Below are 115,343 nucleotides of genomic sequence, written 5' to 3' on the forward strand. Positions count from 1 at the left end.
ATGATAGAGTTAAATCATTGCATAAATATACTGTTTTTAGAAAACGAGGTGTAATTATGAAGAAAAAAGAAAGACATCGGTTATTACAAGAGTTGATTCAGGATAATGTAATTGAAAAACAAGAGGATTTTGTGCGTATATTAGAAGAAAGAGGAATCGTGGTCACACAGGCAACTATTTCACGAGACATCAAAGAACTTCATCTAGTAAAAGTTCCCTCACAAACTGGCGGTTATCGCTACAGTATGCCACCAGATGCACAATACGATACATCAAAAAAATTGGAACGACTGGTCAAAGATGCTTTTGTTTCGATTGACATGCAAGATTACTTTCTCGTTTTAAAAACGATTCCAGGAAATGCTTATGCATTAGGATCATTAATCGATTCTTCTAGCTTTGAAGGGGTATTTGGAACGATTTGTGGCGATGATACTGTCTTGATTATTTGTAAATCAGCAGAAGCTGCGACAAGAATTAAAGATCATTTTTTACATTTATTATAAAAATTAAAAGCAAAAACGGTTTTGAGAGGTGAAAACATGTTACAAGAACTAGCCATTAAAAATTTCGCGATTATTCACGATTTGTCATTAAGCTTTGAAAATGGAATGACCGTTTTAACGGGTGAGACGGGTGCAGGTAAATCAATTATCATTGATGCAGTAGGTTTATTAGCAGGTGGAAGAGGCTCAAGCGAGTTTATCCGTCACGGTGAGTCCAAATGCGTCCTAGAAGGTTTATTCTCATTAAATAAAGAAGCCACTACTTTTGATTTATTAAAAGAATATGATATTGATTTTGAAGATCATACCATTTTGATTCAACGAGATATTCACCGAAATGGGAAAAATGTCTGTCGAGTTAATGGACGCTTAGTCAATATTGCTACATTACGTTTGATTGGTGAAACGATGATTGACATACATGGTCAAAATGAGCACCAAGAATTAATGAATCCAGAACGTCACTTAGGAATGCTAGATCAATTTGGTAATGAGACATTAAGTCGCTTAAAAGCAGATTATCATCAAACTTATCTAGCCTACCAAACCGCTAAAACAACTTATGAGAAGTGGCAAAATAGCGAACAAGAATTAGCTCAACGAATGGATATGCTAGCTTATCAAACCAACGACATTGAATTAGCTGAACTAGTTGTTGGAGAAGATGATTTACTAGAAGAAGAAAAAAACTTATTAGTTAATTATCAACGAATTGTTGGTGCCCTTTCAGTTAGCTATGATGCTCTGCAAGGAGAGGAAGGTAGTGGCATCGATTTAATTGGCAGTGCGATGACTGAAATGAGTGGAATTGAAGAAATCGATGGCAAGTACAAACAAATTTCTGAAAGTATTTCCAATAGTTATTTTCAACTACAAGAAGCAGCTAGTGATATTTTAAAAGAAATGGATCAGCTAGCCTATGATGAAAATCGTTTAAATGAAATCGAGAAGAGACTTGAACTGATTCATCAGATGAAACGAAAATATGGCGATTCTTTAGCTGAAATCATGAATTATTATGAAAAAATAACCATTGAATTAAGCCAAATTAAAAATCGAGAAGATCATATTTATACGTTAACAACTGAACTCAAAGAATTATCAGAACAATTGACCAAAAAAGGGCAAGTATTGTCCAAAAAACGACAAGAAGTTGCTAAAGATCTAGAAATCAGTATTCATGAGCAATTAAAAGAGCTTTATATGGAAAAAGTTATTTTTGAAGTTCGCTTCCTTTCAAAAGAAACAAATGGAAAAAGCTTCAGTGAAAACGGAATTGATCAGGTTGAGTTTTATATTGCAACCAATCCGGGAGAACCTTTAAAACCATTAGCAAAAGTAGCTTCAGGTGGAGAGCTTTCTCGAATGATGTTAGCAATGAAGACGATTTTCTCAAAAAACTTAGGGATTACTAGTATCATCTTTGATGAAGTTGATACTGGAGTAAGTGGTCGAGTAGCACAAGCAATTGCGAATAAAATTTATTTAGTAGCTGTTCATTCACAAGTTTTATGTATTACTCATTTGCCACAAGTTGCAGCAATGGCGGATCATCATCTTTTTATTTCCAAAACTGTTGTAGGAGAACGAACAGAGACCCATGTTGACTTGCTAAAAAAATCAGCTAAAGTACAAGAAATCGCTCGAATGCTAGCAGGAACTGAGATTACTAAATTGACTTTAGAACATGCAAAAGAATTACTAGAACTAGCCAAAACTGAAAAACACAAATACATTTAAAAAAGAAAATCAACTTGCTGATTTTCTTTTTTTTAAGTATTTTAAATAACGATCGTTACTTAAATGTGACAATTTTGTGACAGAAAAGACCTTTTCACCTACAACCTAAGGATGATTTTTATCTAAACTTCCGATTAAAGGGTTCTCATAAATGCTTAAAATAGATATACTTATAAGGAATTATTAATTAAAAATTAGGAGGCTTACAATGAAGAAAAAATGGATTGTTGGTATTGTAGTAGTGGTTGTATTAATTATTGGTGGATTCGTAGTAAAAAGTATGATGAAATCAAGTACAGTAGAAGAGGCTGGGAAAAGTGCTAAAGTCGATGATGGAATTGATTACTTTGACGTACCAGATGTTGAGCAAGTATACATCAATGGAGTGGTGACACCAGATCAAACAGAATCATTTGCTAAAAATGAAAAACTAGGAACACAACCAGAAATCAAAGTAAATAATGGAGATATTGTAGATCAAGGAACCGTTTTATTTACTTATGAAGATAAAGAGATTACCCAATTGATAGAAGAACAAAATAATACAGTGAGTAGAAATCAAACAAAACGTAGCAATACAATTGCTAGAAGAGACAAGGCGCTTGCTAATTTTAATGCGACACCAGAAGAAGAGAGAACTACATCAAAAAGTGCAATAGAATCAGAGTACACAGAGGCATTAGCAACTATTGATGAAGATATTCAATTTTCAACAAGTACGATTGCTAATTTGAAAGAAAAACAATATGTGAACACAACTGCAAAATTCAGAGGACAAGTTGCGATTCCAGAAATCAAGGATGCAAATGCACCTATTTTAAAATTAACTTCTGAAGGATATTACGTATCAGGAAAAGTAAATGAAAAAGATTTAGCAAAAATTACTATTGATCAAAAAGCCAATATTCAAATTGTTCCAACAGGTAAAACAGTGGGTGGGAAAATCACTTATATAGATAATAATCCGCCAGAAACAGCTGGAGCTGAAGGTGCTGCAGATGCTACAGCAGGTGCAGAAGCGGGTATGTCATCTTACCTAGTTAAATTAGCCTTGGATTCATTTGAAGGTGTGAAAAATGGCTACCATGTACAAGCAACCATTAATTTAAGCAACGATCCAATTGAAATTCCAACGAAAGCAATCCAAACTGAAGGGGATATTCGTTACGTATTAGTCAATGATTTTGGATCAGTGATTCGTCGTGAAATTCAAACTGGCGAAGAAAAAGGGAAAAATACGATAGTGACGTCAGGACTTGAGTCTGCTGATAAAGTAATTGTTTCTTCTAAGAAAAAAGTTAAAGAAGGCGATTTACTAGAAGGCGATCATTCAGAGAAAACAGATGCTGCTAATGGCAATGTTACTGTTGAAAATTAAGGGGGGCGTAATCAATGGAAAATGAAAAAAATGAAAAAACCCCTTTGATTGTGCTAAAGGAAATCAATAAGTATTTTCCAATGGGAAAAGAAAAACTTCATGTCCTAAAATCATTAAACCTAACGATTTATGAAGGTGAGTTCATTATGATTATGGGGAAATCAGGGAGCGGTAAAACGACCTTGATGAATATTATTGGGTTTTTAGATCGAATTTCAGATGGAACTTATTTATTTAAAGGAACGGATGTGTCTTCTTTATCCGAAAATAAGAAGTCCGATTATCGCAATCAGTTCTTTGGTTTTGTTTTTCAACAGTTCTTTTTGATTGATTCTTTAAATGTTATTCAAAATGTTGAATTGCCAATGGTTTATCAAGGGGTCAAAAAAAGTAGCGAAAAACACGAACGAGCAAAAAAATATTTAGACTTAGTTGGTTTGGGAACAAAATTAAAGTCTCGTGCTACTGAGTTGTCAGGTGGACAACAGCAACGTGTAGCGATTGCAAGATCGTTAGTGAACAATCCGTTGTTGATTATGGCAGATGAGCCTACAGGTGCCTTAGATAGTGAAACAGGAAAAGAAATTATGAGTACATTAAGTGAATTAAATAAAGAAGGCAAAACAATTGTCATGGTAACGCATGATGAAGATATGACAAAATACGCAACTCGAGTAATTCGAATGAAAGATGGCGTCTTTGTAGAGAATGGGGTGACTTTATGATTATCAATATTTTAATCAGCACCTTTTTAAGTTTAAGAGCACACAAGCTTCGCGTATTTTTAACAATGGTTGGAATTATTATTGGAATCACATCGGTTGTCTGTATCTCAACTTTAGGTGCCGGGATGAAAAAGCAAGTAATGTCAGCTAATGATACCAATGCAAATATTATGAAAATTCAATACAGTATGGAAGACGAAGAATCAGACGGAATGAACTATATTAGTTATAAGGATAGTGATTTTTCTTTTACAAGAGTTGATTTGAAAAAAATAAAAGACATAAAAGGCATTGATGCAATCTATCCAGATTATGGTGGAGTAGCAGGTGGCGATAATATTGATGTCAATATGGATTACTTTGGGGCAAAAGCAAGTTTAATGGCAACCCCTAATACCGGCGAAGTTCCGTTAGCTTTTGGTCGTCAAATCGAATCCAGAGATGCCAATCGTGATGTGATTATTTTAGATCACAGTGTTTTTGACGATCAAATCAAGATGGATAAGCCAGAAGAAATGCTGAATCAGGCGGTTTCAATTAATGGTTACATGTACAAGGTAATTGGAATTAAAGAAAAGTTTGATTACAATAACCTTTCTCAAAGCGAAAGCATGGAGTTAGATTGGAATACCGTTGGAAGCAGCATTGTTTCAAGAGCTTCTTATAATGAGTTGGCAAAATCAAAACAAATCCAAGGAATTAATTTGAAATTAAAACCTGATGCGGATCGCCAACAAGTTTTAGATGAAGCCGTTAATAGAATGACCGAAGCCCATCCAGAGGTAAAAGGAATTTTCAAAGAAAACGACAGTGCACAGCAACAACAAAAAATGATGGAAGATGCTGTTGGTGGAATGACAGGATTTTTAATGGCAATTACAGCAATTTCACTTCTTGTTGGTGGGATTGGCGTGATGAATATTATGTATGTTTCGGTAACTGAAAGAAAACGTGAAATTGGGATTAGACGAGCAATTGGAGCTAAACCAAGAACGATTTTACTACAATTCTTACTTGAAGCAGCTTTTATCACCTTAATCGGAGGATTGATAGGAATCGCATTAGGTTATGGTCTATCTAAATTACTAGGATCATTTGTCCAAATAATTCCTGTAATGACGCCTCAAATCTTTATTATTTCAACAGTTGTGTCGATTTTTACTGGGATTCTATTTGGAATTATACCTGCAATTAATGCAGCAAAAATGGACCCAATCAAAGCAATCTATCGTTAACTAAAAAAAGAGAGCACTCTTATGGAGAGTGTTCTCTTTTTTAGTTAAAGAATAAAGTATAGACAACTGACAGTACACCTGAACCTATCATTGCGAATAACATAATCCAAACAACGATTTTTGTTATTTTTTCCATTTTAGTAGGTTGTTTTTTCTTATAGCTTGTTTTATAAATATCTTTATTTTTCAAGAATAGTTCCTCACTTTCTTTTTAAATAGTCTCTATCATTTTACACTTAATGAGACTGCTTTTTCAAGTGATGATTTAAAAATAGTTTTTCTTTTTTAAAATCCAAGCTGTAATAATGCTAATAATCAACATCAATAACAAAACAATCCAAAAAGCATTTGGAGCTTGCGATAATGGCAAGTCAACGTTCATTCCGTAAATTCCGCCAATAATAGTAGGAATAGTTAAAACAATTGTAATAGAGGTTAAAATTTTCATAATATTGTTTAAATTATTTGAAACAACAGCTGAAAACACGTTGCTAACCTGATCTAAAATTTCTCGGTATTGATGAATCATCGTTTCAGCCTGTTCATTTTCAACAATTACATCATGCAAGAAACTACGAGCGACAGCATTCTTACTAAAACGATCGGTTTCTTTCATAATATCTAGAATCGGACGATTGCTGGAAATTGCGGTTAAGAAGTAAGTTAAGCTTTTTTGCAAAGCCATCAAAGCAAAAAGCTGTTCGTTTTTAGTTGACTTCGTAAGTTGTAGCTCTAATTTTTTTGTTTCATCATCAATATCATTTAAAAAATGAATATAAGAGGCTGAAATGTGCCATAGAAGGCGTAAGACAAATTGCTCTTGATGAGTAGTATCAATTTTGTATCCCTCTTGATTTTGAATCATTTTTGTAATGAATAAGGGTGTATGTTTTGAAGCAGTAATCAAGGTGTTTTTAGTTAAAATGATTGAAATAGGAAGTGTCACATACTCGATGTAACCCAATTCACCAATCATTAAGTGAGGGTATTGCATAACAATAAGAGAAGCTGCATCTTCATCTTCTTCTTTTAGCATTTCTTGTCTTGAATTTTCATTCTCATCTAAGACACTGGTAATATAATCTCTTGGAAAATTGAATGTTTTAACTAATTTAGTAATTTCTTCATCAGTAGGGTCGTTTACATTAATCCAACCACCACTTATTTCTTGATTGTCAGTAATTAATTCACCAACACCATTTGTACGAAAACCTTGAATCATAAGTGAAATCTCCTTATCCATTTTTCATAAACTCATGGTTTCATTATACACTAGAACAATCCAAATAACTTAAATAAACTATAAAGTAGGAAGAGTTGCACAAATGGATAGTTTCACTTAAAATAGAGAATACAATCAGGAAAGAAGTGGTAGTCAATGTTAATCAACGAGGAAAGACTTATTCAACGGTTTGTTGATTTGGTGAAAATCGATTCAGAAACCAAACAAGAAGAAGCGATTCAACCTTATTTAAAATCAGAATTTGAAAAACTAGGATTAGAAGTAACTGAAGATCAAACCAAGGGAGAAACAGGTTTTGGTGCGAACAATCTGATTGCGGTATTAGCTGGAGATGACAGTCTGGAGACGATTTTCTTTTCTTGTCACATGGACACGGTAATGCCAGGGAAAAATATTCAACCTATTATCAAAGATGATGTGATTCAAACCGATGGAACGACTATCTTGGGTGCAGATGATAAAGCTGGGATTGCGATTTTATTTGAACTCATTCAAACACTAAAGGAATCAGAAATGGTTCATTGTCCAATTGAATTTGTGATTACAGTTGGGGAAGAGAGCGGATTAGTTGGTGCTAAAGCGTTTGACGTTAAACAACTTTCTGCAAATTACGGGTTCGTTCTAGATACAGGTGGCCCAGTTGGAAGCATTACAGTTGGAAGCCCGACTCAATATCGTATCGAAGCTTTAATTAAAGGTGTGACAGCTCATGCTGGAGTAGCTCCTGAAAAAGGAATTTCAGCAGTTCAGATTGCAGCAAATGCGATTCATCATATGAAACTAGGCAGAATTGACGAAGAAACAACAGCAAACATTGGTTTAATCAGTGGTGGGACAGCTACTAATATTGTAATGGATCGCTTAGAAGTGATTGCAGAAGCGCGGTCATTGTCAAAAGAAGCTTGTGAAAATCAAGTGAACCACATGAAATCAACGTTTGAAACGATTGCATCTGAAATGGGCGGTTCAGCAGTCGTTTTAACTAAGAAAAATTATGACGGCTATCGTTTTACCAAAGAAACTCAAGTTGTTCAAGTTGCGGCAAAAGCAATTATGAACCTAGGTATTCGTCCTAATTATCAAACAAGCGGTGGCGGAAGTGATGCAAATATTTTTAATGGAAAAGGCAAGCCAACAACCAACTTATCCATTGGATATGAGAAAATTCATACGGTTCATGAATACATTCCAACTAAGGAATTAAAAAAAGCTGCAGAATTAGCGTATCAAATCGTAACGGTGGTAAGTAGTAAATAAAAGAATAAAAGAAATCAATTCTTTTATTTTCAGCAAATATTTGGTACGATAATGAAGAGTTTTAAAATGTAAGCATTTGAAGGGAGCGTTTCATAAATGTCGAAACAAGAAATTGGCGTTATCGGAATGGCAGTAATGGGTAAAAACTTAGCTTTAAATATTGAAAGCAGAGGATATAGCGTTTCTATTTTTAACCGTACAGGTTCTAAAACTGAAGAAGTTGTTGCAGAGCATCCAGATAAAAAATTGGTGCCAACTTATACAATAGAAGATTTTGTGGCTTCTCTTGAAAAACCACGTCGTATTTTGATTATGGTTAAAGCAGGAGCACCAACAGATATGACGATTCAAGCGTTGTTGCCTCATTTAGATAAAGGCGATATTTTAATTGATGGAGGAAATACCTTCTTTAAAGATACAATTCGTCGTAATGAAGAGTTGGATCAATCAGGTATTAACTTTATTGGTACAGGTGTTTCAGGTGGGGAAGAAGGGGCTTTGAAAGGTCCTGCAATCATGCCTGGTGGACAAAAAGAAGCCTACGATTTAGTTGCACCTATTTTTGAAAAAATTGCGGCTGTTGCTAAAGAAGATGGCGAACCATGTGTCACTTATATTGGCCCAAATGGTGCTGGTCACTATGTTAAGATGGTTCATAATGGAATCGAATATGGCGATATGCAATTGATAGCAGAGTCTTATGCACTATTAAAAGATGTTGCGGGCTTAAGTGTAGAAGAAGCAGCAGCAGTCTTCACGGAATGGAACAATGGAGAATTAGATAGCTATCTAATGGAAATTACTTCTGACATTTTAACAAGAAAAGATCCAGAAACAGGAAAACCAATCGTTGACGTGATTTTAGATCGTGCTGGAAATAAAGGAACAGGTAAATGGACGTCACAAAGCGCATTGGATTTAGGTGTGCCACTTCCACTAATTACAGAATCCGTATTCGCACGTTACATTTCAGCAATGAAAGAAGAACGGGTGAATGCAAGCAAAGTTCTACCAAAACCAGCTACATTTACATTAACAGAAGAGAAAGCAGAATTTATCGAAAAAATTCGTCAAGCTTTATACTTTAGTAAAATCATGAGCTATGCACAAGGATTTGCTCAAATGCGTATTGCGAGTGAAGAATACAACTGGGATTTACAATATGGTGAAATTGCTAAGATTTTCCGTGCAGGATGTATTATTCGTGCTCGTTTCTTGCAAAAAATCACAGATGCTTATGACCGTGAGCCAGCATTGAAAAACTTACTATTAGATGAGTATTTCATTGATATTACGAAAAACTATCAAGATGCTGTTCGTGATGTTGTGGGAATTGCCGTTAAAGCAGGAGTTCCAATTCCAACCTTCTCATCAGCAATTGCTTATTATGATTCTTATCGTTCAGAAAACTTGCCAGCGAACTTAATCCAAGCACAACGCGATTATTTTGGTGCTCATACGTATGAAAGAACGGATAAAGAAGGCGTTTATCATTACGATTGGTATGGGGAAGACAATAAATAAACGTTTAAATTAAAAAAGAAAGCGTGGAAAACAATGGAGAGATTTCTTTCCAAGTAGTTTTCCATGCTTTTTTAGTTAGAAATTGGTCTATCTAGATTGCTAATCCATTCTTTACTATCTGTCACTAAAAGTACTTTTTTACTAAGAGCCGTTTCTTCACTGACTTTAAAGGCAAGCTTTCGAGTGATAGTGATATCAGGATTGATAGCATCTTGGTATAAAAAGTCAGTAGCAAAGTTTAGTTCAGGTTCGAAACTAACGTCATCTTTGATAAGTAAAAAATCGGAATAGTTGATGTTAATTGCTTTGGTAAGATTATTTTTCGCTCGAATCTCTAGTTCGAGGGTAACTGAGGAATCTTTTTTTTGTTCGCTGGGTACAATTTTTTTATCCAGTACCTCTATCGTGACTCCATTTTGAATAGGGGAAGCCATTCTTTTTTCATTGATAAAACTATTCTGATTTATAAAAATAATTGGAGATCGGAAAACAACCCTTTCGTTTTTTACTTTCATTTTGTAGAAACCGAAAAAAATAATTGTCAATAGTAAGATAATTACAATGAAAATGAGTATCTTTCGTTTGAGATTCTTTTTTTTCGTTTTTGGATATAGCATTTTTCTAGCCATTGTCTCCTCCTATATTCTTTTATCTTTTACATAAAAGCGTTTATTCAAACAAACATAACAACGGTTCAATTATATCATTTTGCTGAATAGGTCACAATAGCTACAATTTTTTGGTATAGTTTTTTATATTAATTATCTATTGAAGAAGAATTTAGGCTATTATCATTTTCTCAATGTTTTTTTATTTTTTGAAAAAAACTGAAGAATTTAATTTGAAAAAGAGTAAAAAATGATTGAATTAGGTGTATAACGTTTATTTTTTATTTATTTATGGTAAAATGAAGTGAAAATTCAATTAGAAATAGATTGTAGTAAGAGGTCAAACATGTTATTGTACTAAAGTCGCAGTGTAAGAATAAATCCACTGAGTATAAAGGAAAAGGTGAATAGGTATGCATAAAATATTAATTATTGAAGATGAGAAGAATTTAGCGCGTTTTGTTGAACTAGAATTAAAGCATGAGGGGTATGAAACTGAAGTTCAAAATAATGGTAGAGCAGGACTTGAAGCAGCGCTTTCAGATGATTGGGATGCTATTTTGCTTGATTTGATGTTACCAGAATTAAACGGAATTGAAGTTTGCCGCCGTATTCGTCAAGTGAAAAATACGCCAATTATCATGATGACTGCAAGAGATTCTGTGATTGATCGAGTTTCTGGTTTAGATCATGGAGCAGACGATTATATTGTGAAACCTTTTGCGATTGAAGAACTATTAGCACGCTTACGTGCGTTGTTACGTCGCATTGATATTGAAGGCGAACAAAATATTACGAAACAAACTACGGTTACATACCGTGATATCACTGTTGAAAAAGAAAACCGTGTTGTCAGACGTGGGGATGAAGTGATTGAATTAACGAAACGTGAGTATGAATTGTTATTAGCTTTGATGGAAAACGTTAACGTAGTTTTAGCAAGAGATGTTCTTTTAAATAAAGTATGGGGCTATGAAACAGAAGTTGAAACGAATGTGGTGGATGTTTATATCCGTTATTTGCGTAATAAAATTGATGTTCCTAACGAAGAAAGCTATATTCAAACAGTTCGTGGAACGGGTTATGTGATGCGCTCGTGAGCAATAAAATTATTGACAGTGAAAAAGAGGAGAAACCTAAAGTAAAAAAGCGGGTTTCTCTTAAATGGAAGTGGACGATTGGCGCAAGTATGGCAATCTTTTTTACGTACACTCTTTTTTCTGTCGCTATTTTTATGGGATTTACACAAATGATGATTTCACAAGAGCATGCAAATGTAAAAGATACTTTGTTTGCAGTCTCTAATAAGTTGAAATTGGAATCTGCTAATTTAACAAATGAAAAAGTGACTCAAACACTACAACCTAATTTTCCAACTACAAATGATTCAGAAGTAGATTCGAGATTTTTGATTGATGACAGTTCATATGATTCAATCGATACACTTTACGCTAAAATAAATGAAGCAGGAGTTGTGGTCAGAGTTTTTGATCCAAATTCACGATTGTTGTATGAATCAAGAGCAAGTCATGCAACGTTCACTAAAACAGCGTATACTGAAATTAAACCAATCAAAATTGATGGGAAAGACGGATTTTCAGGGACAATGCCAATTATGTCTAGTCAGAATCAAAATATTATTGGATATGTTCAAGTAACCAATGAATTATTGCGTTATCATGAAATGAGCAATAAAATTGTTTTGGTGATGCTGACAATGGGAAGTTTAGCCTTGATTGTGAGTGGTGTATTAGGTTATTTATTAGCCATTAATTTCTTAAAACCAATTAAGCTAATGACGCGAACAATGAATGATGTTAGACAGGATACGCAATCGCGCTCAAGAATGGTCGTACCAGATTCAAACGATGAATTATCTGATTTGACAAGGCTTTTCAACGATATGTTAGATAAAATGCAAAAATACATTGAACAGCAGAAACAATTTGTTGAAGATGTTTCTCATGAATTACGGACGCCAGTAGCTATTATGGAAGGTCATTTAAAACTATTAAATCGTTGGGGAAAAGAAGATCCTGTTATTTTAGATGAATCTCTGTCTGCATCCTTACAAGAAATTGAACGGATGAAGAGCTTAGTACAAGAAATGCTAGATCTTTCTAGAGCCGAACAAGTGGAAATTCATTATAAACATGAGAAAACAAATGTAAAAAATATGATCCATCAAACCTTTAATAATTTTAGTATGATTCACCCAGATTTTGTTTTTAATTTAGATGATGACGTCGATGAAGATGTGAATGTTCAAATTTACCGAAATCATTTTGAACAGATTTTGATTATTTTATTGGACAATGCAGTGAAATATTCAACAGATCGTAAAGAGATTCACATTTCCGTAGCCCAAGATGATTACGCTATTCAAATTGCCATTCAAGATTTTGGTGAAGGAATTGGTCAAGGGGATTTGCAAAAAATATTTAATCGTTTTTATCGAATCGACAAGGCAAGAAGTCGAGACAAAGGTGGAAATGGATTGGGTTTAGCAATCGCCAAGGAGCTACTAGATGGGTACCAAGGAACGATTTCCGTTGAAAGTGTTTTAAATCACGGCACAATCTTTAGAATTAGTTTACCGATTTTAAAAGAAAATTAAAAAGAAAGGAGCCAGTGACCAAGGTCATTCGCTCCTTTCTTTTTTGTTTAAATTAACGATTCTGTTTACCAGAATTACGTCCTTTTTTAGGATTAGGTGTATTTTTTTTTGAAGCTGCGCTAATTTCTTCAGCTTTGATTGGTTTAGCTTTTTGAACGACAGCAGGTTGAATCGGACGATTTTTCATTTCCTCTGCGATTGCAGCTTTAATTTTAGGTTTGTGATACAAATTTGTAATTAAAGTTTGGAAACAAGCAAAGACTCCACCGACTAACCAATAAAGACCAAGCCCTGCTGGTGACTGAAGTGTGAAAATTAAAATCATTACTGGACTCATAAACATCATCATGCGCATTTGTTTTTTCTGAGCATCAGGCATGCCAATCATTGAAAGGTAAGCTTGCACGACGTAAACTAAACCAGCAGCAATTGCTAGATAGACATTTTTATCGCCAAGGTTAATTCCTAAGAAGTTGCTTTCAGCAATCTGAGGAGAAAGGCGAATTGCTTGATACATAGCAGTAAAAATAGGCATTTGGATTAGAATTGGTAAACATCCGATTCCACCAGTCATACTCATATTATTGGCTTTGTAAAGTGCCATTAATTCTTGTTGAGCAGCAGCTTTTTCTTCTTGCGTGGCAGCTTCTTTTTGTTTCTTTTGGATAACATCCATTTCAGGCTTAATGACAGCCATCTTTTCTTGCTGAATCATTGATTTTTTCGCTTGATTTAAATTTAAAGGCAAAATAATGACACGAACGATTAACGTAATAAAAATAATCGCCATTCCATAACTGCCATTAAACAAGTCAGCTAACCAAATGATAGAATTTCCTGTTGGCACAACAAGATAGTCGTAAATAAAACCTGTTCCATTCCCATTTTTATCAGTTTTCATACAACCAGATAAGAATAGGACAAGACTTAATACGCTACTTGTTAAAAGTAATTTTTTTAATTTATTCATGTTTCACGATCCTTTGATTAATTTAATAGGTAACATTTCTAACTATACTTGAATCGCAGTCAGATTTCAATTAGTTACTGAAAATTTGTTGCGAATTTTGATAGATGCATCTTCTTCAAGTTGGAGATTTTCGACTCGACCGCTGGGGGTTGGGGACTGCTTAATTTTAGCAATAAATAAATCGATTTTATCTGAATCACCATTTGCTTCGATATAAACCGATCCGTCCGCTTCATTTTGTACAATTCCAAATACGCCAATTTGATCGGCAACCATCTTCGTCATATAACGAAATCCAACACCTTGCACGCGACCTTTTACCTTCATACGAATGGTTTTCATCAAATCCTCTCCTTTCTAATACGTAACAATATAAGTATTTTAACGATGAATTTGTGATTAGTCAATCAAACTACAAAAAAGCCAATTAAAGCAAGTCATGATATACTTAAATTAAGATAAAAAACAGGAGGGGATCTATTTGTATCAAGTGATTGCATTATATGGTGAATATGAACCCTGGTGGTTTTTTGATGATTGGAAAGACGATATTGTTTCACAAAATGATTATGCGACTTTTCAAGAAGCTAGCCGAGCATATCAGCAAATTTATTCAGAGTTAGAGATGCAGTATCCTTATAAAGAAACAAAAAAGTCTTATTTAACTGCATTTTGGAATGAAACAGAAATACGATATTGCGAAGATTGCGAAGATGACATACAATTATTCCATAGTATCATGCTTTTAAAAGATGATCGACCTTTTGAAGTGTTTCAACCGACAGCTTCAAAATAGAAAGGAAATTAAATGAAAACATTGATTATTGCAGAAAAACCTAGCGTTGGAAAAGAGATTGCTCGTGTTCTTGGCGCTACTCAAAAAAATAAGAACTATATAGAAGGAAAAGATGTTATCGTAACATGGGCATTAGGTCATTTATTAGGTTTAAAAATGCCAGAAGATTACAAAAAAGAATGGGCTAATTGGGATTTAGAAAGTTTGCCTTTAATTCCTCCTAAAATGGCGATTAAACCATTAAAAAATACAGGGCATCAATTAAAAGCGATTAAACAATTAGCGAACCGCAAAGACATTGATAGTGCTGTAATTGCAACAGATGCCGGAAGAGAAGGGGAATTGGTTGCGCGTTGGATTTTAGAGTATGTTCACTTTAATAAACCTGTTAAGCGACTATGGATTTCTTCTCAAACTGACAAAGCCATTAAAGAAGGATTTAAAAATCTGAAACCAAGTAAGCAATACGATGCATTATACGATTCAGCAATAGCACGTTCCCAAGCGGATTGGTTGGTTGGCTTAAATGTAACAAGAGCCTTAACGGTTAGATATCAAGACAGCTTGTCAGCTGGACGTGTTCAAACGCCTACTTTAGCAATGGTACGCAAACAAGAAGAAAAAATAGAAACATTTATGCCAGAAACTTTTTATACCGTCAGCTTAATGGTGGATGGTCAAAAAGCAACTTTGATTGAAGGCGCTAAAACCAAATTTAAGGATCGTAAAGAAGCCGAAGAATTGGCGACTAAATTAAAAAGTAAACCAGTTAAAGTAAATGAAATCAAAGAAAAAATTCAAACAGATTATGCACCTATTCCTTATGATTTAACTGAATTACAACGAGATGCTAATAAACGTTACCAATTTTCAGCTAAGAAAACGTTAGGTTTGATGCAGACTTTGTATGAACGTCATAAAGTATTGTCGTACCCAAGAACCGATTCAAAGCATTTAACAACCGATATGGCAGCAACAATGAAAGATCGTTTACATGCTGTTCAAAGTTTTTCACCGGATGTTGTAAAGAAAGCTTTAAAAAATGGCGGACAAGTAACTCAAAAAGGGGTTTTCAATAATAGCAAGGTAACCGATCACCATGGGATTATTCCGACGGAAGAACGACCAAGAGTTGAAAAAATGGAAAGTGATGAGCTGAAAATTTACCGAATGGTTGTAGAGCGCTTCTTAGGATTGTTTTTACCAGCCTATCAAGCTAAAAAAACGACGTATCAATTTTTAGTTGAAGGCATTCAATTCCAATGTCAACAAGAAGAAGTGATTGAAGCTGGATGGAAACAAGTGGAGGCACCTAAAGTAGATGCTTCTTATAAAAAAGGCGAAACGTTAAAAAAACCACAATTTGCAATCAATAAACATTTGACAGAGGCACCAAGTCGTTTGACAGAAGCAACCCTCTTGCAAAAAATGGAGAAAACGGGTTTAGGAACTCCCGCAACAAGAGCTGAAATTATTGAAAAATTAATCAGTAGTGAGTTGATGGAACGTGCACAAAATAAATTAAGTGTGTCGCCTAAAGGAAGACAGTTATTGACTCTGGTTAATCCAACACTTGTAACACCTGATTTAACTGCGAAATGGGAAAAAGCACTAGAAGAGATTGCCGCTAGCAAATTAAAAAAAGAAGTCTTTATTAAACAAATCGAAGCTGAAACAACACGTCTAGTAAAAGAGATTAAGACAAGCAATCAAGTATACACCGATCACTCATTAACGAATAAAACATGTCCGGATTGCGGTGAAAAGTTAAAAGAAAAAAATGCTCGTGATGGCAAAATTTTAGTTTGTAGCAATACGGAGTGTTCTTACCGCCGTAGAAAAGATCCAAAAGTATCGATGCATCGATGCTCACAGTGCCATAAAAAAATGGAAATTCATGAAGGCAAAAATGGTGCTTATTTCAAATGTAAGTTCTGTAATATCTCTGAAAAAATAGGAGATAAGAAAAATAAAAAAATGTCAAAACACGAAGAAAAGAAAATGCTTAAAAAATATAGTCAAAGTGAAGAGGAAGTTGAAAGTCCTTTAGCATTGGCATTAAAAGCTGCCATGAAGGAGAATAAGTAATCATAAAGAAAGCCTGCTCTTTTTGCAGGCTTTTTTATTTAAGTGTTTATAGAAGCGAAACAAAAAAAATTCAAGTTATTTTGTAGACAAGAATATAAGAATAGTTTATCCTTTATATAGGAGTTGACTTTTAAGCAACTTAAAAAAGGAGGATTTTATGAATATTAAAGAAGTTAAACTTGAAGCTAAAAATAGCTTGCAAGGCAACTGGGGAACGGCTATTGGTGGATTTATCATTTTAGGATTAATTAGTTTCGCAATGTCAATGGTAACCAATATGATTTCTGGTGTTGGATCAATTGCAGGTGGTTTGGCAGGCGCAAATAGTGGAAATATTAGTGAAGCAGATCTTATCGCGATGACATCTGTAATGATTGGTACAATGTCTGTATCATTTGTTTTAGGGATTATTACCCAAATTATTAGCTCAGTGTTAGATGTTGGGTATAAATGGTCATTTTTAGACTTAGTAGATGGAAAAAATTATTCAATCGGTTCAATTTTCCAAGTATTTAATAAAAACTTTTTCAAAGTGTTAGGTTTAATTATTATGATTGGTATTTTTACTGCATTATGGTCATTATTATTAGTGGTTCCTGGTATTATTAAGTCATATAGTTATAGCCAAGCATTGAATATCATGAAAGATAATCCAGAGATTGGCATTTTAGATGCAATTACAGCGAGTCGTAAATTGATGGACGGTAAAAAAGCGAATTTCTTCTTTTTACAGTTATCATTCATACTATGGTATATCGTACCACTTATTATTTGGTTGGTTGTGTTTTTCATAGGTATCAGTGGGTGGGATAATGGAACTTCTCCATTAGTTGTTACATCAATAATTTTGGCATTTGTTTTAGCGCTATATTTTATTGCCATTAGTTTTTACATCACTCCTTACCTAAAAACTTCAGAACAAGTTTATTACCGTCGTTTGACAGTTCAACAGTTAGGGGAATAATCGTATAATTAAAACTCTTAGTAGGAAATCTACTAAGAGTTTTTTTTGTTAAAAAGGCAATAGAAATTGATTTTTTTAAGGGGAGAGAGAACATTTGTCCGCTTTTTTGTGTATAATAAAGAATAATATGATTGAAAGGAGTATGAAGAGTGGCACAAAAAAAGAAGACGAAAAAAAAAGCACCCTCAAAAAAACAACAAAAACGGAATCTTTCCATTGAAATTATTGGTCTTTTATTTATCTGTTCCGCTATTTTCGCGGCAAGCAAATTAGGTTTTATTGGTATCTTAATTGCGAACCTATTTCGCTTTTTTGTAGGGAATACCTATTTGGTTAGTGTGGTTGCTTTTGGTTTATATGGTCTATATTTAGTTTTAAAAGGCAAAGAACCTTCCTATAAAAGTAAAAAAATTATTGGCTTTAGTATTATGTATCTTAGTTTACTTGTGATTCTTCATGCCAGATTATTTAGTCCAATTATGGGGACGAATGTTAAAGTAATTCCTGCAACATTCCGCTTTTTTATGACGGATATGGGAAATAATCAAATTAAAGAATCGCTTGGCGGTGGCATGATAGGCGCACTGCTTTACAGTGGAAGTCATTTTCTATTTTCACAAGGAGGTACGTATTTTATTGCAAGTATCTTAATGATTGCTGGTTTTTTTATTTTCTTTAATTTATCGTTTAAAACAGTGTTGATAAAAGTAAGAGATGTTCTGCAAAAAAATGGCCCAATTTTACAGAAAAAATGGCAAGCTTTTAATGAGAAGCGGAGTACAGTGAAACAAGAAAAAAATTCAAAAAAAGAAAACAATGGTGATTCTAAGCAACAGTCTAAGAATCGAGTCCAACCAATTTCACCAGGACAAGCACTTGCAGCTGCTGAAAAAGAAGCTGTGGTAGGCGAAGCAGAGCAGTTAGAATTGAAAATCGACAGTTATCAACAAAATTTAAAACCTACTTCAACAGAAGTCAGAGAGCCAGTAAAAGAGGAAGCAGAGCCAACTGGAGAGTTGAACTTTGAAATCAAAGCAGAACCAGAAAGCCGAGACTACCAATTGCCTCCTACAACATTGTTAAATGCAATTGAAGCATTGGATCAGTCGAATGAATATGCCTTGATTCAAGAAAATGTAACCAAATTAGAAGCGACTTTCAAAAGCTTTGGCGTAGATGCTAAGGTAACGAAAGCTAATTTGGGACCAGCAGTTACAAAATATGAAGTACAGCCAGCGATTGGGGTTAAAGTTAGTAAAATCGTTAGTTTAAGTGATGATATTGCGTTAGCACTAGCTGCAAAGGATATCCGTATTGAAGCACCCATTCCAGGGAAAGCCTTTATTGGGATTGAAGTACCAAACAGTGAAGTAAGTATTGTTGCTTTTAGAGATATTATAGAAGCGCAACCCCTACATCCTGAAAATTTATTGGAAGTACCTTTAGGTCGAGATATTACAGGATCTGTTGCCACTGCTGATTTAGCCAAAATGCCCCATTTATTGGTGGCAGGTTCCACGGGGAGTGGGAAATCGGTTTGTATCAATGGAATCATTACGAGTATTTTGATGCGTGCGAAACCTCATGAAGTTAAATTGATGATGATTGATCCAAAGATGGTTGAATTAAATGTCTATAACGGCATTCCTCATTTGTTAACACCGGTTGTAACAAATCCTAAAAAAGCCGCACAAGCATTGCAAAAAGTGGTGATGGAAATGGAACGACGCTATGAATTATTTGCGGCTAGTGGCATGCGAAATATTACAGGTTACAATAAAATGGTTGCCACTAAAAATACGGAGAAGGATGAAAATTATCCGTTTCTACCTTATATTGTTGTAATTGTGGATGAATTAGCTGATTTAATGATGGTGGCGAGTAATGAAGTGGAAGACGCGATTATTCGCTTAGCACAAATGGCGAGGGCAGCTGGTATTCATATGATTCTTGCGACTCAAAGACCAAGTGTTGACGTTATTACGGGGATTATTAAAGCCAATGTTCCCTCAAGAATTGCATTTGCAGTTTCAAGTGGCATCGATTCAAGAACTATTATTGACAGTAGCGGGGCTGAAAAGTTGCTAGGTCGCGGAGACATGCTCTTTTTACCAATGGGTGAAAATAAACCTGTTCGCGTACAAGGCGCCTTTATTTCAGATGAAGAAGTTGAACGGATTGTAGAATTTATTACCGATCAGCAAGGAGCTAATTATCAAGAGGAAATGATGCCAACCGAAATTCAAGAAACAGTCAGTAATGAAGTACAAGACGATCTGTATGATGAGGCAGTCCAAATGGTCTTGGAAATGCAAACAGCAAGTATTTCCTTATTGCAACGTCGTTTTAGAATTGGGTACAATCGAGCAGCCAGATTGGTAGATGAGATGGAAATGCGAGGAATTGTTGGACCATCTGAGGGCAGTAAACCTCGAAAAGTGAATATCACTCATTTACCAAGTCAATCGGATCCTGAAAATAATAATGAAAGCTAAAAAGAAGACAATTTGTCTTCTTTTTTTATTCTAACAACGTTCGGTTATGAAGGGTTTTCATAAAAAAGGAATCAATAAAATCGATATATTTTTTATAATTAAATGAAAATAAGATTAAATTCTTAATGTTTTTTATGTAAATCGCTTTCATTAATCGGTAAAACGTTTCAATTTTTATAAAAAGGTGGTAGAATAGTTGTGAGTAATGATTCGTTAACTTAACGTTTCGTTTTCAATCAAATTTTTTTTGGAGGGGTTTTAAATTGAAAAAGCGTAATCTTGTGGGTCTACTAGCAATCGGTTTAGGCGTTAGTTTAACATTAGCAGCTTGTGGCGGCGGAGCAAAGGATTCAGGTAAGAGCGGTTCTGCTAAGGGGCATACAGTTGCAATGGTAACAGACGTTGGAGGGGTAGATGATAAATCATTTAACCAATCAGCATGGGAAGGTTTGCAAGCTTGGGGCAAAGAACATGACTTGAAAAAAGGGAAAGATGGTTTTAACTATCTACAATCTAACTCTGACTCAGATTTCGTAACAAATTTAAACAGTGCCGTTAAATCACAATTTAACACTGTATTCGGAATTGGATATAAAATTGCTCCAGCTTTAGAAGATGTAGCAAAACAAAATCCAAAAACAAACTTTGCGATTATTGATTCTGTTGTCAAAGGTGACAACGTGGTTTCAGTTATCTTTAAAGACCATGAAGCAGCCTTTTTAGCAGGTGTTGCAGCAGCAAAAACAACTGAAACTAAAAAATTAGGTTTTGTTGGTGGTCAAGAAGGCGAAGTTATTGGTCGTTTTGAAGCAGGATTTATTGCAGGCGTTAAAGCAGTTGATCCAGATATCGATGTAAAAGTTGAATACGCTGGTTCATTTGGTGACTCTGCTAAAGGGAAACAATTAGCAGCAGCAATGTACAACAGTGGAATTGATATTATTTATCAAGCAGCAGGTGACACAGGTAATGGTGTCTTCTCAGAAGCTAAAGATATCATGAAGGCTGACTCTAAGAAAAAAGTATGGGTAATCGGTGTTGACCGTGACCAAACTGAAGAAGGTAAATACGAAGGTGGAAACTTAACGCTTGCTTCAACGCTTAAAGGTGTTAAAACAGCCGTAGTGGATATTTCAAATGATGCAATGAAAGATAAATTCCCAGGTGGAGAAACATTGACTTATGGCTTGAAAGAAGACGGTGTTGATTTATCTAAAGGACAATTAACAGATGATGTTCAAAAAGCAGTAGATGATTACAAACAACAAATTGTTGATGGCAAGATCGAAGTTCCAGAAAAACCTTAATTAATATAAATGACAGATATAGTGGCCGGATGATGTTTGTCCGGCTATTTTTGTGAAAAGTAATGTGAAAAAATAAAAATAGCACTTATATTATCAATAAAAAAGAATTTTAGGTAGCGGTTTCTTTTTAAATAAAGTATACTATACGAGAAAAACAACAAACATAAAAAAGGAGTGAACCAACCTTGACAGGGACAGATTATGTAATTGAGATGTCTGGTATTACAAAACAGTTTGGAGAGTTCAAAGCAAACGATAATATCAACCTTAAACTGAAAAAAGGTGAGATTCATGCACTACTTGGTGAAAATGGTGCAGGAAAGTCAACACTGATGAATATTCTATCAGGTTTATTAGAACCAACATCTGGTGAAATTAAAATCAATGGTGAAGCTGTTAAAATCAGTTCCCCTAGTGTCGCGAATAAATTGGGAATTGGAATGGTTCACCAACACTTTATGTTAGTGAAAAAATTTACGGTAACCGAAAATATTATTTTAGGTAGTGAGCCCAATCGTTTAGGATTTTTAGACAAATTGGCTGCTAAAAAAATGATTAATGAATTATCTGGAAAGTACGGTTTATCTGTTGATCCTACAGCTGTTGTAGAAGATATTTCAGTGGGAATGGAACAAAGAGTCGAAATTATTAAAACGCTTTACCGAGGAGCAGATATTTTAATTTTTGATGAGCCGACTGCAGTTTTGACTCCACAAGAGATTGATGAATTAATTGATATCATGCGTGAATTAGTTAAAGAAGGAAAATCAATTATCTTGATTACTCATAAATTAGATGAAATTAAACAAGTGGCTGATCGTTGTACGGTCATTCGTCGTGGTCAAAGTATCGATACTGTTGACGTGAAAAAAACAAGCCAACAAGAACTAGCGGATATGATGGTTGGACGCTCTGTTTCATTTAAAACAAAGAAAATAAAAGCGGCACCACAAGAAGTGGTTTTAGAAATAAAAGATTTAGTTGTTAAAGAATCTCGAGGCTTAGAGGCAGTTAAAGGCTTAAGCTTAGACGTTCGTGCAGGAGAAGTCGTTGGGATTGCCGGAATTGATGGCAATGGTCAAAGTGAACTGATTCAAGCAATCACAGGATTAACTAAAGTAGAATCAGGAAGTATCACCCTTGAAGGTAAAGCTGTTCAAAATTTACCTCCTCGAAAAATTACAGAGACGGGTTTAGGTCATATTCCAGAAGATCGCCATAAATATGGCTTGATTTTACCAATGAGCCTAGAGGAAAATATTGCTTTACAAACCTATTACCAAAAACCTCTTAGCAATCATGGTTTTTTAAATCATCGTGCAATCAATCAATATGCTACAAAATTGATTGAAGAGTTTGATGTCCGAACTCCAAATGAATTTGTACCAGCAAGTGCGTTATCAGGTGGGAATCAACAAAAAGCGATTATTGCTCGTGAGTTAGAGCGTAATCCTTCACTATTAATTGCTGCCCAACCAACGCGTGGACTTGACGTTGGAGCGATTGAATACATCCACAAACGTTTAATTGAACAACGTGACAAAAAGAAAGCTGTTTTATTAATGAGTTTTGAACTTGATGAAATTTTAAATGTGTCAGATCGCATTGCGGTTATGTATGAGGGGAACATCGTAGCTATTGTTGACCCTGAAACAACAACTAGAGAAGAGTTGGGATTACTGATGGCGGGTTCGTCATTAGAAAAAGCTCAAGCTGCTTTAGCCGCTGAAAATAATGAAAGATCTGTTGGAGAGGAGAATCATTTTGAATCATAGAAGCGAACGTCTTAAGAATTTTTTAGTTCCAGTGCTTTCAGTAGTGCTAGGGTTGATTCTAGGAGCCATCATTATGTTGGCTTTTGGCTATGATCCCCTATTAGGATATAGTTCATTGATTGATGGTGCGATTGGAAGTCCCTTTTATGTAGGGGAAACATTAAGACAAGCCACACCATTAATTTTAACGGCTCTAGGTTTTGCGGTTGCAAATACAGCTGGCTTCTTTAATATTGGGGTTGCTGGTCAAGCACTATTTGGCTGGGTAGGATCAGTTACCATCGCATTGATGTTTCCTGATTTGCCAAAAATGATTTTGATTCCATTCTGTTTAATTGTGGGAGCTTTATGTGGCGCGGTTTGGGCAGGAATTGCTGGTGTGTTACGAGCTTACTTTAATACAAGTGAAGTTATTGTAACGATTATGTTAAACTATACCGCTTTGTATATCTCAAATCATATGGTTCGAAATGTGTTAACAAAAGCAGATGATGCGACACCAAGAATTTCAGAAAATGCTAGTTTACGCTCAGAGTTTTTAGCATCGATTACAGAAAACTCAACGTTACATTACGGCTTATTGATTGCGATCTTGATGTGTGTGGTCGTTTGGATCATGATGCATAAAACCACTTTAGGTTATGAATTACGTTCAGTTGGATTAAATCCATACGCTTCTGAATACGCTGGTATGAGTACAAAACGCAATATTATTTTAGCAATGGTCATTTCAGGCGGGCTAGCTGGTTTAGGTGGCACGATGGAAGGTCTTGGAAACTTTGAAAATCTATTTGTGATGGGAAGTATGCCAAGTATTGGTTTTGATGGAATGGCAGTTGCCTTACTAGGAGCTGGAAATCCGTTTGGAATTCTTGTTTCAGGACTATTGTTTGGTGGACTTAAAATTGGTGGCGTGAGTATGCCGCTTTCAAGTGATGTCCCATCAGAGGTAGTAGACATTGTGATTGCCTCAATTATTTTCTTTGTTGGAGCAAATTATTTAATTCGTTACATTATGAACCGAGTGGTTAAAGTAAATAAAGGAGGGGTGAATTAAGATGGATATCGTTTCAACATTATCAATCGTTGTTTCATCAGCATTAATTTATGCAGCTCCACTTATATTTACAGCCTTAGGTGGTACTTTTTCAGAACGTGGCGGAATCGTTAACGTTGGACTAGAAGGAATCATGGTGATGGGGGCTTTTTCATCAATCGTGTTTAACCTTTCATTTGCAGAACAATTTGGCGATGCAACGCCGTGGCTTGGGTTACTTGTTGGTGGCGGAATTGGTATTCTTTTTTCACTAATTCATGCAGTTGCAACCGTTAATTTAAGAGCGAATCATATTGTTTCAGGTACGGTTATCAACATGTTAGCCCCTGCGTTGGCTGTCTTTTTAACACGTGTCTTATTTGATGGACGTGGTCAAACGGATATTATTCAATTTAACTTTGGTAAAAGCAGTATTCCACTATTGAAAGACATTCCAGTGATTGGGAAAATTTTCTTTACAAATACCTCAGCAATGGCATTTGTAGCGATTATTGTAGCAATTTTATCGTGGATTTTACTTTACAAGACAAGATTTGGTTTACGTTTACGTTCTGTTGGGGAGCATCCTCAAGCAGCAGATACATTAGGAATTAATGTTTACGTGATGCGCTATGCAGGTGTGATGATTTCTGGTTTATTAGGCGGAATTGGTGGAGCCATCGCTGCTCAATCTATTTCACTAAACTTCTCTCATTCAACGATTGCAGGACAAGGATTTATCGCGCTAGCAGCGATGATTTTCGGAAAATGGAATCCACTTGGAGCCATGGGAGCAGCAATATTCTTTGGATTTGCGCAAAGCTTAAGCGTAATTGGAAGTTACATTCCATTAATCAAGGATGTTCCACCTGTGGTACTTCAAACAGCACCTTACATCCTAACGATTATTGTTTTAGTAGGTGTGATTGGGAAATCAGAAGCTCCAGCAGCAGATGGTGAAACATACATTAAATCGAAATAAAAGCAAAAACACTCTAAGCAATTGTTTAGAGTGTTTTTTTCATGTTAAGATTTTCTTTGAATGGTGGCATTATGATTGTATTCTTGCTGCAATTCACTTATCATAGATAGATGAAGTTCAGTTCCAATGAGGAGGAAATAAAGAATGTCGATTCAATTACAAGAAGGCGTGAATATTCATGTTTTACCTACTAAAAAATACAAGACGATCCGCATCGTTTTAAAATTTAGAACGCCTTTAGATAAAAAAAATATTACTAAACGAGCTCTATTATCAAGTTTACTTGAAACCAATAGTAAAAAATACAATTCCCAAACCAAGTTAAGAAGTGAATTGGCGAATCTTTACGGTGCAAGTTTTGGCTTATCTGTAACTAAAAAAGGCACCATGCATATGTTAACGGTAGGAATGACTGTTGTAAATGAAAAATATCTTTCTGCTAATGAGAATGTCTTACAAGATGGCATTGATTTCCTAAAAGAAATTTTGTTTCATCCGAATGTAACAGATGGAAAATTTGATGAGGAAACCTTTAATCGTGAAAAAGAAAATTTAGCCGATTATTACGAGTCGATTTTTGATGACAAACAAGCGTATGCAAGTTTATCTTTACAACGTTTGTATTTTGAAGATGAAAACCAAAAAACACCAAGTATTGGAACTTTAGAAGATTTAAACGACATTACGGCCGCTTCTTTATATGAGTATTATCAAGAATTATTAGCAGAAGATTGTGTTGATATTTATGTCTTAGGAGATGTTGAGGAAAGCGAAATGACAGAAGCATTCCGAGCGTTCCCGTTTAAAGCACGTCAAGTACCAAGGGAGTCCATTTTTTACACAGCTACTACGCACAACAAATTAATTGAAGAAATTGAGCAACAAGAAGTAACGCAAGCTAAGTTTAATTTAGCCTATGAAACGAATGTCTTTTATCAGGATAAGAACTATTTTGCAGCCCAGATTTTTAATGGGTTATTTGGCGGATTTCCTCACTCTAAATTATTTATGAATGTCCGTGAAAAGGAAAGTTTGGCTTATTATGCTTCTAGTACTCTAGATACCTTTAGAGGCATGATGACTGTTCAAACGGGAATCGACAGCACAAAAGTTGAACAGGTGAGAGAAATCATTCAATTGCAATTAATTGAAATGCAAAATGGGAATTTTTCAGATGAAGCAATCGATCAAACCAAAGAAATGCTAAAAAACCAAGTTTTACAATCGGAAGACAATCCAGGAGCGGTTATGGAAAAAATGTATACTCAACAATTAGTTGGATCGACGTTAACAACCGCAGAGTTTGAGCAAAAAATTAATGAAGTCACAAAAGAAGAGATCATTAAAATTGCCAATCAGGTTTATTTAAAAGCAACATTCTTCTTAACAGGGGAGGAAAATAAGTAATGGAAAAAAAACATTATGCACAATTAGATGAAACACTTTACACCGAAACCTTAGATAATGGATTGAAAGTAACGCTATTACCTAAAAATGATTTTCATAAAACCTATAGTTTATTTACAACTAATTATGGGTCAATCGACAACAGTTTTATTCCATTAGGAAAATCTGAAAAAGTAACAGTACCGGATGGGATTGCTCATTTCTTAGAGCATAAAATGTTTGAAAAAGAAGAGGGAGATATTTTTCATGTCTTTGGTAAATATGGAGCTTCTGCAAATGCATTTACCAGTTTTACTAGAACAAGTTATCTTTTTTCAAGTACCAATTACGTTTTAGAAAATGTGGCGACGCTTCTCGACTTTGTTCAAGAACCGTATTTCACAAAAGAGACTGTCGATAAGGAAAAAGGCATTATCGCGCAAGAAATTCAAATGTATGATGATGAACCAGATTGGCGCTTATTTTTTGGAATCGTAGGCAATATGTATCCGCATCATCCAATCCATATTGACATTGCAGGAACAGTAGAGAGCATCATGGAAATTACAGCAGAAGATTTGTATGAGAGCTACCATACTTTTTATCACCCTAGCAATATGAATTTATTAGTAGTTGGTAAAATGGACCCAGCCGAGATGATGGACTGGATTCGTCAAAATCAAGCTAAAAAAGAGTTTGCACCAAAACAAGAAATCCAACGCTTTTTCCCTACTGAAAAAGTGAGTGATATCAAAGCATTCGATTCAATTGAAATGCCTGTTAATCGTGCAAAAAGTATTGTTGGTGTTAAAGGAATCGAGCCAGCTCCAACAGGAAGAGAAGCGTTAGTTTTAAAAACTACAATGAACTTGCTATTAACTTTGTTATTTGGACCAACTTCAACTAATTACTTGCAGTTATATGACGCAGGGATTGTTGACGACAGTTTTTCTTATGAATTTAACCTCGATCGTACTTTCCATTTTGTTGATATTGGTGGCGATGCAAAAGATCCATCGGCTTTAAGCGATGCAGTTAAAAAGATTCTAGAAACAGCCCCTCATAGCCCAGAGTTAACATCAGAAAATTTGACGATGATTAAAAAAAGAATGGTAGGCAAAAGCTTACAATCTTTAAATTCAATTGAATATATTGCGAACCAATACAGTCAAGAATCATATGGAGAAGCGAGCTTATTTGATTTAGTCCCAGTCATTGAAAGCATCACACTTTCTCAAGTAAAAGAGTTGGCAACGCAATTTATGGTACCAGAAAGAATGAGTGTCTTTCATATTTTGCCAAAAGAGGCAAAAGAGTCATGAAATTTGCATTGGTAATGGGGGCTAGTGGAGATATCGGCAAAGCCATTGCAGCAGATTTAGCATCTGACGGATGGTCCCTTTATTTACATGGCTTTAAAAATCAACTTAGCTTAGATGAGCAATTAGAGAGTTATCAAAATCAATTTCCAAAACAAGATTTCTTTAAATTAACCTTAGATATGACGGATGAAAAAGGAGTTGCCACTTTTTTAGAGGCTCTTTTTCAAGTAGATGCAGTTATTTTTTCAAGTGGCTTTACAAGTTATCAGTTACTGACAGAAGTATCAGCGATAGAAATGGAAAAAATGTGGCAAGTTCATCTTAAAACACCACTCCTTCTATTGCAAAAATTGCAACCTAAACTAGCGAAATCGACATTAGGTAGAATTATTTTTATCAGCTCGGTTTATGGCGAAGTTGGAAGTGCAATGGAAGTCTTGTATTCCACGCTAAAAGGGGCTCAATTAGCATTTGTAAAAGCCTACAGTAAGGAAGTTGCAAGTCTTGGCATCACAGTCAACGCCATAGCTCCAGGTGCAATTCAAACGAAAATGAATAGCGAGTTTAGTGAAACAGAAGTGACAGAATTGGTTCAAGAAATTCCAGTTGGTCGTTTAGGACAGCCAAATGACATTAGTTTTTGGGTAAAACAACTTTTAAAAGAAGAGAGCAGTTACATGACAGGACAAGCATTAACAATCAGTGGTGGTTGGTTAAAGTAAAGAAAAAATTAATATTCTGACTCCATTATTTATGTTATAATATGTAAGATATGAGAATTTTAGTTCTCTAAAAAAGAGATCTGGTAGGTGGAAATATAATGAATGAAATTGGCGTGAAATTGCAAGAAGCTAGAAAAGCAAAAGGGTATACGCTTGACGATTTACAACAAATGACTAAAATTCAAAAGCGTTATTTGATTGCGATTGAAGAGGGAAACTTTGATGTGATGCCTGGAAAATTCTATGCTCGCGCTTTTATTAAGCAATATGCTGATACCGTGGGTTTAAATGGGGATCAATTGCTAGAAGAGTATACGGAAGATGTTCCACAAACACATGATGAAGAATATGTTGAGAAAGTTTCGACTAGTCAAACCCGTTCAGAAAACCATGTTGCAAATATCTGGTTGGAAAAAATTCAAGCGATTTTACCAACGATTATTATTGTCGCAATTGTTTTAGCGATTACTGGAGCTATTTGGTTTGCTGCAACGAAGAGTGGCAACAAAGAAAAAGAACCAATGATTTCAAAAGATTCAGAAAGTGTTTCAATTACTAGTTCAGCTGAAGAACCAAGCAGTAGTAAAAAAGAAAGTAGTTCTGAAGCAGAATCCTCAAAAGAACCAGAAAAACCAAAACAAGAGGTAGCGATTGCTTCTTCAACAGGAAGCAATACAACGTACACTGTTAAAAATATGACGGAACCTGGTTCATTAGTTCTTACAGCACAAGGTGGGGCAAGCTGGGTCGGTGTTACAATTGCTGGCGTTCAAGTTGATCAAAAAACCATGCAAAGTGGTGAAAACTTAGAAGTTCCAATTCCAGCAGGTACAACTGCAGTCACAATCGTAGTTGGAAATGCAAAAGCAACGAAAATTACGTTGAATGGAACGGATATTCCTTACGCTCCAGAAGCAGCCAATTCAGTGACACAAAATATTCAATTACAACTAACTCCCGCTTCATAATAGAGTAGTTCGATAATAGTGTCATCTATCTAATAGATGGCGCTATTATTTTTTTTGAGAATAAAAATAAAAGGAGGAGTTTGATGGACAGCTTAGTTTTATTTATTTTGATGGTTGCTGGAGTTTTACTATCTGCGATTGTCAGCAAATACATTCCTCAAATCCCATTAGCACTTATTCAAATTATGATTGGCTTGCTATTAGCTATTGTACCAATTGAACAGACCACGATTCATTTTGAACCTGAATTATTTATGATTGGTATTATTGCGCCGCTAGTTTTTTATGAGGGACAAAACATTTCACGTAAAGAATTATGGAAGCTAAGAGGACCCATTTTACTTTTAGCTTTTGGGTTAGTTTTACTCTTAGTAGTGGCAGGAGGCTTTTTGATTCATTGGCTAATACCTGACTTGCCGCTACCTGTTTCATTTGCGTTATCGGCAATTGTTTCACCAACGGATACAGTAGCGTTGAAATCAATTGTAAAAAATATTAAATTGCCAGATAATATTATGGCTGTTTTAGAAGGCGAGTCTTTGATTAATGATGCTGCTGGTTTGGTGTCCTTTAAAGTTGCTTTAGGCGTAGTAATGACAGGTTATTTTTCAGTGAAAGAAGCTAGCTTTGAATTTCTAATTGCTGCTTTTGGGGGAATCATTTTCGGGGGGATTGTCGGTTTTCTATTTGTTAAATTACGTCTTCAATTACGAAAAATGAGATTGGAGCAAACCGAGTTATTGGTGTTAATTCAATTAATTACACCGTTTACTATTTTTATTGCTGCAGAGCGTCTTGAATTTTCAGGTGTATTAGCAATGGTAGCTGCCGGAGTCGTTCATGGCGTAGAGCATGACCACCTGCAAGCAACCACAACTAAAATCCAGATGGTTTCTAATAATGTTTGGGGAACCGTAGTCTATTTTCTGAATAGTTTGGTATTTTTATTGTTAGGCGCTACATTGCCTTCAGTTGTGGCTAAAATCTGGAGTAAGGAAAATTTTTTAGTGGAAGAGTTACTAGGTTTAGCATTAATCATTTCACTATTTCTAATGGCCGTTCGTTTTATTTGGGTCTATTTACTGCATGAACATTTTGTCGAACCTAATGCGATGAAATTTGAAGATTATTTCAAATCTTTTGTATTGGGTGCTGAAAAGAAACAAGTAGATCAAATCAGCCGAGGAAAATATGCGTTAATCACAACTTTAGCAGGCGTTCATGGAACAATTTCGTTAGCAACGGCTCTTTCAATTCCGTTGGTTTTAACAAATGGACAAGCCTTTCCGTTACGCAATGAATTGCTATTTATTACAGCAATGATTATTCTAATTAGTATAGTCAGTGCTACGATTTTCTTGCCACTTATTTTACCAAAAGAAGAATTACCAGAAGTAAGCACGAATTTCTTAGATTTTAAAACAGCATATGCGCTACTTTTAAAACAAACAAGCCAACAATTAGAAGCAAAGCGAACAACGTCAAATCAATATTATATCAATCAAACAATTGTAGAATTAACTCGCAAATTAGCAGACACTGAAGAGGTTTCGCTTCGTGAAATGGATAAAAAGCAAGTCAAACAATTATTGAATTATGCGAATACAATTCAATCCAAAACAATTGATGATTTATATAAAAATAATGTCATTTCCAAACAAACCCATGAATTATTCGCTGCCTTTAGTGCGGCTTCTAAACAGTTTGAGGAAAAGAATTTTATTAAAAAAATCTTTTTCCGATTGAAATTTAGTCTGCTGAGAAACCGGTTAAATCATATGGAAGAAAAGGAAATTAAAGAACATTTTAATTCACGATTTAAGAATAATCAGCTTATTATGGACGAATTTAAATTGGCGCAAAAAATCAGTGCGGAAGCAACAATTCAAGCTCTGCAAAATCAAATGAATACTGCTAACAGAAAAGAAACGCTACGAGTCATTCAGCGTTATAATCGCTTTATGAAACAAAGCCAAGATGATCTAGAGGAAGTTGAAGAATCAAATTACTATGCACGACTAGCATTGCAAATCCAACGAGAAATCGTTCAAAGAATGATGGATGAAAAAATGATTGACTATCCAGTTGCTAACCAAATAGGTGAACAAATCGGATACGATGAGCTGAGTGAATTGGCTCTTGGAACTGAGTGAAATACCAATAGAGATAGAATAGAATTTCATTGACGAATCGCAGTGAGTTGATTATGATTAAAGAGATTCATTTCAGAATTATCAGTTAAGAGTGGAGGAAATACTATTGAATTTACCAAATAAGTTAACCGTTCTTCGTATTTTTATGATTCCTATTTTTATGGTGATTGTTTTAGCACCGTTAAATTGGGGAGAAGTATCAGTACTAGGTTCATCGATTGAAGTAACTCAATTGGTTGGTGCTATTATTTTTGCTTTAGCAAGTATGACAGATTGGTTAGATGGAAAAATTGCCCGTGCAAGAGGTTTAGTTACAAACTTCGGGAAATTTGCTGATCCATTAGCAGATAAAATGCTTGTTGTAACAGCTTTTATCGTACTAGTTGGTCAAGGCATCGTTCCTTCTTGGGTCGTTGCAATTATCATTTGTCGTGAATTAGCAGTAACGGGTTTACGTTTATTGTTAGTTGGAGACGGTGAAGTGATGGCTGCTGCCATGCCGGGAAAAATCAAAACCGCAACACAAATGGTGGCAATTATTTTATTATTCTTAAATAATTTTCCATTTGAAGGAATGGGTTTCCCATTTGCATCGATTATGTTGTATGTCTGTTTGTTCTTTACAATCTATTCAGGCGTTGACTACTTCATTAAAAATAAAGATGTTTTTAAAGGATCTATGTAAGATTGAAAGAGGAGCTAGCGATTTGCTAAGCTTCTCTTTTTTTTTAGAATTGTGCTAAAATAAGTAAGAGAAGCAACTGAATTTAATAAAAAAATGAAAAATCAATAGAATGCAGATAGTATTGAATAAGAGGAGCGGTGGAGATGAAAGCTGAAATTATTGCAGTAGGTACCGAACTACTATTGGGACAAATCGTTAATACAAATGCAGCTTTCTTATCACAAGAATTAGCAGCATTAGGAATAAATGTTTACCATCATGTGGTGGTTGGAGATAATGCCAAGCGGCTTGAAGCTGTTTTAGAGCAAGCTGAAAAAAGAAGTGATTTGATTATTTTGACAGGTGGCCTAGGACCTACAAAAGATGATATGACAAAACAGACAGTAGCCGCTCATCTAAAGAAAAAATTGGTAATCGATCAGAATGCACTTGAAAAAATCAACGTATTTCATCAAGCAAGTAACCGTCCAATGACGGAAAACAATCGTTTACAAGCACTGGTCATTGAAGGGTCAACCGTATTAGCCAATAAAACTGGGTTAGCAGCGGGTATGTTCTTAAAAAAAGATACCGTGAATTACTTGCTGTTACCCGGTCCACCCAACGAATTGAAACCGATGTTTTTAAATGAAGCTAAGCCACTTCTACAAAAAGAAAATCCAACTGAATCCCTTATGGTTTCTAGGGTGTTGCGATTCTATGGCATTGGCGAATCACGCTTGGTTACGGTATTAGATGACTTAATTGAAGAACAAACCAACCCAACATTAGCGCCTTATGCAGGAGATTACGAAGTGACGCTTAGAATTACCGCTAATGGAGACTCTCAGTCCTGTTGTAAACTGTTATTGGATAACTTAGAAGAAAAGATTCAACTGCGGGTAGGCGAGTATTTTTATGGCTATGGCGACACGACTCGGTTAGCTGAAGTAGTGGTTGATTTGCTAAAAGAGCGTACAATTACGATAACTGCTGCTGAAAGTTTAACAGGTGGTGGATTTCAAAGTATGTTGGCAAGTATTCCAGGTGCTTCTGATATCTTTAATGGTGGCTTCGTTGCTTATCAAAATGAAATCAAAGAACAGTTATTAGGTGTTTCAGCAAAGACATTAAATGAAAAAGGTGCGGTTAGTAAAGAATGTGCGATTGAAATGGCAGAAGGTGTACAAAAATTAATGAAAACTAAAATGGCTTTGTCATTTACTGGCGTTGCAGGACCAGCTATGCTTGAAAATCAACCAGTAGGAACAGTTTGGATTGCGTTGGCACAAGAGAACCAACCTACAATTGCAATTTGCCATCATTTTGCCAGAGATCGAAATGGTAATCGAGAACAAGCAATTTTAGCAGGATTTGATTTCATTCGAAGAGTAGTGCTCTCTTTACCAATAGAAATAGAAAGTTGAAATCATTGGTATCTATGGATTTTTAATAGCTACGTAAAAATAAATCTCTTTTAACCGAATGTTTGTTCGATTTTCTCTTGCTTTTTTTAGCAAGAACTATTATTATATATCTTGTAACCGTAAAATAACTGATAATGAACTAGTAAATAATTTTTTGAAGATAGATTGAGGAGGAATTTTAATGGCAGATGATCGTAAACAAGCATTGGACGCAGCATTGAAAAAAATTGAAAAAAGTTTTGGTAAAGGTTCTGTAATGAAGCTGGGTGAAAAAGTTGATACTCAAATCTCAACAATTCCTAGTGGTTCATTAGCATTAGATGTAGCTTTAGGAGTAGGTGGGTTTCCAAAAGGACGTATTGTTGAAGTTTATGGACCTGAAAGTTCAGGTAAAACAACGGTTGCTTTACACGCCGTTGCCGAAGTTCAAAAACAAGGTGGAATCGCAGCCTTTATCGATGCTGAACATGCATTAGATCCGCAATATGCACAAAATTTAGGAGTTAATATTGATGAATTACTATTATCTCAACCCGATACAGGTGAGCAAGGGTTAGAGATTGCAGACGCTTTAGTCTCAAGTGGTGCCGTTGATATCGTGGTAATTGATTCAGTAGCAGCCTTAGTTCCTCGTGCTGAGATTGAAGGCGAAATGGGAGCTAGCCATGTTGGTTTACAAGCGCGTTTAATGTCTCAAGCTTTACGTAAATTATCTGGGTCAATTAATAAAACTAAAACAATTGCATTGTTTATCAATCAAATTCGTGAAAAAGTTGGTGTAATGTTTGGAAATCCAGAAATCACACCAGGTGGACGTGCTTTGAAATTCTACGCAACGGTTCGTTTGGAAGTGCGCCGTGCAGAACAAATTAAAAATGGTACGGATGTTGTTGGAAATAGAACAAAAATTAAAGTAGTAAAAAATAAAGTAGCTCCTCCTTTTAAAGTAGCTGAAGTTGATATTATGTATGGCGAAGGAATTTCTCAAGTTGGTGAGCTATTAGATATGGGTTCAGAAAAAGACATTGTTGATAAAAGTGGTGCTTGGTATTCATATGAAGGCGAGCGAATTGGTCAAGGTCGTGAGAATGCGAAGAAATATTTTAAAGACAATCCTGACTTAAGAGAAGAAATTGAGAAAAAAGTTCGTGCAGCATATGGAATTGGTGAAGAAGTGGAAGAAAAAGCTTCTGAAAAGAAAAATGCAAAAGAATCTAAAAAGCAAACTTCTGAAAAAAGTGAGATCGTGTTAGATTTACCTGAAATTGAAAAATAATTAATTGAAAGAGGTCAATTGCGAAAGCAATGAGACTTCTTTTTTTTCAAATAAAAAGAGAACGCTATCAATGTTAGTTTATCAAAATAACATAAAACACAGACACATAAATTCAATTAATAACGATAACTATAATTATTTAATTTGATAGATATCTGATATTTATAAAAAGGTTCAACAAATCACACTATTTAAGTTGACATGTACCCTCTCTACAATTAAAATTAGAGGTGTGTTGTATTACACTTATAAAAGATAGGGATAAAAATTTGTTAAAAACAATATTTTTACCAAAAGAAATGATAAATGACCAATTAAATACATGATACGGAGGTGGAAGAATGTTAATTATTAGTGTAGCCTTCGCTATCGTTGCTTTAGTTGTTGGTCTAATCGCAGGATATATCGTCCGCAAGTCAACTCACGAAAAGGAACTAGCAGGAGCTAGAAACACTGCAACTGGAATTTTGGAGGAAGCAAGAAGAGAAGCAGAGACCATGAAAAAAGAAGCTTTGTTGGAGGCGAAGGATGAAAATCACAGATACCGAACTGAAATTGAAACGGAGCTAAAAGAGAGAAGAAGCGACATTCTGAAACAAGAAAATCGTTTACTACAACGTGAAGAAAACCTAGACCGTAAAGATGATGGACTAGAAAAACGGGAACGTTCCCTTGAAGCCAAAGAAGAAAAACTAAGTTCAAGACAACAGCTAATTGACGATCAAGAGAAAAAAGCAACATTACTAGTTGAAGAACAACAACTTGAATTAGAAAGAGTTGCGGCTTTATCACGAGAAGAAGCTAAAAACATGATTATCAAGGAAACAGAAGAAGATCTATCCCACGAATTAGCTGTAATGGTTAAAGATTCTGAACAACGTGCTAAAGAGGAAGCAGATCGAAAAGCGAAAAATCTGATTTCATTAGCAATTCAACGTTGTGCAGCAGATCAAGTTTCTGAGACGACTGTTTCGGTAGTCACATTACCAAGTGATGAAATGAAAGGTCGAATTATTGGTCGTGAAGGTCGAAATATCAGAACCCTTGAAACCCTAACAGGAATTGATTTGATTATCGATGATACTCCTGAAGCAGTTATTTTAAGTGGATTTGATCCAATCAGACGTGAAATAGCAAGAATGACACTTGAAAAATTAATTCAAGACGGTCGAATTCATCCAGCTCGAATTGAAGAGATGGTTGAAAAATCAAGAAAAGAAATGGATGAGCGTATCCGAGAAATTGGGGAACAAGCAACCTTTGATGTTGGAGTTCATTCGTTACATCCAGATTTAATTAAGATTCTAGGTCGTTTACGCTTTAGAACAAGTTATGGTCAAAATGTTTTAAACCACTCAATTGAAGTGGCAAAATTAGCAGGTGTTTTAGCAGCAGAACTTGGAGAAGATGTTGCCTTAGCAAAACGTGCTGGTTTGCTTCATGACATTGGTAAAGCGTTAGATCACGAAATTGAAGGCTCTCATGTAGAAATTGGTGAAGAGATTGCAACGAAATACAAAGAAAATGCAACGGTTATTAATGCCATCGCTTCTCATCATGGAGATACCGAAGCCACTTCAGTTATATCGGTATTAGTTGCAGCAGCGGATGCATTATCAGCAGCTAGACCAGGAGCGAGAAGTGAATCTCTTGAAAACTATATTCGTCGTTTAGAAAAACTTGAAGGCATTTCTAATAGTTTTGAAGGCGTTGAAAGAAGTTTCGCTATTCAAGCAGGACGTGAAGTTCGGATTATGGTTCAACCCGAACAAATTGATGATCTTGGTGCCATTAGTTTAGCTCGTGATATTCGAAAACGAATTGAAGATGAACTTGATTATCCGGGACACATTAAAGTAACGGTCATTCGTGAAACAAGAGCGGTTGATTACGCAAAATAATGATTAAAAGATGGGAAAGAGTAAATATACTCTTTCCCATCTTTTTTTAATAAGAAGACGTCACCCCTTTTATTTAAGTTGAAATATTGGTAAAATAAAGTGATGTATAAAAAGAGAAGAGGCTATATAAAATGAAATTATTATTTGTCGGAGATGTTGTCGGATCGATGGGGCGCGAAATGGTCCATGAGTATCTACCTAAATTAAAAAGAGAGTACCGTCCACAAGTGACGATTTTAAATGGTGAAAATGCAGCAGCAGGACGCGGAATCACTGAAAAAATATATAAAGGATTCTTACAAGATGGCGTAGATATCGTAACAATGGGAAATCACACTTGGGATAATCGCGAAATTTTTGAATTTATTGATGATGCCAAAAAAATGATTCGTCCAGCAAATTACCCAGAAGATACAACACCTGGTAAAGGAATGGCCTTTATTAAAGTTAATCAATTAGAACTAGCTGTTATTAATTTACATGGTCGTGTGTTTATGGCGGATTTAGATGATCCTTTTAGAAAAATTGAAGAATTAGTAGAAGAAGCAAGAAAACGTACGCCATTGATTTTTGTGGATTTTCATGCTGAAACGACAAGTGAAAAACAAGCGATGGGCTGGTTCTTAGATGGTCGTGTTTCTGCAGTTGTCGGTACTCATACCCATGTTCAAACAAATGACGCAAGAATTTTACCTGAAGGAACAGCCTATTTGACTGATGTAGGGATGACAGGTCCTTATGATGGTGTTTTAGGAATGGCGAAAGAGCAGGTTCTTAATCGCTTTTTAACACAGATGCCAACGCGTTTTGAAGTACCAAAAGAAGGCCGTAAAATTTTATCTGCTTGCTTGATTGAATTAGACGATCAAACAGGGAAAGCTAAAAATATTCAAAATATTGTGATTAATGAAGACCGTCCATTTGGAGGCGACTTTTAATGTTTAGAAAAGAGCCTGAATCTTTATTAGATGAAGCCACTAAAGAGACATTAGAAAAATTAACTCAATTATTGCAAAAAAACGAAACCATTCAAACCTACCAACAAATTGAAGCAAAAGCACAAAACCATGCTCATTTAAATGAATTGATTGAACAGATTAAAATAAAACAAAAAGAAGCAGTAGCGTTTAATCATTACGGCAAGCCTGAAGCTGAAAAAATAGCGATTAGAGAGGCAGAGCAATTAACAAGAGAATTCAACGAGCATATTGTAGTTACGAGTTACCAAGATTCACTTGTTGAAGCAGATGATTTATTGCAACAATTAATCGGTACGATTCAAGATGAACTTGTCAAAGAAATCGAAGAAAAATTAACCGAATTAAGTTAATAAATGAATTGAGAAAGGAGTGGATAAAAGATGCCACAAAAAACCAAGCACACTCCAATGATGGAACAGTATTTAGCTATAAAAGCTCAATATCCAGATGCATTTTTATTTTACCGTCTAGGTGATTTTTACGAGTTGTTTTATGAGGACGCCATTAATGCATCGCAATTATTAGAAGTAACGTTAACTAGTCGTAACCGTAATGCAGATGATCCCATCCCAATGTGTGGTGTTCCGTATCACGCTGCTAGAGGATACATCGATGTTTTGATTGAAAAAGGATACAAAGTTGCCATTTGTGAGCAAGTAGAAGATCCAAAAACGGCTAAAGGAATGGTGAAACGAGAAGTTGTTCAATTAGTGACTCCTGGAACTGCGATTGAAACGAAAAATATGGATGCAAAATCGAATAATTATTTATCGGCGTTAGTTGTTGCCAATGATCATGAGTTTAATTTATCGTATGTTGATTTAAGTACGGGAGAATTAAAAGCTACCTGCTTAACGTCAAAAGAGGATTTAATCAATGAATTATCAAGCATCCAAACTAAAGAAGTCGTTTTTGAAAATTTAGATGAAGAGTTGTTACAAGAAGAATTAAAAAATAAATTAGGCGTGATGATTTCAACTCAAACAACAATGGTAGAAAATGCTGAATTTTCTTACTTAACAAGTGAAATTGAGGAAGAAAAAACAGTAGCTGTTTTGAAGTTATTGTTGTCCTATTTAAGTGTCACTCAAAAACGTAGCTTAAGTCATATTCAAAAAGCAGAAAGCTACATACCCACTCACTTCTTAAAAATGGATCACTATTCAAAACATAATTTAGAGTTAACGTCATCGATTCGAAATGGTCAGAAAAAAGGGACGTTATTGTGGTTACTAGACGAAACCAAAACAGCAATGGGAGGACGCTTATTAAAACAATGGATTGATCGTCCTTTGATTCAAGAAGCCAAAATTAAAAGCCGTCAATTGATTGTTGAAAATTTAATGAATCACTTTTTTGAACGAACTGATTTAAACGAAGCGTTGACTCGAGTTTACGATTTAGAACGTTTAGCGGGGCGAGTGGCCTTTGGAAATGTGAACGGTCGTGATTTGATTCAACTGAAAACCTCTTTACAACAAGTGCCTCAGCTCATTGATATTATTGCTATTATTAACGACGGTGAATGGGATGACCTGCTGATTGCGCTAGATCCTGTAACAGAGGTAGTGGAGCTAATTGAACACGCAATTGACGAAGAAGCACCCTTAGCTATTAAAGATGGAGGGGTCATTAAAGACGGGTACCACGAAAAATTGGATCAATATCGTGATGCCATGCGAAATGGGAAAAAATGGATTGCTCAATTAGAAGCCCAAGAACGTGAAAAAACAGGCATTAAAACGTTGAAAATTGGCTACAACCGTGTATTTGGTTATTATATTGAAGTAACGAAATCTAATTTAGCATCCTTACCTGAAGGAACTTACGAGCGGAAACAAACCTTAGCAAATGCAGAACGCTTTATTACACCCGACTTAAAAGAAAAAGAAACCTTGATTTTAGAAGCTGAAGAAAAATCAGTAGCGTTGGAATATGAGTTGTTTACTGCTGTTCGTGAAACCGTAAAACAATACATTGAACGCTTGCAAAAATTAGCTAAAACGGTTGCCACAATCGATGTTTTACAAAGCTTTTCGACCATCAGTGAAAAGTACCATTATATTAAACCAGTTATGAAACAAGGAACCCATGAAATCAATCTGCTAGAAGGGCGCCACCCGGTTGTTGAAAAAGTTTTAGGGCAACAACGTTACGTGCCAAACAGTGTCGTGATGAATGAGCAAACAGATATTCTTTTGATTACTGGACCAAACATGTCTGGTAAGAGTACGTATATGCGTCAGTTAGCCTTAACCGTTATTATGGCTCAAATGGGTTGCTTTGTACCGGCTGAGACAGCTGAGCTGCCGATTTTTGATCAAATTTTCACTCGTATTGGAGCAGCCGATGATTTAATTTCTGGTCAAAGTACCTTTATGGTGGAAATGATGGAAGCAAATCAAGCATTACGACATGCCACCGACCGTAGTTTAATTTTATTTGATGAAATTGGTCGAGGCACTGCAACGTATGATGGAATGGCACTTGCTGAAGCTATTATTGAGTACATTCATCAACATGTTCATGCAAAAACACTCTTTTCAACGCATTATCATGAATTAACTGTGTTAGAAGAATCCTTACAGGGCTTAGAAAATATCCATGTAGGAGCAGTTGAAGAAGATGGTGAAGTTGTTTTCTTACACAAAATGATGGCTGGGCCAGCTGATAAAAGTTACGGAATCCATGTAGCGAAACTAGCTGGTTTGCCAGAGGATTTATTGATTCGAGCAGCCGCTATTTTAGAAAAATTAGAAAAACAAGAGCCAGTCGTTATTGATGTTGAGCAAGCACCTAAAATGGCAATTAAAACAAGCGTTGAACAAGAGCCAAGGTTAGATATTCTTGAAGAAGAACAAGGTCAATTATCATTGTTTGATTCATTGAACCCGAATGAAAGTGAAGTTATCAAAGCGTTACAAACTATAAACTTATTGTCTATGACGCCTCTTGAAGCAATCAATACCTTAAGTGAACTACAAGGAAAGCTAAAATAGATTCAATTTAAGTAGAAAGGGTGAGGAGAAATGGCAAAAATTGAAGAACTTTCAGAAAAACTCGCCAATCAAATTGCGGCTGGTGAAGTAATCGAGCGCCCCGCTTCGGTTGTTAAAGAACTTGTTGAAAATTCAATAGATGCAGGCAGCACCCAAATCGACATTTTAATTGAAGAAGCTGGTTTGAAAAAAATTCAAATTATTGACAATGGTGATGGCATTGAAGCAGAAGATGTGAAAAATGCCTTTAAACGCCATGCCACAAGTAAGATTCATACTCGAGACGACCTCTTTAGAATTCGCACGCTAGGTTTTCGTGGAGAAGCCTTGCCAAGTATTGCCTCTGTATCCGAAGTCATCTTAGAAACGGCGACAGGCTCTGGTGCGGGTACTTACATTTCTTTAAAAGGTGGGGATATCGAGGAAGAGCGTCCAAATCCATCAAGAAAAGGAACAAGTATTACCGTAAGCAATTTATTTTTCAATACTCCGGCTCGGTTAAAATACGTTAAAACCTTACAAACCGAACTAGCAACAATCGGAGATATCGTCAATCGTTTGGCGATGAGTCACCCAATGATTGCATTTCGTTTAGTTCATGATGGCAATCAAATGTTGCGCACTTCGGGAAATGGGGATTTAAAACAAACCTTAGCAGGGATTTATGGCGTTGCAATTGCAAAAAAAATGCGTTTGATTGAAAATGAAGATTTAGACTTCAATGTTAAAGGATTTATTTCATTACCAGAAGTCACAAGAGCAAGCCGTAATTATATGTCCATTATGATCAATGGGCGTTACATTAAAAATTACCTGCTTAATAAGGCAATTATTGCAGGCTATCGTTCAAAATTAATGGTAGGTCGTTTTCCAATTGTTGCCTTAGATATTACGATGGACCCGCTATTAGTTGATGTGAATGTGCATCCAACAAAGCAAGAAGTTCGGATCAGTAAAGAAAAAGAACTAATGGGCTTAATTGAAGATGCAATCCATCAAGCCCTTAGTAAAGAACAGTTGATTCCAGAAGCGATGGAAAATTTTAGTTTTAAAAAGCCATATGACGCGACAAAATTTAAAGCTGAACAAACAAAAATTGACTTGAATGTAGCGTCCTCAACTAAACCTGAAAATCAGCCTGCTTATCAAGTGAAAGAGCCCCTCATAAAAGAAAAGCCAACCGATCCGTTCCAACCAATTCCATTTAAACATGAAGAGTTGGTAGAAGAAGAAGCGGCGCCTTTTGAGGATACACAGGATAATCAAGTAGCAGAAAGTTTCCTAGTTGAACCAACAGTAACAGAATCAATCCCAGCTATGGATCGCCCCATCAGCGAATTAGAAGAGCTTCATGAAGAACCTTATTTAAACACGGCAACTAATTTGCTAAAAAGAGAAGCAAGACAAACTGAAAAGGCTGCTTCACACTTGCCAACGCTAGAATATATTGGTCAAATGCATGGTACCTATCTATTTGCACAAAATGAAAATGGGTTGTATATTTTGGATCAACATGCGGCGCAAGAGCGAATAAAGTATGAGTATTTCCGTAAAAAAATTGGGGAAGTTAGTCGTGACCTGCAAGACTTACTAGTTCCAATGATGCTAGATTACCCAAATAGCGATGCCATTAAAATCAAAGAAAACCAACCAGCACTTGAAGAGATTGGAATTTTCTTAGAACCTTTTGGACAAAATAGTTTCTTACTAAGAAGTCATCCAGTTTGGTTTCATAAAGGGGAAGAAGAAGAAATCGTTAGAGAAATGATTGATTTGCTTTTAGAACAAGGAACGGTTAACGTGGCGAAGTTTAGAGAAGCAACGGCTATTATGATGAGTTGCAAAGGTTCAATTAAAGCTAATCATTATCTAAACGATCAAGAAGCTCGTGCCTTGTTAGTAGATTTAGCAAAAACAGAAAATCCTTATAATTGTCCTCATGGCCGTCCAGTCTTGATTCAATTTACTAATAAAGATATGGAAAAAATGTTTAAACGTATCCAAGACCCACATTAAGAAAGCAGGTAGATGAAAAATGACCTTAATTTTAGCTTCAGGTTCTCCTAGAAGAAAAGAGTTACTCAGTAAAATCACAACAGATTTTGACGTAGTTGTTTCTGATGTAGACGAAACGACTCCACCGTCAATGAAAGGTCCTGAAGTTGTGGAAGTATTAGCGATTCGTAAAGCCAATGAAGTAGCTAAGGAGTATCCAGATGAGTTAGTGATTGGAAGCGACACGATTGTGGTACTAAATGATGAAATCATGGGGAAACCAAAGGATGAAGCCGACGCTAAAAGAATGCTTGAGCAACTAAGCGGAACGACACATGAAGTGTTGACAGCAGTCCATCTGACAAAAGGACAACAAAAGGCTACACAAGTCGTGACAACAAAAGTGACTCTCTTTGAGTTAACTCCAGAAGAAATTGATGCGTATATTGCGACTAAAGAACCGATGGATAAAGCCGGCTCATATGGAATTCAAGGGAAAGGCGCGCTACTTGTCAAGAAAATTGACGGCGATTTTTATAGCGTCGCAGGATTTCCCGTCTCTGTAGTAGCCAGAATGTTAAAAGAAATACAGTAAGCAAGAAATGCTCCTTTTTAGTCATTGTTTGCTATACTATAGACAACTAAACTAAAGAGGTGAAGAAAATGGAAAAACCATCGAAAGAAGAGTTAAAAGAGACGTTAAGCCCCATTCAATATGAAGTTACGCAAGAAAATGGAACGGAGCATGCTTTTACAGGGGAATTTGATGATTTTTATGAAAATGGCCTATATGTCGATATTGTCAGTGGCGAGCCACTTTTTACATCAAAAGATAAGTACGATGCGGGTTGTGGTTGGCCGGCCTTTTCGAAACCGATTGAAAAAAATGAGGTAGTAGAAAAAGTAGACCACAAATTCGGAATGACACGTACTGAAGTTCGAAGCAAAGCAGCAGATTCTCATTTAGGTCATGTGTTTAATGATGGTCCGCCTGAACTTGGTGGGTTGCGTTACTGCATTAATTCAGCAGCCCTACGTTTTATTCCAGTTGATCAATTGGAAGCGGAAGGCTACGGTCAGTATCGTTCGCTATTTTCTTAAAAAAGCACAAAGATAAGGGAGCTGCCTTTGTCTTTGTGTTTTTCCTTTTTCAGTAAGGAAATGACTAAAATAAAGATTTTTCCATTAGAAAGTCCATTTAATCTTGAAAATATGGTAAAATGCTAGGGGAACGAATGTACTATAGAATAGAATGGAGATCGAACACATGTATGAATACATCAAAGGCACGTTGACGTTTGTAGGACCAGCGTATATCGTGATTGAAAATGGTGGGATCGGTTACCAATTATTGATTGCGAACCCTTTTCGATTTTCAAGTAAATTAAACCAAGAAGTTCAAGTCTATGTTTATCAAGCGGTCCGAGAAGATGCGATAACATTATTTGGCTTTAAAGATTTTAGCGAAAAGCAATTGTATTTAAAATTAATCAGCGTTTCTGGAATAGGACCAAAAAGTAGCTTAGCTATTTTAGCTAGTGATGACCATGAAGGGTTAGTTGCCGCAATTGAAAATGATGATGTGGCGTACTTAACAAAATTTCCTGGTGTTGGAAAGAAAACAGCTTCTCAGATCGTATTGGATTTAAAAGGAAAACTAGACGATTTAACGGTTTCTTCAAGTGCAGGAAAAGGCGCGCTACAAGAAAAATTAGTTTTAACAACGAATAACGGTCACATTGCAGAAACCGTAGAAGCGTTAACCGCATTGGGCTACAGCTCAAGAGAAATCAAACGAATTGAACCAAAACTAATCGCTTTAAATGAACATTCAACAGATGCTTATTTAAGAGCGGCCTTACGTTTGTTAATGAAAAAATAAACTGGAATTTTAGGAAAAGTGGTGAAAATTAGATGACATTTGAAGAACGGATTGTTTCTGGAGAGAGTGAGGACGGAGTAGAGATAACAATTGAAAAATCTTTACGCCCTCAAACGTTAGCTCAATACATCGGACAAGACAAAGTAAAAAAAGAGTTAACGATTTACATTGAAGCAGCTAAAAACCGAGAAGAAGCATTAGACCACGTACTCTTATATGGACCACCAGGTTTAGGGAAAACAACAATGGCAATGGTAATTGCAAATGAAATGCAAGTAGGAATTCGAACGACCAGTGGTCCGGCAATTGAAAAGGCTGGCGATTTGGTGGCGTTATTAAATGAATTAGAGGCAGGAGACGTTCTGTTTATCGATGAAATCCATCGCATGCCTCGAATGGTAGAAGAAATGCTGTATTCCGCAATGGAAGACTTTTTTGTTGATATTATTGTTGGACAAGGTCCAAGCGCTCACCCCGTCCATTTTCCATTGCCGCCCTTTACGTTAATTGGTGCGACAACAAGAGCAGGTTTGTTATCTGCGCCTTTAAGGGATCGATTTGGAATAGTTTCCCATATGGAATATTATCCAGTGAAAGATTTAAAAGAAATCGTGATCCGCTCAGCAGACGTTTTTCAAACGAAAATCAACGATACGGGAGCCCATGAAATTGCTAGACGCTCAAGAGGAACCCCACGGATTGCGAATCGCTTATTAAAACGCGTGCGAGATTATGCTCAAGTCGAAGGCGAAGGTGAAGTCAGTCAAAGAATGGCAGATGAAGCGCTAGCTCTATTACGAGTCGATCAAGAAGGATTGGATTATGTTGATCAAAAAATGATGACTACGATGATTGAATTGTATCGTGGAGGGCCAGTTGGTTTGTCAACGATTGCAGCTAATATTGGAGAAGAAACAGAAACCGTAGAAGATATGTACGAACCGTATTTATTGCAAATGGGTTTTCTGCAACGGACACCAAGAGGACGGATTGTGACCCCTTTAGGCTACGAGCATTTAGGGTATTCTTATCCTACAGAAAAAATTTAAAAGCCAGATAAATAGGAGAAATGAACATGTTATCAACGAAAGATTTTGATTTTGATTTACCAGAAGAACTAATTGCTCAAACCCCGCTAAGTGACCGCTCAAGTTCTCGTTTACTTGTTTTGGATAGCAAGACGGGTGAGGTATCCGATAAGCACTTTACAGATATTTTAGATGAATTACATGCAGGGGACGCGTTAGTAATGAATGACACACGTGTTTTACCAGCTAGACTTTATGGAACAAAGCCAGAAACCGGCGGACATTTAGAAGTATTACTATTAAAAAATACAGTCAATGACCAGTGGGAGACACTCGTTAAACCAGCAAAACGTGCAAAAGTTGGAACTGAAATTAGCTTTGGTGACGGTCGTTTAAAAGCAACGGTTGTGGAAGAATTAGAACATGGCGGTAGAATTGTTGATTTTTCATATGAGGGCATCTTTCTTGAAGTCTTAGAATCTCTTGGCGAAATGCCATTGCCTCCTTATATTAAAGAACGTTTAGAAGACAATGAACGCTATCAAACGGTTTACGCTAAGGAAAATGGATCAGCGGCAGCGCCAACAGCAGGGTTGCATTTTACAGAGGACCTGTTAGCAAAAATCAAAGCAAAAGGTGTTGAACTTGTTTTTCTAACACTTCATGTTGGTTTAGGTACTTTTAGACCTGTTAGTGTGGATTCCATTGAGGACCATGATATGCATTCCGAATTTTACCGTCTAACAGAAGCAGCAGCAGCAAAACTGAATCAAGTAAAAGCAGAAGGTGGAAGAATTGTCGCAGTTGGAACGACTTCTATTCGGACACTTGAAACAATTGGCACAAAATTTGATGGTGAAATCAAAGCCGATAGTGGCTGGACAAGTATTTTTATTTCACCTGGTTATCAATTTAAAGTGGTTGATGCTTTTTCAACTAATTTTCATTTACCAAAATCAACATTGGTTATGTTGGTGAGTGCCTTTGCAGGACGAGAAAATGTTTTAGCAGCCTACCATCATGCAGTGGAAGAACGCTACCGCTTCTTTAGCTTTGGCGATGCGATGTTTGTCAAATAAAATAAGTAAGCAATCAAAAAAAGAGCCGCCAGTTTTTCATCACTGGAAGCTCTTTTTTATTGAATCAGAGAGGATACGAGTAAACAATTTTGAAGCGAAGCTGAAATGCCATAAGTGTTAGGGGAATTTCTTTCAAAACAAAATTCGGTTTATGCTTACGTTATTCGGGACTATCAAACACACTTATGAAACAAATAGTGATCATGAATCTAAATGAAATGGGACAGTTGAATCTGGTACATCAAAACACGATGTTTCGTTTAACTTGTTTCGTTTAACTTGTTTCGTTTAACAAATGAGAAATTCTGTTGTTTACTCGTATAAGCATCTCTCTTTCTATCTATACAATAACACGATTAGAAAGCGTTTGCAAATAATGTGCTTCTAATCTAAAAAAAGAATTTCTTTAAGAGGATTGCTACCTAAAAATCCCTGTGCTATACTATTGGTTGTGCAAGCATCTGCTTGTTTTTTTGAATTTATTTTTAGAGAGGTGTGAGTCCAATCGACGAGAAAAAGATGACTGGAACGCAACAAAGAATTATTGATGCGGCGTTGCATTTAATTTCTCATGTTGGGTATAAAAGTACAACAACAAAACTAATTGCCCAAGAGGCTCATGTTAACGAAACAACGATTTTTAAAAACTTTAAATCAAAAGAAGCGTTAATGGACACAGCGTTTAAGCAACATGCCAATCAAATCAAAGAAGAAGTTGATGCGTTTTTCTCACAACCCTTTAGCTCAACAAGAGAGTTGCTTGAAAAAACAGGCTACTTTATTGAAGACATCTATTCAAGGCATCGCGACGTGGTGATTGGTTCAATTAAAGAAGTCGGAAACGAAAAAGCACAAACTATTTTTACCTATAAGCAAGAATATATTAATCATTCTTTATGCCAACAGTTGCAACGCTTATCCGATCATCCTAATTATACAAAGTCAGAATATGAAACCTTATGTTTTATCTTTAATAATTCGATTCTTGCGTTATTGATTCGTGATATCCGTCATGACAAGGAAGATACGTTAACTCATGTTACATTAGATAGTATCATTCAGATGATGCTGCAGCCGTTTAAAGATTAAAAAAATCATAGATACACTATTGAAAGTAGGAGAAAAAATGACAGAGCCAGCAATTAAATACCGCTTAATCAAAAAAGAAAAACACACCGGCGCTCGACTTGGAGAAATTATCACACCACACGGAACGTTCCCTACGCCAATGTTTATGCCAGTAGGAACCTTAGCCACTGTAAAGAGTATTGCACCTGAAGAATTGGATGCAATGGGTGCTGGAATTATTTTAAGCAATACTTACCATTTATGGTTACGTCCAGGTGAAGACATTGTGCAAGAAGCCGGCGGATTACACAAATTTATGAATTGGGATAAAGGAATCTTAACAGATTCTGGTGGTTTCCAAGTCTTTTCATTAAGTGATATGCGTCGCATTGAAGAAGAAGGGGTTCATTTTAGAAATCATTTAAATGGGTCAAAAATGTTCCTATCTCCAGAAAAAGCGATTGACATTCAAAATAAATTAGGTCCAGATATTATGATGAGTTTCGATGAATGTCCACCTTTTGAAGAAAGCTTTGAATACGTTAAAAAATCAATTGAACGTACAAGCCGTTGGGCAGAGCGTGGGTTAAAAGCACATGCAAATCCATCGACACAAGGTTTATTTGGTATCATTCAAGGAGCGGGCTACAAAGAATTAAGACAGCAAAGCGCAAGAGATTTGATTTCAATGGATTTCCCTGGGTATTCTATTGGCGGATTGTCTGTTGGAGAACCCAAACATTTAATGAATGAAGTGTTGGAATACACAACACCACTGATTCCAGAAGACAAACCAAGATATTTGATGGGTGTTGGTTCAGCGGATTCCTTAATTGATGGCGTGATCCGAGGCGTTGATATGTTTGATTGTGTATTGCCAACTCGAATTGCCCGTAACGGTACTTGTATGACAAGTGCAGGTCGCTTAGTTGTTAAAAATGCTCAATACGAGCGTGATTTTAGACCAATTGATGAAAAATGCGATTGCCATACATGTAAAAATTACTCGAGAGCGTATATTCGTCATTTAATTAAAGCAGACGAAACTTTCGGTTTACGTTTAACAAGCTATCACAATTTATACTTCTTACAAAACCTAATGAAAAATGTTCGTCAAGCAATCATGGACGACAATTTATTAGAATTTAGAGAAGCATTTTTTGAAGAATATGGGTTTAACAAGCCAAATGCAAAAAACTTTTAAAAAACATGTGTAATCACTAGCTGAAAACAGAAAAGTTTGTTAAAGTGAGTAGTGAGAATAGTTTTTTAGGAACGAAGAGAAATGGAGTGGAACAAATGTCAGGTATTGTAACGTTTTTACCATTGATCGCAATTTTTGGATTAATGTACTTTATGATGATTAAACCGCAGAAAAAAGCGGCAGATGAAAAGAAAAAAATGATGGAATCTTTGAAAAAAGGTGACGCTATCGTAACGATTGGTGGTTTACACGGAATCGTTGATGAAGTAGTTGAAGTAGACCGTACCGTTGTTATTGATTGCGATGGAGTCTTCTTAACTTTTGAACGAGGTGCAATTGCTCGTATTAAAGAAACAGCTGCTGCAACACCAGTTGAAGTAAAAGAAGAAGTATTAGTTGAAGAACCAACGGTTGTTGAAGAAGTAGAAGTTATTGAAGAAACACCAAATGAAACAAAATAATTAGCTACAAAATGAATACTTGAAGAAGAATGAATTGTTTCTTTTTCAAGTATTTTTACTTTCTATCGTGGAGGAGGAAAGAACATGAAAGAGAAATTCAAAAAAATAATGGAGGGTGTTTTGCAACATCTAACACTGATCAAAATTATTTTTGTGGGGTTTGTTTCATTGTTTGTGGTCTTACAGGTCATAAAAATTGCTGCTGATATTAATTACCGTGATTTAAAGGAAAATTTATTTACGCAAAGTCCAGTAGCGATTGGTTTGATGTTGATTGCAGGGTTAATTGCTATTTTACCGATGATGATTTATGATTTTACAATCGTTGAATTGTTACCTGGAAAGTTTAGTAAAAAGCATATTTTTACCTCTGGATGGATTACCAATACATTTACGAATATTGGTGGATTTGGTGGATTTTTAGGGGCTTCGTTAAGAGCAACTTTCTATGGTGAAGGTGCGAGTCATAAAGAGATTCTTATTGCCATTTCAAAAATCGCCGTTTTCTTATTGTCAGGGTTATCAATCTTATCTTTAGTTGCTTTAGGCAGTTTTTCTTTACCAGGATATGGGGAAGGTTTTCGTCATTACTGGCCATGGTTAGTTGGTGGAGGATTATATTTCCCTATTTTATTTACTTTTACGAAAATAAAAAGTAAAACATTGTTTACTGATTTGCCATTAAAACGTGAATTTAAATTGATTGTCGGCTCTGTGTTAGAATGGAGCGGGGCAATGGGATGTTTTATTTTGATTGGATATCTATTACAAGAACCCATTCAGTTAGGGCAAGTTTTCCCATTATTTGTGATTGCCTCGATTATTGGGATTGTATCAATGGTGCCAGGAGGCGTTGGAACCTTTGATGTCTTTATGATTTACGGGTTAGGACAATTAGGGGTCTCGAAAGAGTTAGCTGTTGTGTGGCTCTTGTTTTATCGAATTTTTTACTACATTATTCCATTTTTTATTGGAATTTCATTTTTCACTCACGATGGCGCACAAAAAATTAATCGCTACCTAGATGGTTTACCTAAGCAATTTATTCAAAAGGTTGCTCATGGCTTTTTAGTTGTTTTTGTTTATTCATCGGGAATTATGATGATTTTAATTTCAACAGTGCCTAATTTAGCGTTTAACAGCCACTTATTTGCTAGGCTTTATCCATTTACTTTCTTCTTTCTTACTCAATTGAGCAATGTGATTTTTGGTTTCTTATTGTTAGGCTTAGCCCGTGGCATTGAAGGGAAGGTAAAAAAAGCTTATTGGCCTACGATTATTATTTTAGGTTTTGGTATTTTAAATACACTAACCAAAGACTTTTCTTGGGGATTAACGATTTTTTTAGGAATCGTTATTGTGTGTGTGTATCTATCTAGGCATGAATTTTATCGAAATAAACTTGTTTATTCTTGGGGAAAAGCTTTATTAGATGGCGCTGTTTTATTTGGTAGTTTGTTATTGTATATTTTAGTTGGCTACTTCAATTCGCCAAGATTCCATCACCGTCGACCGATTCTATTCCATTCTTCACTATTTCCAACTGGTCACGTTTGGCTAGCGGGGTTAATTGGCGTTGTGATTGGTTTAATCAGCTTAGCCATTGTCATTAGTTACTTGATGCGGTCAAAATTGAAAATTGGGGTTTCACTGGATGAGGAACGTTTAAAAGCGGTCATTAATCAGTTTGGTGGAAATGAAGTGAGTCATTTGGCCTTTTTACGAGATAAATATTTTTATTACTATGGCGAAGACCAAGTAGTTTTCCAATTTCGTCAAGAAGCCGATAAATTAGTCGTGATGGGAGAACCTATTGGAGATTCCTCTTTATTTGAAAAAGCCATTGTCGATTTTATGGATGTAGCCGATCAATTTGGTTACTCAGTAGTATTTTATGAAGTAAGTGGTTCATTGGTGATGATTTTACATGAACTTGGCTATGACTTTATGAAGGTTGGAGAGGAAGGACATGTTTCTTTACCCGAATTTACCTTGTCTGGGAAAAAACGAAGAGCCGAACGGGCTCTTGTGAATAAAATTGAACGGGAAGGCTATCTATTTGAAATGCTTCAACCGCCTTTTTCTGCAAGTCAGTTTGAAGAATTAAAACAGATTTCTGACGAATGGTTAGAAAAACGAACTGAAAAAGGTTTTTCTCTTGGATTTTATGATGAGTTCTATTTAAATCAAGCTGAAATTGCGGTTGTGAAGACGCCTGAAGGACAGTTGATTGCGTTTGCTTCAATGATGCCAACAGGGTCAGATGAATTGATTTCGATTGATTTAATGCGTTATAAAACAAAAGAAGCACCTAATGGTGTAATGGATTATTTATTTATCAAACTATTTGAATACAATCAAGAACTCGGGTTCCAAGCCTTTAATATGGGCATGGCACCTCTCTCAAATGTTGGAGCGACGCGTTATAGTTTTATTAGTGAACGAATTGCAGGGTTGCTTTATCGCTTTGGGACGAAATTGTATGGCTTTCAAGGTTTACGTCACTACAAAGAAAAATACGTGACTACTTGGATTCCTAAATATGTTGCTTTTAGGAAAAAAAGTTCGATTCTCTTTACGATGTTGCAATTAGTTACCTTAGTAGGAAAAAAACGTCAAATTGATATAAAATAACGAAGAAGTTCTAAAAAGGAGGCGCATAGTTGACGATGGATTCATTTGTTGAGTACGAACGATACACCCCATGGTTATCTTTAAAAATTAAAGAGTTTCATAAACTAGGTTACTCACAAATCAATGAAGAAGATTTATGGCGCTATCTCACTCGTTTTAGCTGGAAAAGAAAAACACCTGAACATTATTATCAACAAATTTCGCAAATTTGTAAATTGTCTCCAAATGATTATTTAGATTTTGCATCTTTAGAGGCCCAAATTTATAAGGTAGATTCTTTAGACTTAATGGAAATTGATGATTTATTGTAAAAGAAGGCGACTGTCAAAAAAACAGTCTCCTTCTTTTTTTGTTAAATTGTGAAAAAGTTTCATATTTAAAAAAACAAATAAAAACTTTTTTATTTGTGAATACCCTTACAATTTTGTTATTTGAATACTCTTTTATCCTTGTAATGTAAAGCTAAATACAACTAGTGAAAATAATCACAAAAAACTATTTACAAAATTAAAAAAACGTTGTATGATGTTCTTGTGAAGAAGTTAACAAACTAAAAATAAAATGTTAGTCACTATAGGAGGAACCTACAAATGGTTAAAGCTAAAGTAGAAACACAAGTTGCAGAAGAAAACAATGTTCAAACAATGATTGATGGATTAGCAAGCAAAGGACTAGAAGCATTAAAAATCCTTGAAACATTCGATCAAGAAAAAGTTGACTACATTGTCCATCAAATGGCACTAGCTGGATTAGAACAACATATGCCATTGGCTAAAATGGCTGTTGAAGAAACGGGCCGTGGTATTTATGAAGATAAATGTATTAAAAACATGTTTGCGACTGAATCTATTTGGAATTCAATCAAACACAATAAAACAGTTGGTGTTATTAGCGACGACGAACAAACTCAACTAATGGAAGTTGCAGCTCCAGTTGGAATCGTTTGTGGCGTTACTCCTGTGACAAATCCAACATCAACAACTATGTTTAAAGCGATGATTTCAATTAAAACGCGTAACCCAATTATTTTTGCTTTCCATCCATCAGCTCAAAAATGTTCAGCTGAAGCAGCTCGTATTCTTTACGAAGCAGCTATCAAAGCAGGAGCGCCTGAAGGATGTATCCAATGGGTTGAATACCCATCACTTGAAGCAACAAGCACATTAATGAACCACCCAGACATTGCGATCGTTTTAGCAACAGGTGGATCAGGGATGGTAAAATCAGCTTATTCAACTGGTAAACCAGCACTTGGCGTAGGCCCAGGAAATGTTCCAAGTTATATTGAAAAAACTGCAAAAATTAAACGTGCTGTTAATGACGTAATTGCATCAAAATCATTTGATAATGGAATGATTTGTGCCTCAGAGCAAGCCGTAATCGTAGATGCTGAAATTTACGACGAAGTAAAAGCTGAATTTGAAAGACATCAAGTATATGTAGTAAAAGCTAAAGAATTAGCAAAATTAGAAGCCGTTGTAATGAACGAAGGAAAATATGCTGTAAACGCAGCAATCGTTGGGAAATCTGCTTATGAAATTGCTAAATTAGCAGGGATTAAAGTGCCAGAAAGAACTAAAATCTTAATTGCTGAATTAGATGGTGCTGGCGCTGACTATCCATTGTCACGTGAAAAATTATCACCAGTATTGGCGATGATGAAAGCAGAAAGCACTAAACATGCCTTTGAATTATGTGAAACAATGTTAGAACTTGGTGGTCTAGGTCATTCAGCAGCAATTCACACATTAGATGACAACTTAGCACGTGAATTTGGTATTCAAATGAAAGCTTGTCGTATCCTTGTAAACTCTCCAACTGCGCAAGGTGGGATTGGTGATTTATACAACAACATGATTCCATCACTAACACTAGGTTGTGGATCTTATGGTAAAAACTCAATTTCAAAAAATGTTTCAACAATCAACTTATTGAATATTAAAACAATCGCGAAACGGAGAAAAAATATGCAATGGTTTAGACTTCCTTCAAGAGTATACTTCGAAAAAAATTCAGTACAATATTTACAAAAAATGGAAAATGTTGAACGCGTCTTCTTAGTATGTGATCCAGGAATGGTTCAATTCGGATACGCTGACTTAGTAATGAAAGAACTATACAAACGTCAAAATAACGTTAAAATCGAAGTCTTCTCACAAGTAGAGCCAAACCCATCTTCAAACACCGTTAAAGCAGGTACAGAAGCAATGATCGCCTTTGAACCAGATACAATCATTGCACTTGGTGGTGGATCTGCAATGGATGCGGCTAAAGGTATGTGGTTATTCTATGAAAAACCAGAAACTGAATTCTTTGGAGCAAAACAAAAATTCTTAGATATCAGAAAACGTACGTACAAAATTCCATCATTAACAAAAACACAATTTGTATGTATCCCAACAACTTCAGGAACAGGTTCAGAAGTAACACCATTTGCAGTAATTACAGATAGTGAAACACATGTGAAATACCCATTAGCCGACTACGCGTTAACACCAGACGTAGCGATTATTGATTCACAATTCGTGATGAGTGTTCCTAAATCAGTAACTGCTGACACAGGTATGGACGTATTAACTCACGCAATCGAGTCGTATGTATCTGTCATGGCAAGTGACTATACTCGTGGACTAAGCTTACAAGCAATCAAATTAGTTTTTGAAAACCTACGTGATTCTTATAATACAGCAAATGAAGAAGCAAGAGAAAAAATGCATAATGCGTCAACAATGGCTGGTATGGCTTTTGCCAATGCCTTCCTAGGAATTAACCACTCAATTGCCCACAAAATTGGTGGAGAGTATAATATTCCTCATGGTCGTACAAATGCGATCCTAATGCCACATGTTATTCGTTATAATGCTAAAGATCCTTCAAAACACGCTTTATTCCCTAAATACGAATATTTCCGTGCAGATGAAGACTATGCTGATATTGCTCGCTTTATGGGCTTCAAAGGCAACTCAACAGCTGAATTAGTTGAATCACTTGTTCAAGAAATCATCAAATTAGGTAAAGATTTGAACATTGATATGAGTCTAAAAGGTCAAGGTGTCACTCAAGCGACATTAGATACAACCGTAGATCGTATGGCAGAATTAGCTTTCGAAGATCAATGTACAACAGCAAATCCAAAAGAACCATTAATCGTTGAATTACGCCAAATTATTATTGATTCATATATTGGTGAATAAGAAAAAATTAAGCAGAATGAACTTTCCTAAAAAGAAAGTTCATTCTGTTTTTATTTATTAGCTAATTTAATGAAATAAGTTAGTAAATTTAGCGTTAAAAAAGAATAAATCTTGATATTTTAATAGATTTTCGATATGATAATAGTAAAAATTAGGGAAACCTAAAAATAAATTTCCTTAAAAGAAAGGTGAAGCATAAAATGACACCCAATAAAGAAGACTATTTAAAAATTATATTTGAATTAGGCGGAGCCAATCAAAAAATAAATAATAAACAAATTGTAACTGGTTTAAGTGTTTCAGCAGCATCTGTTAGTGAGATGATGTCGAAATTACTAAAAGAAGGCTACATTGACCATACTCCTTATCAAGGAGCACAATTGACAGAAGCTGGTTTACATGAAGCCAGTATTTTAGTACGCAAGCATCGCTTGTGGGAAGTCTTTTTAGTTGAACATTTAGGTTTTTCTTGGAATGAAGTCCATGACGAAGCAGAAGTTTTGGAGCATGTAACGTCTTCTAATCTAGCGAATCATTTAGAAGAATACCTAAATTTCCCAGCCAACTGTCCTCATGGCGGAGTAATTCCTGATAAACAAGGGAAGATTATCGAAAGTCCACTACAAACCTTAGTAGAAATGTCAGTAGATACAGATGTGAAAATTCAGCGAGTATTAGATGATCGTGAATTGTTAGATTATTTAGTGACAGTAGGAATTAACATTGGAGACCAATGTCGAATTACTGAAATAGGTGCTTATGAAGGGCCAATTACATTAACTAAAGATGGGCAGGCCATTCAGATTAGCTATAAAGCAGCCTGCAATTTATTTATTCAACCATTATAAAGTAGGAGGAGAGATTAAATGAAAAAAAACTATCTTCTTATCTTAATAGGACTCAGTTTGTTAGTGATGGTTGGTTGTCAAAATAATTCTTCTCAAAAAGATTCGAATAAGCTACAAGTCGTAGCGACAACCACAATGTTAACCGATTTAGTTGAAAATATCGGTGGAGATAAAGTTCAAGTTAACGGACTAATGGGGCCAGGGATCGACCCACATCTCTATCAAGCAAGTGCAAAAGATGTTACTAAAATGCAGACAGCAGATGTTGTGGTGCATAATGGTTTGCATTTAGAAGGTAAGATGGGAGACGTTTTTGAAGCGTTAAATAAACGAGGCAAAAACGTCATCAAAATTGAAAACGGTCTTGATAAAACTAAATTACTCAAGTCAGAAGACAATTCTAGTCAACCAGACCCACATATTTGGTTCGACGTCTCCATGTGGCAACAAGGAGCCAAAGAAGTTGCTAAAGGATTGATTCAAGCAGATCCAAAAAATCAAGCGACCTATCAAACAAATTTAGATCGTTATCTCGCAGAATTGGTTGAATTAGATCAATACATGATGAATAAGGTTCAAGAGTTGCCAAAAGAAAAACGAATCTTAGTGACCGCCCATGATGCCTTTCGTTATTTTGGTCAACGCTACGATTTTGAAGTAGTCGGATTACAAGGAATCAGCACGCAAGCAGAAGCAGGTACCGGAGATATGCGGAAATTGGCTGATTTTATTGTGAAACACCAAATCAAAGCGGTTTTTGTCGAATCATCCGTCCCTACCAAAACGATTGAAGCGTTACAAGCGGCAACAAAAGCAAAAGGCTTTGACGTAAAAATCGGTGGCGAGTTGTATTCAGATTCTTTAGGAGATGAAAAACACGATACGGCCACTTATATCAAAACATTAAAAGCAAATACAGATACAATTGTGAATGCATTAAAATAAAAAAGTAAGCAGGTGAAAAAAATGGAGCAAACTAAACAAGCAATTTCGATTCAGCAATTAACGGTTGCTTATGATGAAAAACCGGTTCTTTGGAATGTCAGTTTGGATATACCTAAAGGACAATTAACAGCGATTATCGGTCCGAATGGAGCAGGAAAAACAACCTTAATTAAAGCCATTATCAATTTAATTAAACCAGTTGCAGGTGAAGTAACCTTTCAATTTAAAAACCAAATGCAGCAAAGTTATCAATCAAGTAAAAATTTGGTTGCCTATGTTCCACAAAATGGAAGCGTTGATTGGGATTTTCCAGCAACGGTAATAGATGTCGTTGTAATGGGGCGTTATGGACATCTTGGGTGGTTTAAACGTCCTAAAAAAGCTGATTTTGACTTAGCTAAAAAAATGCTAGAAAAAGTAGGGATGACTGAATTTTCAACTCGCCAAATTAGTCAGTTATCTGGAGGTCAACGTCAGCGTGTTTTCTTAGCACGCGCGCTTGTACAAGAAGCGGAAATTTATTTGATGGATGAACCGTTTCAAGGAGTAGATGCCCAAACTGAAAAAATCATTATTGGTCTACTGAAAGAATTAAAAGATGAAGGCAAGACGATTGTTGTGGTTCATCATGATTTACAAACCGTGCCAGAATACTTTGATAACGTTGTACTGGTCAATCAAGCTTTAGTCGCAACAGGTTCTGTAGAAAGTACCTTTACAGCCGAAAATATCGCAAAAACCTATCAAACCGCTGAAAGATTGCCAGAAGAGGTGGGGAAGTAGATGACATTTTGGACTCTTTTTTCAGATTACACTTTTCAAGTTGTGGCACTTGGATCAGCCTTATTGGGATTGCTGAGTGGCGTTATTGGTAGTTTTGCTGTGCTTAGAAAACAAAGCTTATTAGGGGATGCTGTAAGTCATGCTGCGCTACCAGGGATATGCTTAGCCTTTATGATTACGAATATTAAACAGACAGAAGTTTTATTGATAGGTGCTTTGATCTCAGGCTTAGTTGCAACATGGCTGATCATGAGCATTGTTAAGTACTCAAAAATAAAATTTGATAGTGCATTAGCTTTGATTACTTCCGTATTTTTTGGTTTAGGTATGGTTTTTCTAACCTATATTCAAAAAACGCCAGATGCAAATCAAGCAGGATTAAAAAGTTTTATTTTTGGTCAGTCCTCCACCTTATTAGTAGGTGATGTTAAATGGATGCTAGGAATTGGGATGATTATTTTAGTATTAATCTTCCTATTTTGGAAAGAATTTAAATTAATTGCTTTTGATGAAGTATTTGCTAAAAGCATTGGTGTTCCAGTTCATGGCATTAGTATTTTATTATCAGCGATGACAGTCGTAACGATTATTATTGGACTGCAAACAGTTGGAGTTATTTTGATGAGTTCGTTATTAATCGGACCTGCTGTTGCCGCTAGACAATGGACGAATCGGTTAGCGGTGATGGTGAGTTTAGCAGCAGTTTTTGGTGGTGTTTCAGGGGTTTTAGGAACGGTCATTAGTTCCTTAGGTAAGCAAATTCCAACAGGACCAACAATCGTTGTTGTGATTAGTATGATTGTGCTGATTAGTTTAGTGATAGCACCAAATCGTGGGATGTTGTGGAAATTAAAACAGCGTAGGCGTCAAAAAAAAGCATTGACTATCCGCTTAAATCAAGGAGGCGATTAGGATGCATCCAGAATTAGAAATTCAATTGATTGCGATTATTGTTTCACTTGCCTGTTCCTTACTGGGTGTCTTTTTAGTTTTAAGAGGAATGACAATGATGGCTGATGCGATTACTCATACCATTTTATTAGGAATCGTAGTGGCTTTTTTTGCAACTGAAAATTTGGCCTCACCATTTTTAATTGTTGGTGCCGCTTTGATGGGTGTCTTTACGGTTTGGTTAACAGAATTGCTCCATCAAACAAGGCTATTAGCAAAAGATGCTTCAATTGGTGTGGTCTTCCCATTACTGTTTAGTATCGCGATTATTTTGATTTCCCGCTATGCAGGTTCTGTTCATTTAGACACGGATTCAGTACTACTTGGTGAATTGGCTTTTGCGCCATTTGAGCGAATGGTTATTTTTGGAATGGATATAGGAGCACAAGGAATTTACTCAATGGGGATTATTTTAATCATCAACTTAATTTTTATTTTGTTATTTTATAAAGAATTAAAATTAGCCACTTTTGATGCGGTTTTAGCCGCTGCATTAGGATTTTCGCCAGTCATTTTACACTATGCGTTGATGACACTGGTTTCAATCACTGCAGTTGGAGCATTTGAGGCAGTTGGATCAATTTTAGTAGTAGCTTTTATTGTGGGGCCACCTGTTACCGCGTATCTTTTGACAAATGAATTAAAGAAAATGTTATGGATTAGTAGTATTGTGGGTGTGATAGACAGTATCGTTGGATTCCAATTAGCGATGTTTTTGGATGTTTCAATTGCAGGGATGATTGCGGTTATTATTGGGATAACTTTCTTATTAGTCTTTATCTTCTCACCTAAAAAAGGATTGATTCAAGCTGTTAGACAACGAAATCGTCAAAAAAAAGAATTAGCCTATCGATTAAAAATGGAACGTATTAAATAAATTATTTTAAGTTTACTTTCTCGACAGAGAGTAAACTTTTTTTGTTTGTTCTAGCGAAAGAACTTGTGTTCGTGTATAATAAGAAATAAAGATGGAGGTGTAGAAAGATGGAACATGTCGTTTTACAATTTGCAGAACCAGTACGTGACACATCAAGAAAAATTATTCATGTGGATATGGATGCTTTCTATGCCTCTGTAGAAGAACGTGAAAATCCTGAATTAAAAGGAAAACCGTTAGTGATTGCTAGGCATCCAAAAGATAATGGTGGAAGAGGCGTCGTTACGACGGCTAATTACGAAGCGAGAAAATACGGTATTCATTCAGCTATGAGCGCTCAAAAAGCCTATGAACTTTGCCCACAAGCAATTTTTGTTCCAGGTAGACATGAACTTTACCAAGAAATTTCCACTCAAATTCGAGAAGTATTTAAACACTACACAGATATCATTGAACCATTAGCTTTAGATGAAGCTTATTTAGACGTGACAGAAAATAAAAAAGGAATTAGTAGCGCTACGGTTATTGCAAAAATGATTCAAAAAGAAATTTGGGAAGAATTGCATTTAACTTGTTCAGCTGGCGTATCTTACAATAAATTTATTGCAAAACTAGCATCTGACTATAAAAAACCTGCTGGCATCACAGTTATTCCGCCAGAAAAAGCATTGGTCTTTTTAAAAGAATTACCTATTGGAAAATTTTATGGCGTAGGAAAGAAAACCGCTGAAAAAATGCATGATTGGGGCGTTTTTACGGGACAAGATTTAGTTGAAAAAAGCGAGATGGATTTGATTCAACGCTTCGGTAAGATGGGGTATTCCTTGTATCGAAAAGTAAGAGGAATTGATAACAATCCAGTTGAGAGTACTCGAGTGCGTAAGTCAGTAGGACGGGAGCATACGTATGGCCAACCTTTAACGACAGAAGAGGAAATCTTAGCAGAACTTCGTTTTTTAGCTGGAAAAGTACACACTTCTTTAGTAAAAGTTCAAAAACACGGGAAGGTGGTTGTGTTAAAAGTACGTACATCTGATTATGAAACAATGACTAAACGTATTAGTTTGCCTAGTTATGTAAAAGACAGTGAAGAAATTTATTTTCATGCGTTAAATTTATGGGAAGATGTGGGATTGATAGGGAAAGAAATTCGGTTATTAGGAATTACTGTGACCAACCTTGACCCGTTAACATTTGAAAATATTGTTTTGCCACTATGGGAAAAAGAAAAATAAGTTCAAAAATTCTGATGAACAGAGTTTTTGAACTTTTTTATTAGATGCTAGGTGCAAATTAGATGAATAAGTTGTACAATAGAATAATACTAATACAGTTTTTGTGTTTGATTATAACATAGAAGGAGCGATTGAAATGAAGATATCATGGCATGGACAGTCTTGTGTTAAAATTTTAACAGATACAGATAAGCAAATTTTAATAGATCCCTATATTACAGGAAACCCCTTAAGTGATTTGGATGCAGGGACGATTGAAGCTGATGTGATTATTGTCACTCATGCTCATGCAGACCATATCGGAGATACTGCCGAGATTGCCAAACGAACAGGAGCTTTAATTGTTGCAAATGCTGAATTAGCCGGTTTCTTTGCGAGTCAAGGACTTCAAACCCATGGCATGCAAATGGGTGGGAAACATCAATTTGATTTTGGTTTAATCAAAATGACTCCCGCAATACATGGTTCAATGTACGAAGTGCACGGCCAACCCGTTACGTTTGGATTAGCAGCCGGCATTGTTTTTAGTGACGGAGGTCATACTGTTTATCACGCAGGAGATACGGCTTTATTTTCAGATATGAAATTAATCGGAGAATTCAACAAAATCGATTTAGCTTTCTTACCAATTGGCGACAATTACACTATGGGACCAGAAGAAGCCGTAATCGCTAGTAAATGGCTAAAAGCTAATAAAGTTGTGCCAATTCATTACAATACATTTCCTTTGATTGAACAAGATCCAACTGCCTTTGTTGAAGCTTTACCTAAAAACGTAGGGATGGCAATGCAAGTGGGAGAAATAATCGAATTATAAGTTGAAAAAGTCGGAGGATAGCAGATGACAACAAAACATGACCAGATCTTAACGTATATTGAAACGTTACCAGTTGGAGAGCGAATCTCAGTACGTTTGATTGCTAAAAATTTACAAGTAAGTGAAGGAACTGCTTATCGTGCCATTAAAGAAGCAGAAAATATAGGATTAGTTTCGACCATTCAACGAGTGGGAACTATCCGAATTGAGCGCAAAATGAAAGAACATTTTGAAAAATTAACCTATGGTGAAATCGTGAAGATTATCGAAGGGGATATTTTAGGTGGTATTGACGGGTTAGATAAAGTCTTAAATAAATTTGTCATCGGAGCGATGAAGGAAGACGCCATGCTACGTTACATTACACCAGGTTCACTAATGATTGTCGGAAATCGAATTGGGGCTCAGCGCCTCGCTTTAGAAAACGGTGCAGCAGTTTTAATTACCGGTGGATTTGATACAACTGAGGAGATTGTGGAATTAGCGAATCAGGCCAAATTGCCTGTTATTCGAACCACCTATGACTCCTTTACGGTTGCAACGTTAATCAACCGAGCAATGACGGATCAGCTGATTAAAAAAGACATTATGCTCGTTGGCGATATTTTTACGAATGTAGAAAAAACGATCTATTTAAATAGTGAAGATACAGTAGCGGATTACCGCAAATTAAATGATGAAAGTCGACATTCGCGTTTCCCAATTGTGAATAAAAAAATGCGCTTAATCGGGATTGTAACTGCTAAAGATGTAGTTGGAAAGCCAGATAATCTAAGTATTGAACGAGTGATGACAAAGGATCCCTCTTATGTTAAAACACATATGAGTGTGGCAAGTGTGGGGCATTTAATGATTTGGGATGGGCTAGAGGTTATGCCTGTTGTGAAAGATGATTTAACCTTGATTGGGATTATTTCTAGACAAGATGTGATGAAAGCGATGCAACTAGCGCAACGCCAACCACAGGTGGGAGATACGATTGCTGATCAAATTGCAGAACAGCTAGAGTTAACAAGTGAAAATCCTGATGATTGGCATTCAGCTATTCCAGCATTCAAGTTTAAAGTGACGCCTCAAATGACCAACAGTGTTGGAACCATCTCTTTTGGTGTATTAAGTGAACTTGTTGCTAGCGCTTCTCAGCGAACACTTTTAGCGTATCAAAAGCGCAATGCAGTCATTGAGCAAATGAATTTACATTATTTTAAAATGATTCAATTAGAAAGTGAATTAGAGATTCGTCCGCGAGTCCTAGAAATTGGGAGGCGCTCGTCTAAGCTAGACATTGAAGTATTTATTGAAAATACCCTTGTTGCCAAAGCCATTGTGATTTGTCAATTGATGGAGCGTACCTAACTAAACGAATTAAAAGGAGTAAATTGAATGAATGAATCCATTTTTACTGAAATACTAACAGCTATCAAAGAACATCAAACGATTATTATCCATCGTCATCAAAGACCAGACCCAGACGCCTTAGGTTCACAAGGTGGACTATATGAACTATTAAAAGCATCGTTTCCTGAAAAACGTCTTTTAAAAGCAGGAGGATCGGTAGAAGGTCTAGCATTCTTATCTGAAATGGATCAAGTAGAAGCTGCTGATTATAAAGAAGCACTAGTTATCGTAACAGACACAGCGAATAGTCCACGCATTAGTGGTGAAAACTATTCAAAAGGCGATATGATAATTAAAATAGATCACCACCCAAATGATGAACCATACGGTGATCTTGTCTACGTTAACACAGAGGCAAGTAGCTGCAGTGAAATTATTGTTGATTTTTATCATGCTTGTCAATCAGAGTTAACAATGACAGATGAAGCGGCCCGCCTATTATATGCAGGAATAGTCGGAGACACAGGGCGTTTCCTATATCCAGCGACAACCTCCCATACCTTAAAAATTGCTGCTGAATTAATGGACTATTCATTTTCAGCCACAGCATTAAATAATCAGCTAAATACAATGAGTAAAGCAGTGGCCCATTTATCCGGTTATGTCTTACAAAATATTAAAGTTGACGAAAATGGGGTTGGAAATGTTCTTTTAACAAATGAGATTTTAAAAGAATTTGGCGTGGCTGATTCTGAAACAGCAGCAATTGTCTCGTTGCCAGGAAGTGTCGAAGGCATTTTAATGTGGGGGATTTTTGTTGAACAAGAAGAAGGTTACTTCCGTTGTCGCTTACGCTCAAAAGGCCCAGCAATCAATGAAGTAGCAAAACGTCATCATGGTGGCGGACATCCATTAGCTAGTGGTGCAAATGCAAAAGATCGCGCAGAAATTGCAGAAATTCTTACTGAATTTGAAGCATTAGCCATCGAGTGGAATCAATAAAAATCGACAAAAAAAGTTCTTTCAATTTTGAAAGAACTTTTTTTGTCGATTACGTGATTACTCACCAGTTGGATTCCAAAACCATTTGAAGCCGTCTTTTTCAAGCAATTGATCGCTACAAACAGGTCCCATTGAACCACTTGGATAATTTGGGAATTCTGGAGTTTCTTTGTTCCATGCTTGACGAATAACGTCAACAAATTTCCACGATTGAGCGACTTCATCCCAATGAGTGAAGTTGGTAGAGTCGCCATTTAAACAATCAAGAATTAATTTTTCATAAGCTTCTGGACTATTTGCTGAAGTTTCAGCCGAATTTTTATGTTTTAAATTCAATAATTCCGTTTCTAAACCTTGACCGATTTTTTTTGAATTTAATTGAAGTGAAAAACCTTCCGTTGGTTGAATGTAAATCGTCAGCACATTTGGTTCTTGCGGAGTTGTGTGGTCTTCACTGAACAAATTTAACGGCATCCCTTTAAATTGAATATTGATTTGAGTTCCTTTTTCACGCAATTTTTTACCTGTACGGATGTAGAAGGGAACGCCGGCCCATCTAAAGTTATCAATCATGACTTTACCTGCTACAAAAGTTTCTGTTTGTGAAGCGGGATCTACATTTTGTTCTTCACGGTAACCAAGTGATTTTTCGTCATGAACAGTGCTTGCACCATATTGACCACGAACAAAATAATGACGAACTTCTTCTGGTTTGAAGATGCGAACAGAACGCAGTGCTTTGATTTTTTCTTCACGAATTTCTTCGTCTTTTAATTCAATTGGTGGCTCCATTGCTAAAAGAGAGACAACTTGTAAAATATGATTTTGAACCATATCACGAAGAGCTCCACTTGTTTCATAGTAGCCGCCACGTTCTTCAACACCAATTGATTCGCTTAAGGTAATTTGAATATTATCGATATAGCGGTTGTTCCACATTGACTCAAAAATAGCATTCGCAAAACGAACGGCTGAAATATTTTGAATCATTTCTTTTCCTAGATAATGATCGATGCGATAAATTTGATTTTCATGGAAAGAAGCGCGAATTTGGTCATTTAAGATAGCAGCACTTTCGTAGTCATGTCCAAATGGTTTTTCTATAATCAAACGATTGAATCCATCGTTTGTAATTAATTCTTCAGCTTTTAAATGTTCTGTAATTGTCCCAAAGAAGTTTGGCGACATTGCTAGGTAATAAATACGATTATTTTCAAGCTGATATTTTTCGTCCAGCTTTGTTGATAATTCTTTTAGTTCGGAATAGTGTTCCGTATCGGTCACATTATGAGCTTGATAGTAAAAATGACTCGCAAATTTTGTCGCCTCTTCTGTTGAATCGGCTAAATCTTTAATTGTCTCCATTACAATCTCACGGTAGTAATCATTTGTCCATTCACGTCTAGCCGTTCCAATAACTGCAAAATGCTCTTTTAAAAAACCTTTTTTATATAAACGGTAAAGCGATGGATAAAGTTTTCGTTTTGCTAAGTCACCTGTTCCGCCGAAAATGGTGAAAAGGGCTGTTTTTTCTTGATTCATACAGAGTACCTCACTTTCAAATGCCGCTTAATTATATAAGCTAATCCTCATTATAACTTGATTATTGTTTTTATTGTACTGTTTTATCTTGAGGGACGCAATCCTTTCTGAAAAAAAATTGAAGTTTCCTTGGAAATGTCAGAACACGAAGAAGACTAAAATCAATAGAAAACACCTGTTAATGAAATATTTTGTCAGCGTAACGGCTTTTTTTATGTTATAATATTAAGGATGCAAAACAGCACCAAGAGAAAAGAGGCGAAAAAATGGAACATACTTTTGAAAAATTTGGCTTACAACCATTTTTAATAGACGCAATCAACGAGATTGGCTTCAAGGAAGCGACTGAAGTTCAAGAAAAATTGATCCCTGCCATCATGAAAGGCGAAAGTGTTATCGGACAATCTCAAACAGGAACAGGAAAAACCCATACTTTTTTACTTCCATTATTCAATAAAATTGATCCTTTAAAAGCAGAAGTTCAAGTAGTTATTACCACACCAAGTCGTGAGTTAGCTGAACAAATTTATCAAGCAGCGTTGCAACTTGCAAAACACGCACCGGAAAAAATTATTGTTCAAAGTTTCGTAGGTGGAACAGACAAGAAACGTCAAATGACTAAATTAAATGGTACACAACCACATATTGTCATTGGAACACCAGGACGTATTTTGGATATGGTAAATGAAAATGCCTTACTGATTCATACCGCCCCTGTTTTAGTTATTGATGAAGCGGATATGACGCTAGATATGGGATTTTTAGAAGATGTCGATCAAATTGCAGGACGTTTGCCAAACAACTTACAAATGCTTGTTTTTTCAGCGACGATTCCACAAAATTTAAAACCATTCTTAAAAAAATACATGGAAAATCCTCATTACGAGCATATTCAACCTAAATCAATTATTTCACCAACAATTGACAACTGGTTGATTTCAACTAAAGGCAGAGACCGTGTAGATGTTGTTTATCAACTATTAACAACAGGAACACCTTATCTAGCCATTGTTTTTGCAAATACGAAACAAAAAGTAGACGAATTAGCAGATGGTCTAAAATCAAGAGGCTTAAAAGTTGCTAAAATCCATGGGGACATTCAACCTCGTGAAAGAAAACGTGTAATGAAACAAGTTCAAAACCTTGATTACCAATTTGTAGTAGCAACGGATTTAGCTGCTCGTGGTATTGATATCGAAGGTGTTTCACATGTCATTAATGCTGAAATTCCTCGTGATTTAGATTTCTTTATTCACCGCGTTGGCAGAACAGGACGTAATGGTATGAATGGGACTGCGATTACTTTATACGCACCAAGTGATGAAGCTCTTGTAGCGGATATTGAAAAAATTGGTGTTGAGTTTTCACCTAAAACGATTAAAAATGGCGAAATTATTGATACTTACGATCGTAACCGTCGTACAACTCGTGAAAAAACATCAAAAGATGTCTTAGATCCTTCCTTAAAAGGAATTGTGAAAAAATCGAAGAAAAAAGTAAAACCAGGCTATAAAAAGAAAATTGGCCGTGTCATTAAAGAAAGTAACGAGAAAAAACGTCGTGTTGAACGTCGTAGTCAAGCTAGAGCAATCAAAAAAGCAAATAAGAAAAAATAATAGTGCGACAAAAAACTCCTTATCAATTAAGATAAGGAGTTTTTTTAACTGTTTTTTGGAATCGACTTAATTGCATAATAATAAAAGAATAAAGTTACAATCAATCCAATTTGCGTTTGAAATGGTGGAAACAATCCAAAGCTATTTAAGAAAGCAAAAAAGAGTGTTGGGAGAGTCGAAGCAAACAATGCAATCGACCAATTGGCAGCAAAAGTCATCGTTCTTCTAGCTAATAAACAAAGCAGATTCGCAAAAATCGTATACAGTAAAGTATTAATCAACGTTTCTATAATCGCAGCTACAAGAAGCATAAAGATTGTAAACCCAATAATAAAACCGTGTAGCATTGAAAAGATACCCATTAAATCGCCATAATCACTGTTTTTTAAGCCTGCTAATTCACTGTATTTAAAATTATAAGAATTAACCGCACTCTTAAAATAGAACCGATCTTTTAACAAAGCCAAACTAGAAACTGATCCAATCGCGTGCTGATCCACATCTTTTTCACTTTGTTCACCATTTGGATCAAAAGTAAAAATTAACGAATTGGTTTGATAAATAAAGCTTTTTTCAGCATCCTTTGTTTTTAAAACACCCTCTTCAATTTTAAACTCAGGAATTTTAGTCGAGACTTTTTGAAAATCATTCAAGACGTTAACTCCTTGAGTAATGGATGGAATAGCTGTGATTAAAGCAAGGAATAGTAAATACAAAAAGACTTTGCTTTTTTTTAATGACACCGCCTCACTTAATTTCTCTGGTTTGGTTAAAGAAGCAATAAATAATTTTACAACTTGAATTGGAATCACTCCTTTTTTTATTTTGTATGAAAAGTATCAACTAAATTAAAACAAATCATCCTCTCTATTTTAAACGTTTCACTAAAGAAACTCAATAGCCAGTAAACGTTCATAAAGTGTTCATAAATAAAAAAAAGAAAAATTTTGTAAGCAGATACTTTGAAATTTGAATCGAGAGGTGGTAGAGTAGAAATGTAGTCGTCAAAAGGATTACATACAAAAATAAATTTATTGGGGGACCTACAATATGACTTATCAATTACCAGAATTACCATATGCATATGATGCATTAACGCCTTATATCGATGAAGAAACAATGCACTTACATCACGACAAACACCACAATACCTACGTAACCAACCTAAATGCAGCGATTGAAAAACATCCTGAATTAGGTAGCAAAACAATAGAAGAACTAATGAGCAATTTAGATGCAATTCCTGAAGATATCCGTACGGCTGTAAGAAACAATGGTGGTGGACATGTAAACCATACTTTCTTCTGGGAAATTTTAGCTCCAAACGCTGGTGGTGTTCCAACTGGCGAAGTTAAAGAAGCAATTGATGCTACTTTTGGTAGCTTTGATAAATTCAAAGAAGAATTCGCAGCAGCAGCAACAACTCGTTTTGGTTCTGGCTGGGCTTGGTTAGTATTAGATGGCGGAAAATTATCAATCATCTCAACTCCAAATCAAGACTCACCATTATCAGAAGGCAAAACACCAATTTTAGGATTAGATGTATGGGAGCATGCTTACTACCTAAACTACAAAAATGTTCGTCCTGAATATATTAAAGCATTCTGGAACATTGTAAATTGGGATGAAGTTGCAAAACGTTACGCAGCAGCTAAATAATGACTATTAAAAAACGGTTCATTACTTTTTAAAGTAATGAACCGTTTTTTTGTTATTCTACAATACAACCTAAAGCTCCTGCAATAACAATCGATTGCTCAGTATTGATTTTACAGCCACGAAGCAACTCAATAGAAAGGTTGATTTTTTCAAAGGAAGAGGTGCTTAAGTTTAATCCTTTTAAATTCGTCTGCATCAAATTAACGCCTGTTAAATCACAAGCATTAAACGTTAAGTGCAACCATTTAATATTGAAAAAATCACTTTCAATCAAAGGCATCTCAGTAAACGAGACCCGTTTTAAAGAGGCATAACTAAAAGAACTGTAATTTGCCTGACAGTCTTTAAAAGTGGTATCTAAAATAGAAGACTCAGCAAAATTAACGCCGACAATTTTAGAATCAAGAAAAGCACACCGATGTAAAATACCCCCAATCATTTCAGTATTGCTTAAATTGCACTTGATAAATTCCACATCCAGCAATTCAAGTTGATGAAAATGGCAGTCACTAAAGGTCACATTCACAAACTGAACAGATTGAAAACAGACTTTCTCAAGATCCCTGCCTGTCAAAGTACAATTTTTAAAGAGGCAATTTTCATAAAAAGCCTCATCTTCAATCAACTCAAAAGTTTCTTCTCTAAGATCAACTGGAAAGCGGGGTGGTTCTATTTTTTGTATTTTCATAAAAGAAACTCCTTTAAAGTCAAAAATGTTTATGGCGCTTCCCTCTGTGAAAGAGCCAATTTGTTAACACAAGTAGAATAAGTGAGATGAAGGAAATAAGCAAACCTATTTTAAAATAAGGTGTTTGATAAGAAATGTCTATTTTGTGAGTTCCTTTTGTGATAGGAACCGCAAGCAAACTGTTTAGAACTTTAGTGGTCGAAACAGTTTTTCCATCAATTGAAACACGCCAACCTTTGCTGTAAGGGATAGTCGTCATTAAAATCTTATTTTCATCCGTAATGGTGGCTGTCCCTTTAAAATAAGTATTGCCGAACTTTTCAATGTTTAATTCATTTTCTTTTAAATTCGTTACAATCTTTTCGAAGGCTGTTGTGTCAAAATGATACAACTGAAATTGTTCCAACCAGAGACTTTCTTTTTTCAGCTCAACTGTAATCGTGACGGTTTGATCTTTTTGTTGATTGGCAACATTTAAAATTAATGTATCGCGATAGGTTTTATATTGTGATAATTTCTTCCCGTTTAGATAAAAAGTAGCATCTTCTTCTTTAACGCTGGGTCCTAAAGTTAGATAATAAGCATCATTGGTTTGAGGGGTGAACTGGAAATCAATCGTTGCTTTATTATTGGCAATTTGTTTGAAAAAAGTAGGATTTGGATACTGATTGTTAGGCGTAATATTTTGATAAACAGTACTATTAAACGCAATGGGTGTGAAATAACGTTTTTTTTCATTTGGACTGAGAGCCCTTAAAATATTTTCTTGTAACTGAACCGGCTGATTGGTCAATTCTTTCACTTTTAAAATATCTTTATCGACACCATAGGCGATTGATAAGGCATTTTGATTTTTAAAGGTGGTCATTCTGTCTGTATTCGTTAATTTGCTGTAGCTTCTTAAATCGGGTTTCGTGGCCATGATAGTCAATTGCAATTGTGTTAAGTTTGTCGGATTATTTTTTTGTGTTAACTCAGTTACTTTATTTTTAGCAAGTGGGGTTTGGCCTGTGGCTGGATCAACTAAATCATCCTGACTTTTTTCATATAACGCATTATTTTCCGCTACATAGTATTTGATTCCAAATAGAGCATCTGTTGCTAAGGTAGCATTAGAATAGGCAATAAAACCATTTCCAACTGGAAATCCTAAATTACCAAATAACGTTGGCACTTCCTTTTCGAAAGTTGAACTAAAGTGAGTGACACTTGGATAATCAAATTGAAAGCTATCATTTTTAGAACGTAAAAACGTTTTTTCAACTCGGTAGAATCCGTTATCTTTTTCTTTGATATGATCGATAACAGGAGCAAACTCCCTTCGATACTCTAAAAATTCACTATTGGAAACATAACTCAATCTAGATAAATCTAATTGCGCATTGATGCCCATTTCGACGGCACTTACTAAAAATAAAAGAAACGGTAGCCAAAGAGTATACTTAGGTTTTACAATCAATAAGAACGTCACGATGGCAATAAATAAAGACGTTAAAATAATCTGCTCATGATAAACAAAATCAAAAGGATGCTTAAGCATATAAAAAGCAGCAACGGTTGTGCTAACTACAACTAGTAACATACCGGGAATTGAAAGACGTTCTAATTTGATAAAGGCGCGATAACCATTTAAAATCATAAAAAAACATAATACAAAAGAAAAACGATACGGATACCAAATTGGATATTGAAAACCATGCCAAACAATATTAAAAGCTTTTAAGTCCATTGAAACGACTAAAAAGAGAACAATTAAGAAAGCCATCAAACGCTCTCGAATCGGAAAGGCACGACTAAACAGAAAGGAAACAAAACAAATTAATGCTAAACTGCCAATAAATAAATTGGGATACCCATCAGGCATTTGGTCAAAATTAAAGGCACCAATGTATAATTTTGAAATCATTTCTTGAATTGGAAAAGCAAATTTCCATTCAAAAGAAAAGTCACTATAACTGGCCTTGCTATCTAACAAAGCATGAAATGTCGGTACAAGTAGGATACTAGCTAATCCGCCTCCTAATAAAGAATGCCAACTAAATCGAGCCAATTGTTTACTTAAAAAAATCACTTTCTCTTTCACCGTCGTTTTTGATGGAAATTGGAAAGCCGTTAAACGGAAGATAAAATACAAAATACTGAACAAGCAAATCATATAAGCAATATAATAATTAGCAATTAACATGAGAGCTAAAAATACCGTATAAAAAAGTCCACGCTTTTCAAAAACCAATTTTTCAATTCCTAAAATAACCAGCGGCAAGAAAATTAATCCATCTAACCACATAATGTTTAATTGGTTGACAATCGTATAGCCCATCAAGGCATAAGAAGTTGAAAAAGTTGCAAGATAAAGTCCCTTTCCATTAAAAGCTTTCTTTAACAAAATCCCAAAACTAAGTCCAGCTAAACTGATTTTAGTTAATGTGAGAACGGTGATTCCTAGTGTAATCAAGCGAGCTGGAAACAGCAACAAGATTAAATTAAAAGGACTTGTTAAGTAATAAGCCCAGAGACCAATCATATCGCCTCCAATCGCTTTTGAAAAAGAATAAAAGAAACTTGTTGGATCTCCTAACAATGTATTGCGATAATAGGTATAAAAATCAACATATTGTTGACCTAAATCGACTGTTAATAAAGAACTGTCCCCAAATGGAAACACACCTTGAGCTAAATAAATTAAAAATAAAATAAAGCACGGAACGCCGCCTGCTAAAATAAGGGGCCAGTTATTGTGTAAAATTTTTTTGAAAAAGACAGTCATTCACAAATCACTCCAGTAACAATTTCTAATTTTTTATAAAGAATCGATTGTTTCTATTACTAAAAAGGGGTTCTTGTAATAGAATAGCATATATATAGTAGGAAATTAATTAAAAATTTACTTATTAATTGGTTAAACTTGTTCAAGTTTGGTACAATAATAGAAGTGTAATCTAACAACAGGAAGGTGTACAAGTGATTATTAATCAAAAGAAAAAGATCGATAAAAAGAAAAAAAATAAATCTCATATTCCTTTCCGACTAAATTTGTTGTTTTTTGTCGTGTTTTTATTATTTGCTTCATTAATATTAAGACTAGGCTATTTACAAATAGTACGTGGAGAAGAGTTTGAAACGCAAGTAAAACGAACTGAGACAACAACAGCCACTGGAACAGTACCTCGAGGAATGATTTATGACAGTCAAAATCGTCAGCTTGTAGGCAACAAACCGTTACAGGCAATTACCTATACAAGAGGGGCCCAAGTAAGCGGAGCAGATATGGCTAAAATTGCTAAAAATTTAGCGAAGTATATTACGATGGATACCTCTGATTTAAAAGAACGCGATTTAAAAGATTATTTTGCGGCAACAAATGAGAAAAAATTAAATGATCGTTTATCCAAAAAAGAAACCCAATTAAAAGGTGGGGAGTTGTATGATGTTCAACTATCTAAAATCACACCTGAAGAAATTCAATTTGATGAAGCTGAACGTCAAGTAGCTGCTATTTTTAAAAAGATGAATGGAGCCTATGCTCTAACAACAACCTACATCAAAAGTAAAGACGTGACTGATCAAGAAATTGCTGAAATCAGTGAAAACTTAATGAGTCTACCAGGTGTTGATACTTCAACTGACTGGGATCGTATCTATCCTCAAGGAGACATGTTACGCAGTGTCCTTGGAAGTGTTACAACTGAAAAAACTGGACTGCCAAGCGATCAAGCAAGTGCAATGCTAGCAAAAGGTTACGCGCGAAATGATCGTGTTGGAAACAGTTATTTAGAAAAACAATACGAAGAAGTATTAAGTGGTTCCAAATCAAAATCTGAAACCAAAACTAATAATAGTGGCGATATTATTGATACGGCATCTAAATATGAAGGAGCCAAAGGCGACAATTTAGTGTTAACGATCGATATTGATTTTCAAAAGAAATTAGAAGATATTACGAAAAAACAATTAGCTTCAATTCGAAGTGGCCTTGTTGATCGAATGTATGTTGTTGCAACCAATCCTAAAACAGGTGAACTATTAGGAATGACGGGTCAAAAATACAACTACGAAACAAAAGAGATTGAGGATGACGCTTTAGGTGCAATGAATACTCAGTATACAATGGGTTCATCTGTTAAAGGTGCAACTGTATTGGCTGGATACATGGATAAGGTGATTTCTTTAGACAATAATGTAATGGTCGATCGTCCTTTAAAATTTAAAAACACACCAGCTAAAAGTTCTTGGTTCAACCGAGGTGGAGCGATTTCAATGAACGATGAAACAGCCCTAGAAGTGTCTTCAAACTCCTACATGATGCAATTAGCAATGCGAATGGGTGGTCAAAACAGCTATACTCCTGAAGGCACGTTAGATATCGATAAAGATAAAGTATTTACTAAACTAAGAGGGTATTATGCACAATTTGGTTTAGGTGTTCCAACAGGAATTGATTTACCAGGTGAAGCATTGGGTTACCCAGGTCCAACGAGCAATCCAGGATTAGCGCTCGATTTTGCTTTTGGTCAATTTGATACCTATACACCACTTCAATTAAATCAATACATTTCCACTATTGCTAACGGCGGAAGCCGAATTGCACCACATGTTGTAAAAGAAATTCGAGGAACAGATGAGAATGGGAATATTGGTGCTATTCAAACAGAGATTCAACCTCGAGTATTAAATACGGTGAACGTGGGTACAGAAGAAATGAAACGCGTGCAAACCGGAATGTATAACGTAGTACATGGTGGGAATTCAAACGGAACAGGGAAACTTTTAGCCAGTGCACCTTACAGCATATCTGCAAAAACAGGGACAGCAGAAGCATTCTACGATGGGCCACTTGAGGCTTCAAAAGGCGAATCAGTTTTCAACTTAACCTTAGTTGGCTACGCTCCTTCGAATGACCCAGAAATTGCGATTGCTGTTGTTGTACCCTATCTACCTTACAATACAACTTCAAAAGTGAATATAAATACCGCTAGAGAAGTATTTGATGCCTATTTTGAAGGGAAAGATAAGTAGTAAGTAGTCAAACAGCCAGTTGATTTTAAATCAACTGGCTGTTTATTTACATTATTTCCTAAACAGTTTTAAACATGCTATGATACATACAATTAATCATTAAAGGGAGCGTTCAAATATGACGGAATCAGTTATGACAAAAGAAGTTTTATCCAAATCCTTAATAGAGTTATGTCATTATAAACGTTTTGAAAAAATTACTATTTCGGATATTACACAACGTTGTAAATTAAATCGTCAAACTTTTTATTATCATTTTTCTGATAAATTTGATTTATTAGGTTGGACGTATCAACACACTGCTATTCATTATTTAAAGGAAAATGTGACTTTAGAAAATTGGCATGATCAAGTATTGAAAATGCTGCAGGAAATCCAAAGCAATGCGGCTTTCTATCGTAATACTGTGCAAGATGAATCAGCGTTGTTAGCGAATCAATTTTCTCAACTTACCTGTGAGCTTTTTTTAGAATTATTTAGTCGTTTGGATAATGAAGAACGTGTGAGCAAAGCAAATCGACTTTTCTATGCAACATTTTTTTCATACGGATGTGGTGGGATGTTAATTGCATGGATTGTAGCAGGCTTTAAAGAATATGCAGAAGAACTTGCGGCAAGCTTTGCTCGGTTAGCAAAAGATACTGAAAAATTAGCCTATCAACTTTATTGTGAAATTGAAAATTAACATTTAGACAATTTGTATCTATTGTCCATAAATACGACAGATTGTTTTTTTTGTTTAAGGTGAAGCGTTTTCTATTGGGCTATACTAACAGTATGAAAGTCAATAGGAGGAATGTTTTATGAATAAGAAACAACTGGGATTGTTAGCAGCAGGAGCAACCGCTATTGGAAGTATGTACGGAGTTAAAAAGTTAAATCAGTTAAAATCAGAAAAAAGTAAAGCGATTGATGAAGAAATTGAAGCACGTTATTATGGCGATCAACAAGTCTATTTGATAGGTGGAGGAATTGGAAGTTTAGCAAGTGCGGCTTTTCTGATTCGAGATGCGAACTTCGAAGGAAAAAACATCCATATTATTGAAGGAATGAAGATTTTAGGTGGAAGCAACGATGGTGCAGGAAATAATGAAAAAGGCTTTATCTGTCGTGGTGGGCGAATGTTAAATGAAGAAACCTATGAAAATTTTTGGGACTTATTTAGAAGTATTCCATCCCTTGAAATGCCACATATGAGTGTGACAGAAGAAATATTAAATTTTGACCATTTACATCCAACCCATGCACAAGCAAGACTCATTGATAAAAATGCTGAAATTGTAAATGCACATAAAATGGGATTTGATAACAAGGATCGAGCAGCAATGTCTAAACTATTAGCAACACCTGAAGAAGAATTAGATGATTTATCCATTCAAGATTGGTTTGCACCTCATTTCTTTGAAACCAATTTCTGGTATATGTGGCAAACAACCTTCGCATTTCAAAAATGGAGCAGCTTATTTGAATTGCGTCGTTATATGAATCGTATGATGCTAGAATTTAGTCGCATCGACACATTAGAAGGTGTTACTAGAACGGCATATAATCAATATGAAAGTCTAATTTTACCGTTAAAAAGTTTCTTAGAAAAGCATAAAGTAGATTTTATTCTTGATAAAACGGTAACGGATATCGATTTTGTAGAAGGCAGTGACATCACAGCAACTGCTATTCACTTGACAGATGGAGAAGTGATTGAGTTAAAATCAGAAGATAAGGTGATGATGACAAATGCATGCATGACGGATAGCACGACAGAAGGAGACTATCACACCCCAGCTCCAAAAGCTGAAAAACGCCCGATATCTGGTGAGCTTTGGTATAAAATTGCTCAAAAAAAATCAAATTTAGGCAACCCAGCTCCCTTTTTCGATCATGAAGAAGAAACCAATTGGGAAAGTTTTACAGTGACTTGTAAAGGAAATGCGTTACTGAAACGCTTTGAGGAATTTTCAGGAAATATTCCAGGAAGCGGAGCGTTAATGACGTTTAAAGATTCAAACTGGCTAATGAGCATTGTGGTTGCAGCACAACCGCACTTTAAGAATCAAGATTTAACCACAACGATTTTCTGGGGATACGGTTTGTACCCAGATCGAGTGGGGGATTATGTAAAAAAAACAATGCGTGAATGTACTGGAGAAGAGATTCTTTATGAATTAATTTGCCAGTTCAAATGGCAAGATGATTGGGAAAAAATCAAAGAGGATATTGTAAACGTCATTCCATGTTACATGCCATATATTGATGCTCAATTTCAACCAAGAAAAATGAGTGACCGTCCAAAAGTAGTTCCAACAGGAAGCACCAATTTCGCAATGATCAGTCAATTCGTAGAAATACCAAAAGATATGGTCTTTACAGAAGAATATTCTGTTCGAGCGGCTAAAACAGCTGTGTATACATTGTTTGATATCAATAAAGAAATTTGTCCAGTTACACCTCATAACCGTGATCCAAAAGTAGTGGCAAAAGCGGCTAAAACGATGTTTAGATAACAACAAAAAAACTGCTTGATTCTAATTAATAGTAGAATCAAGCAGTTTTTTTGATCTTATCCTAGTTACGGTGGGTGATGATTTTAGCAATTTCTTCTAAAGACATACCACTGTTTACTTCGTAAGATCCATCTCGAATATACATTTCATAATCATTTGACGTTAAGAATGTGGTGAATTCGTTTGCGTCTTTAATGATGCCATTTGCAGCTAGTTGATCAACTGCAGTGCTAGTTGGGTCGCCTTGACCAATAACTAATGTATATTTTTTAACTTCATCTTTTTTCTCAGTATCTTTTGCAGGCTCTTCTTTTTTAGCAGAGCTGTCAGCAGCAGAACTATCGGTTGTTGAGCTTGAATCCGTTTTATCTGTAACTTTTTCAAGTTCAATTTTAGTTAAAAGTTCTTCGTATTTTTTCTTATAGGATTTCTCGCTCTTACTTAGGTTCTCGTCTTTGCTTTTAGCAGTTTGCTCCGTCTTACTGGTAGACGCTGCGGGTTCATAAAAAAAGAGACGATAACCTGAAAGAACTAGAGCTGAAAGCAAAAATCCTAGTGCTAAATAGCGTAATGCAGGTCTATTCATTCGTGACTCTCCCTTACTTATTTGTGCTCAACGTATTCATCGACAACAACTTGTACTGTTGCAACAGGTAATTGAGTTTGTGATGCGATGTTTTCAAGTGAAACACCTTGAGTATACAAGGTAACGACATGATTTTTTAATACATCGTGAATTTTCATTGATGTTAATGTTTCTTCTGTTGTAATGTTTAATTCATTTTCAAGAATCGCAACGCGATTTTTTAAATGATAGATATCTTGCATTAGTTGTAAAGAAAGTTCTTCAAATTCTTCTTTTACTTTTTCGCCATTGTCTTTTTTGTAGAAAGACCATACAATAAGAGCAACGGAGATAATCAACAGGATAATAACGATCATCCATACATCCATTTTTTAATCACCTCTTTCATTAAACCTCATTGCATAGTGTACCATATTTAGCAGATTAATAGTGTTTTGTAAAAGAAATTTAATATAAAATTTGATAATTGACTTATTCCTAAAAGAATTAAAAATCCTTAAAAAAAGAGGCGTAAAGTAAAAATCCTTAACAAAGTGTAAAAAAAGCTAGCAAGTTGTTAAAAAAAATGATATGATATTCAAGTCCGAAGGTACCCAATTGAGTATCTTCTAAATTATGGTTTAATGCTTGGAGGGAAAGTCATGCGTGTAAACATCACATTGGAATGTACAGAGTGTAAAGAACGTAACTACCACACTAAGAAAAACAAACGTAACAATCCAGACCGTGTTGAATTCAAAAAATATTGTCCGCGCGAACGTCGTGCGACATTACATCGTGAAACAAAATAACAACAGGAATCCTGTTGTTTTTTTTGTATTTAAAAGTCATTAAATGAGATAAAGAGGAGGCACCTTTTTATGGATAAAAAAAAATTGCGAAAAATAATTTTAGCTGAACTAAACGAATTAAACTCAGAGGTAAAAAAACAAAATGAAGAACATTTACTAAGCCAATTATTTCAATCGGATTACTTTTTAAAAGCAAAAACGATTGGATTAACATTATCGCAGAAAATTGAAATAGACACGCAACCGATTATTGAGAAATGTCACGCACTTGGGAAAAAAATGGTTATTCCACGAACGGGACCGCAAGGCAAAATGGATTTTTGTTTATATGACGCAGCTACTAGTTTAGAAACTACCCCTTTTGGAATTCTTGAACCAATGTCAACTTCACCTAGTGTGGACAAAAGGCAGATTGATTTATTGATTGTTCCTGGTGTGGCTTTTTCAATGGAGGGTTATCGTATTGGTTTTGGAGCTGGTTTTTATGATCGCTATCTAGCAGATTACCAGGGTGACACCGTTTCACTTGCACTAAAACTTCAAATAAGAAATGATTGGACTCCAGATAGTTACGATATTCCAGTCAAAAAAGTGTTCACTGAATAAACGATGGAAAAAACAAATTAGATTCGCTATAATAAAGAACAGAATCATAAGAAAAATGGGGTGGCGCTTTGACGAATCAAAAAAAGAGAACATTAAATGAACTATTAAAAAAACCGATTGTAACGTATAGTTTTTTAGCCATTCAACTTGTTGTTTTTCTATTAATGACAATTGATGGAGGCAGTGAAAGTATTGCTACTCTTATTAAATATGGAGCAAAAGAAAATATGTCTATTGCGATGGGACAATGGTGGCGCTTAGTTACACCGATGTTTGTTCATATTGGAGCACTGCATATTATCGTAAACTCTGTAACGCTGTATTACTTAGGGATACAACTGGAAGGCGTTTTTGGCCATTTTCGATTTGCTTTGATTTACCTATTAAGCGGAATTGCGGGAAATGTAGCAAGTTTTGCTTTTAACGATGCGGTTTCTGCAGGTGCAAGTACGGCTTTATTCGGTTTATTTGGGACAGCTTTGATGTTAGCTGAAACTTTTAGACACAATAGTCAAATGCAAGAAATGGCAAAAACTTTTGCTATTTTTATCGGTTTAAACTTAGTAACGGGTTTTATGTCTACCTCAGTGGATAATTCTGGTCATATTGGTGGCTTGATTGGTGGCTTTTTAATTGCTACAGCGATTTCTGTACCAAAAGCGTCAAGCGACTTGACTGTTAAACGAATTTTATCAGGAATAACCTATCTGATTGCCATCGCTTTCTTTATCGCAATCGGTTTCAAAAAAACACAAATCGGGTTATAATGTGAAGGACGTGAAGTAAAGTTATGCGAATCTTATATGATGTACAGTTATTATTAAAAAGATTTGGAATATATGTTTACGTAGGAGAGCGGTTATGGGATATTGAGATGATGTCAATCGAACTAAAAAGTTTAAAAGATTCCGGTTTGATTGAAGATGATGTCTATATACCAGCAGCTTTAGTTTTACGAAAAGAGCATCGTTTGGAAGAAGAAAAACAAAAAAATATTAGTATGGATAACTAACAACTTGGAGGAATAAAACAATGTCTAAAAAACTAATTGGAATTGATTTAGGTGGGACGACAATCAAATTTGCTATCTTAACTGTAGATGGGGATGTTCAACAAAAATGGAGCATTGAAACAGATACTACAAATGAAGGTTCAAAAATTGTCCCAAGTATTGTGGAATCGATAAATAAACATATTGCAAAATATGAAATGTCCCACAGCGATTTTATCGGAATCGGTATGGGTTCTCCTGGTACTGTTGATCGTGAATTAGGAACTGTAATTGGGGCATATAATTTAAATTGGAAGACATTGCAACAAGTCAAACAAGAAATTGAAGCGGGAACAGATATACCATTTGCTATTGATAATGATGCGAATGTTGCTGCCTTAGGAGAGCGTTGGAAAGGCGCTGGAGAGAATGGGGATGATGTGACCTTCATTACGTTAGGAACGGGTGTAGGTGGCGGAATTATTGCTGAAGGTCGGTTGCTACACGGTGTTGTTGGAGCAGCAGGTGAAATTGGGCATATTACAGTAGATCCTGGTGGTTATGATTGTACTTGTGGTAAAAAAGGTTGTTTAGAAACAGTTGCAAGTGCGACGGGTGTTGTAAGGGTAGCAAGAGATTACGCGGATGAGTTTGCTGGTGATTCTCGTTTGAAGTATTTAATTGACGACGGACAAGAAGTTACAGCTAAAACAGTTTTTGATTTAGCCAAAGATGGCGATGTTTTAGCGATCAAAATTATTGATAAAGTTTCTTACTATTTAGGGTTAGCCTGTGGAAATATTGGCAATATGCTGAATCCTTCTGATATTGTAATTGGTGGTGGTGTTTCAGCAGCTGGAGATTTTCTGTTAGAGCAAGTCCGTCATTACTTTGAAGAATTTACTTTCCCACAAGTTCGTCATAGCACGAATCTAAAATTAGCACAATTGGGTAATGATGCAGGTGTTATTGGTGCAAGTTCATTAGCAAAACAATTTCTAAAAAAATAAAGTTAAAAAATCATTGAGGAAATTTCTCAATGATTTTTTTATGTTAACAAACGGCAATGCCTAATGGCTAATAGATGCGAAAGTACATACCATATGATATACTTGAACTACATTTTTCAAAAAATATCTATGTAAAAGTAGGAGACATTGGGTGATCTATATGAGGCAAAAACAGCAATATGGCTATAAGGTTTTATTTTTGTTTCTTTTGATTAGCCTTTTTTTAGTTGGTTGTCATACTACTAAAAAAACAGATGACACAAAAAAGACTCAGTGTGAAGAAGCAGTGACTTTAAAAAAAATTCCAATTGAAACAGACAGTTTTAAAAAAGTGATTGGTTGGTTAAATAAGGATGAGGTTTTGATTCACTGTGGTTATCAATTTAAAGATGTTTTATATCGATTTAATGTCAGAACAGGGGAACTACATCTTATTTATCAGCCCAATGCATTGATTTTAATTGCTCTTTTATCACCAGATCAAACAAAAGTATTTATTCAAATAGCTCACGATAAGGACAGTGAAATTCAAATTATTAATTTATCGGGTGAAAAATTGCAGACTAAAAGGGTTGATACCATGGGATATTTAAATGTTAGTTGGAATCCTGTTTCGTTAGATCAAATCTTTTTATCTTATTATCAAAATGAGAACAAGATTGTGGTAAGCGATTGGGATATTGCAAAAAATACAACTAAAGAAGTCCCTAGTGACACGTTAAATCCTGTTTGGTATTCAGAAAATCTTTATGTATATGTTAATAATCAAAATGATTTCTTGCTAAAAAAAGGAGAGCTTTACCTAGGGGATATCCGAACAGGTGAAAGTACGCATTTAAGGAGTCAAGTTTCAGGGTTTTACTTAAATCAAGACTCATTAGTGATGTTCACTCCGTCTGACTTTAACGACAATGATTTATTATTAAGTTATCAGTATCCATTTATGGTAGACAAAGGCTTTTTAGAAGTTCCAAAAATGACGATGAACGATCGGTTAGTGTTTCCTTATTTGACTCAGTTAGAGCGGAAATCAGCTATCTATGGGGTTCTACCTAAAGAAACCGTTCATTTAGAATTAAAAGCTGGAAAATTTCATTTAGCTAAATTAAACTTTGACAAGCGTAAAGTTGAGTCTGTTGTTGAGTTACCAGATAATGCTCCGATTTTAATCTCGCCAGATGGAAAATCCTTGCTCTATGGATGGCGATTTGAAAATATTATCAATCTTGATAACCAAAAAATTTACTCTTTATTAAAAGATAAAGGAACGATTAAATAGAATCTTTGGTTTTTCTCAAAAAATAGGTGGTAAATTGCAACGTTCTTGTGTAGAATTGTTCAATGAAGGTTATTGATGAAAGGGGAAAAACAACGTGAATGGAAATTTAATTGTTAACATTATTTTAGCGATCATTTTATTAGGAATGATTGGTTATGAAGTGTATCAACATTTTAATCGTAAGCGGGCTGCTGTTATTTTAACTGAAGAAGAATTCAGAGAAAATATGCGTAAAGTCCAAGTGATTGATGTTCGTGAAAAACCAGAATTTGATGCAGGTCATATTTTAGGTGCTCGTAATATTCCGTATTCAGGTTTTAAAACGAGAATGGTAGAAATTAGAAAAGATATTCCCGTTTATTTATACGATCAAAAAAAATCAATGAGTGGCCGTGCGGCAGTTAAGTTACGTAAAGCAGGGTACACAAAAATCTATCGATTAAAAGATGGGTATCAAAACTGGAATGGTAAAATTAAAAAGAAATAAGTCTCAAATAAAAAACCTTGTTGATAAGGTTTTTTTTATTTTTAGTTACAACACACAAAATAATACAATTAAAATCATGTAGAATTTATTAAGATTTATACTAATACTTGTTTTTATTCCTCTATTTTCTATGGATATAGAAAATATAAAATAAAAAAAGCAACTATTTTTATTAAAATTTGATATAATAGAACAAAATCAATTGTAATTGAAGGAGCCTATTTTTTTATGAATACAAATAAAACAAAGAAAACTAAAAAGAACATTTCAGTAAAAAAAGAAATTTTAAGTACCTTGATGACTTTAGTTGTGGCGTTGGGAATTGTAATGCTATTAAGAACCTTTATTTTTACACCGGTCATTGTTAAAGGCGAATCGATGAATCCTACTTTAGAAAATAACGACCGCATCTTATTACTAAAAATGGAAAAAGTGAAGCGATTTGATATTGTTACCTTTCCAGCACCAGATAACCCAAGTGAAAACTATGTAAAACGAGTGATTGGATTGCCTGGGGACGAGGTTAGCTATAAAAATGATATCCTAACCATTAATGGGAAAAATTATGATGAACCTTATTTAAAAGAATTTAAAGCAAATCTTCCGACTGGCGAAAACTTAACAACTGATTTTACATTAGAGCAAATTAGTGGGGTATCAAAAGTTCCAGCAGGTAAGTATTTAGTATTAGGAGATAACCGTCAAAATTCAAAAGATGGTCGTATGATTGGCTATATTGATGCAGACGATATTCAAGGAGTTGCTGATTATCGAATTTGGCCAATTACAACCTTTGGTCGAATTGACAAAGCTGAATAACCTAAAAACAAACCCGTCCTTGTGATGGGTTTGTTTTTTCGATGAATGAAGCGGTATCATTGAAGACGAGAATCCTAATTAAAGTAGAAAATGGCGAGAGAAACAACAACACAATAAAATGAATAAATTAAATAGGTGAAATTTCTTAGAAAATAGCGTATAATTAACAAGATAAGAAAAGTGGTGGGGTACTGATTTTTTAGTGCTCCTATTTTATTGCTAAGGAGAAACTATGTTTACTAAATTCAAACCAACATGGATGGTGGAAGCCATTTATCAAATTACACCAGAACAATTAAAAAAACGCAATTTCAAAGCGGTACTAACTGATTTAGATAACACGTTGATTGCATGGAACAACCCAGATGGAACAGCTGAACTTTTAGGGTGGATTGACGAAATGAAAGCAGCTAATATTCCTGTGATTGTTGTTTCAAATAATAAAGCGGCTCGAATCGAACGAGTGGTGGAACAATTAGGTCTTGATTATGTTGCAAGATCAATGAAACCATTGACAAAAGGCTTTAAAGAAGCAGAAACAAAATTGAATTTACCAAAAGAACAAATTCTGATGGTAGGTGACCAAATCATGACGGACATCCGTGGTGCAAACGCTGCTAAGATTCAAAATGTGTTAGTTAAGCCAATTGTAACGACTGATGCGTGGAATACAAAGTTCAACCGTTTGATGGAAAGACAGATTATGAACTACTTATTGAAAAAACATCCAGAAATGAATTGGAGGAATACAATTGATGGAGAATAACGAATTAGATTTAAATGAAGAAATCCGCTGTATTGGTTGTGGAGCAATTATTCAAACAACTGATAAAGACGCGCTAGGCTACACTCCGGTTTCGGCATTAGAAAAAGGGTTGGAGAGCGGTGAAGTCTATTGTCAACGTTGTTTTAGACTAAGACATTACAATGAAATTCAAGACGTTAAACTTACCGATGACGACTTCTTAAAATTATTAAACGAAATCGGCACAAAAGATGCGTTAATTGTGAATGTGATTGATATTTTTGATTTTAATGGTAGCTTGATTCCTGGACTACATCGTTTTGTTGGAAACAATCCGGTTTTACTAGTAGGAAATAAAGTTGATTTGTTACCAAAATCATTAAAACGTGGCAAAATGACCCAATGGTTAAAAGAACGTGCCTTTGAAGAAGGACTACGCCCTGAAGATGTCATTTTAACAAGTGCAATGAAAGCAAAAGAAATGGATAGCCTACTAGAAACCATTGAAAAACATCGTAAAGGCCGTGATGTATTTGTAGTTGGGGTAACCAATGTTGGGAAATCAACCTTGATTAATCAAATTATCAAAAACACAGCTGGCGTACAAGATTTAATTACGACTTCACAATTTCCAGGAACAACCCTTGACCGTATCGAGATTCCATTAGAAGATGGGAAAAATTTAATTGATACACCAGGAATTATTCATCGTCACCAAATGGCACACGTTTTAGGAGATAAAGATCTAAAATTGATCGCTCCTAAAAAAGAAATTAAGCCAATGGTTTACCAATTAAACGAAGAGCAAACCTTGTTTTTTGGTGGAGTAGCGCGTTTTGATTACTTGAAAGGTGGGCGTAGATCCTTCACTTGTTTCTTATCAAATGATTTGAAAATTCATCGTACAAAGCTTGAAAAAGCCGATGAATTGTATGCAAATCATGTGGGAGGAATGTTGCAACCCCCTCGTCAAGAAGAAGTGGAAAGCTTCCCTGAGTTGGTTCGTTTTGAATTTTCTGTCAAAGAAAAAAGCGATATTGTCTTTGCTGGTCTAGGCTGGGTAACGGTTAACGAACCAGGTGCAGTTGTAGCTGGTTGGGCGCCAAAAGGCGTTAGTGTTGTGATTCGTAAATCATTGATTTAACAAATTAAAATAGAAAAGTCGTACAAAAGCGACTTAATGGAGTTGAAAGCATGAATTTAACAGGAAAACAAAAACGTTTCTTACGAAGCGAAGCGCACCACTTAACCCCTATTTTTCAAGTTGGAAAAGGCGGATTAAGTGATGAAATGATGAAACAAATTGGCGAAGCTTTAGAAAAAAGAGAGCTTTTAAAAGTTAGCTTACTGCAAAATACAGATGAAGAAGTTACTGAAGTAGCAGCTGCCATCGAAAAAACAGTTGGCTGTGATGCCATTCAAATTATTGGACGCGTGATCGTCTTATTCCAACCATCAACAAAAGAAAAATACCAACGCATTTCAAGTCGACTTCCTAGAGTGAAAGCTAATTAATCAAAAGGTTAGGTGATTTCATTGAAAAATCAAACAATCGTGATGACAAAAGCAGAACCATTCGTTGAGCAGCGTAAACGAGTAGGGATTATTGGCGGAACGTTTAATCCACCTCATATTGGTCATTTAGTAATTGCCGATCAAGTAGGGCACCAATTAGGATTAGATACAATTTACTTTATGCCGGATGCTGAGCCACCACACATTGATCGAAAAGAAGCAGTAGATGCAACTCATCGCTTAAAAATGGTGGCATCAGCAATTGAAGGCAACCCGCTATTTGAACTAGAAGAGCGAGAAATCCTTCGTGGTGGAAAAAGCTATACCTTTGATACGATACTTGAATTAACCAAAGAACATCCTGAAATCGACTATTATTTTATTATTGGTGGCGATATGGTTGAATACTTACCAAAATGGTATCGTATTGACGAATTGATTCAATTGGTCCAGTTTGTTGGTGTGAAACGACCAAATTATGGAACCGATAGTCCTTATCCTATCATTTGGGTAGACGTACCAGCGATTGATGTCAGCTCAACAGATCTTCGAAAAAAACTTGAATTAGGTTGCCCAGTTCATTATTTGATTCCTGAAAAAACTCTTACTTATATTAAAGAAAAGGGGCTGTATCAAGATGACAAATAAGATGGAATACACTACTAACTATTTAAAAATGAGTCGTGTCGAACTACTTGAGCGCGTTCAAATGCAAATGGGTGAACGCCGTTTCAAACATGTTTTAGGCGTAGAAGAAATGGCGATTGCGTTAGCCGGTCGATACGAAGCAGACATTGAGGCAGCTAGTATAGCTGCGCTGACTCATGACTATGCAAAAGAGCGCGATCGCGATGAAATGCAAGAGTTAATCCGTAAAGAAGGCTTTGACTTGGATTTGCTCAATTACGGAAGCGAGATTTGGCATGGTCCAGTGGGCGCATTTTTAGTTCAAAAAGAACTAGGTGTTCAGGATGACTTGATTTTAGATGCCATTCGTAAGCATACGGTAGGAGCAAGTGAGATGACGTTGTTGGATAAAATTATTTATGTAGCAGATTTTATCGAACCTAATCGCGACTTTCCAGGAGTAGCAGAAGCTAGAGAAATTGCGATTCGTAATTTAGATGAGGCTGTTGCTTTTGAAACAAAACATACTTTACACTATTTAATTGAAAAAAATACCAAAATTTACCCACAAACCATTGCAACTTACAATACATGGGTTGCCAAATCATAGGAGGAAATCAATTGACAATATCAAGTGAAGAAATTTTAGAAATCGCCGTAAAAGCAGCAGACGACAAGCGTGCAGAGGACATCATGGCGATGGACGTGCGCAACATTTCAATTCTAGCAGATTATTTTGTAGTGATGCACGGAAACAGTGAAAAACAAGTAGAAGCAATTGTAAACGAAATTGTCGATCAAGAAGAAATGGCTAAAGTAGAAGTAAAGCGTATCGAAGGAAGAGACTCAGCTAAATGGATGTTGATTGATTTAGGAGACGTTGTTGTTCACGTATTCCATTACTCAGAACGTTCATTTTATAATTTAGAAAAATTGTGGAGTGACGCTCCATTAGTTGATATCTCAAAAATGGTTGACTAAGATGAGTTATCAAACATTTGCACAAGTTTATGATGCCATTATGGATGACTCGTTATATGAAAAATGGCTTTCATTTGTCAAACAGCAAGTGGCAACAAAAGACCAAAAAATATTAGAATTAGCTTGTGGAACAGGTGCCTTAGCCGTCACCTTAAAACAAGCAGGTTTTGATGTAACAGGTCTAGATTTATCTGAAAACATGTTGACCTTAGCGAATGAACGGGCTATAAATGCTGGTGTGAAATTGCCTTTAATTGAAGGCGACATGCTGGATTTATCTGAAATCGGCACATACGACGTTGTTACTTGTTTTTCAGATTCTATTTGCTACATGCCAGATGAAGCTGCAGTTGGAAAAGTTTTTAATGAAGTGGCGAACTTGTTACCAGCAGAAGGGCAATTTTTATTTGATGTACATTCTGTTTATCAAATGGATGAAGTTTTTCCTGGATATATGTATAATGATGCCTCACAAGAAATTAGTTTTCTATGGCAAAGTTATGAAGGCGAAGTGCCACATAGTATTGAACACGATTTAACTTTCTTTGTTTACGATGAAGAACTAGATAGCTATGAACGTTTCGATGAGTGTCATAAGGAACGGACCTATCCATTAGAACAATACTTACAACTGTTGAAACAAGCTGGTTTTAGTCAAGTCAAAGTCAGTGGAGAATTTGGAACTCAAGAAGTAACAGATCAAACAACCCGTTGGTTCTTTACCTGTTCTAAAAAATAAATCAGACGAACGAACGGAAAAATCATTCCCGATTTTTCTGTTTTTTTAAAAGAAAAATGAATTTTTACTTAAACAGCAGATAATACAAGGAAAGGAGGGCTCTGAGGGATGAATGAAGAGGCCGTTCAACTTCTACAAGAAATTTATGGGTATCCAGAATTTAGAGTAGGACAACAAGATGTGATTGATAAAGTCATAGCTAGACAAGATACCTTAGCGATTATGCCAACTGGTGGCGGCAAATCAATTTGCTATCAAATTCCGGCACTCTTATTTAATGGATTGACAATTGTAGTATCTCCATTAATCTCTCTAATGAAAGATCAAGTGGACGCCCTTCTCGAATTAGGGATACCTGCGACTTATATTAACAGTACACTTTCAAATGGAGAAATGCATCAACGATTAAAAAATGCAAGTAATGGTGAATATAAGTTGTTATACGTTGCGCCAGAACGATTCCAAACAGAAGAAATTTTTTACTTAATGCAGTCTGTAGAGGTACCGTTTATTGCAATCGATGAAGCCCATTGTATTTCTCAATGGGGACATGATTTTAGACCGAGTTACCTTTCGTTATGTGAGACATTGCAGAGCATCCATCCAAGGCCCACGATTTTAGCCTTAACAGCGACGGCAACGCCTGTTGTTTCAGATGACATACTGCGCTTACTAGGAATTGCACCAGATAATCGAGTTAAAACAGGTTTTTCAAGAGAAAACTTAGCCTTTCAAGTTGTAAAAGGACAAGATCGCAATCGCTTCTTATTAGAATATTTAAAAGTTAATCGTACACAATCAGGAATTGTTTATGCAAGCACAAGAAAAGAAGTTGAACGTATTTATGAATTATTGTTAACCAAAGGGATTCAAGCTGGGAAATATCATGGTGGGATGAAAGAAAGCGAACGAAATGACGCGCAAGAGAAGTTTCTTTATGATAAAGTAACGGTAATGGTAGCAACAAATGCCTTTGGAATGGGAATTGATAAAAGCAACGTGCGCTTTGTCATTCATTATCAAATACCAAAAAATATTGAAGCATACTATCAAGAGGCTGGAAGAGCTGGGCGAGATGGATTAGACAGTGATGCCATCCTCCTGTTTTCACCCCAAGACATGCAGATTCAGCAATTTTTTATTGACCAGTCTGAAATGGAAGAGTCCCTTAAAAAATATGAATACAAAAAACTGCGTGAAATGGCTCAATACGGTTCAACTCAAATGTGTTTACAACGTTTTATTGTTCGTTACTTTGGAGAAGATTGTGAAGACTGTGAACGTTGTAGCAACTGTTTAGATGATCGTGATGAGGTAGACATTACGCTTGAAGCTCAAAAAGTATTGTCTTGTGTAAAACGGATGGGTGAAACCTTTGGCAAAGCGATGATCATGAAAGTCTTGACTGGTTCAAAAGATCAAAAAATGAAACAGTGGGATTTTGAAGAATTGTCTACCTATGGATTAATGAAAGGGATGCCTCAAAAAGAAGTCACACAACTGATTGATTACTTAACAGCAGAAAAATATTTAGCCCCAACAGATGGTCAATTTCCTATTTTAAAAATTACAAATACGGGTGTATCAGTACTAAAAGGAGAGTTAAAAGTAAGTCGGAAACAAGCACAAGTGGCTGAAAAAGTAGCTGTGGATGATGCGTTATTCGATGAGTTACGAGGAATTCGAAGTCTCTTAGCAAGCGAACATAAAGTTCCTCCGTACATTATTTTTTCAGATGAAAGTCTACGAGAAATGTGTCAGAAATTGCCTCAAACAGATACTGAACTGTTAACTGTTAAAGGTGTTGGTGAAAATAAACTTGAAAAATATGGAGCTTATTTCCTAGACGCATTAAAAAAGGCGGAAGCAGTTAAGGGCTAAACAAAAAGGAGGAGCAAGCGAATGAAGAGTTGTGGTGTTATTGTTGAATACAATCCTTTTCATAACGGGCATCTCTATCATTTAGAGCAAGCAAAAAAAACAACCAATTGCGATGTTTTGATTGCAGTAATGAGTGGGAATTTTTTACAGCGTGGGGAACCTGCTTTATTTGATAAGTGGACAAGAGCAGAAATGGCTTTAAATCACGGAGCGGATCTTGTGGTTGAGTTGCCCGTCCAATTTAGTGTTCAGTCAGCGGATTACTTTGCTAAGGGCGGCGTGGCGTTGCTCCAAGCATTAAAATGTGATAGTCTGTGCTTTGGCTCTGAAGAAGGAACGGGAACTGATTTTAAAAGGTTAGCTAATCAAGTAGAAGAAAAGCGAGTAGTTATTGATGAGGCATTTCAAAATTTTAAAAACAATGGCTCAAGTTATCCCGTTCAAATGAATCAAGCAATAAAAAGTGTTTTCCCAACCCATTCAATTGATTTAATGCAACCAAACAATATGTTAGGGTTTAGTTACGCAAAAGAAATCATTAAAGCTCAATCCTCAATGGAAATTAAAACAGTGAAACGACACCTTGCACAATTTCATGATGAGTCTATTGAAGAAAAAACAATCGCAAGCGCTACGGCGATTCGAAAAGAATTGTTCAATCCGTCTGATTCATTTAAAGAAATTCAAAAAGTGGTACCAGAAGATGTTTTTCAATTTATTTCTACAACAGAATATGTTGACTGGGAAAATTATTGGGAATTGCTAAAATATCGCTTAACAACAATGTCATTAAGCGATTTACGTGGTATTTATCAAGTGAATGAAGGCCTAGAATTTCGATTAAAAGAAAAAGTGAAAGAAGCCTTTGCTTTTAATGAATTTATTCAATTGATTAAAAGCAAACGTTTGACTTGGGTGAAAATACAGCGCCTCTTTTGTTATATTTTATTAAATTTAACAAAAGTAGAGATGGCTGAGAAAGTTAAACAAGTTGAAGCCATTCGCGTTTTAGGATTTACTAAAAAGGGCCAAGAATACTTGAAAATTAAGAAAAAACAGCTAGAAATACCTTTGCTTACAAATATCAATCAAAAAAATCAACATCTTGTTGAGCTTGATATCCGAGCTGGATTGGTGTACCAAATGGGAAAAATAGATCAAAAAATAAATCAGGATTATCGTCGTTATCCTATTAGAAAAAAATGATAAAAAAAGTTAACCTAATGAATTTATCGGCAGATTTAAGTAAATCGAATAAAAAAATGATAAATCACATTCATTATGAAAACAAATTGAAAACCAAGCTACAAAAGAATTAAGCTGTAAGGTAAAACACATTGACAAAGGTGGTTACAACTAGTATAATTACCTTTGTTGCTTTAGGAGTGATGGAAATGAAATGGTCATTATTAGAATTGCAAAAATATCGCAATGAACCGCTAATTTTTTCTGAAGAGATTGATTTGAAAGAATCCATAATGGTAAGAGAAAGTGAAATCTTAGACATTAGTCCTGTTACCGTTAAAGGTACACTAATTGTTCAAGATGAAATTATCGCCCGTTTGGAAATTTCGTTGGTAATTACATTACCCTCATCTCGTTCGTTAAAACCAGTTTCGGTTCCAATGTTGATTGAAGCTAACGAACTTTATGTTCCAAAAGACGTAACCGATTTTGCAGAAGATGAAAAAAACGAGACGGTCATTTATCTAGATAAAGACCAAATTGATTTGACAGAAACTGTAGAAGATATTATTCTTTTGAACTTGCCAATGCAGGTGTTTACGCCTGAAGAAGAAGAAAGTGATGAACTGCCTTCTGGAAATGATTGGGAAGTAATTTCACAAGAAATGTATGAAGTGCGGATTGAAGAACAAAAAACACAAAACGTGGATCCTCGTCTTGCTGGTTTAGCAGATTTGTTTCCGGACGAATCTCGTGACAACCAAGAGTAAGATTGGAATAAATCGCTTTTTAACTATAACCCTAGGCAAATAGCAAAAAGCAATCCTTATAAGGAGGTGTAGATCATGGCAGTACCAGCTAGAAGAACATCAAAAGCTAAAAAAAATAGACGTCGTACTCATTACAAATTGGAAGTTCCAGGCATGAACCCATGTCCTAACTGTGGCGAATTGAAAAAGAGCCACCATGTATGTCCAGCTTGTGGGCAATATGACGGTAAAGAAGTAGTAAGCAAAGAAGCTTAATACAAACATTTCATCTTATTCCGTGAGATAATTTGTTAAATCCCTTTTGAGACCATGGCTCAAAAGGGATTTTGTTTTTTATTTTTGCATTTTCTAAAGTTCGTAGTACAATAGAGAATGAAATTCAAAAAATAACCAAAGGGAGGGAAAGATATGAAGTTGCCGATTGCCATCGAAGAAGTGATTCTTTATCTTTTACCAATTTTTTTACTCTGGGGATTAGGAAAATTAATACATAAAGGTTTACTGGTTTTAAAGTGGAATCTAAAAGCGCCTGATTTATTAGTTCCATTTTTATTTGTAGGAATCCATATTTTAAGTCGTTTGTCATTTAGTGTGAGTTGGTTTCCCTATTTTGCCATTTTTATTTTAGCTGTAGGTATTGCTATTTTAATTATGCTAGCTGTAAAAAAGGGTGAAATTTTATACAGTCAATTTTTTAAAATTTTTTGGCGATTCACTTTTATAAGTTCATTTTTCGTATATTATGTTCTTGTGATTATTAATTTAGTGACCACCTTTATCTAATTAGTAGTATTATTAAAAGTATTTTTCCTGATTTTTGGAGAAATGCTTTTTTTGTTTGATAAATATTTCCTAAACTGAAGAAATTTTGGGAAAGGCCCCCACTTTCTAAAAAATGGCAGAACTCTTTATTTTTAGGATTATTATGTCAAAAGTATGATATATTAATTATTTTTTCTTAAATTTTAAGTTATTAGTGGTGGAAAGTGGGGCAATGTGGTAGACTGAAAATGTATCTTGAAAGTGGGGTGAGTGTAGACATGCTAATGGGTGAATTTAAACATAATATCGATGCAAAAGGTCGATTGATTATGCCAGCCAAATTTCGTGAAGATTTAGGCGAAAAGTTCATTATTACAAGAGGGATGGATGGTTGCTTGTTTGGTTATCCAGAAAAAGAATGGACTACACTTGAAGAAAAATTAAAACAACTTCCACTTGCAAAAAAAGATGCTCGTGCTTTTACTCGGTTTTTTTATTCCGCAGCAACAGAGTGCGAATTAGACAAGCAAGGACGAATCAATATTCCTCAAACGTTAAGAGAACATGCAGAACTAGAAAAAGTATGCCATGTTATTGGTGTTTCTGACCGAATAGAAATATGGAGTCAAGATAGATGGGAAAAATTCTCAGAAGAAGCAGAAGAAAGTTTTGATGAGATTGCAGAAAGCATGATCGACTTTGGATTTTAAAAAGGGCGGGAAAACAAATGACAACATTTAATCACGAAACCGTATTGTTACATGAAACAGTAGACGGCTTAAATCTAAAACCAAATGGCATATACGTAGACTGTACGTTAGGCGGTGCTGGACACAGCGAATACTTATTATCACAACTTGGAAAAGAAGGACATTTATACGCTTTTGACCAAGACGAACGTGCTATTGAAAACGCAAAAATTAGATTAGCTACGTTTGTAGAAAAAGGAATGGTTACTTTTGTAAAGTCAAATTTCAGAGAGATTAAAGAAGACTTGAATAATTTAGGAGTTTTTGAAATTGACGGTGTGCTTTACGATTTAGGTGTTTCCTCTCCACAACTGGATGAAGCAGAGCGTGGATTTAGTTATCATCAAGATGCACCTCTTGATATGCGAATGGATACAGATGCCCTATTAACAGCTAAAGAAGTAGTTAATACATGGTCTTATCATGAACTAGTTCGTATTTTTTACCGATATGGTGAAGAAAAATTTTCTAAACAAATCGCACGAAAAATTGAAGCGGTACGTGAAGAAAAGCCCATTGAAACCACAGGGGAATTAGTTGAAATTATTAAAGAAGTTATTCCTGCACCTGCTAGAAGAAAAGGTGGACATCCTGCTAAGCGAGTATTTCAAGCGATTCGAATTGCAGTGAATGATGAATTATCAGCAGTGGAAGATTCTCTTGAAAGTGCTATTGAGTTACTAAAAGTTGGTGGCAGAATCAGCGTAATATCATTCCATTCATTAGAAGACAGAATTGTGAAATCGATTTATAAAGAACATGCTGCAATGCCAGATTTACCCAAAGGATTGCCGGTGTTGCCAACAGAATTTTTACCAGAATTGAAAATTATCACACGTAAACCAATTTTACCAAGTGAAGCAGAATTGGAACAAAACAATCGATCAAGAAGCGCAAAATTACGTGTTGCAGAAAAACAGATAAAAAAATAAAATGAGCGAATAGAAGGGAAGAAAGCGATATGGCGCAAAATAGCAGTTTAGCAAGAGAACTAGAAGTTGATATTCCAAAGAGATCCCCAAGTATTCCTGATCAAACAAGCATACATATGCCTGCTCCCAGGACAGCTGGTATAACAAAGTTTGAAAAAGCCTTGCTGGGAGCCGTTGCGATCATTGCTTTTGCGTTGATTTCAGCGTGTATCACGATGCAAATCTCAATTGCTACTACCAATCGCTCATTGCAAGATACGACAACGAAAATTGCGGATATTTCAAAAGTAAATGAGAATTTACATCAAGAGGTTCAAGAGCTATCAAGATATGATCGTGTCTATAGTATTGCAGGAGCGGCAGGGTTGAAAATGAATGAAAATAATGTAAGGAATGTTTCGAAATGAAAAATAGTAAAAATCCACAAAAAAACCGAAAAAAAATTGCGGTCATTCTATTTTTTACTACAGCGTTGCTATTTGTAGTGTTCATTAGTCGATTTTCTTACATTATGGTTAAAGGACAAATTAACGGTGAGAATCTGTCGAAGAAAGTAAATGAACTTTATACGAGAAGTAGTGTACTGAAGGCAAAACGTGGGACTATCTATGATATAGGTGGAAAACCGGTTGCATTAGATGCTACTTCTTATTCGTTAGTGGCTGTTTTAACCGATAAATGGTCAAAAGATAAGGAACATCCGAATCATGTTGTAGACAAAGAAAAAACAGCTGAAGTGTTATCCCAAAATATTAATATGAGTAAAGAAGAAATTTTAGAGCGTTTAAATACTCCAAACGTAGATCAAGTTGAATTTGGAAATGCCGGGAAAAATTTAAGTTATGAAATTAAAAGCAACATTGATAAAAATAAATTAACTGGTTTGGTTTTTGATGAAACCACAACCCGCTTTTATCCAAACGGAACCTTTGCTTCTCATCTAGTTGGGTTGGCACAAGTTGATAAAAATACTGAAACAGGCGAAATAAAAAATGATATTTTAGACGGTATTATGGGAACTGAGCAAGCATACAACAACATCTTAAAAGGTACAGATGGAAAAATTGAGTACAAGAAAGATTCTTTTGGGTATTCATTGCCAAATTCAAAACCAAAAGAAGTAAAACCAAAAGATGGCAAAGATGTTTATTTAACTCTAGATAATCGGATGCAAGTCTTTATGGAAAGTACGCTGACAGAAGTAAATGAGAAATATGCACCTAAAAATATGACGGCAATACTAATGAATCCCAAAACTGGGGCTATTATGGCTGCTTCTCAGCGACCTTCATTCAATGCAGAAACATTGGAAGACCTATCATTTTGGCAAAATTTATTAGTAGAAGATACATTTGAACCTGGATCTACCATGAAAGTTTTAACATTAGCGGCAGCACTTAATGAAGGGAAATTCAATCCGAATGCGACCTTTATGTCTGGAGTTAAAAAAGTTGAAGGTGGAGAAATTCGAGATCATAACAAAGTTGGCTGGGGCCAAATTAGTTATTTAGAAGGATTAGAGCGTTCAAGTAACGTTGCTTTTGTTAATTTAATGGAACAAATGGGAGAAGGAACCTGGAAAAATTACATGGATGCCTTTGGAATTGGAAAGTCAACCAATTCTGGTTTACCTAATGAAAGTACCGGAAGCAATCCTTATGAGTGGCCATTAGAAAAAGCAAATACAGCATTCGGTCAAGGGGTTACCGTTACAGCATTTCAAATGATGCAAGCCTATTCCGCGATTGCGAACAACGGAAAAATGATGAAACCTTATTTTGTAGATAAAACAGTTGATCCAAAAACAGGCAAGCAAACCATTACAAAGCCAACTGTAGTAGGGGAACCAATTACTCCTGAAACAGCACAAAAAGAATTGGACTACTTGCAAAATGTGGTATACAGTGAAAACGGAACAGGTCAAGCATACCAAATTGACGGGTATAAAATTGCTGCTAAAACCGGAACAGCCGAAATTGTAAATCCTGATACAAAAAAATATTATACAGGAGACAACAACTACATTTTCTCAGTAGTAGGAATGGCACCAGCTGATGATCCGGAACTAGTGCTGTATGTTACAATGAAACAACCACAAAAATATGATGGCACAGTTACAGGCGGACGGATGGTAGCAGATGTTTTTAACCCAATTATGAAAAGAGCATTACAATACCAAGATTTAAGCAATCAACCGGATGATAGTGATTCTAACAAGGTTGAGATGAGTAAAGTAACAGGCATCACAAAAGAAGAAGCATTAAAAACATTAGAAGATAAAAAATTAAATGTGACGATTATCGGAAATGGTGATACAATAGTACAGCAATTACCTCTACCAGAATCAACTATTTTGGCAGGTCAAAAAGTAGTGCTATTGACAAACGGAGCGATGACGATGCCAAATATGACAGGATGGTCAAAAAATGACGTTCTTAAAGTATCAGAAATAACCGGTCAAAAATTTAAAATCGATGGAGATGGCTTTGTAACAACTCAGAGTTTACCAGAAAATGCTAACATGGAAGGTGTGCCTGAAATTAACGTTACCTTAGCTCCGCCTAGATAAGAAGAAAAGGTGAGAAATAATGAACGCTATTGATTTAGTAGCCAATTTAACTTTAAAAACAGTTGAAAAAGAAATTCCAAAAGAACTAGATATTCCGCATTTAACTCAAGATAATCGTGAAATAACTGTCGGATCGCTATTTATTTGTATCAAAGGTGCGTTATTTAATGGGCATGATTTCGCTCAAGAAGCTGTAGCAAACGGAGCCTCTCTAATCGTTGCAAGTGAACCAATCGACGTTTCAGTTCCGGTTGTCTATGTGCCTAATACAATGAGAGCAATGGCGATTTTGGCAGATGCTTTTTACGAGCATCCTAGTGATGAATTGAGATTGATTGGTGTAACAGGAACAAATGGCAAAACAACAATTACTCACTTGATTGATCAAATTTTTAGAGATCATCACGAAGTAACCGGTGTTATCGGAACGATGTATCGCAGAATTGGTGATGAGATTTTTGAAACAAAAAATACTACACCAGATAGTCTAACCTTACAAAAGACGTTTCGTGAGATGCGTAAAAAAAACGTGACAACATGTGCGATGGAAGTTTCCTCTCATTCGCTAGTACAAGGACGCGTTTGGGGAACGAATTTTGATATTGCGGTTTTTACTAATTTAAGCCAAGATCATTTAGAATTTCATCATACAATGGCAGAGTACGCCCATGCCAAAAGCTTATTGTTTTCACAACTAGGCAATACGTACCAAAAAGATCGTCCTAAGTTCGCTATTTTAAATACAGATGATCCAGTTGGAAGAAGCTATGTTTCTATGACTGCAGCACCTGTTATTAGCTATGGGATCGAATCAGAGGCAGATTTTAAAGCAACAAATATTCAAATTACTAATCGTGGTACAAGCTTTGACTTGAATTTTCAAGGTTCAAGTTATCCAGTATCCCTACAATTAGTAGGGAAATTTAATGTTTTAAATGTCTTAGGAGCAATGGCAGCTGCTTTTGCAGCGGGATTAGAGCTTTCAAGTATTATTCAATCACTTGAATCCGTTCGTGGCGTTCGTGGTCGTTTTGAACTTGTGAAAGGTAGCCAAGATTTTGCTGTAATTGTCGATTATGCACACACTCCAGATGGATTATTAAATGTGCTAAAAACAGTTAATGAATTTAAAGTAGGAGAAGTTTATTGTGTAGTTGGTTGTGGAGGCGATCGTGATAAGACGAAGCGTCCTAAAATGGCACGAGTGGCAATGGATTTTGCAGATCATGTTATTTTTACTTCTGACAATCCTCGAACAGAAGATCCAACTTTAATTTTAAAAGATGTAGTAAGTGAACTTGTAGATGAGGAATATCAGCTGATGGTAGATCGTCGTGAAGCAATAGAATCAGCTATTCAACAAGCAAAACCGAATGATGTGGTGCTGATTGCAGGTAAAGGGCATGAAGATTATCAAATTATTGGTACAACGAAACATCATTTTGATGATGTTGAAGAAGCAGAAAAAGCGATTTTGAAATTTCATGAAATGTAGCAGAGAATCTTTAAAAAAGTGATGGTCGTCACTGAAAATTAGGAGCGGTTGAACATGCATTGGACAGAAATGTTAATGCCAGTTGTCAGTGGTTTTGCACTAACAATTATGGCGATGCCAATATTTATTGGTTATTTTAGAATGAAACAATTAGGACAAACAACAAGAGAAGACGGTCCAAAATGGCATGAAGTGAAAACTGGAACACCGACAATGGGTGGTTTAGTCTTCCTAATCGCCATTGTTATTACGAGTGTTTGGGTTGGCATTTGGCAAAAATCCTTAACGATATCTTTAGGGTTGCTAATGTTTATCCTAGTTCTTTACGGTATTTTAGGTTTTTTAGATGATTTTATCAAAGTCTTTAAAAAAAGAAATCTTGGTTTGACATCTAAACAAAAATTAATCGGTCAAATTATTGGCGGTATTGTATTTTTTGCTGTATACCGAATAGAAGGCTTAGATACATTATTGTACCTTCCGTTTTTTGGTGAAGTGAATATTGGGTGGTTGTATGCTGTTTTTGTTATTGTTTGGTTAGTTGGTTTCTCAAATGCAATTAATTTAACAGATGGTTTAGATGGTTTGGTGGCAGGCACGGCAAGTATTGCTTATGGTGCGTATGCCGTTTTAGCATTTAAACAAGGTCAAACAGATATTTTGATTTTTTGTTTAGCTGTAATTGGTGGACTTGTTGGGTTCTTTTTCTTTAATAAAAAACCAGCAAAAATATTTATGGGAGATGTTGGTTCGTTAGCATTAGGTGGCGGATTAGCAGCTGTTTCTATTCTGTTACATCAAGAATGGTCATTGCTATTGATTGGATTAATCTTTGTTATTGAAACGGCAAGCGTTATGATTCAGGTAACATCCTTCAAATTAACTGGTAAACGTGTCTTTAAAATGAGTCCAATCCATCATCATTTTGAAATGAGTGGTTGGAGTGAATGGCGTGTTGTTTTAACATTTTGGGCTGTTGGTTTAGTTGCAGCCGCTTTAGCACTAGTGATTATTCTTTAACAGGAGGCTTTTTAGAATGAAAAAAGTAACAGCTTACGAACATAAAAAAGTATTGGTTGTCGGTTTAGCAATGAGTGGCGTGAACGCGGCTAAATTGTTGCATGAATTAGGCGCATTAGTTACCGTTAACGATTATAAGAGCTTTGAAGAAAACCCAGAAGCGCAAGAACTTTTAGAATCAGGAATTCGGGTTGTAACAGGCGGACATCCAGTTGAATTGTTAGATGAGGATTTTGAATTAGTTGTAAAAAATCCTGGTATCATGTATAACAACCCAATTGTACATCGTGCAATTGAAAAAGGAATACCTGTTATTACAGAAGTTGAATTAGCTTATGAAGTTGCTGAAAGTAAAATTATCGGCATTACTGGAACTAATGGGAAAACAACAACTACCACGATGATTGCTGAAATTTTAAATCATAACCGTAAAAATGGTCATGCTTATGTTGCAGGAAATATAGGGACACCAGCTAGTTTAGTTGCTCAAACAGCAACTAAAGATGATGAAATCGTGATTGAGTTATCAAGTTTCCAATTAATGGGAATTAAAACATTACGACCACAAATTGCTGTCATCACCAATATTTTTGAAGCCCATATTGATTATCATGGCTCACGAGACGAATACGTAGCAGCCAAATGGCGTATTACTGAAAATCAAACAGCAGATGACTATTTAATTTTAAATTGGGATCAAGAAGAGTTGCGTGAATTGTCTAAAACAAGTAAAGCAAAAATTATTCCATTCTCAAGAAAAGAGAGTTTAAAAAATGGCGCTTATGTAAAAGATGACATGATTTATTATCAAGATGAAGCTATTATGAATAAAAATGATATTGTCGTACCAGGTGAGCATAATGTTGAAAATGCGTTGGCTGCAATTGCGGTTGCAAAATTAGTAGGACAAAACAATGAAAACATTGTAGAGTTATTAACGAATTTTTCAGGTGTTAAACATCGGACACAATTTGTGACGGAGTTTAAACAACGTAAATTCTATAATGACTCTAAAGCAACGAATATTTTAGCAACTGAAAATGCATTAAAAGGATTCAGTAAACCGGTCATCTTATTAGCCGGCGGCTTGGATCGAGGAAATGGCTTTGAAGAACTTGTTCCAGCTTTAAAAAACGTCAAAGCGCTCATTGTTTTTGGTGAGACAGCTAGTAAAATTGAAGCAGCAGGTATTGAAGCAGGAGTTAAAACCATTCAACATGTTCAAAACGTTGAAGCAGCAGTCCCAGTTGCGTATGAATTAAGTGAACCGGAAGAAATTATTTTATTATCTCCAGCGTGCGCTAGTTGGGATCAATACCGTAGTTTTGAAGTTCGTGGCGATGCGTTTATCAATGCAATTGATCAATTGATTGAAGAAGTTGAAGAACAGGAGGAGTAATGCTTTATTAAAAAGCCTTACGTTATTATTATGAAAATTATTTTATCTGGTGGTGGCACTGGTGGACATATTTATCCAGCTCTAGCCCTGATTCGACGTCTTCAAGTAATGAATCCCACTGTTGAAGTTCTCTATGTTGGAACAGAAAAAGGCTTAGAAAAGAAGATTGTTGAAAAGGCGGGAATTCCATTTAAATCAGTGGAGATTCAAGGCTTTAAACGTTCTCTATCACTTTCTAATTTTAAAACGATTCAATTATTTTTTAAAAGTGTAGCAGATTCAAAAAAAATTGTAAAAGAATTTAAACCGGATATTGTGATTGGAACGGGTGGATATGTTTGCGGCCCTGTTGTTTACGCAGCTGCTAAATTGAATGTACCTACCATTATCCATGAGCAAAACAGTGTTGCCGGCGTAACCAATAAATTTTTAGCTCGCTTTGTATCTAAAATTGCAATTTGTTTTGAAGAAGCAAGAGCTGAATTCCCTAAATTTCAAGATAAAGTAGTTTTAACTGGGAATCCAAGAGCCCAAGAAGTAGCGAATATTGAAAAATCACCTGTTTTAACTGAATATGGTCTAGCAACTCAAACTCCAACACTATTGATTTTTGGTGGGAGTCGTGGAGCTAGAAAAATTAATGAAGCATTTCTTGAAGCTTTACCAGAATTAGCAACAAAAGACTATCAAGTTCTTTTTGCGACTGGGGAAGTTCATTATGAAAAAATCAATCAAGAAGTTGAAAAATTAAATCTCCAAAACAAAAATGTGGCTGTTGTTCCATATATTTACAATATGCCTGAAGTTTTTGCAAATGTTTCGGTGGTAATGGGAAGAAGTGGAGCGACAACGCTGGCTGAACTAACGGCATTAGGTTTGCCAAGTATATTAATTCCCAGCCCATACGTCACGAATGACCATCAAACAAAAAATGCTGAAAGTCTATCTCATCAAAATGCAGCACGTTTGATTCCAGACAATGAATTAAATGGAGCGCAATTTATTCAAGCAGCAGACGAATTAATGTTGAATGAACCTTTACGTGAAGAAATGGCAAAAGAAGCAAAAAAATTAGGTGTAGTTGACGCCAGTGATCGATTGATTCGTTTAATCAATAAGTTAATAAACAACTAAAAACGAGAAGGGAGCGAAGACGCATGGCAAATTGGAATAAAAGAAGTTCGTATAAAAAAAATACTGCTAAAGAGCCTGCGCCTTCTTTAACTCCTTGGGAGCAAGAACAGCAAAAAAAAGCAGCTGAACAAAATAGTGAAAAAAATAGTGAAAAAACAGTTAGTAGCGAAGAAAAAAAGAAAAACAAAGCTGGAAAAAAAGTGCTCTCAATGGAACACAAGCTACCCCGTTTAAAGGAACAAAGACGAAGAAAGATGTTGCGTCGATTGATTCCAATGGTTTTTTTATTTTCTTTTACAATTTTAGTGATTCTTTATTTTATTTCACCTTTAAGTCGCATTTCAAAAGTAACTGTTTCTGGTACAAATGAAGTTTTTGACCAGTCGGTTATTGACGCCAGTCAATTGAAAAAAGGAGACTCTTTATGGGAAGCTTATTTTAATCGAGCTAAGATGGAGCAAGAAATTAAAGGGAAATTAAATCAAGTTAAATCAGTCCATTTAAAATTCGATGGAGTTAACAGCTATGAGGTAGCAATCAAAGAATATAAAACGGTAGCTTACTTAGCTAAAGACGATCAATACTACAATATTTTAGAAAATGGAAAAATTGTAAAAGAAAGTAGAAAAGTTTCAATAGGCAATCCCCCAATCTTTAAGAACTTTAAAGAAGGACCTGCTTTAGATGAAATGATTTTACAATACAGCCAGTTAAGCAGCGACATTAAAAATAGTATGTCAGATATTGAGCATCAATCCAATAAAACAGATGACTATTTAATTAAAATAAATATGAATGATGGAAATTTAGTGCAAGCAAGTATCCCATCTTTTGCTGAAAAAATGGCGTATTATCCAAGCTTTGTAAAAAGTTTAGGGGACCAAAAAGGAATTATAAATATGGAAGTGGGCGTTTATTTCGAACCATTTTAATAAAAAAATAACAAAATTAATAATGTACAGAATAATTCTACTAAAATCTTCGTAAAATACTGATAAATATGGTAAAATTAAAAATGTGTATCATTTATTGAGAAAAACTAAAATCTTAGGTCAATTAAGGAGGTTTCAATTAATGGGAAATACTGGGATTTATGTGAGTCTAGATATTGGAACCACTTCAATAAAAGTAGTAGTTGCTGAGTATGTCAATGGTCAAATGAACATTATTGGAGTTGGAAATGAAAAATCAGAAGGTCTAAGTCGAGGGATTATTGTCGACATCGATCAAACAGTTGAATCAATTAAAAAAGCAGTTAAACAAGCTGAACAAAAAGCAAATATGGATATTAACAATGTCATCGTTGGAATTCCATCAAATAGTGTTGAAATTGAAAGTTGCCATGGAATGATTGCCGTTTCAGGAGATAATCGTGAAATTAGTGAGTTGGATGTTGAAAATGTAATGGCTGCGGCAATGGTAAGATCAGTTCCGCCAGAAAGAGAAATTATTTCGGTGATTCCAGAAGAATTTATTGTTGATGGCTTTGATGGAATTCGTGATCCAAGAGGAATGATTGGTGTTCGTTTAGAAATGCACGCTACGATGCTAACAGGACCCAAAACGATTTTACATAACACAAAACGTTGTGTAGAAAAGGCAGGATTACAAATTGAGGAAATCGTCGTTCAACCTCTTGCAGTCGGAAGTACCGCTTTATCAAAAGGCGAACGTGATTTTGGAACGATTATCATTGATATGGGGGGGGGACAAACCTCTGCTTCTGTTATTCATGACAATCAATTAAAATATACATTTGTTGATCCAGAAGGTGGCGAATACGTTTCAAAAGATATTTCAATTATTTTGAATACCACCCTTGAAAATGCTGAAAAAATTAAACGTGATTATGGATTTGCATTGCCAGAAGAAACTTCTCCTGATGAAGTTTTTCCAGTTGAAACGATTGGCAAAAATGAGCCAGTCAAAATTGATGAACAATATTTATCAGAAATTATTGAAGCTCGTCTAGTCCAAATTTTCGAAAAAATAAAAGCTGAATTAGATATTGTTGGTGCAAGAGAATTACCAGGAGGAATCGTTCTAACTGGTGGAGCTGCTTCGTTACCAGGAGTGATTGAATTGGCGAAAGATATTTTTGAAATCAATGTGAAACTATATGTTCCAGATCAAATGGGCATGCGTTTCCCAGCCTTTTCTACCGGAATTGGTTTGATTGAATATGTGGCTAATTTAGATGAGATTCACGCAGTATCAAAAGGTCGGAAAGTGCATCATATGGATGAACGAGTGAACCAACACCACGTTGAAGAACACGTTTTTGAAAATAATGCCCCAACACCACGAGAAGAAAAACAGCCAAAAAAAGAAGAAGATAAGTTAAGCAACAAAGCAAAAAATTTCTTTTCTAACTTCTTTGATTAATCAACATAGACGAATGGTAAAACAGAAAATAATCGATGTTAGTAGGAGGAAATAGGATGGAATTAGAATTTGATTCAATGATAAACAACGGTGCTGTCATTAAAGTTATTGGTGTCGGTGGAGCAGGAAACAATGCAGTAAATCGTATGATTGATGAAGGTGTTAAAGGTGTTGAATTTATCGTTGCTAATACGGATATTCAAGCACTACAAAGTTCAAATGCTGAAATCAAAATTCAATTAGGACCAAAATTAACAAGAGGTCTTGGAGCAGGTTCAAATCCAGAAATTGGACGTAAAGCTGCAGAAGAAAGTGAAGAACAAATTGCAGAAGCTTTAAGTGGAGCAGATATGATATTTGTTACTGCAGGTATGGGTGGCGGAACAGGAACAGGAGCTGCACCAATTGTTGCTAGAATTGCAAAAGAACAAAGTGCATTGACTGTTGGTGTTATTACAAGACCCTTTACTTTTGAAGGTCCAAAACGTGGCCGTTTTGCTGCAGAAGGTGTTTCTGAAATGAAAGACCATGTAGATACATTGGTTATTATTTCAAACAATCGTTTACTAGAAATCGTTGACAAAAAGACACCAATGTTAGAAGCTTTCCACGAAGCAGATAACGTATTACGCCAAGGGGTACAAGGTATTTCAGATTTAATCACAGCTCCAGGATATGTAAACTTAGATTTCGCTGATGTAAAAACAGTTATGGAAAATCAAGGTTCTGCGTTGATGGGAATTGGTATGGCAAGTGGTGAAAACAGAACAGCTGAAGCAACTAAAAAAGCGATTTCTTCACCATTACTAGAAGTATCAATTGATGGTGCTGAACAAGTATTACTAAACATTACTGGTGGACCAGACTTAACCTTATTTGAAGCACAAGATGCTTCTGATATCGTTTCAGCAGCTTCAACAACTGAAGTAAATATTATTTTTGGAACATCAATCAACGAAAAACTTGGCGATGAAGTAATCGTAACTGTAATTGCGACTGGGATTGACAATCAACGTGGGCAAGAAGCTCGACGCGATAGTTCAAGAACGCGTAGTTTTTCAAATACAAATGAAGCAACACCTTATAGCAAACGCAATGAGGAACAAAGTCAATCAGCACCTGCAAGCAACCAAGCTGAAAAAGATCCATTTGGCGATTGGGATATTCGTCGTGAGCCTAATGTTCGTGAAACAAGTGGACGCGAAGAAGCACCAACAGAAAAAGCTGATTTTGATGTATTTAAACGCGATTCATCGCCAGAAAAAGGGCATGGAAATGACGATGATAGTTTAGACACACCACCATTCTTTAGAAGACGTCGTAAATAAATGAAAATTTCTAAAAATTTAGAAGCAGTGGAGTCAACGCTATGCCAAGCAATTAATACAGTTGGGCGTAAACGCTCAGATGTAACGTTGATTGCAGTGACAAAAGCTGTTTCTAATGAAGTAACAAAAGAAATTTATGATTTAGGAATTCGTCATTTAGCTGAAAATAGACCAGAAGGTTTACAAGCAAAAAAAACTTATTTACCAGATAATGACATCAAATGGCATTATATTGGTAATTTACAAACGAGAAAAGTGAAGCAAGTTATTAATGAAATTGATTATTTTCATGCGTTAGATCGCATTTCTTTAGCTAAGGAAATCGAAAAGCGTGCAGAACACACAATCAATTGCTTTCTTGAAGTGAATGTTACAGGTGAGGAGTCGAAACATGGCATAAATCCTTCAGAGATTGAAGCTTTTATTGATTCTTTACAAGACTATTCTAAAATAAAAATCATCGGTCTAATGACAATGGCTCCAATCGATGCAGATGAAGCAACTATTCGCAAAGCCTTTTCAACTCTTTATCAACTAAAAAATACGATTCAAGTTAAAGGCATTTCATACGCTCCCTGTACAGAATTGAGTATGGGAATGAGTAATGACTATCAGATTGCTGCCGAGGAAGGCGCGACATTTGTACGAGTTGGAACAGCTTTGTTTAAAGACTAAAATAAGGGAGGACGAGAATATGGGACTCATGGGTAATTTTAGCCAATTTTTTGGTTTAAATGATGAAGAAGAAGATTATGAGTATGAAGAATACGATCAAAAAACTGAAAAAGCAGCAGCGCCTATTCAAGCTCAAGAGAAAGCTTACACTGAACCAAAAAGTAAAGCATCATTTAACACACGCAATGTCAACGCTGTTAAGACAAGCAATAAAGTTGTTCCCTTGAATCAACAAGCGATTCCATCTCAATCTAAAATTGTTGTTTTTGAACCGCGCGTTTATTCAGAAGTTCAAGAAGTTGCAGATTTGTTAATGGCAAATGAATCAGTGATTTTAAATTTCAATCGGATTGAAGAAGATCAAGCTAAACGAATTGTGGACTTCTTAACAGGAACCATTTATGCAATTAGTGGAGATATTCAACGTATCGGCGATGAAATTTTCTTGTGTACACCACCAAATGTTGAAATTGATGGTATGTTAACAGAAATGATGCGCGATAAGGAATTCTACTAGAAAGAGGTGTTTGAAAACAATATGATAGATATTTTAATATTTGTGTACAGAGTGTTATCCGAAGCGATTAATATTTATTCTATTTTAATTGTTGTCTATGCCCTGCTGTCTTGGTTACCTGGCGCTTATAATTCTAAGCTAGGAGAAATATTAGCCAGACTTTGTGAGCCTTATTTAGATGTCTTTAGAAGAATTATCCCACCAATTGGAGGGATTAGCTTTTCACCAATTGTGGCATTGATTGTTTTAAGTTTAGTAAATCGTGGACTTTATTATGTTTTAATGTTTTTAATTCAAACCATAGCATCATAAGAATAAGGGGGCGCTGAAAGATGATTGAAAATGTGTATCAGCATTTTAGAAAAGAAGAGCGCTCTTTTATTGATGCTGTAACGGGTTGGATTCAAGAATGTGAAGATCAATATACACCCTATTTGACCAAGTTTTTAGATCCTAGACAAGTCTATATTATTGAAACGTTGATTGGCAAAAGAAGCGAACTAAAATTGTATTTATTTGGCGGATACGAATCAGCTGAGCGAAAACGAGCCTTTATTTGCCCAGAATATTTTATTCCCAAGCAAGATGATTTTAAGGTTGCTTTATGTGAGATTCATTATCCTGTAAAGTTTGCTCATTTAACTCATAGTAAGATTTTAGGAACTCTAATTTCAACTGGGGTAAAACGGGAGTTTTTTGGAGATATTATTTGTGATGGAGAACGTTGGCAATTTTTTATAGATGAATCAATGGAAAGTTATGTTCGAAATCAAATTGAAAAAATTGGCAATGTGTCGATTCGAGTTGAAGAACGGACCTATGTAGACATTATAACCCCAATTGATGATTGGAGTTATATTAGCGGGACGGTTTCATCCATGCGAATAGACACGATTATTTCAAGTATTTTCAATATTTCAAGACAACGAGCAAAACAGTTGATTGAAGCTGGTAAAGTAAAATTGAATTGGGCAGAAATCTTGCGACCTGATTTTGAAATAGGCTTGTTAGATATTTTATCTGTTCGAGGTTTTGGTCGAATTCAGATCAAAGAAATTGAAGGTAAGACTAAAAAAGACAAATGGCGAATTCGATTCGGTGTTCTTTTTAAATAACAAAAGACATTTCTTGTAGAAATTCCATTTGTAGCTTATAATAGTAAACAACAATATAAAATGAAATTGGAGGTGTCTTCCATGGTGTTAACTCCGTTAGATATACATAACAAAGAGTTCCCTGTCAAGATGCGTGGATATGACCAAGATGAGGTCAATGATTATTTAGATCAAATCATTAAAGATTATGAAATGGTGCTAAAAGAGAAACGTGAATTAGAGAAACAATTAAAATTCAGCGAAGAAAAAGTAGAACATTTCAATAACTTGCAAGATGCTTTAAATAAATCGATTATTGTAGCTCAAGAGGCAGCAGATCGCGTAAAAGAAAATGCAAATAAAGAATCTAAAATTATCATGATGGATGCTGAAAAAAATGCAGATCGTTTACTAGATGAAGCTGTTACAAAAGCACGCAAAATTAGCATTGAAACAGATGGCTTGAAAAAACAAAGTCGTGTGTTTAAACAACGTCTACAATTAATGATCGAATCACAATTAGAAATGGTACGCAACAAGGAATGGGATGAGTTGTTACAAACAACACCAGGAGAAACCTTGGAAATTCCAACTTTAAAAGAAGTTTTAGCAGATTTACCAAAAGCAACTGAAGACACGGAAGAAGTAGCAATCCAAGAACCAATTGATGTCGCAGATATTAAAAAATTTGATGATGTTGATACAAGTGTAGCAGAAGAATCGCCAGAAGATTTAAACTACCGAGTAGAAGGTACACTGGAAGCTATTGAATTGCCAGAAGAAAAATAAATGACTTTGAATAGAACAGAAAAATGATAACAATACTTTTAGCGAGCTAGTGAATGGTGAAAGACTAGCAAGTCCCTGTTATGATTAGATCCTCTAGGAGTCAATTAGCTGAAACTAAGTAAGCTAATTCGTTTGATTGGCGTTAACAATTACTTGAGGAGAAAAAGAAATTTTTCTTAAACTTGGGTGGTAACACGAAGACTTCGTCCCTACTATAGGGGTGGAGTCTTTTTTTAATAAATTAAACTAAATTTTAAAATAGATAAGGAGTTTATATAACATGAAAATGAAAGAAACATTACAGCTTGGAAAAACAGATTTTCCAATGCGTGGAAATTTACCAACAAGAGAAGTGGAATGGCAAAAAAATTGGGAGACTGTTGACATTTACGCTCAACGTCAAAAATTAAATGAAGGCAAACCAAGCTTTGTTTTACATGATGGCCCTCCTTATGCAAATGGCAATATCCATATGGGGCATGCCTTAAACAAAATCAGCAAAGACATCATTATCCGTCATAAATCAATGTCAGGTTTCCGTTCACCATACGTTCCTGGTTGGGATACTCATGGTTTGCCAATCGAGCAAGCTTTAACAAATAAAGGAGTTAAGCGCAAAGAAATGACAGTCGCTGAATTCCGTAAAAAATGTGAAGAATATGCATGGGAGCAAGTCAACAAACAACGTGAAGATTTCAAACGTTTAGGTGTTGCTGGAGAATGGGATCATCCTTATGTAACGTTACAACCAGAATACGAAGAAGCACAAATTCGTGTCTTTGGAAAAATGGCTGAAAAAGGCTATATTTACAAAGGATTAAAACCAATTTACTGGTCACCTTCAAGCGAATCAGCACTAGCAGAAGCGGAAATTGAATACAAAGACGTTAAATCTCCTTCAATCTACGTCGCATTTAAAGTAGTAGACGGAAAAGGAGTCTTAGATACTGATACGTCCTTAGTTATTTGGACAACAACGCCTTGGACAATTCCTTCTAACTTAGGAATCTCAGTAAATGCCTTATATGATTATGTAGTTGTTTTAGCTGACGGCAAAAAGTTTGTAGTGGCTAAGGACCTATTAGAAACGGTTCAAAATGCAATTGGCTGGGAGTCTGTTGAAGTTTTAAGTGAATTAAAAGGGTCTGAAATGGAATATATGACGGCACAACATCCACTATACGAACGCACCTCATTAGTAATGGTCGGCGATCATGTGACGTTAGACGCTGGTACTGGTTTAGTTCATACAGCTCCAGGACATGGTGACGATGACTTTATTATTGGCCAAAAATATAAATTAGGTGTTTTATCACCAATTGACGATCGTGGTGTCTTCACTGATGAAGCTCCTGGTTTTGAAGGTGTCTTTTATGACAAAGGAAATAAATTGATTACAGAAGCTCTTGACGAAAAAGGAGCATTACTAAAACTTGATTTCTTTACTCATAGTTACCCACATGACTGGAGAACAAAAAAACCGGTTATTTTCCGAGCAACACCGCAATGGTTTGCTTCAATTGATGACATCCGCGCGGATATTTTAACAGCTGTTGAAGGCGTTGAATGGGTTCAAAAATGGGGAATGACTCGTCTTTATAATATGGTTCGTGATCGTGGCGATTGGGTTATTTCAAGACAACGTGCATGGGGTGTTCCATTGCCAATTTTCTATGGTGAAAATGGAGAAGCTATTATTACTCCAGAAACAATTGACCACGTTGCGACATTATTTGGCGAACATGGTTCAAATGTTTGGTTTGAAAGAGAAGCAAAAGACTTATTACCTGCAGGATTTACTCATCCATCAAGTCCAAATGGTGAATTTACAAAAGAAAATGACATTATGGATGTTTGGTTTGATTCAGGCTCTTCTCACCAAGCCGTTTTAGCAGCGAGACCTTATTTAACGTATCCAGCTGATATGTATCTAGAAGGGTCAGATCAGTACCGTGGTTGGTTTAACTCAAGTATTACAACAAGTGTCGCAATTAACGGAATTGCACCATACAAAACGGTTCTTTCTCAAGGGATGGTATTAGATGGTGAAGGTCGCAAGATGAGTAAATCAATCGGAAATACGATTTTACCTGAAAAAGTTGTGAAACAAATGGGCGCAGATATTATTCGTTTATGGGTAGCTAGTGTTGATACGCAAGCAGATGTTCGAGTAAGTGATGAAATCTTAAAACAAGTTTCAGAAGTTTATCGTAAAATCCGTAATACTTTACGTTTCCTATTGGCAAATACATCTGATTTTGATCAAAAAGCAGATGCAGTCGACTATAACAATTTGCGTTCAGTAGATAAATATTTAATGATTCGACTAAATCAATTAGTTGGAAAAGTAGAAGAAAGCTATGAAAAATATGAATTCTCTACAATTTATCAATTAATCAACAACTTCTGTACGGTTGACCTATCACAATTTTATCTAGACTTTGCTAAAGATGTTGTTTATATTGAAGCGGCAGATGCCTATGAGCGTCGTGCAATGCAAACTGTTTTTTATGAAGTATTAGTAACATTAACAAAATTATTGACACCAATTTTACCTCATACAGCCGAAGAGGTTTGGGATTTCTTAAACGAGGAAGAAGACTATGTTCAATTAGCAGAAATGCCAGAAGTGACTCATTATCCAAATGAAGAAGAATTAGTGGATATGTGGGAAGCCTTTATGGACTTAAGAAATGATGTTCAAAAAGCACTAGAAGAAGCGCGAAATGAAAAGAAAATTGGAAAATCCTTTGAAGCAAAATTAGTGCTTTATCCAAATGAACAAACGAAAGCGTTGATTGCTGCTTTAGATAGCAATCTTGCTCAACTGTTTATTGTGTCTGATTTAGAAGTAAAAGGCATGAAAGAAACAGCACCTGAAAATGCATTACAATTTGATTCTGCAGCCATTTTGATTGAAAAAGCTGAAGGAGAAACTTGTGAGCGATGTCGTGGAGTGAAACATGACGTTGGCAGTCATTCAGACGCTCCAAACTTGTGTGATCGTTGTGCTACAATTGTCGAGGAACATTATCCAGCAGCTCTTTTACCAGAAGAAGCGGAGTAAATTCAATTGAACCGAATCTTAGAAATTAAGATTCGGTTTTTTTACTCAATGAAGTAAATAGTCAACTAATCGTTTTTATGATAAGATAATGTTATTAAAATGGACATAGAGGAGTGGTTTTGATGGAACTTGACCTGATAAAAGTTCACGGTTCAGAAAATAGTTTTTTCATTCTTGATGAAACAATTTTAGAAAGACCTTTAACAGAAGCAGAAATAATGAAAGTAACAACAACGTTAACGAATCGTGAAACAGGTTTATTGAATGGAGCAGATGGAATTCTATTAATCACTAAGAGCTCACAGCCGGAAGCAGTTGCTAAAATGCGTGTAATCAATAGTGACGGTAGTGAAGCGAGTATGTGTGGCAATGGGTTAAGAACGGTGGCGCGTTACCTTGCAGAAAAAGAGCAATTAGATTACTTTCATGTAGAAACGATGCATGCCAATTTATTAGTTCAAAAAACCACTGAAATTGGGAATGATGTTGCAACCTATCAAGTAGAAATTTCACCTGTATCTTTTCAAACTTCTACACTGCCTTTAATTGGCAAAGGAGAAACGTTAATCAATCAGCCATTTAAAGAGCTAGATTCAAAGCTGTTATTTTCAGCAGTGGCGGTTCCAAATCCACATTTAATTAGTTTTGTTGACCATGAAACAATGGAGAGTCCTTTACTTGAAGAAATAGCACGATTCGTTAATGGAGAAAACCCTTATTTTATTGATGGCGTTAATGTTAGTTTTGTTGAAGTATTAGGAAAAGATCAAATTTTTGTGAAAACTTATGAGCGTGGCGTTGGTTTTACAAATGCTTGTGGGACAGCGATGTCTGCCAGCAGTCTAATGTATGTTTTATTAAAAGAGGGGTCATTTGATCAAAAAATTCAAGTTTTCAATCCAGGTGGAATGGTTCAAACGATTGTTCATCAAGACAATGAAGACAATTATTGGATGGAATTAATTGGAAATGCTACCTATTTACAAAAAATCACACTATCGTTATCAGATGCACAAAAGGGTGATTTTAGTAATAGCCAATTAATGATTTTAAATGAAAATGACGCGTATCAAGAATTTATCAAAGAGGCTCAAAACGTTTTAAAAAAGAACTAAAAATATATTAAAAAGGTTATTAAACCAACGTGTAAAACCCTTGCATAAGAAAAAATATTGAGCTATAATGGATTCGTGATGGGTTTACTTTTATAATGGCGAGAAGAGTTTGAATTCAAGAGGACTTGAATGGTTTATTTCTCTTTTAATTAAAATAGAAACAACTAAACTTGGACTTTTTATCAAAGAAATCTATTGCAAAAAGAGATAAATGGAGGTCACGGACAGATGGAAAAAGGTACAGTAAAATGGTTTAACAGTGAAAAAGGTTTTGGCTTTATCGAAGTAGAAGGCGGAGAAGATGTATTCGTACATTTTAGCGCAATTACAGGTGACGGTTTTAAAACACTTGAAGAAGGCCAACCAGTAGAATTCGAAATCGTTGAAGGAAATCGTGGCGCACAAGCAGCTAACGTTGTAAAACTATAATTTTTGAATTCAATCAAAAGAAGTGACTCCTTTCTATGGAGTCACTTCTTTTTTTTACTTGCATCAAATTAAACTTGAAAAAGATATAAAAAATACAAAATTGTATTAATATAAGATCGGATTAAAAAAGTAAAGAGAGCAGAATAGGCCTTAATAATTAGTTGTAAACGTTTTATATATTAAGGCGATTAGAGTAAGGCTTTTTCCTCGCGAGTGTTCCTATAATTTGTTATTTTATAGTTGGAAGTTTTCTGTTTCAATTAGTTGTAAAATCTATTACTTATGATATCATTATATAATATGAATAGTTAAAGTTAAATGAGATAGGTGGAGGAATTGAATATGTCAGAAAAAATAAAATATGGTGGAGACGCTGTTGTCGATAGTTTAATTAATCACGAAGTCGAGTATGTTTTTGGAATTCCGGGAGCAAAAATTGACCGTGTTTTTGACAGTTTATTAGATAGAGGACCTGAATTAATTGTCGCTCGTCATGAACAAAATGCTGCATTTATGGCTGCTGGAATTGGACGATTAACAGGTAAACCTGGCGTTGTAATTGCAACCAGTGGACCAGGAGCAAGTAATTTGGCAACTGGATTAGTCACTGCAACTGCTGAAGGAGATCCAGTTCTTGCAATTGGAGGACAAGTGAAACGAGCTGATTTGCTAAAACTGACACATCAAAGTATGGATAATGCTGCTTTGTTTGAGCCAATTACAAAATACAGTGCTGAAATTCAAGAACCAGAAAATATTTCTGAGGTGATGTCAAATGCGTATCGTGCAGCTAGAAGTTCAAAACAAGGCGCAAGTTTTGTGAGTATCCCTCAAGACGTCATTGACTCACCAATAAAAAATGCTGCCATTATGCCTTTGCAAGCCCCTAAATTAGGACCTGCCAGTCCAGTAGAAATCACGTTGCTTTCTCAACGAATTAAAGAAGCTAAACTACCAGTTTTATTATTAGGCATGCGTGCGTCAAGTTCTGAAGTTACTCAAGCCATTCGGAACATTATTGCAGTATCTGAAATTCCAGTAGTAGAAACTTTTCAAGGAGCAGGAATTATTTCTCACGATCTTGAAAAGAACTTCTTTGGACGAGTGGGATTGTTTAGAAATCAACCAGGAGATATGTTATTAAAACGCAGTGATTTAGTGATTACGATTGGCTATGATCCAATAGAATATGAAGCACGAAATTGGAATGCTGAGTCGGATGCTAAAATTATTGTCATTGATGACACACCTGCTGAAATTGATCAGTATTTCCAGCCTGAAAAAGAATTGATTGGGGATATTGCACAAACATTAGATTTTTTATTACCCTATTTAAAAGGTTATCAATTAGCAAGTGATTCAAAAAATTATTTAACAACGTTACAAGAAAAATTAGCCGAACGAGATGTCCCACCAGAAAATGGAAAATCTTCTTATACTCACCCGCTAGCAGTGATTTCAGAAC

The 115,343-nt window shown here is 35.5% G+C and carries 106 protein-coding genes and 1 other annotated feature (1 of these 107 only partly in view); of the genes, 95 read left to right on the plus strand and 11 right to left on the minus strand.

Going from position 1 to position 115,343, the window contains the following annotated elements; genetic code table 11:
* The first annotated feature begins 56 nt into the window (after positions 1 to 56).
* From ahrC to BR52_RS02640, 5 genes are all read left to right on the plus strand, one after another.
* Positions 57 to 506, plus strand: coding sequence for a transcriptional regulator AhrC/ArgR (gene ahrC, locus BR52_RS02620; RefSeq protein WP_034568869.1), 450 nt, complete (start codon positions 57 to 59; stop codon positions 504 to 506).
* 36 nt (positions 507 to 542) lie between these two features.
* Positions 543 to 2,246 (plus strand): DNA repair protein RecN, encoded by a 1,704-nt coding sequence (recN, locus tag BR52_RS02625; protein ID WP_034568871.1) that lies wholly within the window; start codon positions 543 to 545, stop codon positions 2,244 to 2,246.
* Positions 2,247 to 2,454: 208 nt separating this feature from the next.
* The gene (locus BR52_RS02630; protein ID WP_034568874.1) at positions 2,455 to 3,624 is read left to right on the plus strand and encodes an efflux RND transporter periplasmic adaptor subunit; all 1,170 of its coding nucleotides are present in this window, start codon (positions 2,455 to 2,457) and stop codon (positions 3,622 to 3,624) included.
* 14 nt (positions 3,625 to 3,638) lie between these two features.
* Positions 3,639 to 4,349 carry an ABC transporter ATP-binding protein gene (locus tag BR52_RS02635; protein WP_034568877.1) on the plus strand — a complete coding sequence of 237 codons (711 nt, stop codon included), beginning with the start codon at positions 3,639 to 3,641 and terminating at the stop codon, positions 4,347 to 4,349.
* Positions 4,346 to 5,584, plus strand: a complete 1,239-nt coding sequence (locus BR52_RS02640; RefSeq protein WP_034568879.1) for an ABC transporter permease — start codon at positions 4,346 to 4,348, stop codon at positions 5,582 to 5,584. Before BR52_RS02635 ends, BR52_RS02640 begins: the two co-directional genes overlap by 4 nt.
* A 40-nt stretch (positions 5,585 to 5,624) precedes the next feature.
* Here BR52_RS02640 and BR52_RS12680 read toward each other — a convergent pair whose 3' ends face one another.
* Both BR52_RS12680 and BR52_RS02645 read right to left on the minus strand, forming a co-directional pair.
* Positions 5,625 to 5,774 (minus strand): DUF4044 domain-containing protein, encoded by a 150-nt coding sequence (locus tag BR52_RS12680; RefSeq protein WP_074403285.1) that lies wholly within the window; start codon positions 5,772 to 5,774, stop codon positions 5,625 to 5,627.
* A gap of 75 nt (positions 5,775 to 5,849) precedes the next feature.
* Positions 5,850 to 6,806 (minus strand): magnesium transporter CorA family protein, encoded by a 957-nt coding sequence (locus tag BR52_RS02645; RefSeq protein WP_034568881.1) that lies wholly within the window; start codon positions 6,804 to 6,806, stop codon positions 5,850 to 5,852.
* A 156-nt stretch (positions 6,807 to 6,962) separates the two neighbouring features.
* On the opposite strand from BR52_RS02645, the gene BR52_RS02650 reads away from it, so the two are divergent.
* Entirely contained in the window at positions 6,963 to 8,084 is a 1,122-nt protein-coding gene (locus tag BR52_RS02650) for a M20/M25/M40 family metallo-hydrolase (protein WP_034568883.1), read from the plus strand.
* Between the two features lie 96 nt (positions 8,085 to 8,180).
* On the plus strand, positions 8,181 to 9,608 hold the full coding sequence (gene gnd / locus BR52_RS02655) for an NADP-dependent phosphogluconate dehydrogenase (RefSeq protein ID WP_034568886.1): 1,428 nt from the start codon (positions 8,181 to 8,183) through the stop codon (positions 9,606 to 9,608).
* Positions 9,609 to 9,679: 71 nt separating this feature from the next.
* Here the strand turns inward: gnd and BR52_RS02660 are convergent, their stop codons facing one another.
* Entirely contained in the window at positions 9,680 to 10,237 is a 558-nt protein-coding gene (locus BR52_RS02660; protein ID WP_034568888.1) for a hypothetical protein, read from the minus strand.
* Between the two features lie 392 nt (positions 10,238 to 10,629).
* Here BR52_RS02660 and BR52_RS02665 point away from each other — a divergent pair, with 392 nt between their 5' ends.
* Complete coding sequence (locus BR52_RS02665) at positions 10,630 to 11,316, plus strand: response regulator transcription factor (protein WP_034568891.1); 687 nt, start codon at positions 10,630 to 10,632, stop codon at positions 11,314 to 11,316.
* Positions 11,313 to 12,833: a HAMP domain-containing sensor histidine kinase gene (locus BR52_RS02670; protein ID WP_236707206.1), complete on the plus strand. Its 1,521-nt coding sequence runs from the start codon at positions 11,313 to 11,315 to the stop codon at positions 12,831 to 12,833. Before BR52_RS02665 ends, BR52_RS02670 begins: the two co-directional genes overlap by 4 nt.
* A gap of 52 nt (positions 12,834 to 12,885) precedes the next feature.
* Here the strand turns inward: BR52_RS02670 and yidC are convergent, their stop codons facing one another.
* Positions 12,886 to 13,803, minus strand: coding sequence for a membrane protein insertase YidC (gene yidC / locus BR52_RS02675; RefSeq protein ID WP_034568893.1), 918 nt, complete (start codon positions 13,801 to 13,803; stop codon positions 12,886 to 12,888).
* A 66-nt stretch (positions 13,804 to 13,869) separates the two neighbouring features.
* Positions 13,870 to 14,145 carry an acylphosphatase gene (locus BR52_RS02680; RefSeq protein WP_034568896.1) on the minus strand — a complete coding sequence of 92 codons (276 nt, stop codon included), beginning with the start codon at positions 14,143 to 14,145 and terminating at the stop codon, positions 13,870 to 13,872.
* Positions 14,146 to 14,293: 148 nt separating this feature from the next.
* On the opposite strand from BR52_RS02680, the gene BR52_RS02685 reads away from it, so the two are divergent.
* From BR52_RS02685 to BR52_RS02885, 41 genes are all read left to right on the plus strand, one after another.
* Positions 14,294 to 14,599 (plus strand): DUF1033 family protein, encoded by a 306-nt coding sequence (locus BR52_RS02685; protein ID WP_236707218.1) that lies wholly within the window; start codon positions 14,294 to 14,296, stop codon positions 14,597 to 14,599.
* 12 nt (positions 14,600 to 14,611) lie between these two features.
* Positions 14,612 to 16,687 (plus strand): DNA topoisomerase 3, encoded by a 2,076-nt coding sequence (locus BR52_RS02690; RefSeq protein ID WP_034568898.1) that lies wholly within the window; start codon positions 14,612 to 14,614, stop codon positions 16,685 to 16,687.
* Positions 16,688 to 16,844: 157 nt separating this feature from the next.
* Complete coding sequence (locus tag BR52_RS02695) at positions 16,845 to 17,651, plus strand: DUF975 family protein (protein WP_034568900.1); 807 nt, start codon at positions 16,845 to 16,847, stop codon at positions 17,649 to 17,651.
* 149 nt (positions 17,652 to 17,800) lie between these two features.
* Positions 17,801 to 20,146: an FtsK/SpoIIIE family DNA translocase gene (locus tag BR52_RS02700; RefSeq protein ID WP_034568902.1), complete on the plus strand. Its 2,346-nt coding sequence runs from the start codon at positions 17,801 to 17,803 to the stop codon at positions 20,144 to 20,146.
* 263 nt (positions 20,147 to 20,409) lie between these two features.
* A complete protein-coding gene (locus BR52_RS02705) occupies positions 20,410 to 21,453 on the plus strand; it encodes a BMP family lipoprotein (protein WP_034568904.1) in 1,044 nt (347 codons plus the stop codon).
* A 212-nt stretch (positions 21,454 to 21,665) separates the two neighbouring features.
* Complete coding sequence (locus BR52_RS02710) at positions 21,666 to 23,228, plus strand: ABC transporter ATP-binding protein (RefSeq protein ID WP_034573430.1); 1,563 nt, start codon at positions 21,666 to 21,668, stop codon at positions 23,226 to 23,228.
* Positions 23,218 to 24,285, plus strand: a complete 1,068-nt coding sequence (locus tag BR52_RS02715; protein WP_034568906.1) for an ABC transporter permease — start codon at positions 23,218 to 23,220, stop codon at positions 24,283 to 24,285. The genes BR52_RS02710 and BR52_RS02715 overlap by 11 nt, the downstream gene beginning before the upstream one ends.
* Before the next feature lies 1 nt (position 24,286).
* Positions 24,287 to 25,246: an ABC transporter permease gene (locus tag BR52_RS02720; RefSeq protein ID WP_034568908.1), complete on the plus strand. Its 960-nt coding sequence runs from the start codon at positions 24,287 to 24,289 to the stop codon at positions 25,244 to 25,246.
* Positions 25,247 to 25,390: 144 nt separating this feature from the next.
* Positions 25,391 to 26,653: an EF-P 5-aminopentanol modification-associated protein YfmF gene (gene yfmF, locus BR52_RS02725; protein ID WP_034568910.1), complete on the plus strand. Its 1,263-nt coding sequence runs from the start codon at positions 25,391 to 25,393 to the stop codon at positions 26,651 to 26,653.
* Positions 26,653 to 27,954 (plus strand): EF-P 5-aminopentanol modification-associated protein YfmH, encoded by a 1,302-nt coding sequence (gene yfmH / locus BR52_RS02730; protein ID WP_034568912.1) that lies wholly within the window; start codon positions 26,653 to 26,655, stop codon positions 27,952 to 27,954. The genes yfmF and yfmH overlap by 1 nt, the downstream gene beginning before the upstream one ends.
* Positions 27,951 to 28,676 (plus strand): elongation factor P 5-aminopentanone reductase, encoded by a 726-nt coding sequence (gene ymfI, locus BR52_RS02735; RefSeq protein ID WP_034568914.1) that lies wholly within the window; start codon positions 27,951 to 27,953, stop codon positions 28,674 to 28,676. Before yfmH ends, ymfI begins: the two co-directional genes overlap by 4 nt.
* 98 nt (positions 28,677 to 28,774) lie before the next feature.
* The gene (locus tag BR52_RS02740; RefSeq protein ID WP_034568916.1) at positions 28,775 to 29,644 is read left to right on the plus strand and encodes a helix-turn-helix domain-containing protein; all 870 of its coding nucleotides are present in this window, start codon (positions 28,775 to 28,777) and stop codon (positions 29,642 to 29,644) included.
* An 83-nt stretch (positions 29,645 to 29,727) separates the two neighbouring features.
* The gene (locus BR52_RS02745; protein ID WP_034568918.1) at positions 29,728 to 31,797 is read left to right on the plus strand and encodes a Na+/H+ antiporter; all 2,070 of its coding nucleotides are present in this window, start codon (positions 29,728 to 29,730) and stop codon (positions 31,795 to 31,797) included.
* Positions 31,798 to 31,903: 106 nt separating this feature from the next.
* Positions 31,904 to 32,482: a CDP-diacylglycerol--glycerol-3-phosphate 3-phosphatidyltransferase gene (gene pgsA / locus BR52_RS02750; RefSeq protein ID WP_034568920.1), complete on the plus strand. Its 579-nt coding sequence runs from the start codon at positions 31,904 to 31,906 to the stop codon at positions 32,480 to 32,482.
* 143 nt (positions 32,483 to 32,625) lie between these two features.
* Positions 32,626 to 33,888: a competence/damage-inducible protein A gene (locus BR52_RS02755; protein WP_034568922.1), complete on the plus strand. Its 1,263-nt coding sequence runs from the start codon at positions 32,626 to 32,628 to the stop codon at positions 33,886 to 33,888.
* Between the two features lie 181 nt (positions 33,889 to 34,069).
* Entirely contained in the window at positions 34,070 to 35,164 is a 1,095-nt protein-coding gene (recA, locus tag BR52_RS02760) for a recombinase RecA (protein ID WP_034568925.1), read from the plus strand.
* 341 nt (positions 35,165 to 35,505) lie between these two features.
* Complete coding sequence (gene rny, locus BR52_RS02765; RefSeq protein WP_034568926.1) at positions 35,506 to 37,065, plus strand: ribonuclease Y; 1,560 nt, start codon at positions 35,506 to 35,508, stop codon at positions 37,063 to 37,065.
* A gap of 131 nt (positions 37,066 to 37,196) precedes the next feature.
* Positions 37,197 to 38,003, plus strand: coding sequence for a TIGR00282 family metallophosphoesterase (locus BR52_RS02770; protein WP_034568928.1), 807 nt, complete (start codon positions 37,197 to 37,199; stop codon positions 38,001 to 38,003).
* Positions 38,003 to 38,395 carry a YlbF family regulator gene (locus BR52_RS02775; RefSeq protein ID WP_034568931.1) on the plus strand — a complete coding sequence of 131 codons (393 nt, stop codon included), beginning with the start codon at positions 38,003 to 38,005 and terminating at the stop codon, positions 38,393 to 38,395. The genes BR52_RS02770 and BR52_RS02775 overlap by 1 nt, the downstream gene beginning before the upstream one ends.
* Positions 38,396 to 38,425: 30 nt before the next feature.
* Positions 38,426 to 41,044, plus strand: a complete 2,619-nt coding sequence (gene mutS / locus BR52_RS02780; protein ID WP_034568933.1) for a DNA mismatch repair protein MutS — start codon at positions 38,426 to 38,428, stop codon at positions 41,042 to 41,044.
* Between the two features lie 30 nt (positions 41,045 to 41,074).
* Entirely contained in the window at positions 41,075 to 43,060 is a 1,986-nt protein-coding gene (gene mutL / locus BR52_RS02785) for a DNA mismatch repair endonuclease MutL (RefSeq protein ID WP_034568935.1), read from the plus strand.
* Positions 43,061 to 43,079: 19 nt separating this feature from the next.
* On the plus strand, positions 43,080 to 43,634 hold the full coding sequence (locus BR52_RS02790; protein WP_034568936.1) for a Maf family protein: 555 nt from the start codon (positions 43,080 to 43,082) through the stop codon (positions 43,632 to 43,634).
* A gap of 68 nt (positions 43,635 to 43,702) precedes the next feature.
* The gene (gene msrB / locus BR52_RS02795) at positions 43,703 to 44,140 is read left to right on the plus strand and encodes a peptide-methionine (R)-S-oxide reductase MsrB (RefSeq protein ID WP_034568939.1); all 438 of its coding nucleotides are present in this window, start codon (positions 43,703 to 43,705) and stop codon (positions 44,138 to 44,140) included.
* Between the two features lie 166 nt (positions 44,141 to 44,306).
* Complete coding sequence (ruvA, locus tag BR52_RS02800) at positions 44,307 to 44,921, plus strand: Holliday junction branch migration protein RuvA (protein ID WP_034568941.1); 615 nt, start codon at positions 44,307 to 44,309, stop codon at positions 44,919 to 44,921.
* Between the two features lie 32 nt (positions 44,922 to 44,953).
* Positions 44,954 to 45,970, plus strand: a complete 1,017-nt coding sequence (ruvB, locus tag BR52_RS02805) for a Holliday junction branch migration DNA helicase RuvB (RefSeq protein WP_034568943.1) — start codon at positions 44,954 to 44,956, stop codon at positions 45,968 to 45,970.
* A 26-nt stretch (positions 45,971 to 45,996) separates the two neighbouring features.
* Positions 45,997 to 47,028, plus strand: coding sequence for a tRNA preQ1(34) S-adenosylmethionine ribosyltransferase-isomerase QueA (gene queA / locus BR52_RS02810; protein WP_034568946.1), 1,032 nt, complete (start codon positions 45,997 to 45,999; stop codon positions 47,026 to 47,028).
* A gap of 495 nt (positions 47,029 to 47,523) precedes the next feature.
* On the plus strand, positions 47,524 to 48,117 hold the full coding sequence (locus tag BR52_RS02815; protein WP_233218314.1) for a TetR/AcrR family transcriptional regulator: 594 nt from the start codon (positions 47,524 to 47,526) through the stop codon (positions 48,115 to 48,117).
* Positions 48,118 to 48,154: 37 nt separating this feature from the next.
* Positions 48,155 to 49,300 carry a tRNA guanosine(34) transglycosylase Tgt gene (gene tgt, locus BR52_RS02820; RefSeq protein WP_034568950.1) on the plus strand — a complete coding sequence of 382 codons (1,146 nt, stop codon included), beginning with the start codon at positions 48,155 to 48,157 and terminating at the stop codon, positions 49,298 to 49,300.
* A gap of 95 nt (positions 49,301 to 49,395) precedes the next feature.
* Positions 49,396 to 49,761: a preprotein translocase subunit YajC gene (yajC, locus tag BR52_RS02825; protein ID WP_034568953.1), complete on the plus strand. Its 366-nt coding sequence runs from the start codon at positions 49,396 to 49,398 to the stop codon at positions 49,759 to 49,761.
* A gap of 84 nt (positions 49,762 to 49,845) precedes the next feature.
* Positions 49,846 to 52,395, plus strand: a complete 2,550-nt coding sequence (gene mprF / locus BR52_RS02830) for a bifunctional lysylphosphatidylglycerol flippase/synthetase MprF (protein WP_034568954.1) — start codon at positions 49,846 to 49,848, stop codon at positions 52,393 to 52,395.
* Between the two features lie 35 nt (positions 52,396 to 52,430).
* Positions 52,431 to 52,706: a post-transcriptional regulator gene (locus tag BR52_RS02835; RefSeq protein WP_034573432.1), complete on the plus strand. Its 276-nt coding sequence runs from the start codon at positions 52,431 to 52,433 to the stop codon at positions 52,704 to 52,706.
* 279 nt (positions 52,707 to 52,985) lie between these two features.
* Positions 52,986 to 55,589 (plus strand): bifunctional acetaldehyde-CoA/alcohol dehydrogenase, encoded by a 2,604-nt coding sequence (gene adhE / locus BR52_RS02840; RefSeq protein ID WP_034568956.1) that lies wholly within the window; start codon positions 52,986 to 52,988, stop codon positions 55,587 to 55,589.
* A 200-nt stretch (positions 55,590 to 55,789) separates the two neighbouring features.
* Positions 55,790 to 56,437 carry a metal-dependent transcriptional regulator gene (locus tag BR52_RS02845; RefSeq protein WP_034568959.1) on the plus strand — a complete coding sequence of 216 codons (648 nt, stop codon included), beginning with the start codon at positions 55,790 to 55,792 and terminating at the stop codon, positions 56,435 to 56,437.
* Between the two features lie 18 nt (positions 56,438 to 56,455).
* Complete coding sequence (locus BR52_RS02850) at positions 56,456 to 57,382, plus strand: metal ABC transporter solute-binding protein, Zn/Mn family (protein ID WP_034568960.1); 927 nt, start codon at positions 56,456 to 56,458, stop codon at positions 57,380 to 57,382.
* Between the two features lie 21 nt (positions 57,383 to 57,403).
* Complete coding sequence (locus BR52_RS02855) at positions 57,404 to 58,165, plus strand: metal ABC transporter ATP-binding protein (protein WP_034568962.1); 762 nt, start codon at positions 57,404 to 57,406, stop codon at positions 58,163 to 58,165.
* Positions 58,166 to 59,077, plus strand: coding sequence for a metal ABC transporter permease (locus BR52_RS02860; protein WP_034568965.1), 912 nt, complete (start codon positions 58,166 to 58,168; stop codon positions 59,075 to 59,077).
* A gap of 1 nt (position 59,078) precedes the next feature.
* Positions 59,079 to 59,993 (plus strand): metal ABC transporter permease, encoded by a 915-nt coding sequence (locus tag BR52_RS02865; protein WP_034568967.1) that lies wholly within the window; start codon positions 59,079 to 59,081, stop codon positions 59,991 to 59,993.
* A gap of 107 nt (positions 59,994 to 60,100) precedes the next feature.
* On the plus strand, positions 60,101 to 61,228 hold the full coding sequence (dinB, locus tag BR52_RS02870; RefSeq protein ID WP_034568969.1) for a DNA polymerase IV: 1,128 nt from the start codon (positions 60,101 to 60,103) through the stop codon (positions 61,226 to 61,228).
* A gap of 136 nt (positions 61,229 to 61,364) precedes the next feature.
* Complete coding sequence (locus tag BR52_RS02875) at positions 61,365 to 62,045, plus strand: metal-dependent hydrolase (protein ID WP_034568972.1); 681 nt, start codon at positions 61,365 to 61,367, stop codon at positions 62,043 to 62,045.
* Positions 62,046 to 62,069: 24 nt separating this feature from the next.
* Positions 62,070 to 63,401 (plus strand): DRTGG domain-containing protein, encoded by a 1,332-nt coding sequence (locus tag BR52_RS02880; protein ID WP_034568974.1) that lies wholly within the window; start codon positions 62,070 to 62,072, stop codon positions 63,399 to 63,401.
* Between the two features lie 27 nt (positions 63,402 to 63,428).
* A complete protein-coding gene (locus BR52_RS02885; RefSeq protein ID WP_034568976.1) occupies positions 63,429 to 64,385 on the plus strand; it encodes a DHH family phosphoesterase in 957 nt (318 codons plus the stop codon).
* Between the two features lie 57 nt (positions 64,386 to 64,442).
* Here the strand turns inward: BR52_RS02885 and zwf are convergent, their stop codons facing one another.
* Positions 64,443 to 65,927 carry a glucose-6-phosphate dehydrogenase gene (zwf, locus tag BR52_RS02890; protein WP_034568978.1) on the minus strand — a complete coding sequence of 495 codons (1,485 nt, stop codon included), beginning with the start codon at positions 65,925 to 65,927 and terminating at the stop codon, positions 64,443 to 64,445.
* 266 nt (positions 65,928 to 66,193) lie between these two features.
* Here zwf and BR52_RS02895 point away from each other — a divergent pair, with 266 nt between their 5' ends.
* Positions 66,194 to 67,543 carry a DEAD/DEAH box helicase gene (locus BR52_RS02895; RefSeq protein WP_034568979.1) on the plus strand — a complete coding sequence of 450 codons (1,350 nt, stop codon included), beginning with the start codon at positions 66,194 to 66,196 and terminating at the stop codon, positions 67,541 to 67,543.
* 44 nt (positions 67,544 to 67,587) lie between these two features.
* Here BR52_RS02895 and BR52_RS12515 read toward each other — a convergent pair whose 3' ends face one another.
* Complete coding sequence (locus tag BR52_RS12515) at positions 67,588 to 68,355, minus strand: DUF1189 domain-containing protein (protein WP_051915613.1); 768 nt, start codon at positions 68,353 to 68,355, stop codon at positions 67,588 to 67,590.
* 238 nt (positions 68,356 to 68,593) lie between these two features.
* Here BR52_RS12515 and BR52_RS02905 point away from each other — a divergent pair, with 238 nt between their 5' ends.
* Positions 68,594 to 69,202, plus strand: coding sequence for a superoxide dismutase (locus BR52_RS02905; protein WP_034568981.1), 609 nt, complete (start codon positions 68,594 to 68,596; stop codon positions 69,200 to 69,202).
* A 52-nt stretch (positions 69,203 to 69,254) separates the two neighbouring features.
* Here BR52_RS02905 and BR52_RS02910 read toward each other — a convergent pair whose 3' ends face one another.
* Both BR52_RS02910 and BR52_RS02915 read right to left on the minus strand, forming a co-directional pair.
* Positions 69,255 to 69,890 (minus strand): pentapeptide repeat-containing protein, encoded by a 636-nt coding sequence (locus BR52_RS02910; protein ID WP_034568984.1) that lies wholly within the window; start codon positions 69,888 to 69,890, stop codon positions 69,255 to 69,257.
* A gap of 19 nt (positions 69,891 to 69,909) precedes the next feature.
* Positions 69,910 to 72,657: a YfhO family protein gene (locus BR52_RS02915; protein WP_034568986.1), complete on the minus strand. Its 2,748-nt coding sequence runs from the start codon at positions 72,655 to 72,657 to the stop codon at positions 69,910 to 69,912.
* Positions 72,658 to 72,851: 194 nt separating this feature from the next.
* Here BR52_RS02915 and BR52_RS02920 point away from each other — a divergent pair, with 194 nt between their 5' ends.
* The 3 genes from BR52_RS02920 (at position 72,852) to BR52_RS02930 (ending at position 77,407) form a co-directional block, all read left to right on the plus strand.
* Positions 72,852 to 74,906: a penicillin-binding transpeptidase domain-containing protein gene (locus BR52_RS02920; protein ID WP_236707205.1), complete on the plus strand. Its 2,055-nt coding sequence runs from the start codon at positions 72,852 to 72,854 to the stop codon at positions 74,904 to 74,906.
* Positions 74,907 to 75,024: 118 nt separating this feature from the next.
* Positions 75,025 to 75,591: a TetR/AcrR family transcriptional regulator C-terminal domain-containing protein gene (locus tag BR52_RS02925; RefSeq protein ID WP_034568989.1), complete on the plus strand. Its 567-nt coding sequence runs from the start codon at positions 75,025 to 75,027 to the stop codon at positions 75,589 to 75,591.
* A 118-nt stretch (positions 75,592 to 75,709) separates the two neighbouring features.
* Complete coding sequence (locus tag BR52_RS02930; RefSeq protein ID WP_034568991.1) at positions 75,710 to 77,407, plus strand: oleate hydratase; 1,698 nt, start codon at positions 75,710 to 75,712, stop codon at positions 77,405 to 77,407.
* Positions 77,408 to 77,468: 61 nt separating this feature from the next.
* Here the strand turns inward: BR52_RS02930 and BR52_RS02935 are convergent, their stop codons facing one another.
* Together BR52_RS02935 and BR52_RS02940 are read right to left on the minus strand one after the other, a co-directional pair.
* Entirely contained in the window at positions 77,469 to 77,993 is a 525-nt protein-coding gene (locus BR52_RS02935; protein ID WP_034568994.1) for an MltG/YceG/YrrL family protein, read from the minus strand.
* Between the two features lie 17 nt (positions 77,994 to 78,010).
* The gene (locus tag BR52_RS02940) at positions 78,011 to 78,361 is read right to left on the minus strand and encodes a hypothetical protein (RefSeq protein ID WP_034568996.1); all 351 of its coding nucleotides are present in this window, start codon (positions 78,359 to 78,361) and stop codon (positions 78,011 to 78,013) included.
* 273 nt (positions 78,362 to 78,634) lie between these two features.
* On the opposite strand from BR52_RS02940, the gene rpmG reads away from it, so the two are divergent.
* The 40 genes from rpmG to alsS form a co-directional block, all read left to right on the plus strand.
* Positions 78,635 to 78,784: a 50S ribosomal protein L33 gene (rpmG, locus tag BR52_RS02945; RefSeq protein ID WP_034568998.1), complete on the plus strand. Its 150-nt coding sequence runs from the start codon at positions 78,635 to 78,637 to the stop codon at positions 78,782 to 78,784.
* A 69-nt stretch (positions 78,785 to 78,853) separates the two neighbouring features.
* Complete coding sequence (locus BR52_RS02950; RefSeq protein ID WP_034569001.1) at positions 78,854 to 79,390, plus strand: 5-formyltetrahydrofolate cyclo-ligase; 537 nt, start codon at positions 78,854 to 78,856, stop codon at positions 79,388 to 79,390.
* Between the two features lie 68 nt (positions 79,391 to 79,458).
* The gene (locus tag BR52_RS02955) at positions 79,459 to 80,157 is read left to right on the plus strand and encodes a rhomboid family intramembrane serine protease (protein WP_034569004.1); all 699 of its coding nucleotides are present in this window, start codon (positions 79,459 to 79,461) and stop codon (positions 80,155 to 80,157) included.
* Between the two features lie 23 nt (positions 80,158 to 80,180).
* A complete protein-coding gene (locus BR52_RS02960; protein WP_034569006.1) occupies positions 80,181 to 80,402 on the plus strand; it encodes a YqgQ family protein in 222 nt (73 codons plus the stop codon).
* Between the two features lie 20 nt (positions 80,403 to 80,422).
* On the plus strand, positions 80,423 to 81,391 hold the full coding sequence (locus tag BR52_RS02965; RefSeq protein ID WP_034569008.1) for an ROK family glucokinase: 969 nt from the start codon (positions 80,423 to 80,425) through the stop codon (positions 81,389 to 81,391).
* Positions 81,392 to 81,551: 160 nt separating this feature from the next.
* A complete protein-coding gene (locus BR52_RS02970; protein WP_034573437.1) occupies positions 81,552 to 82,670 on the plus strand; it encodes a YqgU-like beta propeller domain-containing protein in 1,119 nt (372 codons plus the stop codon).
* A gap of 145 nt (positions 82,671 to 82,815) precedes the next feature.
* The gene (locus tag BR52_RS02975; protein ID WP_152877412.1) at positions 82,816 to 83,157 is read left to right on the plus strand and encodes a rhodanese-like domain-containing protein; all 342 of its coding nucleotides are present in this window, start codon (positions 82,816 to 82,818) and stop codon (positions 83,155 to 83,157) included.
* Between the two features lie 228 nt (positions 83,158 to 83,385).
* On the plus strand, positions 83,386 to 83,976 hold the full coding sequence (gene lepB / locus BR52_RS02980) for a signal peptidase I (RefSeq protein WP_051915614.1): 591 nt from the start codon (positions 83,386 to 83,388) through the stop codon (positions 83,974 to 83,976).
* A gap of 232 nt (positions 83,977 to 84,208) precedes the next feature.
* The gene (locus tag BR52_RS02985; RefSeq protein ID WP_034569014.1) at positions 84,209 to 84,742 is read left to right on the plus strand and encodes a YqeG family HAD IIIA-type phosphatase; all 534 of its coding nucleotides are present in this window, start codon (positions 84,209 to 84,211) and stop codon (positions 84,740 to 84,742) included.
* The gene (yqeH, locus tag BR52_RS02990) at positions 84,732 to 85,865 is read left to right on the plus strand and encodes a ribosome biogenesis GTPase YqeH (RefSeq protein ID WP_034569016.1); all 1,134 of its coding nucleotides are present in this window, start codon (positions 84,732 to 84,734) and stop codon (positions 85,863 to 85,865) included. The genes BR52_RS02985 and yqeH overlap by 11 nt, the downstream gene beginning before the upstream one ends.
* Before the next feature lie 50 nt (positions 85,866 to 85,915).
* Complete coding sequence (gene yhbY, locus BR52_RS02995; protein ID WP_034569019.1) at positions 85,916 to 86,236, plus strand: ribosome assembly RNA-binding protein YhbY; 321 nt, start codon at positions 85,916 to 85,918, stop codon at positions 86,234 to 86,236.
* A gap of 12 nt (positions 86,237 to 86,248) precedes the next feature.
* Positions 86,249 to 86,884 (plus strand): nicotinate-nucleotide adenylyltransferase, encoded by a 636-nt coding sequence (locus tag BR52_RS03000; protein ID WP_034569021.1) that lies wholly within the window; start codon positions 86,249 to 86,251, stop codon positions 86,882 to 86,884.
* 1 nt (position 86,885) lies between these two features.
* Positions 86,886 to 87,473 (plus strand): bis(5'-nucleosyl)-tetraphosphatase (symmetrical) YqeK, encoded by a 588-nt coding sequence (gene yqeK, locus BR52_RS03005; RefSeq protein WP_034573443.1) that lies wholly within the window; start codon positions 86,886 to 86,888, stop codon positions 87,471 to 87,473.
* Positions 87,455 to 87,844: a ribosome silencing factor gene (gene rsfS / locus BR52_RS03010; protein WP_051915615.1), complete on the plus strand. Its 390-nt coding sequence runs from the start codon at positions 87,455 to 87,457 to the stop codon at positions 87,842 to 87,844. Before yqeK ends, rsfS begins: the two co-directional genes overlap by 19 nt.
* A 1-nt stretch (position 87,845) precedes the next feature.
* Positions 87,846 to 88,583 carry a class I SAM-dependent DNA methyltransferase gene (locus BR52_RS03015; RefSeq protein ID WP_034569026.1) on the plus strand — a complete coding sequence of 246 codons (738 nt, stop codon included), beginning with the start codon at positions 87,846 to 87,848 and terminating at the stop codon, positions 88,581 to 88,583.
* Between the two features lie 108 nt (positions 88,584 to 88,691).
* Positions 88,692 to 90,464: a DNA helicase RecQ gene (gene recQ, locus BR52_RS03020; RefSeq protein WP_034569028.1), complete on the plus strand. Its 1,773-nt coding sequence runs from the start codon at positions 88,692 to 88,694 to the stop codon at positions 90,462 to 90,464.
* Between the two features lie 21 nt (positions 90,465 to 90,485).
* On the plus strand, positions 90,486 to 91,670 hold the full coding sequence (locus BR52_RS03025) for a nucleotidyltransferase (RefSeq protein WP_034569029.1): 1,185 nt from the start codon (positions 90,486 to 90,488) through the stop codon (positions 91,668 to 91,670).
* 188 nt (positions 91,671 to 91,858) lie between these two features.
* Entirely contained in the window at positions 91,859 to 92,419 is a 561-nt protein-coding gene (locus BR52_RS03030) for a YceD family protein (RefSeq protein WP_034569031.1), read from the plus strand.
* 75 nt (positions 92,420 to 92,494) lie between these two features.
* Entirely contained in the window at positions 92,495 to 92,674 is a 180-nt protein-coding gene (gene rpmF / locus BR52_RS03035) for a 50S ribosomal protein L32 (RefSeq protein ID WP_034569032.1), read from the plus strand.
* Between the two features lie 153 nt (positions 92,675 to 92,827).
* Positions 92,828 to 93,202, plus strand: a complete 375-nt coding sequence (locus tag BR52_RS03040) for a DUF3397 domain-containing protein (RefSeq protein WP_034569034.1) — start codon at positions 92,828 to 92,830, stop codon at positions 93,200 to 93,202.
* Positions 93,203 to 93,459: 257 nt separating this feature from the next.
* A complete protein-coding gene (gene mraZ / locus BR52_RS03045) occupies positions 93,460 to 93,891 on the plus strand; it encodes a division/cell wall cluster transcriptional repressor MraZ (protein WP_034573446.1) in 432 nt (143 codons plus the stop codon).
* 17 nt (positions 93,892 to 93,908) lie between these two features.
* Positions 93,909 to 94,862 (plus strand): 16S rRNA (cytosine(1402)-N(4))-methyltransferase RsmH, encoded by a 954-nt coding sequence (gene rsmH, locus BR52_RS03050; protein ID WP_034569037.1) that lies wholly within the window; start codon positions 93,909 to 93,911, stop codon positions 94,860 to 94,862.
* A 29-nt stretch (positions 94,863 to 94,891) separates the two neighbouring features.
* Positions 94,892 to 95,269 (plus strand): cell division protein FtsL, encoded by a 378-nt coding sequence (gene ftsL / locus BR52_RS03055; protein WP_034569039.1) that lies wholly within the window; start codon positions 94,892 to 94,894, stop codon positions 95,267 to 95,269.
* Positions 95,266 to 97,431: a penicillin-binding protein gene (locus BR52_RS03060; RefSeq protein ID WP_034569043.1), complete on the plus strand. Its 2,166-nt coding sequence runs from the start codon at positions 95,266 to 95,268 to the stop codon at positions 97,429 to 97,431. Before ftsL ends, BR52_RS03060 begins: the two co-directional genes overlap by 4 nt.
* A 19-nt stretch (positions 97,432 to 97,450) precedes the next feature.
* Complete coding sequence (locus BR52_RS03065) at positions 97,451 to 98,926, plus strand: UDP-N-acetylmuramoyl-L-alanyl-D-glutamate--2,6-diaminopimelate ligase (protein WP_034569044.1); 1,476 nt, start codon at positions 97,451 to 97,453, stop codon at positions 98,924 to 98,926.
* A gap of 54 nt (positions 98,927 to 98,980) precedes the next feature.
* Positions 98,981 to 99,946 (plus strand): phospho-N-acetylmuramoyl-pentapeptide-transferase, encoded by a 966-nt coding sequence (gene mraY / locus BR52_RS03070; protein WP_034569047.1) that lies wholly within the window; start codon positions 98,981 to 98,983, stop codon positions 99,944 to 99,946.
* A 16-nt stretch (positions 99,947 to 99,962) separates the two neighbouring features.
* Entirely contained in the window at positions 99,963 to 101,345 is a 1,383-nt protein-coding gene (murD, locus tag BR52_RS03075; RefSeq protein WP_034569049.1) for a UDP-N-acetylmuramoyl-L-alanine--D-glutamate ligase, read from the plus strand.
* A 30-nt stretch (positions 101,346 to 101,375) separates the two neighbouring features.
* Positions 101,376 to 102,479 (plus strand): undecaprenyldiphospho-muramoylpentapeptide beta-N-acetylglucosaminyltransferase, encoded by a 1,104-nt coding sequence (murG, locus tag BR52_RS03080; RefSeq protein WP_034569051.1) that lies wholly within the window; start codon positions 101,376 to 101,378, stop codon positions 102,477 to 102,479.
* 23 nt (positions 102,480 to 102,502) lie between these two features.
* Positions 102,503 to 103,411, plus strand: a complete 909-nt coding sequence (locus BR52_RS03085; RefSeq protein WP_034569054.1) for a cell division protein FtsQ/DivIB — start codon at positions 102,503 to 102,505, stop codon at positions 103,409 to 103,411.
* 142 nt (positions 103,412 to 103,553) lie between these two features.
* Positions 103,554 to 104,864, plus strand: a complete 1,311-nt coding sequence (gene ftsA / locus BR52_RS03090; RefSeq protein WP_034569055.1) for a cell division protein FtsA — start codon at positions 103,554 to 103,556, stop codon at positions 104,862 to 104,864.
* A 56-nt stretch (positions 104,865 to 104,920) separates the two neighbouring features.
* Complete coding sequence (ftsZ, locus tag BR52_RS03095; RefSeq protein WP_034569056.1) at positions 104,921 to 106,192, plus strand: cell division protein FtsZ; 1,272 nt, start codon at positions 104,921 to 104,923, stop codon at positions 106,190 to 106,192.
* Positions 106,193 to 106,867, plus strand: coding sequence for a YggS family pyridoxal phosphate-dependent enzyme (locus BR52_RS03100; RefSeq protein WP_034569058.1), 675 nt, complete (start codon positions 106,193 to 106,195; stop codon positions 106,865 to 106,867).
* A 19-nt stretch (positions 106,868 to 106,886) separates the two neighbouring features.
* The gene (locus BR52_RS03105; RefSeq protein ID WP_034569059.1) at positions 106,887 to 107,384 is read left to right on the plus strand and encodes a cell division protein SepF; all 498 of its coding nucleotides are present in this window, start codon (positions 106,887 to 106,889) and stop codon (positions 107,382 to 107,384) included.
* A gap of 21 nt (positions 107,385 to 107,405) precedes the next feature.
* The gene (locus BR52_RS03110; RefSeq protein ID WP_034569061.1) at positions 107,406 to 107,696 is read left to right on the plus strand and encodes a YggT family protein; all 291 of its coding nucleotides are present in this window, start codon (positions 107,406 to 107,408) and stop codon (positions 107,694 to 107,696) included.
* A 20-nt stretch (positions 107,697 to 107,716) separates the two neighbouring features.
* Positions 107,717 to 108,499 (plus strand): YlmH family RNA-binding protein, encoded by a 783-nt coding sequence (locus BR52_RS03115; protein ID WP_034569062.1) that lies wholly within the window; start codon positions 107,717 to 107,719, stop codon positions 108,497 to 108,499.
* An 81-nt stretch (positions 108,500 to 108,580) separates the two neighbouring features.
* Positions 108,581 to 109,267 (plus strand): DivIVA domain-containing protein, encoded by a 687-nt coding sequence (locus BR52_RS03120; protein WP_081890693.1) that lies wholly within the window; start codon positions 108,581 to 108,583, stop codon positions 109,265 to 109,267.
* Positions 109,265 to 109,481: a binding site (T-box leader), on the plus strand. It overlaps the preceding gene by 3 nt.
* Positions 109,482 to 109,547: 66 nt before the next feature.
* Complete coding sequence (gene ileS, locus BR52_RS03125; protein ID WP_034569063.1) at positions 109,548 to 112,334, plus strand: isoleucine--tRNA ligase; 2,787 nt, start codon at positions 109,548 to 109,550, stop codon at positions 112,332 to 112,334.
* A 122-nt stretch (positions 112,335 to 112,456) separates the two neighbouring features.
* A complete protein-coding gene (gene dapF / locus BR52_RS03130) occupies positions 112,457 to 113,449 on the plus strand; it encodes a diaminopimelate epimerase (RefSeq protein ID WP_034569065.1) in 993 nt (330 codons plus the stop codon).
* Between the two features lie 228 nt (positions 113,450 to 113,677).
* Entirely contained in the window at positions 113,678 to 113,878 is a 201-nt protein-coding gene (gene cspD / locus BR52_RS03135) for a cold-shock protein CspD (protein ID WP_034569066.1), read from the plus strand.
* A gap of 342 nt (positions 113,879 to 114,220) precedes the next feature.
* A protein-coding gene (alsS, locus tag BR52_RS03140) for an acetolactate synthase AlsS (RefSeq protein WP_034569068.1) crosses the window boundary here: on the plus strand, positions 114,221 to 115,343 show its 5' portion. It continues 542 nt past the right edge of the window; the window shows 1,123 of its 1,665 coding nt (coding positions 1-1,123); the start codon lies at positions 114,221 to 114,223; its stop codon lies beyond the right edge, outside the window.

The sequence above is a fragment of the Carnobacterium divergens DSM 20623 genome, from assembly GCF_000744255.1.
GTDB lineage: Bacteria > Bacillota > Bacilli > Lactobacillales > Carnobacteriaceae > Carnobacterium > Carnobacterium divergens.

Excerpts from the sequence above, each read along its gene's own strand:
- zwf (WP_034568978.1), bottom strand. The coding sequence starts at position 65,927 with ATGAATCAAGAAAAAACAGCCCTTTTCACCATTTTCGGCGGAACAGGT.
- adhE (WP_034568956.1), top strand. The coding sequence starts at position 52,986 with ATGGTTAAAGCTAAAGTAGAAACACAAGTTGCAGAAGAAAACAATGTT.
- BR52_RS02745 (WP_034568918.1), top strand. The coding sequence starts at position 29,728 with ATGGACAGCTTAGTTTTATTTATTTTGATGGTTGCTGGAGTTTTACTA.
- BR52_RS02970 (WP_034573437.1), top strand. The coding sequence starts at position 81,552 with ATGAGGCAAAAACAGCAATATGGCTATAAGGTTTTATTTTTGTTTCTT.
- BR52_RS02630 (WP_034568874.1), top strand. The coding sequence starts at position 2,455 with ATGAAGAAAAAATGGATTGTTGGTATTGTAGTAGTGGTTGTATTAATT.
- BR52_RS03040 (WP_034569034.1), top strand. The coding sequence starts at position 92,828 with ATGAAGTTGCCGATTGCCATCGAAGAAGTGATTCTTTATCTTTTACCA.
- BR52_RS02660 (WP_034568888.1), bottom strand. The coding sequence starts at position 10,237 with ATGGCTAGAAAAATGCTATATCCAAAAACGAAAAAAAAGAATCTCAAA.
- BR52_RS02640 (WP_034568879.1), top strand. The coding sequence starts at position 4,346 with ATGATTATCAATATTTTAATCAGCACCTTTTTAAGTTTAAGAGCACAC.
- ruvB (WP_034568943.1), top strand. The coding sequence starts at position 44,954 with ATGACATTTGAAGAACGGATTGTTTCTGGAGAGAGTGAGGACGGAGTA.
- ftsZ (WP_034569056.1), top strand. The coding sequence starts at position 104,921 with ATGGAATTAGAATTTGATTCAATGATAAACAACGGTGCTGTCATTAAA.
- BR52_RS02930 (WP_034568991.1), top strand. The coding sequence starts at position 75,710 with ATGAATAAGAAACAACTGGGATTGTTAGCAGCAGGAGCAACCGCTATT.
- BR52_RS02895 (WP_034568979.1), top strand. The coding sequence starts at position 66,194 with ATGGAACATACTTTTGAAAAATTTGGCTTACAACCATTTTTAATAGAC.
- BR52_RS03120 (WP_081890693.1), top strand. The coding sequence starts at position 108,581 with ATGGTGTTAACTCCGTTAGATATACATAACAAAGAGTTCCCTGTCAAG.
- yhbY (WP_034569019.1), top strand. The coding sequence starts at position 85,916 with ATGAATTTAACAGGAAAACAAAAACGTTTCTTACGAAGCGAAGCGCAC.
- BR52_RS02875 (WP_034568972.1), top strand. The coding sequence starts at position 61,365 with ATGAAGATATCATGGCATGGACAGTCTTGTGTTAAAATTTTAACAGAT.
- BR52_RS02645 (WP_034568881.1), bottom strand. The coding sequence starts at position 6,806 with ATGATTCAAGGTTTTCGTACAAATGGTGTTGGTGAATTAATTACTGAC.
- yfmH (WP_034568912.1), top strand. The coding sequence starts at position 26,653 with ATGGAAAAAAAACATTATGCACAATTAGATGAAACACTTTACACCGAA.
- BR52_RS03015 (WP_034569026.1), top strand. The coding sequence starts at position 87,846 with ATGAGTTATCAAACATTTGCACAAGTTTATGATGCCATTATGGATGAC.
- BR52_RS02880 (WP_034568974.1), top strand. The coding sequence starts at position 62,070 with ATGACAACAAAACATGACCAGATCTTAACGTATATTGAAACGTTACCA.
- BR52_RS02905 (WP_034568981.1), top strand. The coding sequence starts at position 68,594 with ATGACTTATCAATTACCAGAATTACCATATGCATATGATGCATTAACG.
- BR52_RS02915 (WP_034568986.1), bottom strand. The coding sequence starts at position 72,657 with ATGACTGTCTTTTTCAAAAAAATTTTACACAATAACTGGCCCCTTATT.
- mprF (WP_034568954.1), top strand. The coding sequence starts at position 49,846 with ATGAAAGAGAAATTCAAAAAAATAATGGAGGGTGTTTTGCAACATCTA.
- BR52_RS02960 (WP_034569006.1), top strand. The coding sequence starts at position 80,181 with ATGCGAATCTTATATGATGTACAGTTATTATTAAAAAGATTTGGAATA.
- ftsL (WP_034569039.1), top strand. The coding sequence starts at position 94,892 with ATGGCGCAAAATAGCAGTTTAGCAAGAGAACTAGAAGTTGATATTCCA.
- msrB (WP_034568939.1), top strand. The coding sequence starts at position 43,703 with ATGGAAAAACCATCGAAAGAAGAGTTAAAAGAGACGTTAAGCCCCATT.
- BR52_RS02835 (WP_034573432.1), top strand. The coding sequence starts at position 52,431 with ATGGATTCATTTGTTGAGTACGAACGATACACCCCATGGTTATCTTTA.
- BR52_RS02680 (WP_034568896.1), bottom strand. The coding sequence starts at position 14,145 with ATGAAAACCATTCGTATGAAGGTAAAAGGTCGCGTGCAAGGTGTTGGA.
- BR52_RS02940 (WP_034568996.1), bottom strand. The coding sequence starts at position 78,361 with ATGGATGTATGGATGATCGTTATTATCCTGTTGATTATCTCCGTTGCT.
- yqeH (WP_034569016.1), top strand. The coding sequence starts at position 84,732 with ATGGAGAATAACGAATTAGATTTAAATGAAGAAATCCGCTGTATTGGT.
- recA (WP_034568925.1), top strand. The coding sequence starts at position 34,070 with ATGGCAGATGATCGTAAACAAGCATTGGACGCAGCATTGAAAAAAATT.
- BR52_RS02710 (WP_034573430.1), top strand. The coding sequence starts at position 21,666 with ATGTCTGGTATTACAAAACAGTTTGGAGAGTTCAAAGCAAACGATAAT.
- dinB (WP_034568969.1), top strand. The coding sequence starts at position 60,101 with ATGGAACATGTCGTTTTACAATTTGCAGAACCAGTACGTGACACATCA.
- BR52_RS03030 (WP_034569031.1), top strand. The coding sequence starts at position 91,859 with ATGAAATGGTCATTATTAGAATTGCAAAAATATCGCAATGAACCGCTA.
- rpmG (WP_034568998.1), top strand. The coding sequence starts at position 78,635 with ATGCGTGTAAACATCACATTGGAATGTACAGAGTGTAAAGAACGTAAC.
- BR52_RS02755 (WP_034568922.1), top strand. The coding sequence starts at position 32,626 with ATGAAAGCTGAAATTATTGCAGTAGGTACCGAACTACTATTGGGACAA.
- lepB (WP_051915614.1), top strand. The coding sequence starts at position 83,386 with ATGAATACAAATAAAACAAAGAAAACTAAAAAGAACATTTCAGTAAAA.
- BR52_RS02775 (WP_034568931.1), top strand. The coding sequence starts at position 38,003 with ATGTTTAGAAAAGAGCCTGAATCTTTATTAGATGAAGCCACTAAAGAG.
- BR52_RS02865 (WP_034568967.1), top strand. The coding sequence starts at position 59,079 with ATGCATCCAGAATTAGAAATTCAATTGATTGCGATTATTGTTTCACTT.
- cspD (WP_034569066.1), top strand. The coding sequence starts at position 113,678 with ATGGAAAAAGGTACAGTAAAATGGTTTAACAGTGAAAAAGGTTTTGGC.
- BR52_RS02635 (WP_034568877.1), top strand. The coding sequence starts at position 3,639 with ATGGAAAATGAAAAAAATGAAAAAACCCCTTTGATTGTGCTAAAGGAA.
- BR52_RS03060 (WP_034569043.1), top strand. The coding sequence starts at position 95,266 with ATGAAAAATAGTAAAAATCCACAAAAAAACCGAAAAAAAATTGCGGTC.
- recN (WP_034568871.1), top strand. The coding sequence starts at position 543 with ATGTTACAAGAACTAGCCATTAAAAATTTCGCGATTATTCACGATTTG.
- BR52_RS02975 (WP_152877412.1), top strand. The coding sequence starts at position 82,816 with ATGATTGGTTATGAAGTGTATCAACATTTTAATCGTAAGCGGGCTGCT.
- gnd (WP_034568886.1), top strand. The coding sequence starts at position 8,181 with ATGTCGAAACAAGAAATTGGCGTTATCGGAATGGCAGTAATGGGTAAA.
- BR52_RS02855 (WP_034568962.1), top strand. The coding sequence starts at position 57,404 with ATGGAGCAAACTAAACAAGCAATTTCGATTCAGCAATTAACGGTTGCT.
- BR52_RS02935 (WP_034568994.1), bottom strand. The coding sequence starts at position 77,993 with ATGAATAGACCTGCATTACGCTATTTAGCACTAGGATTTTTGCTTTCA.
- murG (WP_034569051.1), top strand. The coding sequence starts at position 101,376 with ATGAAAATTATTTTATCTGGTGGTGGCACTGGTGGACATATTTATCCA.
- mraY (WP_034569047.1), top strand. The coding sequence starts at position 98,981 with ATGCATTGGACAGAAATGTTAATGCCAGTTGTCAGTGGTTTTGCACTA.
- BR52_RS02770 (WP_034568928.1), top strand. The coding sequence starts at position 37,197 with ATGAAATTATTATTTGTCGGAGATGTTGTCGGATCGATGGGGCGCGAA.
- tgt (WP_034568950.1), top strand. The coding sequence starts at position 48,155 with ATGACAGAGCCAGCAATTAAATACCGCTTAATCAAAAAAGAAAAACAC.
- ruvA (WP_034568941.1), top strand. The coding sequence starts at position 44,307 with ATGTATGAATACATCAAAGGCACGTTGACGTTTGTAGGACCAGCGTAT.
- BR52_RS02950 (WP_034569001.1), top strand. The coding sequence starts at position 78,854 with ATGGATAAAAAAAAATTGCGAAAAATAATTTTAGCTGAACTAAACGAA.
- yajC (WP_034568953.1), top strand. The coding sequence starts at position 49,396 with ATGTCAGGTATTGTAACGTTTTTACCATTGATCGCAATTTTTGGATTA.
- BR52_RS02665 (WP_034568891.1), top strand. The coding sequence starts at position 10,630 with ATGCATAAAATATTAATTATTGAAGATGAGAAGAATTTAGCGCGTTTT.
- murD (WP_034569049.1), top strand. The coding sequence starts at position 99,963 with ATGAAAAAAGTAACAGCTTACGAACATAAAAAAGTATTGGTTGTCGGT.
- yqeK (WP_034573443.1), top strand. The coding sequence starts at position 86,886 with ATGGAATACACTACTAACTATTTAAAAATGAGTCGTGTCGAACTACTT.
- BR52_RS03025 (WP_034569029.1), top strand. The coding sequence starts at position 90,486 with ATGAAGAGTTGTGGTGTTATTGTTGAATACAATCCTTTTCATAACGGG.
- rsfS (WP_051915615.1), top strand. The coding sequence starts at position 87,455 with ATGGGTTGCCAAATCATAGGAGGAAATCAATTGACAATATCAAGTGAA.
- BR52_RS02860 (WP_034568965.1), top strand. The coding sequence starts at position 58,166 with ATGACATTTTGGACTCTTTTTTCAGATTACACTTTTCAAGTTGTGGCA.
- BR52_RS02850 (WP_034568960.1), top strand. The coding sequence starts at position 56,456 with ATGAAAAAAAACTATCTTCTTATCTTAATAGGACTCAGTTTGTTAGTG.
- BR52_RS02885 (WP_034568976.1), top strand. The coding sequence starts at position 63,429 with ATGAATGAATCCATTTTTACTGAAATACTAACAGCTATCAAAGAACAT.
- BR52_RS03100 (WP_034569058.1), top strand. The coding sequence starts at position 106,193 with ATGAAAATTTCTAAAAATTTAGAAGCAGTGGAGTCAACGCTATGCCAA.
- BR52_RS03085 (WP_034569054.1), top strand. The coding sequence starts at position 102,503 with ATGGCAAATTGGAATAAAAGAAGTTCGTATAAAAAAAATACTGCTAAA.
- ahrC (WP_034568869.1), top strand. The coding sequence starts at position 57 with ATGAAGAAAAAAGAAAGACATCGGTTATTACAAGAGTTGATTCAGGAT.
- BR52_RS02965 (WP_034569008.1), top strand. The coding sequence starts at position 80,423 with ATGTCTAAAAAACTAATTGGAATTGATTTAGGTGGGACGACAATCAAA.
- BR52_RS02985 (WP_034569014.1), top strand. The coding sequence starts at position 84,209 with ATGTTTACTAAATTCAAACCAACATGGATGGTGGAAGCCATTTATCAA.
- BR52_RS03115 (WP_034569062.1), top strand. The coding sequence starts at position 107,717 with ATGATTGAAAATGTGTATCAGCATTTTAGAAAAGAAGAGCGCTCTTTT.
- ymfI (WP_034568914.1), top strand. The coding sequence starts at position 27,951 with ATGAAATTTGCATTGGTAATGGGGGCTAGTGGAGATATCGGCAAAGCC.
- BR52_RS02740 (WP_034568916.1), top strand. The coding sequence starts at position 28,775 with ATGAATGAAATTGGCGTGAAATTGCAAGAAGCTAGAAAAGCAAAAGGG.
- BR52_RS02925 (WP_034568989.1), top strand. The coding sequence starts at position 75,025 with ATGACGGAATCAGTTATGACAAAAGAAGTTTTATCCAAATCCTTAATA.
- mraZ (WP_034573446.1), top strand. The coding sequence starts at position 93,460 with ATGCTAATGGGTGAATTTAAACATAATATCGATGCAAAAGGTCGATTG.
- ftsA (WP_034569055.1), top strand. The coding sequence starts at position 103,554 with ATGGGAAATACTGGGATTTATGTGAGTCTAGATATTGGAACCACTTCA.
- BR52_RS02910 (WP_034568984.1), bottom strand. The coding sequence starts at position 69,890 with ATGAAAATACAAAAAATAGAACCACCCCGCTTTCCAGTTGATCTTAGA.
- rpmF (WP_034569032.1), top strand. The coding sequence starts at position 92,495 with ATGGCAGTACCAGCTAGAAGAACATCAAAAGCTAAAAAAAATAGACGT.
- BR52_RS02695 (WP_034568900.1), top strand. The coding sequence starts at position 16,845 with ATGAATATTAAAGAAGTTAAACTTGAAGCTAAAAATAGCTTGCAAGGC.
- queA (WP_034568946.1), top strand. The coding sequence starts at position 45,997 with ATGTTATCAACGAAAGATTTTGATTTTGATTTACCAGAAGAACTAATT.
- yidC (WP_034568893.1), bottom strand. The coding sequence starts at position 13,803 with ATGAATAAATTAAAAAAATTACTTTTAACAAGTAGCGTATTAAGTCTT.
- BR52_RS03110 (WP_034569061.1), top strand. The coding sequence starts at position 107,406 with ATGATAGATATTTTAATATTTGTGTACAGAGTGTTATCCGAAGCGATT.
- recQ (WP_034569028.1), top strand. The coding sequence starts at position 88,692 with ATGAATGAAGAGGCCGTTCAACTTCTACAAGAAATTTATGGGTATCCA.
- BR52_RS03065 (WP_034569044.1), top strand. The coding sequence starts at position 97,451 with ATGAACGCTATTGATTTAGTAGCCAATTTAACTTTAAAAACAGTTGAA.
- ileS (WP_034569063.1), top strand. The coding sequence starts at position 109,548 with ATGAAAATGAAAGAAACATTACAGCTTGGAAAAACAGATTTTCCAATG.
- mutL (WP_034568935.1), top strand. The coding sequence starts at position 41,075 with ATGGCAAAAATTGAAGAACTTTCAGAAAAACTCGCCAATCAAATTGCG.
- BR52_RS02690 (WP_034568898.1), top strand. The coding sequence starts at position 14,612 with ATGAAAACATTGATTATTGCAGAAAAACCTAGCGTTGGAAAAGAGATT.
- rny (WP_034568926.1), top strand. The coding sequence starts at position 35,506 with ATGTTAATTATTAGTGTAGCCTTCGCTATCGTTGCTTTAGTTGTTGGT.
- BR52_RS02650 (WP_034568883.1), top strand. The coding sequence starts at position 6,963 with ATGTTAATCAACGAGGAAAGACTTATTCAACGGTTTGTTGATTTGGTG.
- BR52_RS02720 (WP_034568908.1), top strand. The coding sequence starts at position 24,287 with ATGGATATCGTTTCAACATTATCAATCGTTGTTTCATCAGCATTAATT.
- dapF (WP_034569065.1), top strand. The coding sequence starts at position 112,457 with ATGGAACTTGACCTGATAAAAGTTCACGGTTCAGAAAATAGTTTTTTC.
- mutS (WP_034568933.1), top strand. The coding sequence starts at position 38,426 with ATGCCACAAAAAACCAAGCACACTCCAATGATGGAACAGTATTTAGCT.
- BR52_RS02845 (WP_034568959.1), top strand. The coding sequence starts at position 55,790 with ATGACACCCAATAAAGAAGACTATTTAAAAATTATATTTGAATTAGGC.
- BR52_RS03105 (WP_034569059.1), top strand. The coding sequence starts at position 106,887 with ATGGGACTCATGGGTAATTTTAGCCAATTTTTTGGTTTAAATGATGAA.
- BR52_RS02790 (WP_034568936.1), top strand. The coding sequence starts at position 43,080 with ATGACCTTAATTTTAGCTTCAGGTTCTCCTAGAAGAAAAGAGTTACTC.
- rsmH (WP_034569037.1), top strand. The coding sequence starts at position 93,909 with ATGACAACATTTAATCACGAAACCGTATTGTTACATGAAACAGTAGAC.
- yfmF (WP_034568910.1), top strand. The coding sequence starts at position 25,391 with ATGTCGATTCAATTACAAGAAGGCGTGAATATTCATGTTTTACCTACT.